The organism is Shewanella sp. 2_MG-2023 (assembly GCF_030548905.1).
Lineage (GTDB): Bacteria > Pseudomonadota > Gammaproteobacteria > Enterobacterales > Shewanellaceae > Shewanella > Shewanella electrodiphila.
Genome location: NZ_JAUOSO010000016.1, coordinates 1 through 115,343 on the forward strand (window position 1 = coordinate 1; position 115,343 = coordinate 115,343).

General features: G+C 42.5%; 105 protein-coding genes and 1 riboswitch (1 of these 106 running past the window's edge). Of the genes, 73 read left to right on the forward strand and 32 right to left on the reverse strand.

Features of this window, described 5'->3' with window-relative positions; genetic code table 11:
- The first annotated feature begins 326 nt into the window (after positions 1-326).
- Together Q4600_RS15650 and Q4600_RS15655 are read left to right on the forward strand one after the other, a co-directional pair.
- Entirely contained in the window at positions 327-578 is a 252-nt protein-coding gene (locus Q4600_RS15650) for a YkgJ family cysteine cluster protein (protein ID WP_303517083.1), read from the forward strand.
- Positions 579-608: 30 nt separating this feature from the next.
- Positions 609-1,064: an Rrf2 family transcriptional regulator gene (locus Q4600_RS15655; protein ID WP_303517084.1), complete on the forward strand. Its 456-nt coding sequence runs from the start codon at positions 609-611 to the stop codon at positions 1,062-1,064.
- Here Q4600_RS15655 and Q4600_RS15660 read toward each other — a convergent pair.
- The 4 genes from Q4600_RS15660 to gpmM form a co-directional block, all read right to left on the reverse strand.
- Entirely contained in the window at positions 1,039-1,791 is a 753-nt protein-coding gene (locus Q4600_RS15660) for a divergent polysaccharide deacetylase family protein (protein ID WP_303517085.1), read from the reverse strand. The genes Q4600_RS15655 and Q4600_RS15660 overlap by 26 nt on opposite strands.
- A gap of 12 nt (positions 1,792-1,803) precedes the next feature.
- A complete protein-coding gene (locus tag Q4600_RS15665; RefSeq protein WP_303517086.1) occupies positions 1,804-3,006 on the reverse strand; it encodes a S41 family peptidase in 1,203 nt (400 codons plus the stop codon).
- Between the two features lie 76 nt (positions 3,007-3,082).
- Positions 3,083-4,216, reverse strand: a complete 1,134-nt coding sequence (locus Q4600_RS15670) for a murein hydrolase activator EnvC (protein ID WP_102528885.1) — start codon at positions 4,214-4,216, stop codon at positions 3,083-3,085.
- Positions 4,217-4,226: 10 nt separating this feature from the next.
- Complete coding sequence (gene gpmM / locus Q4600_RS15675) at positions 4,227-5,759, reverse strand: 2,3-bisphosphoglycerate-independent phosphoglycerate mutase (RefSeq protein WP_303517087.1); 1,533 nt, start codon at positions 5,757-5,759, stop codon at positions 4,227-4,229.
- 363 nt (positions 5,760-6,122) lie between these two features.
- Between gpmM and Q4600_RS15680 the strand changes: the two genes are divergently transcribed.
- The 4 genes from Q4600_RS15680 (at position 6,123) to Q4600_RS15695 (ending at position 9,587) form a co-directional block, all read left to right on the forward strand.
- Positions 6,123-6,557, forward strand: coding sequence for a rhodanese-like domain-containing protein (locus tag Q4600_RS15680; RefSeq protein WP_229370138.1), 435 nt, complete (start codon positions 6,123-6,125; stop codon positions 6,555-6,557).
- 209 nt (positions 6,558-6,766) lie between these two features.
- Positions 6,767-7,255, forward strand: coding sequence for a protein-export chaperone SecB (gene secB, locus Q4600_RS15685; protein WP_102528888.1), 489 nt, complete (start codon positions 6,767-6,769; stop codon positions 7,253-7,255).
- Positions 7,256-7,260: 5 nt separating this feature from the next.
- Positions 7,261-8,277 carry an NAD(P)H-dependent glycerol-3-phosphate dehydrogenase gene (gpsA, locus tag Q4600_RS15690; protein ID WP_102528889.1) on the forward strand — a complete coding sequence of 339 codons (1,017 nt, stop codon included), beginning with the start codon at positions 7,261-7,263 and terminating at the stop codon, positions 8,275-8,277.
- A gap of 125 nt (positions 8,278-8,402) precedes the next feature.
- Positions 8,403-9,587, forward strand: coding sequence for an NAD(P)/FAD-dependent oxidoreductase (locus Q4600_RS15695; RefSeq protein WP_303517088.1), 1,185 nt, complete (start codon positions 8,403-8,405; stop codon positions 9,585-9,587).
- On the opposite strand, the gene Q4600_RS15700 is transcribed toward Q4600_RS15695, so the two are convergent.
- Both Q4600_RS15700 and Q4600_RS15705 read right to left on the reverse strand, forming a co-directional pair.
- A complete protein-coding gene (locus Q4600_RS15700) occupies positions 9,584-10,615 on the reverse strand; it encodes an AraC family transcriptional regulator (protein ID WP_303517089.1) in 1,032 nt (343 codons plus the stop codon). The genes Q4600_RS15695 and Q4600_RS15700 overlap by 4 nt on opposite strands.
- On the reverse strand, positions 10,612-11,439 hold the full coding sequence (locus Q4600_RS15705) for a GGDEF domain-containing protein (protein WP_157936229.1): 828 nt from the start codon (positions 11,437-11,439) through the stop codon (positions 10,612-10,614). The genes Q4600_RS15700 and Q4600_RS15705 overlap by 4 nt, the downstream gene beginning before the upstream one ends.
- A gap of 455 nt (positions 11,440-11,894) precedes the next feature.
- Between Q4600_RS15705 and Q4600_RS15710 the strand changes: the two genes are divergently transcribed.
- From Q4600_RS15710 to Q4600_RS15730, 5 genes are all read left to right on the forward strand, one after another.
- On the forward strand, positions 11,895-14,633 hold the full coding sequence (locus tag Q4600_RS15710) for a TonB-dependent receptor (protein ID WP_303517090.1): 2,739 nt from the start codon (positions 11,895-11,897) through the stop codon (positions 14,631-14,633).
- 10 nt (positions 14,634-14,643) lie between these two features.
- Positions 14,644-16,473, forward strand: a complete 1,830-nt coding sequence (locus Q4600_RS15715; RefSeq protein ID WP_303517091.1) for a phytase — start codon at positions 14,644-14,646, stop codon at positions 16,471-16,473.
- A gap of 448 nt (positions 16,474-16,921) precedes the next feature.
- Positions 16,922-17,722, forward strand: a complete 801-nt coding sequence (locus Q4600_RS15720; RefSeq protein ID WP_303517092.1) for a PhzF family phenazine biosynthesis protein — start codon at positions 16,922-16,924, stop codon at positions 17,720-17,722.
- Positions 17,723-17,799: 77 nt separating this feature from the next.
- Positions 17,800-18,531: an SDR family oxidoreductase gene (locus tag Q4600_RS15725; RefSeq protein ID WP_303517093.1), complete on the forward strand. Its 732-nt coding sequence runs from the start codon at positions 17,800-17,802 to the stop codon at positions 18,529-18,531.
- 184 nt (positions 18,532-18,715) lie between these two features.
- Entirely contained in the window at positions 18,716-20,335 is a 1,620-nt protein-coding gene (locus Q4600_RS15730; protein WP_229370146.1) for a methyl-accepting chemotaxis protein, read from the forward strand.
- 84 nt (positions 20,336-20,419) lie between these two features.
- Here the strand turns inward: Q4600_RS15730 and gltS are convergent, their stop codons facing one another.
- The 3 genes from gltS to Q4600_RS15745 form a co-directional block, all read right to left on the reverse strand.
- The gene (gene gltS / locus Q4600_RS15735) at positions 20,420-21,649 is read right to left on the reverse strand and encodes a sodium/glutamate symporter (protein ID WP_303517094.1); all 1,230 of its coding nucleotides are present in this window, start codon (positions 21,647-21,649) and stop codon (positions 20,420-20,422) included.
- A gap of 324 nt (positions 21,650-21,973) precedes the next feature.
- Positions 21,974-22,987, reverse strand: a complete 1,014-nt coding sequence (locus Q4600_RS15740) for a helix-turn-helix domain-containing protein (protein WP_102528898.1) — start codon at positions 22,985-22,987, stop codon at positions 21,974-21,976.
- A gap of 40 nt (positions 22,988-23,027) precedes the next feature.
- On the reverse strand, positions 23,028-24,629 hold the full coding sequence (locus Q4600_RS15745) for a DASS family sodium-coupled anion symporter (RefSeq protein ID WP_102528899.1): 1,602 nt from the start codon (positions 24,627-24,629) through the stop codon (positions 23,028-23,030).
- 321 nt (positions 24,630-24,950) lie between these two features.
- Here Q4600_RS15745 and Q4600_RS15750 point away from each other — a divergent pair, with 321 nt between their 5' ends.
- The 10 genes from Q4600_RS15750 (at position 24,951) to Q4600_RS15795 (ending at position 34,765) form a co-directional block, all read left to right on the forward strand.
- Positions 24,951-25,586, forward strand: a complete 636-nt coding sequence (locus tag Q4600_RS15750) for a hypothetical protein (RefSeq protein WP_102527541.1) — start codon at positions 24,951-24,953, stop codon at positions 25,584-25,586.
- 53 nt (positions 25,587-25,639) lie between these two features.
- Positions 25,640-26,110: a CYTH domain-containing protein gene (locus Q4600_RS15755; protein ID WP_102527542.1), complete on the forward strand. Its 471-nt coding sequence runs from the start codon at positions 25,640-25,642 to the stop codon at positions 26,108-26,110.
- Between the two features lie 9 nt (positions 26,111-26,119).
- Complete coding sequence (locus tag Q4600_RS15760) at positions 26,120-27,442, forward strand: hypothetical protein (RefSeq protein WP_102527543.1); 1,323 nt, start codon at positions 26,120-26,122, stop codon at positions 27,440-27,442.
- A 329-nt stretch (positions 27,443-27,771) separates the two neighbouring features.
- Positions 27,772-29,118: an OprO/OprP family phosphate-selective porin gene (locus tag Q4600_RS15765; RefSeq protein WP_303517095.1), complete on the forward strand. Its 1,347-nt coding sequence runs from the start codon at positions 27,772-27,774 to the stop codon at positions 29,116-29,118.
- Positions 29,119-29,134: 16 nt separating this feature from the next.
- Complete coding sequence (locus tag Q4600_RS15770; RefSeq protein ID WP_248956658.1) at positions 29,135-29,962, forward strand: hypothetical protein; 828 nt, start codon at positions 29,135-29,137, stop codon at positions 29,960-29,962.
- 115 nt (positions 29,963-30,077) lie between these two features.
- Entirely contained in the window at positions 30,078-30,746 is a 669-nt protein-coding gene (locus tag Q4600_RS15775; RefSeq protein WP_303517096.1) for a DUF47 domain-containing protein, read from the forward strand.
- Between the two features lie 11 nt (positions 30,747-30,757).
- Positions 30,758-31,801, forward strand: a complete 1,044-nt coding sequence (locus tag Q4600_RS15780) for an inorganic phosphate transporter (protein ID WP_248956660.1) — start codon at positions 30,758-30,760, stop codon at positions 31,799-31,801.
- 357 nt (positions 31,802-32,158) lie between these two features.
- A complete protein-coding gene (locus tag Q4600_RS15785; RefSeq protein WP_303517097.1) occupies positions 32,159-32,644 on the forward strand; it encodes a C40 family peptidase in 486 nt (161 codons plus the stop codon).
- A 179-nt stretch (positions 32,645-32,823) separates the two neighbouring features.
- Complete coding sequence (mog, locus tag Q4600_RS15790; RefSeq protein WP_153912954.1) at positions 32,824-33,357, forward strand: molybdopterin adenylyltransferase; 534 nt, start codon at positions 32,824-32,826, stop codon at positions 33,355-33,357.
- Between the two features lie 400 nt (positions 33,358-33,757).
- A complete protein-coding gene (locus Q4600_RS15795; protein WP_303517098.1) occupies positions 33,758-34,765 on the forward strand; it encodes a GlxA family transcriptional regulator in 1,008 nt (335 codons plus the stop codon).
- 73 nt (positions 34,766-34,838) lie between these two features.
- Here the strand turns inward: Q4600_RS15795 and Q4600_RS15800 are convergent, their stop codons facing one another.
- The 4 genes from Q4600_RS15800 to Q4600_RS15815 form a co-directional block, all read right to left on the reverse strand.
- A complete protein-coding gene (locus Q4600_RS15800; RefSeq protein WP_102527552.1) occupies positions 34,839-35,075 on the reverse strand; it encodes a hypothetical protein in 237 nt (78 codons plus the stop codon).
- Between the two features lie 103 nt (positions 35,076-35,178).
- The gene (locus tag Q4600_RS15805; RefSeq protein WP_102527553.1) at positions 35,179-36,327 is read right to left on the reverse strand and encodes an ABC transporter permease; all 1,149 of its coding nucleotides are present in this window, start codon (positions 36,325-36,327) and stop codon (positions 35,179-35,181) included.
- Complete coding sequence (locus Q4600_RS15810) at positions 36,327-37,061, reverse strand: ATP-binding cassette domain-containing protein (RefSeq protein ID WP_102531647.1); 735 nt, start codon at positions 37,059-37,061, stop codon at positions 36,327-36,329. The genes Q4600_RS15805 and Q4600_RS15810 overlap by 1 nt, the downstream gene beginning before the upstream one ends.
- 2 nt (positions 37,062-37,063) lie before the next feature.
- On the reverse strand, positions 37,064-38,497 hold the full coding sequence (locus Q4600_RS15815; RefSeq protein ID WP_303517131.1) for an alpha/beta hydrolase: 1,434 nt from the start codon (positions 38,495-38,497) through the stop codon (positions 37,064-37,066).
- 203 nt (positions 38,498-38,700) lie between these two features.
- On the opposite strand from Q4600_RS15815, the gene Q4600_RS15820 reads away from it, so the two are divergent.
- The 6 genes from Q4600_RS15820 to Q4600_RS15845 all read left to right on the forward strand — a co-directional run bounded on the left by Q4600_RS15820 (position 38,701) and on the right by Q4600_RS15845 (position 44,678).
- Positions 38,701-39,075 (forward strand): GntR family transcriptional regulator, encoded by a 375-nt coding sequence (locus Q4600_RS15820; protein ID WP_229370157.1) that lies wholly within the window; start codon positions 38,701-38,703, stop codon positions 39,073-39,075.
- A gap of 73 nt (positions 39,076-39,148) precedes the next feature.
- On the forward strand, positions 39,149-39,991 hold the full coding sequence (locus tag Q4600_RS15825) for an ABC transporter ATP-binding protein (protein WP_102527557.1): 843 nt from the start codon (positions 39,149-39,151) through the stop codon (positions 39,989-39,991).
- Complete coding sequence (locus Q4600_RS15830; protein WP_303517099.1) at positions 39,988-41,313, forward strand: hypothetical protein; 1,326 nt, start codon at positions 39,988-39,990, stop codon at positions 41,311-41,313. The genes Q4600_RS15825 and Q4600_RS15830 overlap by 4 nt, the downstream gene beginning before the upstream one ends.
- Positions 41,314-41,430: 117 nt before the next feature.
- Complete coding sequence (locus Q4600_RS15835; protein ID WP_303517100.1) at positions 41,431-43,224, forward strand: long-chain fatty acid--CoA ligase; 1,794 nt, start codon at positions 41,431-41,433, stop codon at positions 43,222-43,224.
- Positions 43,225-43,374: 150 nt separating this feature from the next.
- Positions 43,375-44,163 (forward strand): Mbeg1-like protein, encoded by a 789-nt coding sequence (locus tag Q4600_RS15840; RefSeq protein ID WP_102527560.1) that lies wholly within the window; start codon positions 43,375-43,377, stop codon positions 44,161-44,163.
- 104 nt (positions 44,164-44,267) lie between these two features.
- Complete coding sequence (locus Q4600_RS15845) at positions 44,268-44,678, forward strand: thioesterase family protein (RefSeq protein ID WP_102527561.1); 411 nt, start codon at positions 44,268-44,270, stop codon at positions 44,676-44,678.
- A gap of 77 nt (positions 44,679-44,755) precedes the next feature.
- Here Q4600_RS15845 and Q4600_RS15850 read toward each other — a convergent pair whose 3' ends face one another.
- Positions 44,756-45,187, reverse strand: a complete 432-nt coding sequence (locus tag Q4600_RS15850) for a thioesterase family protein (RefSeq protein ID WP_303517101.1) — start codon at positions 45,185-45,187, stop codon at positions 44,756-44,758.
- A gap of 153 nt (positions 45,188-45,340) precedes the next feature.
- On the opposite strand from Q4600_RS15850, the gene Q4600_RS15855 reads away from it, so the two are divergent.
- A complete protein-coding gene (locus Q4600_RS15855; protein ID WP_303517102.1) occupies positions 45,341-46,558 on the forward strand; it encodes a hypothetical protein in 1,218 nt (405 codons plus the stop codon).
- Entirely contained in the window at positions 46,555-47,538 is a 984-nt protein-coding gene (locus Q4600_RS15860) for a Solitary outer membrane autotransporter beta-barrel domain (protein WP_303517103.1), read from the forward strand. The genes Q4600_RS15855 and Q4600_RS15860 overlap by 4 nt, the downstream gene beginning before the upstream one ends.
- A gap of 126 nt (positions 47,539-47,664) precedes the next feature.
- Here Q4600_RS15860 and mtnC read toward each other — a convergent pair whose 3' ends face one another.
- Positions 47,665-48,348 (reverse strand): acireductone synthase, encoded by a 684-nt coding sequence (gene mtnC / locus Q4600_RS15865; protein ID WP_102527565.1) that lies wholly within the window; start codon positions 48,346-48,348, stop codon positions 47,665-47,667.
- A gap of 205 nt (positions 48,349-48,553) precedes the next feature.
- On the opposite strand from mtnC, the gene Q4600_RS15870 reads away from it, so the two are divergent.
- On the forward strand, positions 48,554-48,997 hold the full coding sequence (locus Q4600_RS15870) for a dCMP deaminase family protein (RefSeq protein WP_102527566.1): 444 nt from the start codon (positions 48,554-48,556) through the stop codon (positions 48,995-48,997).
- A gap of 114 nt (positions 48,998-49,111) precedes the next feature.
- Here the strand turns inward: Q4600_RS15870 and hutI are convergent, their stop codons facing one another.
- Positions 49,112-50,338 (reverse strand): imidazolonepropionase, encoded by a 1,227-nt coding sequence (gene hutI, locus Q4600_RS15875; RefSeq protein ID WP_303517104.1) that lies wholly within the window; start codon positions 50,336-50,338, stop codon positions 49,112-49,114.
- Positions 50,339-50,555: 217 nt separating this feature from the next.
- On the opposite strand from hutI, the gene hutC reads away from it, so the two are divergent.
- The 3 genes from hutC to hutH all read left to right on the forward strand — a co-directional run bounded on the left by hutC (position 50,556) and on the right by hutH (position 54,549).
- Positions 50,556-51,263: a histidine utilization repressor gene (gene hutC / locus Q4600_RS15880; RefSeq protein ID WP_303517105.1), complete on the forward strand. Its 708-nt coding sequence runs from the start codon at positions 50,556-50,558 to the stop codon at positions 51,261-51,263.
- A 68-nt stretch (positions 51,264-51,331) separates the two neighbouring features.
- Positions 51,332-53,005, forward strand: coding sequence for a urocanate hydratase (gene hutU / locus Q4600_RS15885; protein WP_303517106.1), 1,674 nt, complete (start codon positions 51,332-51,334; stop codon positions 53,003-53,005).
- Entirely contained in the window at positions 53,005-54,549 is a 1,545-nt protein-coding gene (hutH, locus tag Q4600_RS15890) for a histidine ammonia-lyase (RefSeq protein ID WP_102527570.1), read from the forward strand. Before hutU ends, hutH begins: the two co-directional genes overlap by 1 nt.
- A gap of 103 nt (positions 54,550-54,652) precedes the next feature.
- Here the strand turns inward: hutH and Q4600_RS15895 are convergent, their stop codons facing one another.
- Positions 54,653-55,195 (reverse strand): TonB-dependent receptor, encoded by a 543-nt coding sequence (locus Q4600_RS15895; protein ID WP_102527571.1) that lies wholly within the window; start codon positions 55,193-55,195, stop codon positions 54,653-54,655.
- Between the two features lie 231 nt (positions 55,196-55,426).
- On the opposite strand from Q4600_RS15895, the gene Q4600_RS15900 reads away from it, so the two are divergent.
- Positions 55,427-56,695 carry a mechanosensitive ion channel family protein gene (locus Q4600_RS15900; RefSeq protein ID WP_102527572.1) on the forward strand — a complete coding sequence of 423 codons (1,269 nt, stop codon included), beginning with the start codon at positions 55,427-55,429 and terminating at the stop codon, positions 56,693-56,695.
- Between the two features lie 59 nt (positions 56,696-56,754).
- Here the strand turns inward: Q4600_RS15900 and Q4600_RS15905 are convergent, their stop codons facing one another.
- A complete protein-coding gene (locus Q4600_RS15905; protein ID WP_303517107.1) occupies positions 56,755-57,327 on the reverse strand; it encodes a lysophospholipid acyltransferase family protein in 573 nt (190 codons plus the stop codon).
- A 662-nt stretch (positions 57,328-57,989) separates the two neighbouring features.
- On the opposite strand from Q4600_RS15905, the gene Q4600_RS15910 reads away from it, so the two are divergent.
- Positions 57,990-58,412 (forward strand): SgcJ/EcaC family oxidoreductase, encoded by a 423-nt coding sequence (locus Q4600_RS15910; protein ID WP_229370270.1) that lies wholly within the window; start codon positions 57,990-57,992, stop codon positions 58,410-58,412.
- Positions 58,413-58,437: 25 nt separating this feature from the next.
- Here the strand turns inward: Q4600_RS15910 and Q4600_RS15915 are convergent, their stop codons facing one another.
- Both Q4600_RS15915 and Q4600_RS15920 read right to left on the reverse strand, forming a co-directional pair.
- Complete coding sequence (locus Q4600_RS15915; RefSeq protein WP_102527574.1) at positions 58,438-59,229, reverse strand: NRDE family protein; 792 nt, start codon at positions 59,227-59,229, stop codon at positions 58,438-58,440.
- Between the two features lie 177 nt (positions 59,230-59,406).
- Complete coding sequence (locus Q4600_RS15920; protein ID WP_102527575.1) at positions 59,407-60,957, reverse strand: metal transporter; 1,551 nt, start codon at positions 60,955-60,957, stop codon at positions 59,407-59,409.
- Positions 60,958-61,182: 225 nt separating this feature from the next.
- On the opposite strand from Q4600_RS15920, the gene Q4600_RS15925 reads away from it, so the two are divergent.
- From Q4600_RS15925 to Q4600_RS15935, 3 genes are all read left to right on the forward strand, one after another.
- Positions 61,183-61,776, forward strand: coding sequence for a YhgN family NAAT transporter (locus Q4600_RS15925; RefSeq protein WP_102527576.1), 594 nt, complete (start codon positions 61,183-61,185; stop codon positions 61,774-61,776).
- Between the two features lie 235 nt (positions 61,777-62,011).
- Complete coding sequence (locus tag Q4600_RS15930) at positions 62,012-62,281, forward strand: hypothetical protein (RefSeq protein ID WP_229370175.1); 270 nt, start codon at positions 62,012-62,014, stop codon at positions 62,279-62,281.
- A 2-nt stretch (positions 62,282-62,283) separates the two neighbouring features.
- Entirely contained in the window at positions 62,284-65,148 is a 2,865-nt protein-coding gene (locus Q4600_RS15935; RefSeq protein WP_303517108.1) for an immune inhibitor A domain-containing protein, read from the forward strand.
- A gap of 81 nt (positions 65,149-65,229) precedes the next feature.
- Here Q4600_RS15935 and Q4600_RS15940 read toward each other — a convergent pair whose 3' ends face one another.
- Positions 65,230-65,796: a chorismate lyase gene (locus Q4600_RS15940; RefSeq protein ID WP_248956677.1), complete on the reverse strand. Its 567-nt coding sequence runs from the start codon at positions 65,794-65,796 to the stop codon at positions 65,230-65,232.
- A gap of 78 nt (positions 65,797-65,874) precedes the next feature.
- Between Q4600_RS15940 and Q4600_RS15945 the strand changes: the two genes are divergently transcribed.
- Positions 65,875-66,276, forward strand: a complete 402-nt coding sequence (locus Q4600_RS15945) for a flagellar basal body-associated protein FliL (RefSeq protein WP_102527578.1) — start codon at positions 65,875-65,877, stop codon at positions 66,274-66,276.
- Positions 66,276-67,415: a 23S rRNA (adenine(1618)-N(6))-methyltransferase RlmF gene (gene rlmF / locus Q4600_RS15950; protein WP_303517109.1), complete on the forward strand. Its 1,140-nt coding sequence runs from the start codon at positions 66,276-66,278 to the stop codon at positions 67,413-67,415. Before Q4600_RS15945 ends, rlmF begins: the two co-directional genes overlap by 1 nt.
- A gap of 80 nt (positions 67,416-67,495) precedes the next feature.
- Here the strand turns inward: rlmF and Q4600_RS15955 are convergent, their stop codons facing one another.
- Entirely contained in the window at positions 67,496-68,344 is an 849-nt protein-coding gene (locus Q4600_RS15955) for a formate dehydrogenase accessory sulfurtransferase FdhD (RefSeq protein ID WP_229370273.1), read from the reverse strand.
- A 414-nt stretch (positions 68,345-68,758) separates the two neighbouring features.
- Between Q4600_RS15955 and Q4600_RS15960 the strand changes: the two genes are divergently transcribed.
- The 16 genes from Q4600_RS15960 (at position 68,759) to Q4600_RS16035 (ending at position 88,188) form a co-directional block, all read left to right on the forward strand.
- Entirely contained in the window at positions 68,759-69,223 is a 465-nt protein-coding gene (locus Q4600_RS15960; protein ID WP_102527581.1) for a DUF3305 domain-containing protein, read from the forward strand.
- On the forward strand, positions 69,223-69,852 hold the full coding sequence (locus tag Q4600_RS15965; protein WP_102527582.1) for a DUF3306 domain-containing protein: 630 nt from the start codon (positions 69,223-69,225) through the stop codon (positions 69,850-69,852). Before Q4600_RS15960 ends, Q4600_RS15965 begins: the two co-directional genes overlap by 1 nt.
- Positions 69,853-70,012: 160 nt before the next feature.
- On the forward strand, positions 70,013-71,686 hold the full coding sequence (locus tag Q4600_RS15970) for a 4Fe-4S binding protein (protein ID WP_303517110.1): 1,674 nt from the start codon (positions 70,013-70,015) through the stop codon (positions 71,684-71,686).
- A 10-nt stretch (positions 71,687-71,696) separates the two neighbouring features.
- Positions 71,697-72,386, forward strand: a complete 690-nt coding sequence (locus tag Q4600_RS15975; protein WP_102527584.1) for a molecular chaperone — start codon at positions 71,697-71,699, stop codon at positions 72,384-72,386.
- A 138-nt stretch (positions 72,387-72,524) separates the two neighbouring features.
- Positions 72,525-72,725 (forward strand): twin-arginine translocation signal domain-containing protein, encoded by a 201-nt coding sequence (locus Q4600_RS15980; RefSeq protein WP_102527585.1) that lies wholly within the window; start codon positions 72,525-72,527, stop codon positions 72,723-72,725.
- Between the two features lie 17 nt (positions 72,726-72,742).
- On the forward strand, positions 72,743-75,592 hold the full coding sequence (locus Q4600_RS15985) for a formate dehydrogenase subunit alpha (protein ID WP_102527586.1): 2,850 nt from the start codon (positions 72,743-72,745) through the stop codon (positions 75,590-75,592).
- Positions 75,593-75,618: 26 nt separating this feature from the next.
- The gene (gene fdh3B, locus Q4600_RS15990; RefSeq protein ID WP_102527587.1) at positions 75,619-76,215 is read left to right on the forward strand and encodes a formate dehydrogenase FDH3 subunit beta; all 597 of its coding nucleotides are present in this window, start codon (positions 75,619-75,621) and stop codon (positions 76,213-76,215) included.
- Positions 76,216-76,265: 50 nt separating this feature from the next.
- Positions 76,266-77,276: a formate dehydrogenase subunit gamma gene (locus tag Q4600_RS15995; protein ID WP_102527588.1), complete on the forward strand. Its 1,011-nt coding sequence runs from the start codon at positions 76,266-76,268 to the stop codon at positions 77,274-77,276.
- A gap of 822 nt (positions 77,277-78,098) precedes the next feature.
- Positions 78,099-78,296 (forward strand): twin-arginine translocation signal domain-containing protein, encoded by a 198-nt coding sequence (locus tag Q4600_RS16000; protein WP_102527589.1) that lies wholly within the window; start codon positions 78,099-78,101, stop codon positions 78,294-78,296.
- A 17-nt stretch (positions 78,297-78,313) separates the two neighbouring features.
- Complete coding sequence (locus Q4600_RS16005) at positions 78,314-81,169, forward strand: molybdopterin-dependent oxidoreductase (RefSeq protein ID WP_102527590.1); 2,856 nt, start codon at positions 78,314-78,316, stop codon at positions 81,167-81,169.
- A 28-nt stretch (positions 81,170-81,197) separates the two neighbouring features.
- Positions 81,198-81,767, forward strand: a complete 570-nt coding sequence (gene fdh3B / locus Q4600_RS16010) for a formate dehydrogenase FDH3 subunit beta (RefSeq protein ID WP_102527591.1) — start codon at positions 81,198-81,200, stop codon at positions 81,765-81,767.
- 74 nt (positions 81,768-81,841) lie between these two features.
- Positions 81,842-82,831 (forward strand): formate dehydrogenase subunit gamma, encoded by a 990-nt coding sequence (locus Q4600_RS16015; RefSeq protein WP_102527592.1) that lies wholly within the window; start codon positions 81,842-81,844, stop codon positions 82,829-82,831.
- Between the two features lie 310 nt (positions 82,832-83,141).
- Positions 83,142-84,479, forward strand: coding sequence for a coproporphyrinogen III oxidase family protein (locus tag Q4600_RS16020; RefSeq protein ID WP_102527593.1), 1,338 nt, complete (start codon positions 83,142-83,144; stop codon positions 84,477-84,479).
- Between the two features lie 171 nt (positions 84,480-84,650).
- On the forward strand, positions 84,651-85,490 hold the full coding sequence (locus tag Q4600_RS16025) for a PfkB family carbohydrate kinase (protein ID WP_303517111.1): 840 nt from the start codon (positions 84,651-84,653) through the stop codon (positions 85,488-85,490).
- 484 nt (positions 85,491-85,974) lie between these two features.
- Positions 85,975-87,432, forward strand: a complete 1,458-nt coding sequence (locus tag Q4600_RS16030; protein ID WP_303517112.1) for a sensor domain-containing diguanylate cyclase — start codon at positions 85,975-85,977, stop codon at positions 87,430-87,432.
- Between the two features lie 51 nt (positions 87,433-87,483).
- Positions 87,484-88,188 carry an MOSC domain-containing protein gene (locus Q4600_RS16035; RefSeq protein WP_303517113.1) on the forward strand — a complete coding sequence of 235 codons (705 nt, stop codon included), beginning with the start codon at positions 87,484-87,486 and terminating at the stop codon, positions 88,186-88,188.
- A gap of 182 nt (positions 88,189-88,370) precedes the next feature.
- Here Q4600_RS16035 and Q4600_RS16040 read toward each other — a convergent pair whose 3' ends face one another.
- Positions 88,371-90,293 (reverse strand): methyl-accepting chemotaxis protein, encoded by a 1,923-nt coding sequence (locus Q4600_RS16040; protein WP_229370200.1) that lies wholly within the window; start codon positions 90,291-90,293, stop codon positions 88,371-88,373.
- Between the two features lie 159 nt (positions 90,294-90,452).
- On the reverse strand, positions 90,453-92,102 hold the full coding sequence (locus Q4600_RS16045) for an electron transfer flavoprotein-ubiquinone oxidoreductase (RefSeq protein WP_102527598.1): 1,650 nt from the start codon (positions 92,100-92,102) through the stop codon (positions 90,453-90,455).
- A 211-nt stretch (positions 92,103-92,313) separates the two neighbouring features.
- A riboswitch (molybdenum cofactor riboswitch) is annotated at positions 92,314-92,447 on the forward strand.
- On the opposite strand from Q4600_RS16045, the gene moaA reads away from it, so the two are divergent.
- The 11 genes from moaA to Q4600_RS16100 all read left to right on the forward strand — a co-directional run bounded on the left by moaA (position 92,435) and on the right by Q4600_RS16100 (position 100,977).
- Positions 92,435-93,415 (forward strand): GTP 3',8-cyclase MoaA, encoded by a 981-nt coding sequence (gene moaA / locus Q4600_RS16050; RefSeq protein ID WP_102527599.1) that lies wholly within the window; start codon positions 92,435-92,437, stop codon positions 93,413-93,415. (Overlaps the previous riboswitch by 13 nt.)
- A gap of 96 nt (positions 93,416-93,511) precedes the next feature.
- A complete protein-coding gene (gene moaC / locus Q4600_RS16055; RefSeq protein ID WP_102527600.1) occupies positions 93,512-93,994 on the forward strand; it encodes a cyclic pyranopterin monophosphate synthase MoaC in 483 nt (160 codons plus the stop codon).
- Positions 93,995-94,080: 86 nt separating this feature from the next.
- Positions 94,081-94,329, forward strand: coding sequence for a molybdopterin synthase sulfur carrier subunit (gene moaD, locus Q4600_RS16060; protein WP_102527601.1), 249 nt, complete (start codon positions 94,081-94,083; stop codon positions 94,327-94,329).
- A gap of 1 nt (position 94,330) precedes the next feature.
- Positions 94,331-94,816, forward strand: coding sequence for a molybdopterin synthase catalytic subunit MoaE (gene moaE / locus Q4600_RS16065; protein ID WP_102527602.1), 486 nt, complete (start codon positions 94,331-94,333; stop codon positions 94,814-94,816).
- A gap of 16 nt (positions 94,817-94,832) precedes the next feature.
- Positions 94,833-95,708 carry a molybdate ABC transporter substrate-binding protein gene (modA, locus tag Q4600_RS16070; RefSeq protein ID WP_102527603.1) on the forward strand — a complete coding sequence of 292 codons (876 nt, stop codon included), beginning with the start codon at positions 94,833-94,835 and terminating at the stop codon, positions 95,706-95,708.
- Between the two features lie 3 nt (positions 95,709-95,711).
- Positions 95,712-96,392, forward strand: coding sequence for a molybdate ABC transporter permease subunit (gene modB, locus Q4600_RS16075; protein ID WP_102527604.1), 681 nt, complete (start codon positions 95,712-95,714; stop codon positions 96,390-96,392).
- The gene (locus tag Q4600_RS16080) at positions 96,373-97,491 is read left to right on the forward strand and encodes an ABC transporter ATP-binding protein (protein WP_303517114.1); all 1,119 of its coding nucleotides are present in this window, start codon (positions 96,373-96,375) and stop codon (positions 97,489-97,491) included. The genes modB and Q4600_RS16080 overlap by 20 nt, the downstream gene beginning before the upstream one ends.
- Positions 97,492-97,574: 83 nt before the next feature.
- A complete protein-coding gene (locus Q4600_RS16085; RefSeq protein WP_102527606.1) occupies positions 97,575-98,099 on the forward strand; it encodes a PepSY domain-containing protein in 525 nt (174 codons plus the stop codon).
- Between the two features lie 58 nt (positions 98,100-98,157).
- Positions 98,158-98,835, forward strand: a complete 678-nt coding sequence (locus Q4600_RS16090; RefSeq protein WP_102527607.1) for a response regulator transcription factor — start codon at positions 98,158-98,160, stop codon at positions 98,833-98,835.
- A gap of 67 nt (positions 98,836-98,902) precedes the next feature.
- Positions 98,903-100,141 (forward strand): HAMP domain-containing sensor histidine kinase, encoded by a 1,239-nt coding sequence (locus tag Q4600_RS16095; RefSeq protein WP_229370279.1) that lies wholly within the window; start codon positions 98,903-98,905, stop codon positions 100,139-100,141.
- 158 nt (positions 100,142-100,299) lie between these two features.
- A complete protein-coding gene (locus tag Q4600_RS16100; protein ID WP_303517115.1) occupies positions 100,300-100,977 on the forward strand; it encodes a TIGR01621 family pseudouridine synthase in 678 nt (225 codons plus the stop codon).
- Positions 100,978-100,998: 21 nt separating this feature from the next.
- Here the strand turns inward: Q4600_RS16100 and Q4600_RS16105 are convergent, their stop codons facing one another.
- Entirely contained in the window at positions 100,999-102,189 is a 1,191-nt protein-coding gene (locus tag Q4600_RS16105; protein WP_303517116.1) for a GGDEF domain-containing protein, read from the reverse strand.
- Positions 102,190-102,333: 144 nt separating this feature from the next.
- On the opposite strand from Q4600_RS16105, the gene Q4600_RS16110 reads away from it, so the two are divergent.
- Entirely contained in the window at positions 102,334-102,501 is a 168-nt protein-coding gene (locus Q4600_RS16110) for a YqaE/Pmp3 family membrane protein (protein WP_102527610.1), read from the forward strand.
- Positions 102,502-102,664: 163 nt separating this feature from the next.
- Positions 102,665-102,856, forward strand: coding sequence for a DUF2986 domain-containing protein (locus Q4600_RS16115; protein ID WP_303517117.1), 192 nt, complete (start codon positions 102,665-102,667; stop codon positions 102,854-102,856).
- A 47-nt stretch (positions 102,857-102,903) separates the two neighbouring features.
- Here the strand turns inward: Q4600_RS16115 and Q4600_RS16120 are convergent, their stop codons facing one another.
- From Q4600_RS16120 to moeA, 3 genes are all read right to left on the reverse strand, one after another.
- Positions 102,904-103,251 (reverse strand): DUF333 domain-containing protein, encoded by a 348-nt coding sequence (locus tag Q4600_RS16120; RefSeq protein WP_303517118.1) that lies wholly within the window; start codon positions 103,249-103,251, stop codon positions 102,904-102,906.
- Positions 103,252-103,388: 137 nt separating this feature from the next.
- Positions 103,389-104,177, reverse strand: a complete 789-nt coding sequence (gene moeB, locus Q4600_RS16125) for a molybdopterin-synthase adenylyltransferase MoeB (protein WP_303517119.1) — start codon at positions 104,175-104,177, stop codon at positions 103,389-103,391.
- Between the two features lie 16 nt (positions 104,178-104,193).
- Positions 104,194-105,444, reverse strand: a complete 1,251-nt coding sequence (gene moeA, locus Q4600_RS16130; protein WP_303517120.1) for a molybdopterin molybdotransferase MoeA — start codon at positions 105,442-105,444, stop codon at positions 104,194-104,196.
- Positions 105,445-105,578: 134 nt separating this feature from the next.
- On the opposite strand from moeA, the gene Q4600_RS16135 reads away from it, so the two are divergent.
- On the forward strand, positions 105,579-105,932 hold the full coding sequence (locus Q4600_RS16135; protein ID WP_303517121.1) for a GIY-YIG nuclease family protein: 354 nt from the start codon (positions 105,579-105,581) through the stop codon (positions 105,930-105,932).
- An 86-nt stretch (positions 105,933-106,018) separates the two neighbouring features.
- On the opposite strand, the gene Q4600_RS16140 is transcribed toward Q4600_RS16135, so the two are convergent.
- The 4 genes from Q4600_RS16140 to hslR form a co-directional block, all read right to left on the reverse strand.
- Positions 106,019-107,809 carry a M14 family metallopeptidase gene (locus tag Q4600_RS16140; protein WP_303517132.1) on the reverse strand — a complete coding sequence of 597 codons (1,791 nt, stop codon included), beginning with the start codon at positions 107,807-107,809 and terminating at the stop codon, positions 106,019-106,021.
- A 265-nt stretch (positions 107,810-108,074) separates the two neighbouring features.
- Positions 108,075-109,616 (reverse strand): phosphoenolpyruvate carboxykinase, encoded by a 1,542-nt coding sequence (locus Q4600_RS16145; RefSeq protein WP_303517122.1) that lies wholly within the window; start codon positions 109,614-109,616, stop codon positions 108,075-108,077.
- A gap of 253 nt (positions 109,617-109,869) precedes the next feature.
- Complete coding sequence (gene hslO / locus Q4600_RS16150) at positions 109,870-110,733, reverse strand: Hsp33 family molecular chaperone HslO (protein WP_303517123.1); 864 nt, start codon at positions 110,731-110,733, stop codon at positions 109,870-109,872.
- Positions 110,734-110,765: 32 nt separating this feature from the next.
- Positions 110,766-111,164, reverse strand: coding sequence for a ribosome-associated heat shock protein Hsp15 (gene hslR / locus Q4600_RS16155; RefSeq protein WP_102527619.1), 399 nt, complete (start codon positions 111,162-111,164; stop codon positions 110,766-110,768).
- A gap of 247 nt (positions 111,165-111,411) precedes the next feature.
- Here hslR and gspC point away from each other — a divergent pair, with 247 nt between their 5' ends.
- The 3 genes in view from gspC to gspE are tightly spaced (at most 24 nt apart) and all read left to right on the forward strand, a layout consistent with a single transcriptional unit that may run on beyond the window.
- Complete coding sequence (gene gspC / locus Q4600_RS16160; RefSeq protein ID WP_303517124.1) at positions 111,412-112,332, forward strand: type II secretion system protein GspC; 921 nt, start codon at positions 111,412-111,414, stop codon at positions 112,330-112,332.
- 24 nt (positions 112,333-112,356) lie between these two features.
- Positions 112,357-114,534, forward strand: coding sequence for a type II secretion system secretin GspD (gspD, locus tag Q4600_RS16165; protein WP_102527621.1), 2,178 nt, complete (start codon positions 112,357-112,359; stop codon positions 114,532-114,534).
- On the forward strand, positions 114,527-115,343 hold the 5' portion of the coding sequence (gene gspE, locus Q4600_RS16170; protein WP_102527622.1) for a type II secretion system ATPase GspE. 746 nt of this gene lie beyond the right edge of the window; the window shows 817 of its 1,563 coding nt (coding positions 1-817); the start codon lies at positions 114,527-114,529; its stop codon lies beyond the right edge, outside the window. Before gspD ends, gspE begins: the two co-directional genes overlap by 8 nt.

Consider the following 115,343-nt stretch of genomic DNA (forward strand, 5'->3'; position numbering starts at 1 on the left):
AGTCCCGTCCGCTCCGCCAACATTACGATAAGCCCTAACAGCAATGTTAGGGCTTTTTCGTGTCTGGCGTTTATAGCTCTGTGCACTTTTGATGATGTAGGTTAATGTAATTGACCTAACTAGATTGATAGAATGCATATAAGTAGTGCGTTTAAAGTGATTAATGACGGAGTTCATAACAATCATTGTCAGATGTTTATCAGGTAAAATTGTACAGAACTCTCACTTTATAGTTAAAGATGTATTTTATGTGCTTTTTTAACAAAAGATGTTTTTATATTAGGCATTAGTAAGATATATTGCTGCTTTAACGCTTAGGTAGAATTATGGATTGTCGTCTCGGCTGCGGTGCTTGTTGCATTGCGCCCTCTATTACTAGTCCGATCCCTGGCATGCCAAAGGGTAAACCTGCTGGTGAGCGTTGTATTCAATTAAATGACAATAACTTATGTAAGCTGTTTGGCGACCCATCTAGGCCAAAGGTTTGTGCTGAGTTTACAGCCACAATTGACGTGTGCAGTACGACGAATGAACAAGCTTTATGGTTGATCACTGAACTTGAATCATCAACATCTTAAGCAGATAAATTTTAAGCCTGGAATTAACTTATGCAACTAACACGATATACAGACTATGGCATTCGTATTTTAATGTACGTCGCTGCCCAGCCACAAAGAGAAACGTTATTTCGTATTGCGGAAGTCACGACTGTCTTTGAGCTGTCATCGAATCACGTTGCAAAAATTATTCATCATCTAGGCAAGCTTGGCTATATCCAAACCATTAGAGGAAAAAGCGGTGGGTTTAAGTTGGCGCTAAAGCCTGCTGAGATAAATCTGGGTAAATTAGTGGGTGAACTTGAGCCATCATTAGCCCCAGTTAACTGTACTGAACCCTATTGCCGCTTTACGCCTGCTTGTAGCTTAAAGGGCATATTAGCTAAGGCTGTTGCTGCTTATATGGAAGTATTAAATCAGTGCACTTTAGCTGATATAGTAAAAAATTCAGACGAGTTAATGGGAACGCTGCCAGATCTGTCTATCTCAGTACTTGAGCTGAACTAGTTCCTTCGTTCTTAGCCATTGAAACTGGCAAAAGTTTTGAGGTATGGACTAAGTCGATACCTTTACCTTCCAATCTATGTAGGTTTTTATTTAAAAAGCGCACTGTTTCCGGATAAGGGTGCGCGATTACAACAATACTCCCTTCGGTTTTTGCTTTCTTAATGATTTGAGTGAATTGTTTCTCTAACGCTTGTTCACTGACATCGTTATCTAAAAAGATTTCTCTTCTGAGTAACGGCACTCCATATTGCAGGGCTTTATCGCTCGCTTTGCTGTAACGAGTGGTGACGCTATCAACAAAATACAAATCCTTTTTCTTTAAGCTTTCCATTAACCAGTTCATTGGATTATCTAACTGAGTTAATAGGCTACCCATATGGTTATTGGCACCTTTGGCGTAAGGGATATTTTCGAGAGATGCTTTAAGCTGACGCTTTAATTGCTGCTTATCCATATCATTAGTTAAACCACCGTTTCCCAATTTTTTACCATTTAATGCCTGCATTGGAATATGCAGCATAATTTCATTACCTTGATTATGCCCTTGTTGAGCCAATGTTTGACCTAAAGGGGTATGAGGTAACACTGATAAGGTGACTGTATTAGGGAGCGTCAGCACAGCCTCATCTGATTGACGATAACCTATATCGTCAATGATGATAGCGATGTTTGCGGCTTGTACGTGTCCAGTAATGAGTAGAGCTAATCCAAAAAATATTTTGCGCACAGAGTCTGCTTTTTAGTTATGAGTAGTTATCCATGCAATAGCTGAAGAAATCTGACCATCCTGTGGTTCATCATATTGCGCAGTTGTTTGCTCAATTATATCCAGATAATCAGAATTTAGAATAGCTTCGTTTGAAATTTTAATATCGGGTTCAATACCTTTACTGTGAATGTCATTGCCATCAGGCGTGCTGTACTTTGCAATGGTTAGCTTTATCGCATTACCCATCTCTAACATGGGTATTAGGCTTTGTACTGTACCTTTACCAAAGCTTGTTTCGCCTACAAGTGTTGCTCGTTCGTTTTCTTGCAGTGCTGCTGCCAGCACTTCTGATGCTGAGGCTGAGCCTTTATTGATTAATACCACCATTGGGATATCTTCGAAAATAGTCGGTTGAGATGCGTAATAAACTTCATTGGCATCAAAAAAACGCCCTTCAGTTGAGACTATTAACCCTTTTTTCAAGAACAGATCCGCAATACTAATTGCTTGACCCAATAAGCCACCCGGATTGTTCCTAACATCCAAAATAAGTCCGCTTAATGATTCATTTTGCCAAAGTTTAGCTTGTTTGATAATGGCGCTAGTCGCGTCGTGTTGAAACGAATTTAACTGTATATAACCGATATTACCTTTAATAACTTTAGCGTTGATAGACTCTATATGAATAAGCTCTGGATCTAATGAAAGCTTGAATGGCGAGTCAGTTTCACGTTCAATGGTTAAATTAATTGTCTGTTTATTATTACTATTTTGTTTGATATCCATCAGCACGTCAGTCAAGTTGCTGCTATCAATAATGGTATCGTTTAGCTGTAGCACTTTATCGCCAGGCTGTAAGTTTGCTCTTGCTGCAGGTGAATTGGGGTAAGGAGTAATGATAGTGATTTGATCGTCGTCGGTTGCCACTTCAAAACCATAGCCGAAATACTGCCCACTATTACTATCGTTAATGCTTTGGTAGTCTTCAGAATCCAAAAAGCCGGAATATGGGTCAAGGTTTGTAAAAATGCCATCGATGGCGAATTCGATTAAATCTTCTCGATCAACATCGTTGAAATAGTAGGTGTGAATTGTGTCGATAACATCTAATAGCAGCGTGTAACTGTATTCAGATTCATATTTATAGTGTTGCTCTGAACTTGATAAGCTCATTGATAAAGCAACTGAAATACCCAATAGAAAACATAATAAATAGCGTGCAAATTGCATCATAATCGCCCCTTAATACCGTTAAGGTATATTCAGGGCGTCGGTTATTTCAGCGAATTAGGCTTTTCTAGCCTGATGATTATCGACAATATTTCGCTGGGTTAACGGCTTGCCCTTTGTGTCGTATTTCAAAGTATAGGCCAGATTCTGTTTGTCCGCCTGAACTCCCGACAAGGGCAATTGATTCACCTTTCTGCACCGTTTCACCCGGTTGGATTAATAACGCCTGTGCGTGACCATAAAGGCTCATATAACCTTCACCATGGTCAACGACCATCACCATACCAAACCCGCGTAACCAATCGGCGTAAATTACAGTGCCTGGTGCAACGGCTGTGATGTTACGTCCTTCAGGGGCGGCTATTACCACTCCTTTCCAACGGATTTGACCTGAACGACGACTACCAAACTTTGAGGCTAAGTGGCCTTTTGTTGGCCAATTTAATTGTCCACGTTTTTTAGCTAAGCCATCCATTTGAGGGTTGTCTTTAGCGGCAAGTAACGCTTGCTCAATGAGGCGCTTCAAGCTGGCCTCTTCTATTTGCATTTGTTCCAGTTCCGCACCTTTACTAGTAAGGGTGCGCTGGATCTGCGCTAAAGTTTGCTGACGTTGGCTTTGTTCTTTATTGAGTTGCTCAGCTTGTTGCTTTTGCTCAATGATTAATGCATTCAGCTTTTGCTGTTCTTCAACTTGTTGAGTCTTAACGGTATCTAATTGCTCTATGGTGCTCTTTAGATTTGTAATAGCGGCAATTCTGGCGTTATTTAGGTATTGATAATAAGCCAGCATTCTTTCAACTGTTGCGGGATTTTGCTGGTTCAGCATCATTTTTGAGTAGTCATGATTACCGGCTAAATAGGCACTTGAAAGTTGTTTAGATAAGGTTTTTTGTTGTGTTGTACGGCGTTTATCTAGTTGAATTTTTTCTACATCTAACTCACTGAGTTTGCTATTAACTTGGCTGAGAGACGCTTGGGTTAAATTTACTTTTTGTGCAGCACTAGAAATAGCTTGCTCATCTCGTTTGAGTAACGAAATGAGCTTTTCTCGTTGGCGGCTGCTGTCTTTCAAAGAGCTTTGTTGTTGGTTAATCTGTGCTTGAATAGCTTTAAGCTCAGACTGACGCTTGTTCAGATCGGCACTTTGAACTGATGATGAAAGTATCAGAAAGCCAGCAAGTATGCTGGCTTTAAACAATAGTCGTTTTTTCACGAGTGGCTATTTACTCTTTGAGTTTAATGATTGAGTGGCCTGTCATTTCTGATGGCACTTCTTGTTCCATCAAGGTTAACATAGTTGGCGCTATATCGCTCAATCGGCCGCCCTCTTCGATAGTGGCATCACGACCAACATAAATGAATGGGACTAGTTCACTGGTATGGGCGGTATGTGCTTGACCTGTTTCTTCATTGGTCATTTGCTCAGCATTACCATGATCGGCGGTAATTAAACATTCGCCGCCCACTTTCTGTAACGCTTCAACCACACGGCCAATACATGCATCTACAGCTTCACATGCTTTTACTGCGGCATCGAAGTTTCCTGTGTGACCAACCATATCACCGTTAGGGTAATTACAAATGATCACGTCATAGTCTGTTGACTCAATTGCAGCAACCAGCTTATCGGTTAACTCTGTTGAGTTCATTTCAGGTTGAAGATCATAAGTTGCTACATCTGGAGATTTAATCAGTTCGCGGCTTTCACCTTCAAATGGTTGCTCTTTACCGCCATTAAAAAAGAAGGTTACGTGAGCATATTTTTCAGTTTCTGAAATGCGTAACTGAGTTTTACCTTGGTTTTGTAAAGTCTCACCTAAGGTATTCACCAAATCTGTTGATGGGAATGCCACAGGGACTTTAATGTCGTTGGCATAGTTTGTTAGCATCACAAAATTGACGTCAGGCGTCGCTTTACGCTCAAAGCCATCGAAGTCAGCATTTACAAAACTGCGAGTAATTTGGCGTGCACGGTCAGCGCGGAAGTTCATGAAAATAAGCGCATCACCGTCAGATAAATGAGCAGCTTCGCCAATAGTGGTTGCAGCAACAAATTCATCATTTTCATCACGGGCGTATGCTGCTTCTAATGCTTCAACGGCATTAGAGTAGTTAAATTCAGCTTCACCTTGAGTGATGAGGTTATAGGTTTTTTGTACGCGATCCCAGCGGTTATCACGATCCATTGCGTAGTAACGACCAATCAATGAAGCGATTTTACCGTGTCCTAAACTGCTAAATAATTCATCAAAATGCGCCAATGAATTTTTTGCACTGCGAGGTGGTGTATCTCGGCCATCTAGGAAAGCGTGTAAGTACACTTTAGTTGCGCCACGTTCAACAGCCATACGACACATAGCTTCAATGTGATCTTCATGACTATGGACACCACCTGGAGACATCAGCCCCATGATGTGCACTGCGCCATTATTGCTAATTGCTTTGTCGATAGATTCACATAAAGCAGCGTTTTGAGTGAATTCATTATCTGCAATCGACTTAGTAATACGTGTCAGTTCTTGATAGACAATACGGCCAGAACCAATATTGATATGACCCACTTCAGAGTTACCCATCTGACCATCAGGTAAACCTACATCTAAACCTGAGCCTGAAATTAAACTGTGTGGATAAGTAGCATTCAATTTATCTAAAACGGGAGTGTTAGCGTGAAAAATAGCATTTTGATGCGTATTTTCGCGGTAACCCCAACCATCTAAGATAAGGAGTGCCAATGGACGCTTTTGAGTCGCCATGGAAATACCTCTATTTGAAAGTTAAAAGTTGATGAGAAAGTTAAAATTTTAATGGTATCGATATTACTACTTATGCAGGCGCTGAAAAAGTAATTTACTTACAGCTTTGCTCTAAGAGAGGTTATTTCAATAGCCATGGCGTAGTCTGAGTGGCTGGGAGGCTTGATGAATTATTTGCAATAAAAGCATAATTACTGCGGATTTGACCTTTGCTTGTTAACTAAATGCAATCTTTCTTAGGTAAAGTGGCACTAATAAATCATTGGAGTCGAGTAATAGGCTTGAACTTGCTGCATTATAAAGACGCAATCGGTATACTCTGTGGCTTATTAATTTTAGCCATTTTTAAAGTAGGCAGAGAAGATGCAAGAATATATTGAATTTTTTCAAGCAAACCCAGTATTGAGTATTGCGTGGGTTGGTTTGTTCATTGCGGTAGTCGTGACTACGATTAAAGCTGCAACCTCTAAAGTCGTTAATATCAATACGCAACAATTGACCATGCTAATGAACAAACAAGACGGTAAAGTCATTGATGTTCGTTCTCAAGAAGAGTTTCGTAAAGGCCACATCGTAGATGCGTTAAATGTGCCTTTGTCTGAAATTAAAAATAATAAAGCGACAAGCCTTGAAAAGTATAAAAGCAGTCCCATTATTACTGTATGTAATGCTGGTATGACTTCTGCGCAAGCAGCTCAACTTCTTGTTACGCAAGGCTTTGAAAATGTCAGTAACCTAAAAGGCGGTATGGGTGACTGGACTGCGGCTAACTTACCGACTGTTAAAGGTAAGAAGTAAAAGGTAACCAGCTACTCGCTGATGACAATATTAGCGAGTAGAACAAGATCCTACTTGTATAAAGGGCTTACAGGCGTTTTGTTAACTAGTTAGATCAACTTTAATCGGGATGGACTAAAATATGGCATCAGCTGCATTTTAGTAATAAAAGCCCAAATCTAAAATTAGCTTCATAGAAGAGCTAAAACACAATTTGAAGGTAGAAAATCATGGCTGAAGTAGCTAACAACGAAGAACAAGCACCACAATTCAACATTCAACGCGTATTCACTAAAGACGTTTCATTTGAAACGCCAAACAGCCCAGCTGTTTTCCAAAAAGAATGGAACCCAGAAGTTAAGCTAGACCTTGACACTCGTAGCAACAAACTTTCTGATGACGTGTATGAAGTGATTCTTTCTTTAACTGTTACAGCTCAAAACGGTGAAGAAACTGCATTCTTATGTGAAGTTCAACAAGCTGGTATTTTCTCTATCACTGGTTTAACTGAACAACAACTTGCTCATTCATTAGGTGCTTACTGCCCTAACGTACTATTCCCATACGCACGTGAAACTGTAGGCAACTTAGTTGCTCGTGGTACTTTCCCACAGCTTAACCTTGCACCTGTTAACTTTGATGCGTTATTTGCACAGTACGTTCAACAACGTCAGCAAGACGCTGCTGCAGCTCCTGCTGCTGAAGAAGCAAACGCTTAATCAATATGGATAATACTACCGAAATTACGGTATTAGGAGCAGGGTCTTACGGCACTGCTCTTGCCATTTCCCTCGCAAGCAGCGGTCATAAGACCTTGCTATGGGGCCATGAGCCTGAGCACATGGAAACCCTAGCCAAAGAACGCGCTAATAATGCATTTCTGCCAGGAATTACCTTTCCTGACACACTTGAATTAGAAACCGACTTAGGCAAAGCACTTGCTGCGAGTAAAAATGTTTTGGTTGTAGTACCAAGCCATGTATTTGGTTTAGTACTGAAACAGGCCAAACCTTTACTACGAGATGATGCGCGCATTGTCTGGGCCACTAAAGGATTAGAGCCTGAAACAGGTCGATTACTGCAAGATGTTGCTCGTGAGCAACTTGGTGAGAAATTTCCATTAGCAGTATTATCAGGACCAACGTTTGCCAAAGAACTTGCTGCCGGTATGCCGACAGCTATTTCGGTAGCGGGTACATGTACCGACTTTACTCATGATTTGGTAGAGTTATTACATAGCCCGAAACGTTTACGTGTTTACGCAAATGATGACTTTACTGGCTTACAATTGGGTGGCGCTGTTAAAAACGTTATCGCAATTGGCGCGGGTATGTCAGATGGCATTGGCTTTGGCGCTAATGCTCGTACTGCATTGATCACCCGTGGTTTAGTTGAACTAACACGTTTAGGCGTCGCATTAAATGCGGATGCTAATACCTTTATGGGTATGGCTGGCCTAGGTGATTTAGTGCTGACTTGTACAGATAATCAATCACGGAATCGTCGATTTGGCTTGGCACTAGGTAAAGGCAGCGATGTCGATACCGCCCAAGAAGAAATTGGCCAAGTGGTTGAAGGTTATCGCAATACCAAAGAGGTTTACACTTTAGCTAAACGTCTTGGTGTTGAAATGCCAATCACTGAGCAAATCTATCAAGTGCTTTATAAAGGTAAAGCCCCTGTAGATGCAGCCAAAGAGCTACTAGGACGCGAACAGAAGTCTGAAACACTCTCAAGCTAGTGCAAGTGTGAATACAACGAAAAGGGTGCTAATATAGCGCCCTTTTTTGTGGCTGATGAAAAATCCGCCACTAAAATATGCTAATCGATTGCCGTAAGGCGCTTAACGAATAAGAGAGTAAACCTGTGAAACATCACGACGTAATTATTATTGGCGCAGGCGCAGCAGGATTAATGTGTGCATCAACTGCAGGCTATCGAGGTCGTGATGTACTGGTGTTAGATAACGCCAAACAGGCAGGTAAAAAAATTCTTATCAGCGGTGGTGGTCGTTGTAACTTTACCAACCAAAAAGTAGAGCCGCATAACTTCTTATGTGGCAACAGCCATTTTGTTAAGTCTGCACTAGCCCGCTATCGTTCACAGGATTTTATCGAGTTAGTTGAACGTCATGGTATTAACTACCATGAACGTGACCACGGGCAGTTATTCTGTGACGATTCAGCCAAAGAGATCGTCACCATGTTGATGACTGAATGTGATTGGGCGGGCGCTACAGTACAGCTGCGCACTGAGATCATGAGTGTGGCGAAAAATGCCCAAGGACAGTTTGAAGTGCAAACCTCCAATGGTGAATTTAGCTGTGATTCATTAGTGATTGCTACAGGCGGCTTATCCATGCCAAAACTTGGCGCATCACCTTACGGTTACAAACTTGCAGAACAATTTGGACTCAAGGTGTTACCTACCACAGCTGGCTTAGTGCCATTTACATGGCATAGTGAACAAAAAGCGCGTTTTGAGCCGCTGTCAGGCATTGCAGTGCCGTCAACCATAACCGCTGAAGATGGTACCCAATTTAGTGAAGCACTATTGTTTACTCATCGTGGTTTATCTGGCCCAGCTATTTTGCAGATCTCAAATTACTGGCAAGCAGGCCAAGCAATTAGTATTAACTTATTGCCCAATGAAAGTGCCAAAGAAAAAATTGAAACTGCGCTGGCTAATCATCCTAAACAAAGCTTAAGAAATACGGTTAGTCAGTGGCTACCAAAGCGTCTTGTTGAAACGTTGTTTGATGCAACTCATCTGGATAAAGCCTTAAATCAATTAGGGCACGGTGAACGAGACCAAATTGCTAAAGACTTAAATGAGTGGTCAATCGTGATGAATGGCACCGAAGGTTACCGCACTGCAGAAGTAACGCTTGGTGGTGTTGATACCAACGAGTTGTCATCTAAAACCATGGAAGCGAAAAGTGTCACGGGCTTATACTTTATCGGTGAAGTGATGGACGTCAGTGGCTGGCTCGGCGGGTTCAACTTCCAGTGGGCATGGTCATCAGGGGTGGCTGCAGGGCAATCGATCTAATTTGATAACCAATATCTAAACTGGCTAGGTAATTGTCCTGTCCAGCGCTTAAATGAGCGGCGAAAATTATTACTGTCGGCAAATTTTAATTGTTTGGCGATATGGAGGTTACTGTCGCCGTTAATCACAATCAGATAGATAGCGTGTTGTAGCTTGGCTTCATCTTGCAGTTGCTGAAAGCTAATACTAAATGCCTTTAGCCGTCGCTTTAGTGTCGCAGGGCTGAGACACAGCTGCTGTGCGACATCGGGCAAACTCAAATTGGCGTGGATTTGTCTTAGCAGAAGAGCGCGGATGGTTGCTGGCAAACCAATACGATGATCAGCATTTAAATATTGCCGCCTCAGCTGTCGTTGTGCTTGTAAAAAACCTTGCGAATTATGTAATTCAAAAGCTTGCTTGAGTGTAGATTGGTTGACGCTGACGACACAGATAGGTTGGTTGAATTTCAATTCGTCACCAAGGTATTTGTAGTATTGGTCAATATTGCTTGGGGCTGAATAGGGGAGTGAGAACTGACCTTGCCAGCGGCAGCGACTTAAACGTTTATAACTGGATACTAAGCTCGATAAACTTAATTCTATGAAAAAGCGTTGCAGCTGTGGCATACCTAAGTCTTGCTGGAGCAGCAGATGCTGCTGTTCGGCGGTTTGCCAGCGTGAGATCTGTAGCCAAGGCTGAACAAGCCAATGGTAGCGTTGCCAAAATCGCTGCGCTTGATCTAAGTCTTCACTACAGAGTAAACCTTGGCTTAGTTGACCACTTTGGGCTGGTAACCACTGCTGACCCAAAATAAAAGCAAGGTCGTCAGTAGGCCAAGATTTAATTGCATTACTCACCAGTTTAGCCAATTGCAGCGGACTAATTTTGTGTTCAGCCTGGCAAAAGTCTTGTTCGAAAATGGCGCTGCCCGCCAACAGGGAGGCCGTGGATAAGCCCCGCAGCCGGAACAGTGCTACCAAATTGGCGACGAGTAGCTGGCTATCAATGCATTTATCATCAGCATAGGCAATTGCCGTTAATTTCATCCGGCTTTAGGCCATCGTTGTGCTTGCTTTACTTGCTCTAGGTTTTGGTTTACCTGCTCAATAAGTTGCTCAGCGTTGAGTGAAGGTTGAGCGTTATTGTTGGCGGTAAAGCATATCGCTTGGCTTGCTTGGCAGCCCAGTGGTGTGATGGCGTTTACCAGCTCTTGGGCCATGGCTTCTGCAAAGACTTGGCTGCATTGGCTTAGCATAATAACAAATCGATCGCCGGCGTATCGGCACACTAAATCCTGTGAACGAAGCTGACTAGCTAACATTTGTGCGACGTTAGTCAGCAGTTGGTCGCCTTGGGTAAAACCTCGTTGATGGTTGATTTGGGTAAAATTATCCAGATCAATCATGATCAATGCGATAGCGTGGGGTTGAGCTAAATGTTGCTCGAGTTGGTGGCGCATGGCTCTGGCATCGCACAGCTGGGTTAGGTGATCAACCAGCTGGTGTTGGCGATAAAATTGCTCGCGGGTTCGCAGCTGCTCGTTGATGGTGGTTTGCTCTTCTCGCCATAGCCATAAACCAAAGGTCAAGGTGACTAAGCCAATAGGTGTCGGCAGCTTTTCCATTAAATTGAACCAGCTCGGCAAGCTGTCGTTAATAAAGAACTCATCGAGTAAATCCATATAGCAGCCAAGGCTATACCCCAATAAGCCAATCAGTAATAGCTGGGTGACACGACCGCCAGGTCGGGCAGATAACACCAGCACTAGCCAACTTAAGCCTAGTAATAATAGCGCGCCTTCGGTGGTGATATCGAGCCAGTCAATATCGGCACTAGGTTTGAGTTGCGCTTGGAGTAGACACAGGCTCAATAATGTAGCGCAGCTTAGGAGTATCGAAGTGGCAAATCTATAGCTAGGGATCATGGTTTATAAGTGATTAATTATAGTGATAGTTACGTTACCGCGCTTATATGACGCTTTTGTGATGGTTTAAGTCAATTTAGGGGAGGCAAACTAGCTCATTCAACGAGTCAGTTTTGCTTAAAAAGTTTCAACTTATTTTGAGCTGGTATAAACATGAAACTAGTTCATGGGCTTTTTTTCTTTTAAAACCAGCACATTATTTGGATTTTATAGAGTAAATAACACACTGCTTCTAATATCAATTAACCAAGTTTAGCCCAGTCATTTTAGCTCAAAGCCTTCGGTTACATAGCTATTTAGGCCTATTTGGGTCTAGGAGAAATACCTGCGTCACATCATTGTCATATCCTTCATCTAGCTTTGCCGCCCATCAGAGCTAACAACCAATAGGATGTAAAATCATGACGTTAAAGAGTTCGCTTTCCCCTCTTTATATCGCCTTGCTTGCTTCAAGCTTGTGCATGCCATCAGCTGCTTGGGCAGGGCGTATCGAAGGTGCAGTTAAAGACAGTCACACGCAATTGCCACTGCAAGGTGCCTTAGTGAGTATTGAAGAGCTAAATCTAAAACTAGAATCCAATCGTGATGGGCGGTTTTTCTTCCCCAAAATTGCTGCGGGCGAATATACCTTAGTGGCCAGTTATCTAGGTGGGCTGACTCATCGAGAACGCATTAAGGTAACGCAAGACGGTATTAGCAATAGCCAGATCCAGTTGCAGGGCCAAGGGTTAGAACATATTCAAGTGGTAGGTCAGCGCGGCGCGTTGAGCAAATCATTAAATCGTCAGCGAGCGGCTGATAACTTAGTGAGTGTGCTCAGTGCAGATGCATTAGGCAATTTTCCAGACACAAACATCAGTGAAGCACTGCAACGGGTACCGGGGTTATCGATAGAGCGCGACCAAGGTGAAGGCCGATTTGTGCGTATTCGCGGGATGGCGCCAGATTATAATGCAGTATCAATGAACGGCACTAGACTGCCTTCGCCAGATAGCGATCGCCGCGCCGTGGCACTCGATGTGCTACCGGCTGATCTGTTGCAATCGGTAGAAGTGTCTAAGACATTAACCCCTGACATGGATGCTGACTCGTTAGGTGGCGCCATTGAGGTTAAAAGCTTATCTGCATTCGATCGTGATGATACTTACTTCAATATCAGTGCCGAAGGCTCCTATGATGAACTGACCGAGAACACCAACCCCAAATTAGCTGCCAGTTATAGCGATATTTTTGATGACCGTCTGGGCGTCGCTATCGCTGCAAGTTGGTATAACCGTGATTTTGGTTCTGACAATGTTGAAACGGGCGGTAAATGGGCGTTTGATGAACCGGTATTACTTGAGGAAATGGAGCCGCGTGACTATCAAATTAACCGTGAGCGCATTGGTGTGGGAGTTAACTTTGACTACCGCCCTAATGACAATAACGATGTGTATTTACGCACGCTTTATAGTCAGTTTGATGACACTGAAACCCGCAATGGTAATGAAATCGCTTGGGAAGATGGCGTGGCAATGGGTGAAAGTGGTGATGTAGAAGCCACTCGTTCGCTTAAATCACGAAGCGAAGATCAAGCGATAGGCTCTTTGGTACTCGGCGGCCAGTCTCGATTTGATAAATGGACGCTGGATTATCAAACCAGTTGGAGCAGAGCGACTGCAGATAAACCAAGACACATAGGCGGCGCCGATTTTAAAGGTGAGTTCACTGATGTGGCCGTCGATGATACTCACATACCCAAAGTGACTGCAACTGAGTCATTTTACAGTGCAGATCAATATGAATTAGATAAAGTGGAAATTGCCGACTCAAGTGCAGTGGATACCATGGTCTCAGCGAATTTCGACCTGAGCAAAACGTGGTTGATTAACGATTTGCCTGTAGAAGTTAAATTTGGCGGAAAATACACCGCCCGCAGTAAAGAGAATCGTGAAGACATCTGGATTTATGAGGACTTTTCCGATCAAGGCATCGCTGATGACCAATTACTGATGAGCGCTTATGCCGGTCCAGAGCCAGATTACAATTTAGGCCGTTTCGGTCCATCCATTAATGCAGCCCCCGTATGGGCCTTGGTCAATGGTATGGATGCCGACAGTGCTAAAGACGAGATTGAATCGACCATTAACGACTTTGATATTGATGAAGATATCAGTGCCGCCTACCTGATGGGGCATGTCGACATTGATCAATTACGCGTGCTAGCAGGGGGGCGTTTTGAGCATACCGATATGCACACCAAAGGCTCTGGTTTTGATGAAAGCCAAGATGCGTTTTTTGCCAGCGAAACCGATAGAGACTATCAACACTGGTTGCCAGGGCTGCATCTCAATTATAAGTACAGCGATAATACTGTCGTGCGCGCCTCGTGGAGCAATACTATTGTGCGTCCGACCTTTGGTCAGCTAGCGCCGGGTTATCTCATTGAAGTCGACGATGATGAGCTAGAAGCCAGCTTTGGTAATCCAGATCTTGAAGCCCTAGAGTCAATGAACTGGGACTTGAGCATTGAGCATTACATGGGCGGCCTCGGCGTTTTATCGGCCAGCGGTTTTTACAAAGACATAAACAATTTTATCTATGAAGCAGATTTAGGCGGTTATGGTCCTTATCAAGACTTCGATAAAGCCAATACCTTCACTAATGGTGATGAGGCTAATATCACTGGGGTTGAGCTAACCTATGTGCAAGATTTTAGTTTTATGCCAGAAGATTGGCGTGGCCTTATCTTTACCACCAATGTCACCGCTAGCGATTCGTCTGCCACGATCTCTTGGCAAGATGATGGTAAGCAAAGCCGTGATATCCCACTGCCGAGTCAATCAGAACTCACGGCAAATGCCTCATTTGGATATGAAAATAGTTATGTTAGTTTGCGTTTATCAGCAGCTTATAAATCAGAGTACTTGATTGAAGTCTCAGAGCTTGATGATGCTGATTTTGACATCTATCAAGATTCCCACACCCAATGGGATTTTGTTGCCAAAGGTTATATCACTGAAAACGTCACGGTTTACTTTAAAGGGATCAACTTAACAGATGAGCCTTATTACGCTTATACCGGTCAATCACGCTACAACGCCCAATATGAAGAGTACGGTCGTACTTTCCAATTAGGCATTCAGTACATCAATATGTAGGGATTGATTCATGAATCTAACAATAAAAAATATTAAAAATAGTTACTTATGGCTTGCTATCGGCGGTCTGTGTGTCAGCGGCATTGTTGTTGCAGTAACGGCGACGAGCGATAAGTTGACGCTTGTTGGGCCCGCCGCGGGCAGTCAGGCGGCCAAATGGCGCGACAACTGGCTGTTTGCCAGTGAACAGCAGGGGCTCGTGTTGGCAGATGGCGAGCTGAAAAACATTGTACCCGGTCAGTTTGAACACCTTGATATCTGGGGCGATATTGCACTGACTTACGATATGCAAGTAGACCAAGTACAGGGAATTAAACTTGATGTCGATAATATGCAGCGCTTGCCATTACTGCCCAAGCGACAAATTCAGGTCGATTGGCTGTGTTTGCAGCCCCGCACCGCCGACAATAACTTGTACGCCTGGATAGGTAATGAAGAAGGCCAAGCGGAGCAATGGCTGCTAATGAGTGAACAGCAGTGGCAGCCACAATTGTTGCGTAGCTTATCGGTGGTGATGGGCGCACTGACGTGTACCGTAGATGCTGAGCAGTTATATGTAGTGGAAAACCTGCAGGGTGTATGGCAATACCCAGCAGCGCCGAATAGCCCAGCAGAAGGACAGCTAGTGCTGCACCATAGTGATAATGACTACATCGATATTGGTCAATTTGCTGGACAAATACTACTGAGTGACAATAGCGGGCAAGTGTTTGACATTAAGGGTGATAGCTTGTTTAGCGCCAATTCGGGCATCGATGACATAGAAAGCTTTGCTGTTGATGGTCAGCAGATCACTTATCTCGTTGATAGTGATAAAAGCTATTACCAAAGCGAGTGGCCGTTTCAGCCTCTGACATCAGCGCCGGACGAGCTTATCGTCGAGATCCCGACACAAGTGGAAAGTGCCATTGCCGACCGTGCTGGCGACACTATGGATGACCCTGCTATTTGGGTACACCCTACTGAGCCGAGTCTCAGTCGCATATTGGGCACTAATAAACGCTGGGGCTTACTGAGCTTTGATATGCAGGGCAATCAGGTACAACAATTAGCAGCCGGCCGAGTGAACAATGTCGATATTCGTCAGCGGGTTAAGTTAGGTGGCGAGTATCGGGATATTGCTGTGGCAAGTAACCGTGACCGCAATAGTTTGAGTATTTTTTCGATTGACGGCCAAGGCCAGCTGACTCAACTGCTGGAGCAAGCGACCAGTCTTAGCGACATCTACGGATTGTGTCTGTACCAACCCACCGAAGATAGCCTTTACGCCTTTGCCAATGACAAGTCAGGACTGATTAGTCAACTGGCGTTAACATGGGACAACGACCACCTTAAAGCCACAGAGGTGCAGCGTTTTACTGTACCTAGCCAACCGGAAGGTTGTGTGGCCGATGATCGCTCTCAGCGATTGTTTGTCGGTGAGGAAAATGTCGGCATTTGGCTGTTTGACCTCAGTGGCAGTCAGCCACAAGGGAACATGATCATTACTGCTGGTGGTCCTTTGGTGGCCGACATTGAAGGGTTAGATCTTTATCAGCACCCCAATGGTGATGCTTATTTAGTGGTGTCGAGCCAAGGTAATGACAGTTATCTGCTGTACGATGCTCAGCCGCCATTTGCTTATGTCAGCCGCTTTCGGATTGGGGTTAATGGCTCAAAAGGTCATGATGGTAGCGCCGAAACCGATGGCTTAGCGGTAACGTCGAGTGCGGTAGGTACTGGGGTATGGTCTGACGGTATGTTGGTGGTGCAAGATGGCCGCAACAGACTGCCTGACGAACATCAAAACTTTAAATGGGTGCCTTGGCAGATAGTGCAACAGAAGTTGAATTTGCCTTAACCATATAGCACTGCTAACCAACGGAGGCGTTGGTTGGGTTGGTTGCCTGCGAATTGGTGATAGCCGTGCTCTGAAGTAAGCTGATTGTGGCAACGCAATCAGCTTTATTGTCAGCATGGCAATCAACAATATTTTATAGCCTGCGGCTGGTTTTTTGGTGTCGTGCAACGAGTTAAGCGCTCGACTCGCTCTTTACTCGTAGCTCTTATCTAGCGAAACATAGGCTGAAGGGTATCTATACGGTCTATAATTTCATCCGATGTCCTTTATAATCTATGCCTGAATACCCATAAATTAATGGCTGTTTTAGCGCGTTGGACATGAAAATGTTTTATAACCTTCCTATAGCCATGGCAGGCTAAATTCGTTTAAATTGATTGCTATTGAATGAGCTGCAGCGAGCGTTTGCTCATTAAATTAGAGCGGCTAAAGGAATGGGAGCAAACTCATGGAATTAGAGATATATGTGGTGGATGCATTCACCGATACAAACTTCAAGGGCAATTCTGCCGCTGTTATTCCTATCAATGACTGGCTTGATGATGAGTTAATGCAAAATATTGCTGCTGAAAATAACTTATCTGAAACCGCTTTTATTAAAGCAATTGGTATTAACCAATATGAGATCCGCTGGTTCTCACCCCTCACTGAAATAGATTTTTGTGGCCATGCAACTTTGGCAGCATCATTTGTGTTGTTTAACCATTTAGGTTGTGATGGTGAGCTTGAGTTTTTGACCACAAAGGTCGGCAAGCTTCAGGTTACTCAATTAACTGACATGCGTATTCAAATGAGCTTTCCTAATCTCGCTCCTTCACCAATTGAAGTGGTACCAGAAGACTTATATGAGGGCTTATCCATTAAACCGCAAAGCGTCCTAAAAAGCGAGCAAGCCTACTTTGCTGTTATGGCGTCAGCTGATGAAGTCAAAGACATACAATATCAGTCGGAAACGCTCAAACGGCTTGCACCTTTTGATGTGGTCGTAACAGCAAAAGCCGATGATGACAGTCAACATGACTTTATCTCTCGCTATTTCTGGCCTGCAAATGGCGGTGACGAAGATCCGGTTACAGGATCTATTCATGCGGGGTTAGCACCTTATTGGTCTAGCATATTAAATAAAACCGCACTTGTTGCTCAGCAGGCCTCAATGAGAAGCGGGGTTTTATATTGTCAGATAGACAATGACCGTGTGTTGGTTTCAGGCTATGGCGCTTTGTATCTGTTAGGGACGATTTATGTTTAAGTCGATAACGCTTAGCTTAAGCGTGCCAAGGTGTCTTAATCTAATCAAGACTCGTGACATCATACGGAAGTGAATTTATGGAAAAAGTAGCCTTAGTAACAGGTTCAAGTAGAGGAATTGGTGCTGCGACGGCAAAGTTACTCGCACGCCAAGGGTATGCTGTGTGTGTTAATTATCGAAGTCAGAAAAATGCAGCGGATGATGTTGTAGCAGCAATTAAGGCTGAAGGTGGTAAAGCCATTGCGATACAAGCAGATGTGTCCGTAGAAACAGAAGTGATACAACTCTTTTTATCAATTGAGCAAGCTTTAGGGCAAGTGACACATTTGGTTAATAACGTTGGCATCTTATATCAACAATCAAACTTAGTCGATATGAGTCTTGAGCGATTCAATAGCGTTCTCATCGCTAATGTCTCTAGTTGTTTTTTGTGTTGTCGTGAAGCCCTAAAAGTGATGCAGCAAGGCTGCGCAATCGTCAATGTATCTTCTGCGGCATCTCGCCTAGGTGCGCCATTTGAGTATATTGATTATGCTGCCTCAAAAGGTGCGATAGATTCATTAACTAAGGGCTTATCATTGGAAGTTGCAGGCAATGGCATACGGGTTAATGCTGTTCGTCCTGGGCTAATCGATACCAGTATTCATGCTGATGGCGGAGAGCCAGAACGTGCACAACGATTGGGGGCAACCACCCCGTTACAGCGCTGCGGCACAGCTGAAGAGGTGGCGAATGCTATTTCGTGGTTATTATCGGATGAGGCTAGCTATGTCACAGGCTCATTTGTTGACATCGCTGGTGGTAAGTAGCCATCAAAAGCTGTCGTGAGTAACGTTAAGCATTAACGACCATTTTATTCTGTTATAAATACCAATGACAGCGATGTCATAAATTGCTTGCATCTTGTACTACTTATTACTTATGTTATGAAAATGCTGTTTTTAATATTGCGCTTGAATTAACCATAACAATAAGAATAAACAAGGATGCTGCATGCGTTTGAAAAGTAAAATCGTTGTATTTTCGTCGGTCATTTTTTGTGCTTTTATCAGTATTGCGCTTTGGGGGTTACATGCGCTTTCTGATGCCAGTGAGCGCGACAACATTGCCCGAATAAATCAACTGATGAAAAGCACGGTTAACATAGTTGAGCAATTTGAACAGTTAGCAAGTACAGGCTCCTTGTCAGAAGAGCAAGCCAAAAAGTTTGCTAGCCAACTACTTCGAGAAAACAAATATCATGACTCAGAGTATGTCTATGTCGTTGACGAAAAACTAGATTTTGTTGCTGCACCACATGATCCCCAACTACATGGAACAAGCTTTAATGATTTCCGTGATGCATCAGGCCACAGTATCGGCGAAATGGTTGAGCAATTAGTGGGACAAAAAACAGCAACCATTATTACGTATCATTGGGAGTCACAGCGTGATGGCGATATCGTCGACATGACTTCAGTGGTGCAAAAAACACCAGGATGGCATTGGTATATAGGTACAGGCATTAGCTACGCAGAAGCGGATAGTCGTTATTGGGCGGTGGCCAAATGGTTATTAACTTTTTCGCTGACGATAGCCATTATTATCACCTTATTATTAATACGATTTGGGCTGAACTTACAAGGCTCGTTAGGGGCTGAAATTGAAGATGTGCGTCGTTTTGTTATGCGGGTATCACGTGGTGACTTAAAACAAGAAAACAGCTTTGTTAGTACTAACGATAACAGTGTTGTGGGGGCAATGAACTATATGCAAGTGGGGCTTCAGGGAGTGGTTAGTGCAATCGGTGAAGTGACAAATATACTTAACTCACAAACCCACGATTCGGAGCAACGCTCTGCAGAGTTGGATGATTTAACCAATGCACTTAGCGAAGAAGCGCAAATCGTCGCGTCATCAATTACTCAACTTACAGCAAGTTCAGCCAGCGTAGCAGAACTTGCCAAACAAGCAGCCGATTCAGTTACAGCTGCTGAAAAGCAAGGCTTACAAGCTCATCAGTTAACCCAATCCTCAGCAGAGACAATCTCCTTACTTGAAAACCAAATTGACAGCGCAGGGCAGAATATCCAAATTTTGGATGATGAAGTGAATAACATCGCTAGTGTGCTATCAGTGATCCAAGGCATTGCTGAGCAAACCAACTTACTTGCACTGAATGCAGCCATTGAAGCGGCTAGGGCAGGCGATCAAGGTCGTGGCTTTGCAGTAGTGGCAGATGAGGTGAGGCAGTTAGCGCAGCGTACTCAAACAAGCACGGAGCAAATTCAACTCACTATTGTTAAACTGCAAAGCGCAACACAAGACGCCAAGTTATCCGTATCGCAAAGTGTGTCGACGAGTGCGGATACCGTGGCTAAGTCTCAAGATGTCGCCTTAGCATTAAGCCATATTGCGCAGTCGTTATCGGCCATTTCGTCAATGAGTCATCAAATATCTCAAGCTGCCGTTGAGCAATTAACTGCGGGGGAAGATGCTGCAACACGCATTGCTACTATTGCCGATACTGCGCGAAATACCTCTGCTGTCTCTGTCCAAGTACACGCAGGGACAGATCAAACCCAAAAATTAATCCAGACACTTGAATCTGAAATTACTAAGTTTTCTGTATAGGCTGCATTTGTTTATGGCAATTAAAAAGGCAAGCAACTGCTTCCCTTTTTAATGAGTGATTGATTTCAGTAAGTCGCTAGCAGATTACTGTATTAGACCAATAAAGTAAGGGATGATTAACGCATTGGCTAAGTCGATAAAGAAGGCGCAAACCAACGGCACAATGATGAAGGCTTGAGCAGAGTATCCATAGCGCATTGAGACTGCTGACATGTTAGCCATCGCTGTTGGTGTTGAGCCCAGTGAGATACCACCAAAGCCTGAACAAATCACAGAGGCATCATAATTCTTGCCCATTGCAGGAAACACGATGAATAAGTTGACCACAATAGCCACAATAAATTGCATCCCAAGAATGGCAAAGATAGGTCCAGCTAAATCCACTAATGTCCATAATTGCATGCTCATTAATGACATCGCTAAGAACGTTCCTAGTGACATATCTGCAATGAGATCAATCGCTGCAGTACGGCTAGGCCAAGCGGTGCCAGTAATACGTGGGTAGCTTTTAGGGATTAAATTGCTTATTACAATACCAGCGAATAGGCAAGTCACGAACAAGGGTAAGTCTAGCCCTAAACTGCTGACCACTTCATTTAACAGAAACCCTAAAATCACACAGATATGAATCGCTAATAGGGCGTCTAAGAAATCAAACGAAGTCATTTTGACAGCTGTTTCGGTTTCTTTACCTTGCGTATTTGCAGCTTCTAAATCAACTGAAGGTTTTAATTGATGTTTATTGATCAAGTATTTGGCAATGGGCCCGCCCATTAAGCTGGCAAGAATTAACCCGAATGTGGCACTAGCAATACCAATTTCCATGGCGCTGGATAAACCAAATTGTTCTTGGATTTTGGGTGCCCAGGCAATGGCGGTACCATGGCCGCCAATCAATGACACGCTGCCACCGAGTAAACCGACAATCGGTTCTTGACCAAACAAGGTTGCTACACCTATACCGGTAAGGTTTTGCAAAATCATGTAACCAATAGTGACAATGAGCAAAATGACTAAAGGCTTACCACCTTTGAGTAAATCGCCTAAGCTGGCATTAATACCGATAGTGGTAAAAAAGTACACCAGTAAGACATCTCTGGCCATTAGATCAAAGTTGATTTCAATGCTGGTGGCTGCATAAATAAGGGTGAATAAAATAGAAAAGATGATCCCGCCAGAAACGGGCTCAGGAATACTAAATTCTTTTAAAAAGCCCACAACCTGATTTAAACGTCTACCAATAAACAGCACGATAATCCCTACCGTGACAGTAAAGAAAGAGTTTAACTGCACAATGCCGTCAGCAAATTCCATAATACTTCCTTGTTAACTTTAAGAATACTGTGTGATTAATCGCAATAGTTTGACATACATACTCAAACCATTGATAGCAGCAATCACCACTAAGCCCTAAAAACAGCGTTGTGAGATTAAGACTGTGTTTTGTGTTACTGATTTTAGGTTACAACTGCGAGGAGGCTTTATCGCTAAACACATTGGATATCTCATAAAATGATCATCTTGAAGTGATAGCAGAACTTTGCCTGAAGAGGTTACATAAAAAACCACCGAAATAGGGTGGTTTTGGGAGTCAGCTTTGATAGCAGTATATAGTTAGCTGTGCATTTAGTTAGGTGATCACTTAGTTAAGTGTTTGCTTAATTGCAGCACTTCAACGGCGGTTTTACCTAAGGTATAGCGGCCAGCAATGGCATATTGATGATTATAGCGGTCTAACCATTTTTGTAATTGTTGGTTGAGTTCTTCAATAGTCGTAATGCGATGATTCTTTAAAAATGGCGCATAAAATTCATCGTAGGTTAGCTGTTGAAAACGAGCAGCTAAGCCGTTAACCACAGGGCCATTATAGGCACGCATTTGAATGTGGTTGATATCAGCGTGGTCGAGTAAATCTTTAAATGGCGCACTTTGTTTACCAGAGAATTCAGCCCCTCTATCGGTCAGTAGGCTGTTAATTTTGATCTGTTGCTGCATGTACCATGGCTGAACCGTAGATTGCAAAAAGTTCGCTGCAGTACTTGAGTCTTTATTATCACTGATAATCGCAATGGCATACTGACTATAAGCATCAATGAAAGTGTGCTGATAGAGCTGACCCATAGGATCAACATTGCCAATACTAAAGGTATCTTGCACACAAACATCACCTGGGTATTTACAATCTAACGCTGATTCATTTTGCTCGAGTTTATAAAGCTGCTCCATATCATGCTGGCTTTTAAAGCTAAGCTGGTTTTGCTGACGTAAACGGCTATTAAGCGCCACTAGGCGATTTTTCTTGGTTTCAAGATTGTGCCTCACCCAAATGGTACGCACACCGCTGGCGGAAATAGTACAACCACGGGCAGTCAGAAGTTCCGCAGCTTTCGCTTGACCATAATTAGGGTAATCGAGTGCGATTTCGATGACTTGGTCTTCAACTTCTTGTGATACACGGTTTTTAAGCGCAGGTTTCTTGCGTGAAAGGTTTTTAAGCCCGCGTTCACCTGCTTCTTCATATTGCTTTTTAAAGCGGTAATAGCTGTCACGGCTATAACCCATAATGTCGCAGGCTTTACTGATGCTACCCAGTTCAGTTGCTAACTGAAGCAGAGCGAGTTTACTGCGAATTTCATTTTTATTTGAATTCATATCTGCTTATTATCGTTAAGTTATTACCACAAAATCCATCTTACCAAAAAACACCGTTAGGGGCATATCCTAACCACTTAAACCAAGTCTCACCCATTAAAATACTGGTAGCCCAACCAATCATCAACATGGTAAAACCAAACTTAAAGCTGTCACTTAAGCTGTATTGATCGGTTGAGTAAAGCAGCAAAGCTGGCTTACTGTTAAATGGCAGCACATAAACGTGCTCGATTAACAGCGCCACAGGTAGAGCTAAGCTCATAATTGGAAAATCAAAACGTTGAGCAATACCAATGGCAATGGGCACAAATAGCATAGTGCGCATGGTTTTAGATTGGAATACCAGTGAGCTTAATAGCATCGCGCCTGTCAGCATAATATAGAACACGCTAAATGGTGTTGATTCATCTAAGCCAAAGTATTCAAGGCTAAAGTTAACCGCAAGGTTAGGTAAGTCAGTTTGCTTAAAGCCTGCACCTAGAGTGTATGCACCTGCAGAGAACAGTAATAAATGCCAAGGCACATCGACTTGGTTCCAGTTCACAACCCCAATACGCGGGCTTAATGCGACAATCGCCCCAATGAATGCAATCGCAGTTGCACTGACGCCGTGGTATTTGTCGGTGGCCCAAAAAACTAAAATAGTCACAAAAATCACGATAGATTTAATCTCACGGAACGAGACTTTACCCATTTTATCTAATTCTTGTTGTAAGCGTTCCATCCCTCCTTCGATTTGTGGCAGGCGCTCTTCAGGTGACAGTGGGAAAAAGACCTTCGTTGCCAGTAACCAGCCAATCACAATCATGCAGATGACAATTGGCATGGCGACTATCATCCAGTCGGCAAAGAAGAAACTGCCGCCAATAGCACCAGCTATCAGACTTGCAGCTAATAGGTTAGCACCTGAGCCTGTGACAAACGCACCAGCACATAAGTTAATCTGTAATAGGTTTTGCAGGACTAAATTTCGGCCGAAGTTGTTTTTATTTTCTCCGCCTCTTGCGCCATAGACCGCAGCAATCACCATAAAAATAGGCATCAAAATCGCAGCCTTTGCTGTGGTCGCAGAAATAAAGGCAGACAAGGCTAAGTTAATCACCATAAAACTGTAAAAAATCGGTGTCGCACTGGTACCAAAACGGCAGATAAACCATAAGGCAAAGCGTTTTGCAGCACCCGAAGACACCAACATGGAAGCTAGGATGAAAGATAGAATGTTTAACCACATAATTGGATGCCCAAGCTGGGCGTAGGCTTGGCGTTCAGGCAGTACACCGGTCAGAACTAAGGCAATAATGACCATTAATGAGGTGAGATAATTGGGGATTGGTTCAGTAATCCATAAAATAACCGCAGTGCAGAAAATGGCTAACATCGCCTGCCCATGCCAGCTAAATTCTGTCAGGCCGACATTGTGAAAATGTTCTGCAGCTGACTTGCTTAACATTGATGAGTCAAAATCTGTCAAAAAAGAGGCTGGGTTGCCCGTCAGTAAAAAGATAAATGCCGCCAACGCTATCCATATACCACTTTTAGCTAACCATAACTCGAAGTTAGTTTTTGATCTGACAGGTAGCCGTTCCATTTTGTATTGGTTCATATCAAGTGGATCAATCTTATCCGTTATCTCTTTGCTCATCTTGTTGTGACCTTAAGCTATATTCCATTTGCAATAACCATAACCGTTAAAGCCGTAATAAAAATGGATCAAGATCAATAAATTATCTTAATAGTTTTTAATTAATATTTTTACTAACTATCGGTGTGGTTTTTTGCTTATGGTATTTAGTTGTTTTTAAAGGTTTTTTGCTTGGGTTGTAATTGCTTATATTTTTATTGTGTACGATTAGGTTGAGACTAAAATTAATAAAACATGATCTAGATCTGTTTTTTTTACTCAACACAGGAGTACTGTAAATGGGTACTTAATAACAAACGAAATAAATTTAAAGGAAACAGTATGTCTGAATTAACAATTGGTGAAATTTCTAAACCACGCTTTGAGTTCCGTACTTTTGGGCAAGACTTTACTGAAGCCGCAGAGCGTATGGCGCGCCTATCTGTTCCGGTTCCTGAAAAGGTATGGCGTCGTGAAAGTGACGAAATTTATATTATGTCTCGCACTAATGATTTGAATAACACTAAGATTCGCGATGGCAAAATGGACGTTAAAAGTTACGTACAAACCGTAGATGGTTTAGAGCAGTGGGATCCAAAATTAAAAGCGGAATTTCCGATCAGTAAAGTTCAGTTAGAACAAGAAATCTTCCCTGCTTTCATGGTGGAGCAACCTGCATTAGCCAAAGACAGCTATAGCTTCGAAGAATTTATCGCTATCATCGACGCCCATCCTGATTTACAAGCCGTTAAAATTCATAAAGAACGTTTTGGTTATATGGTCAATAACACCATCTGTGAAGTGGCAAATGTGTTAGTCAATGGCGCAAGACTTGTCAGCGTAAACAGTGAATCAACAGAATTAGATGACATTCACACCACAGTTAAAGACTTACGCTTAGCGGGTGTTGAAAACATTAATTACCTTCAAGCGATTAAGCGCGTTATCGGTATGAAGAACCTACCGCTAGCTAATTAAGCTTGCATGAGCATTACATCATCATACTTTTTTATAAATAGGGCATAGCTATCATGGCACAAGAAATTGAACGCAAGTATTTAGTATCAAGTGAAGAATTTAAAGCACAAGCGGGTAAGTCGGTTCGTATTATCCAAGGTTACTTAAGTAGCGTGCCTGAGCGCACAGTGCGAGTGCGTGTAAAAGGTGACAAAGGGTTTTTAACGATTAAAGGTATTGGTAATGAGTCAGGTGCGTCGCGTTATGAATGGGAAAAAGAGATCTCTGTTGAAGAGGCGCAAGAACTACTGAAAATCTGCGAACCAGGTGTTATCGATAAAACCCGATACCTCGTTGATCATCAAGGACACATCTTTGAAGTCGACGAGTTCTACGGCAGTAACCAAGGATTGACCGTTGCTGAAGTCGAATTAACTGACGAAGCACAAACGGTCAATAAGCCAAGCTGGTTAGCAGAAGAAGTGACGGGTGATGCACGTTATTACAACTCTATGCTAATGAAGCAACCATTTACGCAATGGTAGGCTGAAACCATGTTGTCGCTATCGATAGCTGATCAGTACCACTTAACAATTCAGGTGGATATTCCGCCTGAATTAAGTCGAGTACAATTGCAGGCCTATTTTTTCTTTCCTGCCAAACTAGCTGACAATAGCGACGTCATGAATAAAAGCAGCTTTTATCACAATTTGTTGCAACAACAACAATTGGTCAAAGTCGAGCCCATTAGTTGTCACACCATTGACCGTGATTTACTCATTATTAAGCAAACTGCTTATGCTTCCGCCCAAGCTAATCAGAGTCGTTATGTACTAGCGTTGTCTGAATTTGTCAGTGGTATTGTTGATTTACAAGAGAATGCTAGCTTAGCGCAGTTGGCCTATATCGGTGATCAAATAGAGCAATTTTCACGGATCCACGATAACGAACAATTACTCACCCAAGGTCAGCTATTTAAGTTGGCACTACATTTATTAATGTATCACTATCATCAATCTCTGTTACAGGCTAAACACCAGGCCAGTAAAGAAGATAAGCTTTGGCTGACTGTTCAAATACAACGGCTTTGCGTAGATGCCGATATACTGAAGATTAAGTTATCTCCTACCTCAGAAGCTGGAAGAGAGAAATTACTTAATCGATTACACATCGCTAAACGGGTGATCCATCGTCCACACCAATTAACTCGTAAGAAACTTAAAGATGGTGAAGTGGCTGAACAATTGATCTTTGGTTTTGCAGCCGCATTAGCAATGGCATTTGCTACAGGTATCGCCTTTGCGACTCAAAAAGCTTTTGGCAATTTTTCTACACCATTTTTTTTCTCTCTGGTGTTGTCGTATATCTTCAAAGACCGGATTAAAGAGTTGGGGCGTAATTACTTAATGGAGAAATATTTCTCTAAGTATTCACAGCATCATTATCGATTCTATCAACACGGTTCCAGCCAATTAGTGTATGACGCTAAAGAGGCGGTATACCGACAAAAACCTGCTGAGCTACCTGAAAAAGTAAATGCATTACGTAAACGCTTTTATCGGGCAGAAAGCCATAGCTTTAAAGAAGCGCTCGTCTATAAGCGAAGTTATACATCGCATACCCATTCACAACCAAATTCCCAGTTTAAGTTTAAAGATAAACTTACAGTTAATTTAAGTAAGCGTTTACGGTTACTGCCAAGAATGGTGCGATCACATTGGGAGGAAACGGAGAGTAATATTAAGCTCCACAATGTGCATAGTGTCTATCCTATCAACATTGTTTTAGTCACTAAAACTGACAGTGGTTGTAGTTATTATCGATATAAATTAACCACAAGTCGCAAAGGTATTCATAGATTAGAGCAAGTCGAATAAGCACTTGTTGAGTTTAGTATTGGTTTTTAATTGACAAAAACTTTCAATAATTAATATATAAATAATCATTTAAATCAACAGCATGCAAAAAGAGTGGCTTATGAGAATATGATTTTCATAAGTCGCTTTCGGCTGACTTAAAAAAATCTGCAATTGGATTATTTTACATTTCGTCTTAGATCACTTTTCGCACAAGATTGTAAGATTAAGTTGTAATTAGTTGATATTGATCATGTTTTTTTTACAGCCGTAGTTCTACTCTATGGCTAACGAGATAGAAACATTTTTGTTCCAAATTAAGTAATAAAAATAATCTAAGGAAGATGAAGATGAGCAAAGAAAATGTGTTGTCAGTTTCAGGAGTTGCTAAAGCAGTAGCAATATCATTATTTTGTTTTTCAGGTGCCACTATGGCGGCTGATACCGATCGCGTTACAGAATTAGAAGAACGCTTAGATGCGTTAGAAATGGAGCTGATTGAAGCCCAAGATGCTGCTAACAAAAAAGATAGATTAAAATTCTCTAGCAGCAGCCCGTCACCAGAGTTCATTTCTCAAGATGGTAAATCTACCATGGAGTTTTCTGGTCGAATTCAATTGGACTATGTTAACTACGATGATTTTTACACTGGGAGTAAGCGTGAGTTTGAAGGTGGAGCCAATACAGTCGATTTTCGTCGTGTTCGATTTGGGGTCGAAGGCTACTTTTCAAATGTATGGAAATACTCGTTAGAATTTGATTTTGATGGCGAGTCTGAAGTTGAAGTGAAAGATGCGAACGTGACTTATCGCGGCTGGGAAAATTCAGAGTTGACCATGGGTTTCCAGAAATATGGTTTTGGTCTTGAAGCCACGAACAGTTCGGCACATTTAGCTTTCTTAGAGCGTGCAAGTACAGATACATTTGCACCTGATCGTAATGTCGGCGTGCAGTGGCTTTATAAAGGTAATGATTACAACTTGGTGTTGGGCTACGGTACTACTGCCAATATTAATGACGACGACTTAAACTTTAAGCAAGATGTCTATAACGGCCGTTTTACCATGGCGCCGATTAATAACAGTGACCATTTACTGCATCTTGGTGTCAGTGGTATGTGCACCAACAATAACAGTGAAGCTGTAGAAACGCGCTACCGTGCTCGTCCTAGCAGCAAGCCTGTCAGCCGCACCATTGATACTGGTAAATTTGATGCCGAATCAGTACAAAGCTATGGTTTAGAGGTGGCTTATCAGCACAGAAACTTATTAATTCAAGGTGAATATGTCACTTCAATGGCTGATCAGATTGATGATGAATCTGTGACAGTTGATGCTTACTACTTACAAGCGGTTTATACCTTAACGGGTGAACAATGGAATTACAGTGGCAAGAAAGGGAAATTTAAATCGATTAAACCTGCCAATGCAATTTCTGCTGGTGGCTATGGCGCATGGGAATTAGCAGCTCGTGTTGATGTGGCAAACTTTGATGATACAGATGCTGGTATCACTGGCGGTGAAAAAACGGATTATATCCTTGGTGTGAATTGGTACTTAGAAAACAACCTCAAAGCGCAGTTTAACTATGTGCATACTCAAGCTGATTACCAAAAACCATACACAGATATTAATGGCGTAGAAATGTACGACCAAGATGGCAATATCTTCCAAGCAAGATTGCAGTTTGCATTTTAACTGAAGGATAATTCTGATGAGAAATAATCTATTTTTAATCGGCCTAGTGAATGTATGTTTAAGTTCGAGTGCCTATGCGCTATCGCCTGATGCATTCACTTCACTTGAGTATCATGTGAATACTGGCACGGCTAAAACACTGCCTTATGCGGCTTCGAAACAAACTGATGATTTTAAACAAGCTTTTAATTTCATTGATTTAGAAGAACGCTTAAAAGTAAAGTTGGTGACTTATATTGATACGCCTAACCGCGCTTTTAAAGCTAAATCGATCAATATTCGAGTACGTGAAGATTTAAGTAAACCACGTAAGAGTAAAATCACAGTCAAGTTACGCGCTGCCGATCCACAAAGCTTTGGTGATGTATCGAATTACCGTAAAGCTGAGATTGACTATACCGAAGGTAAAGCGGCTTACAGTGTGAGCTATGATATTCCTTATTCACCTGCTGACATTGATGTGAAAAATGTCGATATGGAAGCGGTATTTGCCATCTTAAAACGCAATACCGCTATGTGGGAGATTGTTGGTGATATTTATGAAGCAAATAAAGCCGACTTAATCCAAACCATGGTTATGCGAACTCATGGTTGGGAAGGCACGGTAAAAGACAAACGGTTTGATGATGTTGAAGTCGATTTTCAAGTCTGGACGCCATATTACCGCAAGCCACGTATCAGCTTTAATGAATTTTCATTTAAGGGCCATGTGAAAGATAAAGCGCGCTTAGAGGAGATGTACCAACATTTATATCAACAAATTGAAGCTGTTGGATATGAACATGGTCATAGCGGCTCGAAAACCAGCTCTACCTTTAAAATGAGTAAAGGATTTACTAAGTAAGTTCCACTGAGTTCATCCAATGACCAGGTACTGCGCCCCCATCACTCCCTGATGTAGTGCTTGGTCATTTCTCATCTTAATTCCCCCCTTAATTAACCCTAACAAAGGAGATGCCATGTTTGGCTTTTCTCGGATCACTACGCTTCTTTCTCAGAGTCAGTCTACCGAAACCAATGTGTATTTATTCCTCGATCAAGTCACACTCGCCCAACATAAGTTTGTTTATATGTGGCAAATGTATTTAGCTCACGGAGCTAATAGCGAGGAGTTTGAAAATGCATTAACAGAGCTTCAGTCTATTGAACATGAAGCTGATGTCCTCAAGCGTGAAATTGAACAGACGCTATATCGTAAAACCCTGATCCCTGATTTACGCAGTGATGTGGCCTCGCTGATTGATTTAACCGACCGGATTATCAATAAACAGGAAACCATAGGCTTACATTTAAAAATCGAGAAGCCACTTATTCCTCAAGCGGTTGAGGCTGGCCTCATGGTGCTACTGAATGCGGTAGGCAATACCATAGATCACACTATATTGTGCGCCAAAAGTTTTTTTACCGACTTACAGCGCGTACAGGAATATCACCAGAAAGTGATTATGTTTGAAAGTGATGCGGATAAAGCCTGTACGCGGGCGAAAACTATCTTGTTCGATACAGATTTACCGCTGATTAATAAAGTCCAGTTGCGATACTTTTTTGACCGCATAGATCAAGTGGCGAATTTAGCTGAAGACATCAGTGATCGGGTTGCCATATTTACTCTCAAACGGGTTCAGTAGGAGTGAATAATATGGATATTGCGATTTGGGTATTTTTATCGAGTGGTTTGTTTTTAGGTTGGTCGTTAGGGGCCAATGATGCTGCTAATGTTTTCGGCACTGCTGTCGGTTCTAAAATGGTTAAGTTCTCCACGGCGGCAATGATTTGTTCAGTGATGGTGATTCTGGGCGCAGTGATCAGTGGTGCTGGTGCATCGCATACGTTAGGTGCCTTAGGTAAAGTCTCTGCCATTGGCGGCGCATTTACTGTGGCTTTGTCGGCTGCGACAACTGTATATCTGATGACAAAGTCAGGTTTACCCGTATCGACAGGTCAAGCGATTGTCGGGGCTATTATCGGCTGGAACCTCTTTAGTGGCATGGCAACTGACCCTGAAGTATTGACTAAAATCTTAAGTACGTGGGTGATGTGTCCAATTCTTGCTGCCATCACCGCAGTTATTTTATATAAAGCTGTGACACGCGCGATTGATTGGTGGCGACCTGGTTTATTTCAATTAGATCAGTGGACACGTATTGGTTTGATATTAGCAGGTGCATTTGGTGCTTATAGTTTAGGTGCTAATAACATTGCTAATGTGATGGGCGTATTTGTGCTCAGCGCACCTATTGATGCCTTTGAATTTGCGGGTATTGAGTTTAGCGGTGCAATGCAGCTGTTCTTTTTAGGTGCTGTTGCCATTAGTGTCGGGGTATTTACTTACTCTAAAAAAGTGATGATGACGGTGGGTGGCAATTTAATCTCGATGACACCAGTGACAGCATGGGTGGTAGTAATGGCGCACTCTATTGTGTTGTTTATCTTCTCTTCTCAGTCGCTGTCTAATGCTTTTGTGAACATGGGTTTACCTGCAATACCTCTAGTGCCAGTGTCGAGTTCTCAGGCGGTCATTGGTGCTGTTATTGGTATTGCCTTCTTAAAGCGGTTACCGATTCAATGGCCTGTTCTAGGTAAAATACTGGTGGGGTGGGTGATTACGCCGATTTTATCAGCCATTGCCTGCTTCATTGGCTTGTTTATTGTCCAAAACCTGTTTAAGCAAGTGGTAGTGTAATCAAGCATGCTAGATGTCTGACTCATTATTAGGATAAGCTGAGATGACGAAATCATGGTGGTATAAGAGGCGACTTTATAATGAGACATGTTAATTTAGGAGGCATGTTAGCCGTTTCAATGTCATTAGGTTGCTTACTCAGATCATATAATACTGAAGGAGCCCCACACAGAACGTCATAATCAACAATGTACTCAAAGCTTGTATCGGTGATTAATTATTAATGATTTGTAGGTTTTTATAGACCTTGGCCGGTTTAACTCACGCTTTAATTCATTTAGCCTACATGGGAATTGGTCGTGTTATTTTAATACAAATCTATACTGATTTTGAGCTAAATACTGGGTGGATATTGTTATGTCACGATTAATTTTACTGCTCATTATGAGTGTTCTTCTGACAGCTTGTGCCAGCAATCATATTACAGTTCCTGATAACGCCGCTGCAGCATCATCATTAGGTGATGTTGATTCAAGATTGTGGAACGAAGCGCGTTTATTACAATTTCACCTGCAGTGGCAGGGGACGCCATACCGTTTAGGTGGATTAACTAAGAAGGGGTTGGACTGCTCTGGTTTAGTGTATGTGGCCTATCAAGATCTTGTTGGTCCAAGTATTCCAAGAACTGTGCAAGGGCAAACGAGTTTGGGAACCCGAGTGGCTAAAAGTGATTTACAAAGTGGAGATTTAGTGTTTTTCAAAACCACAGGTAGTGGGCGTCATGTTGGGGTGTATTTATCTGGGCATCGCTTTTTGCACGTGTCGACTAAAAAAGGCGTCATAATTTCAAGCATGGATAACGTTTATTGGAAACCGCGATACTGGTTTGCGAGTCGTTTATAACCTCAGCGAATTACGTTGTCTTATTTTTGAACAAGGCATAGCTGCAGTGACCCATGTTTTGCAACTCTTGATCAATCTCTCCGTCTCTGCTTGAAAATTGTGGTATTTTAGCCACATCTAAAGTCTATAGTGTTATGTAGACTTACAGCCATTAAATGATCAAGTTTAAGGATTTTGTCATGACCAAAGCTAAAATCGGCATTGTTACGGTAAGCGATCGTGCGAGTGCAGGTATCTACGAAGATATTTCAGGTAAAGCCATTATTGATGTGCTAAATGAGTATTTAACATCTGAATGGGAACCTGTTTATAAGGTCATTCCTGATGAAACGGCTGATATTGAAGCTACGTTAATTGATATGGCTGATGTGCAAAACTGTAGCTTGATCGTGACAACTGGCGGCACTGGGCCAGCTAAGCGTGATGTGACTCCAGAAGCGACTGAAGCTGTGTGTGATCGCATGATGCCTGGCTTTGGCGAGTTAATGCGCGCCGAGTCATTAAAGTTTGTACCAACGGCTATTCTGTCTCGTCAAACAGCTGGTTTACGTGGTGACTCATTAATCGTTAACTTACCTGGCAAGCCTAAGTCTATTCGTGAATGTTTAGATGCAGTATTTCCTGCGATCCCTTATTGCATCGATTTAATGGACGGTCCATTCTTAGAGTGTGACGAGTCAGTCATCAAGCCATTTAGACCGAAAGCGAAGTAATCTGAATTCAGATTAATTAAGCTTACAGCAGTTCAAATCTGCGAATATTAAAACCAGCTACGGCTGGTTTTTTTGTGGCTAGTACTTTGTATCGCACAGTCAAATCCCCTTCCTTAGGATCAAGTTAGCGCTATAGCCTGCGAATAGCACTAAACTTGGAATTGCTATCAAGTGCGCAAATATACTGGGCTCAGTACTGAAATTTAGCCAAAGTAATAAGCCCCAACTTACCAACAAATAGCTTACGCTGATTAACCAATTTGAACTGATACTTTTCATTGCTCGTTTCCTTACTGAGTACCTCAATGATGAATAAGCCCAGTATAAAAACTAGACAAATGAGTTGTAAGTGTCATTATTGACAAATATAAGGTCAAAATTGACATTTGAGGTACGATAGATGAAAACGATCTACATTATGGCTGCGGGTAATGTTGTCGCCAGTGGCTTAATGAGTTTTCTAGATGTGTTTAGTTTCTGCAATAGTTACTGGCGCAGAATGAATCCAGATGCCACTGAGGACTTGTTTCATTGTCATGTTATTTCTGCCCATGGTGGGCCAGTAATGACGAATCAGGGCATAGAAGTACCCGCTAAGGGCCTTAAGCATGAAGAAGATATTCTCGCAGCTGATGCGGTGATATTGGCATCGGCCTTTGTGACTAATCGAGATGAGTTTCAGCATTTTTTGAGTGATTTCGAGCCATTATTTGCGCCATTACGACAGTTTTCTGAAACAGGAAAACCTGTGGCGGCTTATTGTTCGGGGACATTATTGTTAGCCGCATCAGGGTTATTAAACCAGCGCCGTGCAACCACTGTGTGGTGGCTAAGTGAAATGTTTGAACGTAACTTTAAAGATGTTCAGTTATGCATGGATTCATTGGTGGTTTCAGATGGCCATATACATACCGCTGGAGCAACCACATCCAGTTTAAGCTTGGCTTTGCACTTGATTTCGATTTTGGTGGGTGAGCAAATGGCACAGCAAATGTCGAAAATCTTATTGATTGATCCTAATCGGAGTTCACAACAACCTTTTATGACAATGAGTATTAACCCTGAGCAACATAAAGATGAATTGATTCATAAAGTGCAGCAATGGATGCAAGTGCACTTAGATCAACATTGGTTGTTGGATGACATTGCCGATAAATTTGCGGTAGGTAAACGCACGTTAATAAGACGCTTTAAAAAGGCCGTTAATGAAACACCTGCGAGCTATATGCAACGTTTACGAGTTGATGAGGCCAAGCGATTACTTGAAACCACGGAACTGGGGATTGAACAAATTGTTGAACGAGTGGGCTATGAAGATAGCAGCTCATTTAGGAAGTTATTTATTCAGTTAACTAGCTTGTCGCCAAGAGCATATCGACAAAAATTTAATACCCATACTTGCTGCTGATTTAAAATATAGATAAACAAAAAGCCAATAAAATCGGTGGTTTTATTGGCTTTTTAATCGTGTTGGCAAGGTTTTACAATCCATTGATAGTTTGCTTTAAATCATAACCTGGCTCAGTGACAATGGTTTCTAGCGTAGCGATCCGCGTTTGCAGTTCTTTATTTTGCTGGCGAAGCATGCTGATTTCAGCATCATTATCTTTGTCATGTTTTGTCGATTTTATCTTGACGTAATGCTTAAACATTTCCGTGGCAGTTGTGCCCAGGGTAATGATGATAACTAAGGCCACAATGGCGTATTCTTGTTCCATAATAAACTCCTTCTATTTGATGAACCCAAGTTTGGGTTAATAACAATGACGATTGAGGCCATTTGCTGATAAAGCTCAGCAAAATGACCTGTGTTATCGACGCTTATAAACCAAAAACCACTTTCTCGCTTTTCAGCAGTTTCTCTAGCCCTAATGCAAGTGCAATTGACAAGACTAATGTGGCACCTGAAGACACCAATAACTGCAGCATTGGGATTTCTCGCCCTTTAATAAAGGCCATTAGTGCTTGTTGCTGACCTGATACAGGCAGCCATTCCAATACATCTGGGGCAATGTTATAGCTGGCAGCCATGGATAAGGCTAATGGGACAAATAGCACCATGGTTAAATAAGACTGGGCCTCTTTAAAGCTTTTGGCCATGAAAGACACAAACAGCTGTAACGTTGCCGCCATGATGGCGAGTGGAATGCCAATAAATAGCATTAGTCCCATAAAGTCAGGCGAGATGTTGACGCTAAAGCCGAGTTCCTGCCAAGGGACAAAGGTATAAGCGAATTTAGACACCAGCAAGATCAGCAGCAAGCCCAGTAAAGCAAAGCAGGTGACCGCAATAATTTTACCTAACACTAACTGTCTGGTGCTGATTGGGTGACTTAGCAGCAAGGCGAGTGAGTTACGCTCACGTTCACCGGCACTAGTATCAATGGCCAAGTTCATGCCAGAGATAAACACCGAATAAATCATGGTGAAAATGGCAATGCCGAGAATAAAGCCACCTTTAGAGTCAGGTGTCGCCTGATCTTCTACAATCACTTTAACTGGCTGTACAACCGCTGGATTAATTCCGCGTGCAATTAAGCGTAAACTGCCCATTTCACTGCTGTAAGCTTGCAACTGTAGCTCAACTCTACGAATTGATTTTTGTAGCTTTTCATTAGAGTTATCTGCAATTAAGGTCACTTCAGCAGGTTTAGCTTTAGCCATATTCTCGGCGTAATCGTCACTAATAATAAGCTCAATGTCTTTGACATCTTTTACGCTGACACCTTCATCTGTCGAGGCATTGATGCCGCGATTATTGAGAAAACGGACTAAATCAGGCGCATTGTCACTGTTAGTAATATTAATGTTTAAATCTTCTGGGCTTGATAACTGTCCGATTAACACCATAAACATGCCGCACATTAATAGCGGTGTGCCGATAGCATAATAAAGTCCAGCCATGACAGAGCGTTTGTCGCGCATGGCGTCGATGAGTTCTTTGCGAACCATTGCAATAACTGTTTTCATTAGGCTGCGATCCCTTCGTCAGTACCAATTAATTGTATAAATGCATCTTCAAGTGAATCCTTGCCTGTTTGTTGGCAAAGCTCTTCTGGGCTGCCTGTGGCAACGACTTTACCGTCTGCCATCACAATCACTTGGTCACAAAGTGCGGCAACTTCTTGCATAACGTGACTTGAAAACAGCACGCAGTGTCCAGCGGCCTTGAGCGAGAGCAAAATGTCACGCAGTAAGCGTGTACTCATCACATCCAAACCACGAGTCGGTTCATCCAAAATAATATTGGTTGGCTTGTGCACAATAGCCTGCGCTAATGCAGTTTTCATTCGCTGGCCTTGAGAAAACCCTTTGCAGCGTCTATCGGCAATATCTTCAAGTTTGAGCTGAGCAATCACATCTTGGGTTGCTTGTTTAGCGTCATTTTTTGACATGCCACTGAGCTCGGCAAAGTAGCTGATGTATTCTCTAGGCGATAAACGCTCATAGAGGCCAAATGGATCTGGGAATAAGCCCAGTTGTGCTTTGGCTTTAGTTGGCTCTTTAGCGACATCAATGCCGTCAATTTCTGCATGACCTTCATCGGCGGCAAGTAAACCAAATACAGTGCGTAGACAGGTGGTTTTACCTGCGCCATTAGGGCCAAGTAAACCCGTGATATGACCGTCATGTGCGCTGAAGCTGAGGTTATCAAGTGCTTGCACGTCACCAATTTTTTTAGATAGATTCGTTACAGTAATCATGATTATTCTTCCTCAGTTGTCGTTGGAATAACTTCAACGGTGTTGGCATTTAAGTAAAAACTACGGCTCACATCTTTTTCTAAACATTCGCCATCGATATTGTCCAGCGAGCCACTCGTGACTAAATCTGCCATTAACTCATTGCCGCAACTTTGGTATGCGACCCCGTGAGTGGCGAATTTGGAGATAAAGTGTTTTGCATTGCTGAGCTTTTCGGTGGCCATTTCGCCCCAGCTTGGTGGGGTGGCAGGATCTAATTCGCCAGATAACAATAAGGTGGGGATATCGCTTTCGATGGCATCACTAAAACTGCTATCAACTTGCGGCATATTCCATACGCTACAGGTGGCTTCTAACCCCTCAATCATGGTGGTTGCCATGTATGAGCCTTTGGCTCGTTGGCGAATGTCATCAGTAAGGCGGTGTATGTCTTCTCCACACACCACAGATGCATGCATTCCCATTGCAATCCCAGTGCTGTCGGCAGTAAGGGTATAAATACCTAAAATGGGTTGATAGTTACCGATGGATGCTTGATGAATCGCATGGGGAATTAAGGCGCGAATATTGGGCATATACAAGGCCATACGAATTGAGCCGTTAAACTTGCCACGGGTTAAAGTAAAATCAGCGATTTCATCGGTTTGTGGATCGCGGGTTTGCGTGACGATAGCCGCTTCAGCTAATGCGTTATCTACCTGTTGAAAATCTTGCTCAAGCGTAGGAAACTGCTGCTGACATTGGTTGTTTTTCTGACAATCTTTAAATAATAAGGCGTAGCCTCTATCAATAGCACTACCTATTGCAATCACACTTTGCTGCATTGGCACCACACCATCTAAAGTAACTGTGGCGAGCGCTTGTGGAAATTCGCGCATATAAAGTTGCGCCATACGCGTGCCATAAGACACGCCGTATAAATGGAATTTGTCGTAGTTTAAGTGTTCACGTACAGCTTCAAAGTCTTTAAGTGCCGTTAAACTGCCGTACTGGCTCACATCAGCATCAATCTTATCGAGACACTTTTGCGTGTCTGCAACATAGTCCATGTCGTCATCATTAAAAGATAAGGCTGACATATTGTCGTCATCACAAGCCAAAATACTGGATTGTCCAGTACCACGTTGGTCAATTAATAGAATGTCTCTATCTTGGCGCACTTTCGCCAGCACGCGATTAAAGCCTGCCGCATTTTCAATGGCTGACTGACCTGGACCACCTGCAATGGCTAACAAAGCTTGTTTTTTAAAGCTGGGTTTAATCGCAGGTAATACTGCGTAATGAATCGCGATTTGCTTGCCATCTGGTATCGCTGGATTTTCTGCCACCATTAATGAACCGCATTGAACTTGCTCTGATAGGCCATCAACATAACAAGCTGATAGTGGTGCCTGACTTGACGTGGTCTCTTCTGCTGTCACTGACAAGCTAAGCATAGAGAGCAAACCAACTTGAATTGCGCTGATTAATTTTGATTGGCGAGCCAATAGCTTTGGCTTACGAACCTTATTAAACGTTCCTTGCAACATAACTTTTCCGATGTTCATAACATCTTTCCTTTTTGCATTTCAGGATGATTGTGGTAACTTAACATTAGTGTATCGGTGTATCAATGTATTAATACAGTAAGTAAAGGCTAATGCTAGAACTAATAAAAGTCAACCCCAGTAGTGGTGAACCTATTTATCGACAATTGCATGAACAAATCGTGCGATTGATTGTGGGCGGCCAACTGCAGGTAGATCAAGTACTGCCATCAGTGAGGCAACTTGCTGAACATTTAGCGGTTAACCCGATGACAGTATCCCGTGCCATTCAGCAATTAGTTGAACAAGGCTGGCTAGAGCGCCGCCGTGGGCAACCTACTCGTGTTGCTAATAAGCAAGATGCACCTACGACGACAAGTTTGCAGTTATTAGAATCTCAAGCCAATGATTTAATAACTAAAGCTAAGCAATTAGGCATTTGTTTGGATGATCTAAAGTCGTTGATGGAGCAGCAGTGGGATAAGTAGTCCTAGCTTAATTTAATCTTTTTAAATACTGATAACAGCAAGCAGTAAGCGCAAGATAACAAGGAACAAGTTGATGGAACACTCTGAAGTGATTCTCGAGTTTCAACAAGTCGATAAACGATTTGATGACCAAGCTGTATTAACCCAACTGAGCTTTAGCTTATCGGCTGGCATGGTTGTGGGCTTATTGGGGCAAAACGGGGCGGGTAAATCGACCTTAATGCGTGCAGCCTTAGGCATTTTAGAAATTGATGCAGGTAATATTACTACTCTAGGTGAAACCGCCACTGACCTGTCTATCGATGCGAAGGCTAAAATTGGCTATGTGCCACAACAGCCGTTTGGCTATGAAGGTTTCACTATTGCCAGTGCTCTTGAATTACACAGTAGTTTTTACCCGCAATGGGATAAAGCACTTGAAACTGATTGGTTGGCTCGTTTTGGGCTTGATAGTAAACAACAAGTGCAAAAGTTATCAGTAGGGCAGCGTCAATCTTTAGCGCTAATTATGGCGATGGCGTATCGTCCCCAGTTACTGATCCTTGATGAACCTGTTGCCAGTTTAGACCCTATTGTGCGTCGTCAGTTTATGGGTGACTTATTTGAGTTAGCGCTTGAGTCTGGCTCTGCAGTGCTATTCTCATCTCACATTACCTCCGATCTTGAACGTGTTGCCAGCCATGTCGCGCTGCTCAAACAAGGTGAATTAGTCTTGTTTAAAGAAATTGATGCCTTACGGGAAGAGGTTGTTTTAGTGCAACTCGCAGATAACCAAGAGTTACCCGAGGGGTTAACGGTGTTAAATCGCAATCAGCAACAAGTGTTAGTGGATAATGCCGATCAAATCGACATTGCTGGCGTGGTCAATACTACCTCATTAAATCTTGAACAACTATTCATGGAACTTCACCGATGAATAGCCCGTCGCCCTCAACACAACCTAGCGCTAAAGTGACTAAAAATGCTTTTCGCAACCCATTTAAAGGGTTCTACTCACTATGGCTAAGAGACTTTGGCAGTCTGAGCTTTTTGATGGTCGCTTTGCTGGGTTGTGGCCTGACAATACTCACCATAATAACTAAGCCTGAAAAAATTGACGTCATCAATCTTGCTTTAGGCATGACTATTTTATCGATGTCTTGCGCAGTAGCCTGGCAATTGATTAAATTGTCGGCCAATGAATGCGCAATGCTTATCCCTCATTATCGAAAGCAGGTATTAATACAAGCTAGCAGTATATGGGCGGTGAGCTTATTTCTGAGTTTCGTGGCAATTGAGCTAAGTGAATTGACCAGTATCGCGACATTGATGCTTTTTGTCAGTATTGGTACTGGGTTTATTTATGCGTGTTTAATCAAACCGCAGCGATTCAATTATGCCATGCTGGTGTTTTTAGTCTTACCGATTACACCGCAATTAATTAACTATATTCCGCAATTACTGGCTGATTATATTGTATTGATCCCGGTGTTATTAGGGTTCTTAATTGATCGGAAGCTAAAACGTTTCAGCTGGAATCAAGATGCTCGTGCCATATATTTAAATGGCCTAGAAACAGGGTGGATGGTTGGCCCAATAGTGGGACAAAACCCTTGGTTTATTAAGCTAAGTCGCTACCTACATCCTGCCAGTTTTTTTATTGGCCCAATGCTCGGCATGATGTTGATTGTTTCATTGGTATTAAGTGCTGTTGGGGTGTTATTTGCAGCTTACATAGATGCAGACTTTCCCATTTTAATGGTGCTTTCGCAGTTAATGATTATGGTATGCGCATTAATTCACTGGACACGTGTTCAGCGTTGGCGCGCAGCCGAGACGCTATACATGCTACCAAGCTTTAACGGTAAAGCTGGCTTGGTAGAGCAGTTTTTTAAGTCGCAATTACGCTTAATGGGTATCGTGATAATGATTATGTCACTGATAACCCTGTTATCTGCTTTGTTTAACTCACAGATAACCCTGATGGTGGGCTTACATATCGTCGCAACGACGACTTGGGCATCTGGTTTGGCCTTAGCGTTCGGTGCAATGAGTCGATCTACTTTGCACGTTAGCTTATCTATGCTGCTTGTCTTTAGTAGTGCTATATGGCTTTCAACTTCATTAGTTGGCTTACGGGAGCAAGGTTCTATAAACGTTGGCTATTATTGGGGAGATTTAGGTTTACTCCTGTTAATGGGAGTTTTACTCGTTATCAGCAGAAACAAATTATGGAAAAATGGTGTTGCTGGTTTGTAAAAAACGACCTTATTCTGTGAATTGACGCTAATTTAGACTAAAAACTCTTATTTTTATGGGAGGCATACAGTAGAATGCCAAAAAGCGGAACACTTGTAAGCTAAAAGGTAATTATTAATGTCTCTCGAAAAATTTCATATAGTCAGACTTCTGCAAGAGCAAAGTAAAGCGCTAGAAGATAACATTGCACTCGAAGGATTTGAGATGGCAGCTCCTTGGAACAAAGTTTCATGGAGTCAGTTTGATACTATTACTAATAAAGTGGCACAACTGTTAATCGACTTTGGTTTAGCTGTTCAAGATAAAGTGGTAATTGTGGCGCAAAATAGCCCACAGTGGAGCTGCGCTGACATTGGTGCGCTAAAAGCACGTACTGTTGTGGTACCTGTTTATCCAACTAGCCCAATGGAACAAGCAGTTTTTATCGTTAATGATGCTCGCGCTAAAGTGATTTTTGCCGGTGACGAAAGCCAATATGCCACAGCTTGTAAGATCCAAGCTCAATGTCCTACTGTTGAACACATTGTGGTGTTTGATAGCCAAGTAAAATTAGCCTCAGATGAACATTTTCATTTTGATGACATCTTAATTGCTGAGACAACGCCAGCAAGTGCAACCGAGCTAGAGTCTCGTTTATCGCAAACCAACCTTGATGACTTACTTACCCTCATCTACACATCTGGCACCACGGGCGATCCTAAAGGCGTCATGCTTGATTATCGTAATATTGCGTCAATGGTAGAGCAGCATGATGATGAAATTGCTTTTAAAGCGGGTGATGTATCGCTTGCTTTCTTGCCATTAAGCCATGTGTTTGAACGCGGTTGGAGCTTCTATGTTCTATGCCGTGGTGGTCATAATGTTTATTTAAGTGACACTAACCGTGTAAAAGAAGCCATTGCAGAAGTACGCCCGCACACCTTATGTGTCGTACCGCGCTTTTTAGAAAAAGTGTATAGCGTCGTGCATGACAAAGTCAGTACAGCACCAGCGATCCGCCAGAAGCTATTTAATTGGGCTATTGGTGTGGGTTCGCGTCAATTTGAAGTGACTCAAGGGCGCAAACGACCAAGCACACGTTTATCATTGCAGTGGAAATTAGCCAACAAGCTGGTATTCAGCAAATTACAAAATGTATTAGGTGGCCGCCTTAAGTTTATGCCGGTAGGCGGCGCGGCGTTAGACGTGAATGTTGGTGGTTTCTTCCATAGTATTGGCGTACCAATCTTGTGTGGTTACGGCATGACTGAAACTTGTGCAACAGTCACCTGTAATACCTTAGATAACCGAGTATCGGGTTCTAACGGTAAGCCATTACATGCGATGGAAGTGAAAATTGGCAGTAATAATGAGATTTTAGTTCGCGGCGAAACGGTGATGCGTGGTTATTACAATCGTCCAGAAGATACCGCTGAAGCATTCGAAGATGGCTGGTTAAAAACCGGCGATGCAGGCATGTTAGATGCCGAAGGTAATCTATATATTACCGATCGCATTAAAGAGTTGATGAAAACATCAAATGGTAAATACATTGCGCCGCAGCGTGTTGAAGGTAAAGTCAGTTGTTGCCCGTTCATTGAACAAGTCGCGATTGTGGCTGACGCGCGTAACTATGTATCAGCGCTTATTGTACCCGCGTTCGAGTCACTAGAATCTTGGGCGAAAGAGCATGAGATTAAGTTTGAAAATCCAATGGAATTATTACGCCACAGCCAAGTTGTTGAACACTTTGAACAACGTTTAAAAGAGCTACAACACGAATTAGCAGGCTTTGAAAAAATTAAAAAATTCACCTTACTGCCTGAAGCATTTTCAATGGAATCAGGGTTAATTACCCCCACGATGAAGCTGCGTCGTAAGAAGATTTACTCTAAGTATGATCGTGAAATTAATGCGATGTACGCTAAGTAATTTTTTCTGAGCATATTATAAAGGACGCAATAGCGTCCTTTTTTGTGTCTGTTGTTTTTGTCTCAATTATTTTTGTATAAATGATCATCACATAAGTGTCATAAAAGCCGACTATTCTCTGGTTAGTTTATTCCTGTGAATATGTAACTTTTGAAAAAACTTAAACGCTATCAATACGAACGTTATGCTGTTTTGTGCAAGGTGACTTACCGTGCTGACTTTGAGCCAGAAAAGCTCGGGTTTTCTAGGGGTAATTATCGTGAAATTGCCAATCGCTGGGGTAATATATGTGCCCGAGTTATGTGGCGTGACAATAAAAAAGAAGTGCTGGTGGTATTTCGTGGTTCGCAAACTATGAACGAATGGCTACTCAATTGTCAGTGCTGGCCGAAAGCGAAGCAGTTTAAAGGGTGTCGTTACAATGTGCATTCTGGCTATGACTATTTATTGGAGCAAAGTACTAACCCGATAGCACCGCATTATGAGGCTGATATTAGTCTTTTCACTCAGTTACAAATGATCCTCAACCCGTTGATTCTGGCTGGTAAGCGTATTTCACTAACTGGTCACTCATCAGGTGGCTCAATGGCAATATTAGCCGCAGATAGATTAGAGCGATTATACCCAAACTCAATTAAGCGGGTGGTGACTTTTGGCCAGCCGTCACCGGGGTTTAAAAGCTTTCAAAAAGCGTATTTATTACATCGACGTACTTATCGTATTTGCTGTGATATTGATGTGGTGACTTTTTTGCCACCACTGCCAGGTATTTACTTTCATGTGGGGAAAATGCTGTGGCTGCATAACGAACGGATTTATGAAAACATATCGCCGGTAAAGCGATTCCTATTAAGTTTTTTTAGTTGGATAGTGTCGCCTTTTGCCTTTCATTACATGCACAAATACATCCGTAATAAAGACTTCTTTGATGACATTTGAGCTTGAAAAATCAGAATAGGGTGACTCACTTTTAAAGCTGTCATACACTGCCTGCGGTTTTATTTATCATTACTGAACGCACATAATAAAAATAAGAGGCTTGTATGTCAGATAATCAATTCAGTTTAAATCTCACGCCACGATTTTGTGAAACCGATGCATTAGGGCATATCAATAATACAGTGATCCCTGTGTGGTTTGAGGCTGCGCGCGATCCAGTATTTGATATTGTGAACCCAGGACAAGATTTGTCGAAGTGGAACATGATTATTGCAGGCTTTAATATTGTCTTTAATGCACCAACCTTTTATGGCGCAGAAGTGACGGTTAAAACCTATATCAGCCGTGTGGGCAACAGTAGTTTTGAGATTGCACAAAGCTGCTGGCAAAACGGCCGTCAAACCGCAGAAGCCAAAACGACGATGGTGCATTACAACTATCAAACTGAAAAAAGTCAGCCGATGTCTGATGAAGTAAAAGCGCAACTTGCTGCACTGACCGGTGAGATTGAGTAGATTATAGAGGTAGGTTTCTTATCTTTTTTAAAGCCCTGTATTTTGAATACACAAAATACAGGGCTTTTTTTGAGTGGCTATTCGGCTACTTTATGCTGTTCCAGCGCTGCGAGTAGTTCAGGTGTCAGCTTGGCTTTTTGGCCTGTCTTAAAATTAAACATCACCACATTGGCGGTGCCTGTGGTTGTCACAACTTGTTGGGCTTTACTGAAAATTCGGTAATGCATGATAAAGCGATTTTCTTTTACGTCACTAATATTGACGCTGACTAATAATGTATCAGGGAATGTCACTGGTCGTTTATAGCGCGCGTGGGTTTCACTTAACACAGGGCCTACAGCGGTTTCTTTAAGATCGGCCATCATGTTTATCTGGCTAAAAAAATCGATCCGAGCGGTTTCAAAGTAGCGAAAATAAACCACATTATTGACGTGATTGAGTGCGTCCATTTCACCCCATGCCACTGGAATTTCGGTAATAATCGCATGCTGCTGAATAAACTGGTCCATATAAATCTTGCTCCCTAATAAAGTTAAACGCTTGTTTGATTTTTATTCAGGTTAACAGGCAAAACCTAGTTCAACAAGCATGGAATGCTTTGCTATCAATTGGGCAATATGTTTTGATAATGTTAAACCACTATTTGCTATGGAATGCGTCGTTTGAACTCTTTTAACTACCCACGATTACAGCAGTTACTTTATCGCCCCGTTGAGAGTGTATCGGCCTTGCCTCGAGTGATACTCAGTTATATTAAGACCATCATCGGTAAGCTGACCGTGGCGCAAAAGTTGTATTTCATCGCCTTTCTTTTGATGTTTACCACTGATGGAGTGACGATGGTGGGGATCATTGCCATGATTGCAATGATGATTGAGTTTTGGCCATTGTTTACTAAAACTTGGCATAGCTTAGCGGGTAAAGCATTTCTGCTGTTGTTTTACGCCATTATTGCTAACTTTTCGTTGGTGTGGGCAGCCTCTGTAGTTAATGAAGTTTCAGGCGTTGATGCAGATCATTTAACCTATACCCACAATCTCGTTATTCTGCTTTATATGCCGGTATGGTTCGTACTGGTTAGCGGAGTGGCTTTAATGTTGCTGCAAGCCGTCATCCCAATTTACTTTGTATTGATGCCACTACTTAACTTGCTTGGCGTTAAATCAATACGTTTTACTAATAGTGAACATTACCGAAAACGCACTATATTGCTGCGAATGATATTGGCTTACGTGGTGTTAGCTAACCTGTATTTATTAAGTGATATTGAGAACACCTTTGAAACCAGTGATCCCAGAGCCAAAATGATCAAATTGTTAGAAGAGGAAACGGGTGAAAAAACTGAAGATATTGAAGCTGGTTTGCAAAAGCTCTCAGCCGTCGGTGCGAAAATTGCCGAAGCTAATGTAGAGACTAAGACAGTTGTAGCTGCTGAGAACTTAGAAAACCTTAGCTCTACTGAGCCAATGCCAGCGCCTGAATCTGTGACTTCGAGTATTAGCGAAGTGACTCCTCCAGATATCGCCGCGAGTACTCAAAAGGTGATTGAGGATGCCGTTCAACAATCTATTAAACAAGTACAACAAAACGAGGTTACACGTTTGGATGTGGGGGCGGATGAAGCGGCTGAGCGACGTTACGATATTATTCGAGAGAGTTATCGCTTGATGGTAAGAATGACGATTGCCAATTTTATCTATTATTTTGAGGGTAACCAGTATTCTCGTTGTGAATCTGAACCCAATAGTAAAGTGGTTGAGCTCAATGACTATGAGATCTTACAAGTATTGCCCACGGCAAAAGATGAAAGTCGATATGGGTATTCATTTGATGTGAAAGCATGCGTGTCACCGGCTTTTCCTGCTAAAGAGGAGTCATGATCCGTAATAGCATCTTTATCGGCTTATCTATGTTGCTGGCAAAGGCTTCAATGTCAGCACCTGTAATTGAACAAAGTATCAGCGATATTGCTAAAGGTAATATTGCTTCAGCTATCGTGTTATCTGATGCAAGTTTAATCTCACTGGGCGTAGTCAATTTTGACCCTAACAATATTGTCAGTCTTGACCGATTCGATGCAGGATCAGAGACTTCAATACAGCGTAGAAAAGAGCTTAGCGTCTATTCGATCCCCTGGGAAAGTGACTGGCAGGGTAAAGAAGATGAATGGCAGCGAGCGACATTTGCAAAATTTTCTTATATCAATTCTAAGCAATCATTACAGCTATCAGACGATATAACACTGGTTGATAAACTTAATGAGAAAAGTTATTTACTGTTTGCTGAGCAGCGCTGGAAGTATCTGCTATCAGACAAATGGTGGTTACAATTAGCCGTGGGTGCGCATTTGATTCGCTATGAAAATGACTTTGACTATCGCAGCGATTTTGGTGATTTTCAAGATGAGTTAGATGGCAGCTTGTTTAATACCTCATATGCAGCTTGGATGCTCGACCCTACCATTGAGTTGCACTATCAAGATACGCTGTGGGGTAATAAGTGGCAATTCATCAGCCGTTATAACTATGCTTTTGGGCAACTGTTTGACACCGACTCCCCGCAGCAAGATGGCTCGCCTAAAGTCGGTCGTTTCAGTAATGCTTTTATTTTTCATTATGCACTTCCGCCAATGATGGAGCTTCGCAATGAAATGCGCTTCCTATTCAAACGCATTGATTTAACGGGTGATGCAGTGGCAACGATGAACACTAATCACTATTACGAAACGGGTTTGGGCTGGATAGTTGAAACCCCTTCATTGTCATCTTGGCTGACCAATGTAGGAATTGGCGTCACGGTCAATATTGATAGTGCCCTAAGTGGTGGCAGTGTGGTGCTACTGTTTAATGAGGATATTTAGCTGTGTTAAAGCGTCACTCTAGTTTTAGTTTTAGTTCTAGTTTTAGCTCTAGATGTCACTGCCGACGTTACAACAGGCAATAAAAAACGGCCACAGAGGCCGTTTTTTATATTAGGACAGACATCTTTATGCGTCGATATCTAATCCTGAGAAGTCACTGATTTGCGCAAATTTAGCGGTTTTTTGATTATCAAAACGTACCATTTGGCGAGTATGTAATCCTGCCGCTTCTGCCGCTTTTAATTCTTCAACAACATCAGAAACGAATAGCACTTGTTTAGGGCTTAAGCTGATGGTGTTTAAGATATTACAGTATGCTTGCTTATCTAATTTGTTACCCGTACGCGTATCGAAATGACCACTAAATTTAGGGGTTAAATCACCCGCATCACTATGGCTGAAAAGCATTTTTTGTGCTTCAGCAGAGCCAGACGAGAAGCTATAGATTCGCATGTTAGCGGCTTCAAATCGTGGGATAGCGTCGATGAAATCTGGGTAGATATGACCGGTGAACTCGCCAGATGCATAACCTTGTTTCCAAATAAGACCTTGAAGGGTTTTAAGTGGTGTTGCTTTGCGGTCTTCATCAATCCATTGCGCGAGGATTTCTGTTACGCGTTCAACAGAGGCGTCTTGTTCTAGTGCAAGGTCGCGTACGTCACTAATACAGTATTCAACCAATGGGTTGTGCTGATTCTTATTCAGAAAGTCGCCCATGGCTTTTTTTGAATAAGGAAATAGTACATCGTGAATAAAATCTAGATCAGTCGTGGTGCCAGCTGTATCTACGATAATCGCTCTAATACCCATAGTGTCTACGTACTCCAATCCTTAAATTTGCTTGTTCAAGATCCTAAGCTTTATTGGGTCTGATGGCTAGTCAAATTGGTGTCTAGAATAGCAGTTATCTTCAAATCAATGATATTCCATGTATTTAGCTGCCAATACGGTGAAGTTTAGGTATTATGAATAGACATATAACAGGTGTTTTATTTCAACTTTTGAGGCTGTCACTATGATTTCAAAATGGGCAAAACGATTTTTTCAGATGGCTGAGCTAGTTGGATCATGGAGTAAAGATCCATCAACGCAAGTTGGCGCGGTGATCACTAAGCATAACCGTATTGTTTCAGTCGGTTTTAACGGTTATCCCCACGGGATTTCTGATAGTGCTGAAACCGATGACCGTGAAATGAAATTACTGAAAACATTGCACGCAGAAGAAAATGCCATTTTGTTCGCCAAGCGTGATTTAGGTGACTGTGATATCTGGGTGACGCATTTTCCTTGTCCTAATTGCGCTGCAAAAATTATTCAAACTGGGATCACTGGTGTTTATTGCCCCGAGCAAAGTGAAGATTTTCTTTCTCGTTGGGGTGACAAAATTAAAGTCAGCCAAGATATGTTCTTGCAAGCGGGTGTGAAGGTGAACTGGCTTCCAGTGAGTGAACTTGAATAAATAGGCTGTTTTTTCAATCGAGAGCTTTAGTCATTAGAATCGCAAATTATGCCGACATAACTAAGTAAAAAAGTTTGTCGGCTTTTTTGTGTTGAAATCAGACTCTGGTCCGCATTATTGGTGAACTAACACGCCATTTTTAACCACATCTTTGCATGGGTTAACGCCGTATGAGTAGGCAAGTTGCGCAGGGGTAGTGATATCCCACAAGCAAAAGTCAGCCTGCATGCCTTGGGCCAAAACACCGACCTTTTCTTCTATTCCCAGCGCTTTTGCTGCGTTGGCGGTAATACCTTTGAGTGCTTCTTCAGGGGTTAACCTAAACAGTGTACAGGCCATATTAAGCATTAATAAGGTTGAGCAAATTGGTGATGAACCTGGGTTAAAGTCACTGGCCACCACAATCGGCACTTGGTGTTTGCGCAGCAACTCTATCGGTGGCATCTGAGTTTCACGTAAGAAGTAATAGGCACCAGGCAGTAATGTGGCACAAGTGCCACTGGCCGCGAGTGCTTTAACTCCGTCTTCATCAAGGTATTCGATGTGATCGACAGATTTAGCGCCAAGCTTAGCGGCTAACGCAGAGCCGCCCATATTGGATAACTGCTCAGCATGGAGTTTGATATCCAGTCCAGCTTGTTGAGCTGCGGTAAGTACTTTTTCTGTTTGGGCTAAATTAAAGGCAATATTCTCACAAAATACGTCTGCAGCATCAGCAAGACCTTGCTCAATAACCGTCGGCAGCATGTCATTGACGACCAAATCCACATAGCCCTCAACATCGTCTTTGTACTCTGGTGGAATTGCATGAGCGCCAAGGAAAGTGGTTTTGACATCTACATGGTGATTACGACCAAGCTCGCGAGCCACTTTTAGCAGTTTGACCTCGGTTTCAGTATCTAGGCCATAACCTGATTTGATTTCAACGGTCGTAACACCTTCTTTGGCTAGGGCATTTAAGCGCTGACGGCCAAGCTCGAATAACTCTGATTCTTCAGCGTTTCGACAAGCGTTAACCGTTGATATGATGCCGCCGCCAGCGCGGGCGATATCTTCATAACTTGCCCCTTCAAGGCGCATTTCAAATTCATTGGCGCGACTACCAGCAAACACTAAGTGGGTGTGAGCATCAATAAGACCAGGGGTTATCCATCCACCTCTGCCGCGGTATACCGGCATCGAAAACACATCGAAATCAGGCAATTCTTTTCGAGGCCCAAGCCATGCAATTTTGCCATCTTTAACTGCAATAGCGGCATCGGTAATGGCACCGTAAGCGGCTGAATTGTTTGGATCCATTGTAGCTAAATTAACGTCTATCCAAACATGATCCCACGACATGGCAACTCCAGCATTAGCAATAAATTGAAAGAATAATAGCAAAACAATACTTGTTTTTACTTGTATATACAAGGTAAGGTTGGTGCTGAGTTTTTAGCCATTAAGTGGCTTTCATCACCCATTATTCCATGATATCGGTGTTGTTTGCAGCAATAAAGCCCTGATGACAATAGACCTAATAACCACGATTGACCTGATAACCAGATTGGATAACACGATGGCATTAGCAAAATTTGAGCAAATCAAGCAGCACATTTTAGCCCGTATTGAGTCGGGCGAATGGAAAGAAAATGATCGAGTGCCATCAGAAAACCAGTTAACTGAATTAATGGACTGTAGCCGTATGACCGCCCGCAGAGCATTAACTGAGTTAGTTGCATCCGGTGTGTTAGAAAGAAGCCAAGGTCTAGGTACCTTTGTCGCTGGGCTGAAGTCTCAATCATCGCTGCTAAATATTCGTAATATTGCCGATGAAATTAAAGAGCGCGGCCATGGCTATAGCGTTAAACAGTTAGCCTTGTCGCAAGTTCGCGCAGAAGGTGCGGTGGCGATCTCGCTGGGCTTAGAAGAAGGTAGCCCTGTGTTTTATTCTGTGTTGGTGCATTGCGAACAAGAGCAACCCCTGCAGGTAGAAGAGCGTTATGTGAACCCACAAATGATCCCTGATTATTTACAGCAAGATTTCAACCAGCTTACTCCCCATGAATATTTATCTAAGGTTGCACCGCTAACTGAGGCTCGTCATACCGTTGAAGCCGTGATTGCCAATGAGCAAACCCAGCAGCTGCTTGCCATTACTGCAGCTGAACCTTGTTTACAAATTATACGTCGCACCTGGTCTCGTAAAGGTGTGGTGAGTTTTGCCCGTTTAACCCATCCAGGTAGCAAATTTAGCCTAGGTGGTCATTTAACTTTTAGTCAGTAAATTAATAATAAAGCCAAATCGTTAGCGCAGTCAGTGCGAAACGATTGAAGATAATTGAAGGAAGTACAATGAATAACAGACACGACCCTAGTCGCAATATTATTGCGCCTCATGGCACTACGCTCGCATGTAAAAGCTGGCTAACAGAAGCTGCCATGCGCATGTTAATGAATAACCTTCATCCTGATGTCGCCGAGCGCCCTGAAGACTTAGTCGTATACGGTGGTATCGGCCGCGCAGCTCGTGATTGGCAGTGTTATGACAAGATCATTGAAGTGCTTCAACGTCTTGAAGACGATGAAACCTTATTAGTGCAGTCAGGTAAACCAGTTGGCGTGTTTAAAACCCATAGCAATGCCCCGCGTGTGATTATCGCAAACTCAAACCTAGTGCCGCATTGGGCTAACTGGGAGCATTTTAATGAGCTCGATAAAAAAGGCCTGGCCATGTATGGCCAAATGACTGCAGGTTCATGGATTTATATTGGTACCCAAGGCATTGTTCAGGGGACTTATGAAACTTTCGTTGCCATGGCAAAACAACATTTTAATGGCAGTGCTGCAGGTAGGTGGATTTTAACAGGCGGCCTTGGTGGTATGGGTGGTGCACAACCTCTTGCTGGCACTATGGCAGGTTACTCAGTACTGGCATGTGAAGTCGACGAAACCCGCATCGATTTTCGCTTACGTACTCGTTATGTCGACAAAAAAGCCACTTCACTGGATGAAGCATTAACCATGATTGAGCAAGCGAATGCATCAGGTACTCCTGTCTCTGTCGGATTACTGGGTAATGCTGCGGATATTTTTGCTGAGTTAGTTGAGCGTGGTGTAACGCCTGATGTAGTAACCGATCAAACTTCGGCACACGATCCGTTAAACGGCTATTTACCTCAAGGTTGGACGTTAGCCCAAGCTGCAGAAATGCGCCTAAAAGATGAAGCTGCAGTGGTTAAAGCGGCGAAACAATCAATGGCGGTACAAGTCAAAGCCATGTTAGCGCTGCAAGCTGCAGGCGCTGCAACGACTGATTACGGCAATAACATTCGTCAAATGGCTCTTGAGGAAGGCGTAGAAAACGCGTTTGATTTCCCTGGCTTTGTTCCTGCTTACGTGCGTCCGTTATTCTGTGAAGGAATTGGCCCTTTCCGCTGGGTAGCATTATCGGGTGATCCAGAAGATATTTATAAAACTGATGCCAAGGTAAAAGAGCTTATTCCTGATAACCCGCATTTACATAATTGGCTTGATATGGCCCGCGAACGTATTGAGTTCCAAGGCTTACCTGCTCGTATTTGTTGGGTCGGACTGAAAGACCGTGCTCGCTTAGCGTTAGCGTTTAACGAAATGGTCAAGAATGGCGAACTGTCGGCGCCGATCGTGATTGGTCGTGACCATTTAGATTCTGGCTCTGTTGCCAGTCCAAACCGTGAAACTGAATCTATGCTTGATGGTTCAGATGCAGTGTCTGATTGGCCATTAATGAACGCGTTATTAAATACGGCAAGTGGCGCCACATGGGTGTCATTACATCATGGTGGTGGTGTTGGTATGGGCTTTAGTCAGCATTCTGGTGTGGTGATTGTGGCTGATGGTAGCGATGATGCAGCTGAGCGTTTAGGTCGAGTTTTATGGAATGATCCTGCCACTGGTGTCATGCGCCATGCTGATGCTGGATACGATATTGCGATTGACTGCGCTGAAGAGCAAGGTCTTGATTTACCGATGCAAGGAGTCAAGTAATGACTGCAACACAACATAGATTATTGCTGAGTCCTGGCACGTTATCATTAGCCCAGCTGCGTAAAATTAGCCGCAGTGCTGTCCATGTAACACTCGCTGAAGAAGCGAAAGCTGATATTAATACGAGTGCAGGTTTAGTGCAGCAAGTACTTGATGAAGGCCGCACAGTGTATGGTATTAATACCGGTTTCGGCTTATTGGCGAACACCAAAATTGCGCCTGAAGATTTACAGCTGCTGCAGCGCTCAATTGTATTGTCCCATGCCGCGGGCATTGGCCAATACATGCAAGATGCAACCGTACGATTAATGATGGTGTTAAAAATTAACTCGTTAAGCCGTGGTTTTTCAGGTATTCGCATAGAGGTGATTAACTTCCTTATTCAATTGGTAAATGCAGGAGTTTATCCGTGTATTCCTGAAAAGGGCTCAGTGGGTGCATCTGGTGATTTAGCGCCCCTGTCACACATGTGTTTGCCGTTATTGGGCGAAGGTGAAATGAGCTATCAAGGGCAAATTATCACTGCAGCAGAAGGACTGGAAATTGCAGGTCTTGAGCCGATTGAATTAGCGGCCAAAGAAGGCTTAGCATTATTGAATGGCACGCAAGCGTCAACAGCTTTAGCCCTTGAAGGTTTATTCCATGCAGAAGACTTATTTGCGGCGAGTTCGGTCATCGGCGCCATGAGCGTTGAAGCGGCAATGGGCAGTCGTAGTCCGTTTGATGCACGTATTCATGCGGCACGCGGCCAAAAAGGTCAGATTGATTCTGCCGCGATTTTCCGTAACTTATTGGGTGATGAATCTGAAATCAGTGCCAGTCACGTGGATTGTGAAAAGGTACAAGACCCTTATTCACTGCGTTGTCAGCCACAGGTATTAGGTGCGTGTTTAACTCAAATTCGCCATGCTGCTGAAGTATTAGGTGTTGAATCAAATGGTGTGACGGATAACCCATTAGTCTTCCAAGACACTGGTGATATTATTTCAGGTGGTAATTTCCATGCTGAGCCAGTGGCAATGGCGGCAGATAATTTAGCCATTGCGATTGCTGAGTTAGGCTCAATTGCTGAGCGCCGCATTGCGCTATTAATCGATTCTAGTTTATCTAAACTGCCACCCTTTTTAGTGGAAAATGGCGGGGTTAACTCAGGGTTTATGATTGCGCAAGTGACAGCGGCTGCATTGGCATCTGAAAACAAAACTTATGCTCACCCAGCTTCAGTAGACAGCTTACCGACTTCAGCAAACCAAGAAGACCATGTTTCGATGGCCACGTTTGCAGCGCGCCGTTTACGCGATATGTCGGAAAATACCCGAGGTGTGTTAGCGGTTGAGCTACTTGCTGCTGCACAGGGGCTGGATTTCCGTAAGCCATTAGCGCCAAGTGATGCGGTTGCTAGTGCTAAAGCTGAGTTACGTGAAGTGGTGGCTTATTATGATAAAGATCGCTTCTTTGCACCTGACATTGAGAACGCGACAGACTTACTTTATACCGCGAGCTTTAATCGCTATTTACCTGCTGGAATGTTAGCGAGCTTTTAATTTTTCGCTTATCGTTCAAAGCGAAGAATCAAGCATTAAAAAAGGACCTTAGGGTCCTTTTTTATGTTTAACATTGCTTGCAGATCATCAAGTCTCAATCTGCTTACATGGTTACACCAATAGAGAAAATGGCAGCATCAGCACTCGTATCGTAACCAGCACCAATAACAAAGCCTTTGGTGACGTTATATCTCACGCCAAACTCAGCTCCCCATTCTTTGTTGCGGCTGCGTTCCCACACAGGCTCACCGCCGACAATGAAAGGCACAATATTATCAGTGGTGTTTTCTTCATAAATGTAGGCTGTTGCGCCACCATAGACACTTAAGTCTTGGGTTAGGCTGTAACTTAGACCAAAGCGCCACATGTATTCTTTAGCATAACCTTCGCCAGGCTCAGGCACATCAAGATCGTATTTATCGCCCCAAGCATAACCAATGTAATAGCCCCAATCGGCGTAATCTGGGTCGAAATGTTTTGCAGCAATCGTGACACCAAACATATCACCACGGCTATCAACATAATCTACCAGCAAGGCTACTGACGGAGTGTATTGTTGACCTTCTTCAGTCGTGTTTGCTTGAGCTTGTTGGCTAAAAGCAACTAAGCTAATAGAGAATGTAATGGCAAGCCAGATTTTTTTCATGAATACCTCTACCTGATTGGATGGCGCTATTGTTAGGGTTTGCCAATCTGAGGTCAATATTTGCCCGTATTTTTGCGGCCGATATCGTTGAATAGGCCATTAGTGTTAACAATTTGTTTTATGTCAGTGGGAAGCTTACTGATGTTTTGTCATATATTTGATTGCCATCGTTTCAAAGCAGAAATATGATATGTTAGCCAATGATTTTTTGGTCATTAAGGAATGAAAGTAGTGGATAACGAGTTACGCGCAGATATTGCCCAGTGGTTACTGGAAGCAGGGGTGAATAGTCAGCCTTCCGATAGCGTGGCGACATCAATTCTATTGTTTGTCAGCTTTTTAGTCGCAACGATTGCTTACTACATTACTAAAAAAGTCTTTGTTAAGGCGGTTAATGCTGTTATTCGCAAATCTGCAGTGACCTGGGATGACATCTTCATGCGCTATGGCGTGCTTGAAAAGTTAGCCTTGTTAGTACCTGCATTTATCCTCGACCTATTCGTACCTATCGTGTTGACCCATCAGGATTTATTAGGTGTCATACTTGATCGCGGTTTAAGCGTACTGGTGGTAATTTTTATTATTCGTGCGATTTATGCAGGTCTTGATGCCTTAAATGAAATTGCCGATGTAAAGCTTATTAGCCGTCGCTTGCCTGTAAAAAGTTTTGTGCAGCTGTTTAAACTGTTCTTATTTTTCATTGGCGTCATTATTTCGGTTTCAGTGCTTGCTGATCAGTCACCCGTCTATTTCTTAAGTGGTTTAGGTGTGGCGACGGGTTTAGTCATGTTGGTGTTTAGAGATACGATTCTAGGCTTTGTTGCGGGTATTCAGCTTGCGGCCAACCGCATGGTGAGTAAAGGCGATTGGATCCAAATGGATAAATACGGCGCAGATGGCGCAGTAGATGAGGTGTCGCTGAATACCGTAAAAGTACGTAATTGGGATAATACCATTACGATGATCCCAGCTTATGCGTTGGTATCAGATGCATTTAAAAACTGGCGTGGCATGTCTGAAAAAGGTGGTCGTCGTATCAAGCGCGCAATTAATCTTGATGTGAATAGTATTCATTTTTTATCTGAACAAGAAATAGAACGATTATCAAAAGTGAATTACCTCAAAGATTACTTTCCTAAAGTCGTATCAGAAATCAATCACTCAAATGAGCAGGTTAATGATTTTGATATGCCAGTGAATGGTCGTCGCTTAACGAATGTAGGCACCTTTAGAGCTTACTTAGATGCGTATCTTCGCCATAATAATAAGCTTCATAAAGACATGACTTTAATGGTGCGCCAACTTGCGCCAACCACTGAAGGTTTACCTATTGAATTGTATGTCTTCACTAACGATACGCGTTGGGCATTTTATGAAGGGATCCAAGCTGATATCTTTGACCATATCTTTGCCATCCTGCCTGAGTTTGGTTTAAAAGCATTCCAAAACCCAACGGGTAACGATATTCGCAGTATTAAACCTGACACTAAAGTGCATTAGCACTTTAGTTATTAGCTTTTTGATTAAAGTGACAGAAACAAAAGCCGAACTAACCTTGTCTAGTTTGGCTTTTGTGTTTTTGAAGGCTGATAATCAGGGATCACCTTAGGGTGATGTCCCGTTATACCGCGAAAAAAATCCAGTATCTGATTCATGTCCGCTGACATATCATCACTGGTATCTATCGGCTTATTGAGCACTATCGATTTACGTGAAAAGTCCAGTCCCACAGTAATAATGGGCACCTTCGCTTTTACCGCAATATGGTAAAATCCTGTTTTCCAACGGGTAACCGCACTGCGTGTTCCTTCAGGGGCTAATGCTAGTTTGTATTGATTATCGGCTTCAAAATGCTGCACTGCTGCATCGACCATGTTGTTATTCTTACGGCGATCAACAGGGCTGCCACCGAGCCATTTGAAGAACCAGCCCCAAGGTGGAATAAACAATTGGTGTTTACCTAAGAAGTGGATGTTTATCCCCAGCGCAGATCGCGCAATGATTCCGATAATAAAATCCCAATTACTGGTATGCGGGCCAACGACCATAATGAACTGGCCATCATGAGGCGCGCTCCCCTCAAACTGCCAACCACATATTGTGAGTAGCGATAAACTAATTTTGCGAAACATGGACTATTTTCCAGTTTATTTGTATCTGATACGCTAGAATCTAACGATAAGATAATGAAATATTTTACGAATATTATTTGGGTTATGATTTGTTTACCAAACAATACCGGCCTGATTACAGTGTCGATTGAGTCGGTAAAATGCCAGATTACAAACCCATTTTAAGCGTCAATGCTGTGATAGTTAACCTATCGTATTCATTGTCGTAATACAAAAGGACTAATTCTTTTTTTCTTCTGGAGAAATCAAGCATATCCAATCAGCGAGGAGAGTGTGTGAAGCACCTTACAATAATCAGTAGCAGCGTTTTTTGTGTGCTGTTTTCAATGGTGAGTATCGCGACTGAAAAAGTCTCGATGGACACCTTACCGGCTGCAGAAAATAACACGGCAGTTCAAACAGTAGCAGAAGCTGACACGGTTACTGAAACACCGACTGAGCAAGCTCTCAAATCAGTACCATTAAAGCCAACAACCACTGAAAAAGTGCAAGTGGGCTCAATTAAAGCTGTAGATATTGCTGAAACAAAAACTGCTGTAGAAGACGTTGTTACAGACATCAGTGAAGTGATACCTGATGAACCGGCTAATGTGGCTGATAATGATGACAAGCCAAAGCAGCCTGAAGCTTTTACACCAGTAACCCCCGTTGCTGCTGTTGATATAAACCCAGAAGATGCTGCACCTATTTCTTTAGATGAAGTGAATTCAGACAGTGCAATTCCAACGGATCGCATTCGCTCTGTTATTTCTAACCAAGAAAAAGCCTGGAATAGCGGTGATATTGACGCTTACATGCAAGGTTACTGGAAAAGCGACAAGCTGCGTTTTGTGTCTAATGGTAAGTACAACTATGGCTGGGATTCAATATTAGCCAGTTACAAGCGTAGCTATCCAACCTCTGCCAGAATGGGCAAGCTCAACTTTAAAGTGCGAGAAATTAAAATGCTCAGTAACTATGCGGCACTCGTCGTTGGGCGCTGGACATTAGAACGGGCTAAGGACAAACCAAGTGGTGTGTTTACCTTATTGATTGAACGTATTGATGATAAGTGGGTTATTACCCATGATCATTCATCAGACTAGCGGCTTATTTTATAAAATGGGCAAGCTATTCAGTGCTTATACTGAATCGTTGTTGCCCTAGATTTCTGGATTTACCGTCGTAACGTACTTCGGTAAATTCAATATTACCTTTACTGTCCTGCATCACCACGCTGGTGGAACGAGTGCCATATTCTGGGTGCTTAATAAATATCGCTGAAAGTAATCTTTCCCACTCAAGATCAATACCAGTGTTTGGCAAACCGGTGTCATCTGCCTCAGATTCATCGCGCATAAATGATAGCATTTGTGCTATATCTGGCTCGTCATGGCTCAATACATGTTGCTCTAACGCCTGTTGCCCTTTAGCCATTTTCGGCCAAACATCGTCTAACGCGCCATTACTGACCGCATGAAATCCTTTGCTCAATGGTAAATTTTCCGCTGTAGCGCTATTAAAACACCATAGCTGGTTATCTTGCTGATAAACCAGATTAAATGGGCTGTAGTTGTCACTATGCTGATGTAACCATTGTTGATTCAATAAGCCGTCACCCGATAGGGCTTTAAGCACTAACTCGCCACGACTACGCATGCCTTCATGTTCAGATTGGAGGCGTATATTGGTTAAGGCTGAAAATTGCCCGAGTTTATTGACGCCTAGCCAAGTGCCACCTGCTTGTAAGTCTTTACCTGCTAGGATTTGAGCTGCTGAGGATGTGGCTTGGTTAGTTGAACTGGCTGCGATTGGCCAAAAGTGCGCAGGTTCAGTAGGGCGGTGATGAAACTCATCGCGATTAGCACAAACAATCAAAGGCCATTTGGGATGCATGTCGACAGCGATAAATAAAATGCACATAAGCTCTACCTAAAGAAGATGATAAAACATCATAACCTAAAATTTACAGGTGAAGCATTAGTAAAGCAGTATGGGTGAAATAAACGGATTAAATTAAGACGTTACCGTTATATCCTGCTGCGCGATTGTCGCAGCAAGCGCTACGACAATGCTTGGCTAGAATAAGCTGGCATAAGTTTAGTGATGATGACCGTGATTGTGCTCATGGCCGTCTTTATGACTGTGATCATGACTGTGGCTGTTAAACTTAATCAGCAAACGACTGAGGAATTTTCTTGGGCCTAAACGCAATAAGCTGGCGCTAAAGATTAACCCTACTACCACAGCAGCAGTAATGTTGATGCTATCTGGCAAGGTTAATAATTGGTGCCAATCGACAAGATAGTGATGTGCAAATAACAAAGCTACAACTAACACTGTCGATAAAGCGGCGCGCATTCCCCAACTCATCAGTTTAAGCTGACTAATACTGAGTACGGGCGCAGCGATTAAGGCAAACGCAACAGCCACATTACTCCAGCCGCTATAGGCTAGTGAAAGGGCTAATACCGCAGCACCTAGATTACAGAAACGCATTGGTAAAAATACCGCTAACAGAATCAATACTTGCAGCGCTGGGTGCTCAAGGTGTATCGATGGGTGACCAATTAAGTTCGCCAAAATAAGGCTTAAAGCAATCCAAGGGGCGCTTCTATCTACCAAGTGTGCAAAACCAAAACGCCATGCTGATTGCGGTAGGTTTTCATGGGGATCAGTAAGCTCAACGTTACCTAAACTCAATAATGTACCAATAACCAATAAACCAATGGCTTGATATATTGCAAACCATGGACCGAGTAATAATAGGGTAATTATCAATGCTTCAGGGCCCGCTAAACGTTGTAGCCAGCGACTAGCTAACCCTTCGTTTAAAGGCGATAAACCCGCTTTAAATCGTGCCGTCGCGATCAAATAGCTTAGAATCAGAATTGGTGAGATTGTGAGTAACCAAGTCATAAATTGATCTGAGCCGTGGCTATGGTGATTATGACCACCTGTATCAACAAGTAATAACAATGCTAGTAATCCAACACCCAGTAAGCTGCCAATACCCGCTTGATATTGGTAACGACCTTGGACATCATCATTTTGATTGCCATGGGGTTGATGTAGCACCACATGCAAAATAGAACCAGTAACAAATGCTTGGAGGTAAACAGTATTGTCGATGCTTAAATGCTGTAGTAGTTGCTCACCGGCAAAATAACCCACAGAGGTTAATGCCATCATTGCCACAAGCACTGCACTCGCCCACTTTGTGCCTACTTGCGGCTTTAATAACCACCAAATAGCCACACCAACAGGCAGTCGATGCATGATGACTCCAAGAGCAAGTAAAGTTGAATTACCTTCTTGCTGAGCCAATACCATTGCACCGCCATCAGTAATGGTGTGCAGCAATAAACCACCAATCCCTAGGGTTAAGGTGACGTTATGAGTGATTTCAGAATATCGATGAAATAGTCGTTCGCTTGCTGTAGGCCCCCAAAGGCCAAGCACGACAAATAATAATGTGAGAATCCCGCCGTGTTCGAGTAGTTCAGGCAAAATATGAATAAGCACTAGCCCGCCTAAAGAGACGAAGATAAATCCGTCCAAGCCTTTTTGTAGCCCACTTCCCGATGAGAAGTAGCGATAAAAAAGTGGTCCGAATAAAAGTGCAATACAACTAGCGACAAGATAGAGCATGGAATCCAAAAGAATCAAAGAAACGAAAAAAACAATCAAGTATATCCTAGTATTTCATTTAACTTAATACTTGCTTAGCTTGATTATTCATCATCTTTAGAATTTACACGGTAAACATCCACGAAAACCGACAAATATAAACAAATCTTACTGTTCATACCTCCAAAACAGCCTCATTAAGTATACAATGGCGCTTCTTTGTTAATTAATAATAGAATATTTGTAATGGACATATTTTCAGCTGCTGTGATGCTATTTTTGATCATGGATCCTTTAGGGAATTTACCGATTTTCGCCTCAATTTTGCGACATATCGAACCTAAAAAACGTCGTCGCGTGCTTATTCGTGAGTTGTTGATTGCGTTAGCCATCATGCTGCTGTTTTTATTTGCTGGCGAAGCGATACTTAATTTCCTCAATTTACGCCAAGAGTCGGTGAGTATTGCTGGCGGTATTATTTTATTTTTAATTGCGATTAAAATGATATTTCCGCAGCCGGGCGGAGTCGTCGGACTTGCTGCAGGCGAAGAGCCTTTTATTGTACCAATGGCAATCCCACTAATGGCTGGCCCTTCTGTATTGGCGGCATTAATTCTACTTGCCCATAGTGATAGCTCCCGAATGACTGACTGGACTATTGCGTTGCTTGCCGCGTGGGGCGTGAGTGCGGTGATTTTACTATTTTATAAAGTATTCACCCGACTACTGGGCGAAAAAGGACTCACTGCGGTTGAGCGACTGATGGGAATGGTATTGGTGATGATTTCAGTACAAATGTTCTTAGATGGTGTTTCGAGTTATTTGAAAAGCACTGCATAAGCGCTCAACCTTTTAAATAAAGTATGTATACCTAGGCCGCAATTGCGGCCTTTTTTGTTGTCATTGTTCAAGGCTAACAAGCTGAAAAAATTCAGTTTATTTATCTTGCTTAACCACTGTCTATTTATGTAAACACTGGCTATGTAAATGGGGTTAAAATTCTGTGGATTTAATTTGTGATCACGCGGTAACAACTGTTAATGTTTGGTTAATCTACAATGTTGTAAGTTGACTTATGAAACGGATTTTAGCAGTACTTTTAAGCGGTTCTTTACTGGCATGCAGCCACCAAACTGCAGTTCAAAATACCCATGCAGAAATTAAGCCTCCTAAAGTTCAATGCGGTGCGACGCCGCCTCCGCTGGACACTCAAGGAATTAGAAACAATTTACTAAAGCGAGGAGATATTACTTCTGAGATGACTGCTGCTGAGCAGCAAGCTGTTGTTAATGAATATATCGCTAAGCGCAATAATGCTTACAAGAAATGTAATCAAGGGAAGTAGTTATGGTTAATATATTAAAGCACCGCAAGTCATCTTTTATCACTCCTTTAGCATTAACCTTGGCGGCAATTTTGAGTGCTCCTTCCTTGGCGGCTCCAGTAAAGCACACATCACCTGCCGATGCAGGGGTGATAAACCCGCAACAAATTGTTTATTGGTTAACGAAACGGGGTGAGCTGAGTGTTGATGCTTCAGATGCTGAAAAGCAAATTGCAGTTGCTAATTTTACGCGTAAAACTCGCGCAAACAATCATGCGGTACCATTAGCGCAAACTAAACGTGTGAATCAAATCGCACGAACTAAGCTGCAAAATGCGGCCTCTGTTGTTGCCTTTGCTGATAGTGACATAAAGAAAAGCGTAAATGTGCTTGCTGTTCTAGTCGATTTTCCTGATTTGCCATACAACGACAATCGGCTGACAGCGGCCGATACAGGTATGTATTACAATGATTATTCAGTGGCACATTATGAAGACATTTTGTTTTCTACCACTGGCTTTACTGGTCCTAATGGTGAAAACCTAGAAACTGCATATCAGTATTTTGAACAAGCATCCGGTGATACTTTTACCTTTAACGGTGAAGTTAAAGGCTGGGTTACTGCAGATAATAATGCCGCGCATTATGGTGGCAATGACACAGATAATGATGACAATGATATGGCGGCTCCGGATTTAGTCATGGAAGCGGTGACCAAAGCTGTTGCTGGCATGACGAGTGCTGAGCTAGCCCAGTTTGATATTGAAGATCCTTATGATGTGAACAACAACGGTAATTTGGATGAAGCTGATGGCATTATTGATCATATTGTTATTTTTCACTCTAGTGTCGGTGAAGAGGCGGGAGGCGGCGCCTTAGGTACTGATGCTATTTGGTCGCATCGATTCTTTGTCGGTGCCAGCTCTTTTGGGAGCACCATTCCTGGCACATCAATGAAGGTTTATGGTTACACAGTGCAGCCTATTGATTCGGCAACGGGAGTTATCACCCATGAATTTGGTCATGACTTAGGTTTACCAGATGAGTATGACACTGCTTATAGTGGTGATGGTTCGCCTGTCGGGAGTTGGTCATTAATGTCTGGTGGTTCTTGGGTCGGGCAATCGACTGGTGGAACTTATATTGCAGGGACCAGGCCTTCAGGTTTTAGTCCGTATGCCCGTTCATATTTACAAGAGCGTTATAAAGGCAAGTGGGTTAACGAACAATCAATTAGTTGGGACGATATTGACCAGTCAGGACTTAGCGCTGATTTAGTGTCAGCAGTGAACGCTGATGATATTAACCAACTCTCCATTGCTATTCCATCCTCAGGAGTCGACTTTAAACAGCCATTGACAGGTGAGTATCAGTATCACTCAGGCAAAGGTCATTTAATGTCTAATAGCATGAGCTTTGATGCTGATTTACCTGCTGGCACGCCGTTATCTCTGTCTTTTCAAGCGCATTGGGATATCGAGGTAGACTACGATTACACACAAGTATTGGTTGATGGGGTTGCCATTGAAGGTAATCATACCGTGGCTAATAATCCACTTTATGGTGGTGTTAATCACTATATTTCCGGCTTATCGAGTGATAATAGCAGTGCTATTGGTTCTGATTCCTGGGTTGAACTCACCTATGATTTAACCAGTTTTGCAGGGCAGAATGTACAAATTCAAATCAATTATATTACCGACGAGGCTGTAGGTGGTTATGGTATTGCTATTGATGATATTGAAATAAATCATCAAGGAAGTGTGATACTTCAAGATGGTGCTGAAGTTGCTGGGGCTGTCACTCTCAATGGTTTTGACCGAATTGAAGATACCTTACCCGGTTTGCCTCAGCGTTATATTGTCCAGCTGCGTAACTATCAAGGCATTGACCAAGGTCTTGAAAATATCGGTTACGAGGCCGGTGTGCTGCTTTGGCTTGAAAACAGTAATTATGAAGATAATAACGTTGGTGAGCATGCAGGTTACGGCTTAATTGGTGTTGTTGATGCGGATCAAAACCTTATTGGCAATAACAGCACGGATGTACAGATCCGTGACGCGAGTTTCAGTTTATATCCACAATCAGCTTATGCATCGGATACTCATTTGAGTAACAGCAGTTTGTTTGATGACAGTCGAGATTATAGTGCGCCATTAAAACCTCAATCAGGCTTGGTATTGCAAGAGCTAGGTTTAACCATGAGTGTGATAGCTCAGTCATCAAATAGTGACACCGCGACAGTAGAGTTTAAGCGAAATGCGGTGGTTACAAATCCGGACGAGTCGACTCTTGAAGCCAGTTTTGAGGTTGTCGTTACTGATTATACCGCTGACTTTAGTGCTGTAATCCAAGGTGGTAGTGCTGATTACACATACTTATGGAACTTTGGTGAGTCTAATGCAACCAGTACTTTGGCTAGCCCAACGCACACCTATAGTTCATCAGATGCCTTTGTGGTCTCACTGACGGTGACTGACTCAGAAGGGGCAACTGTGACTCACAATCAGATTGTTGAAGTGATCATTGAGTTGAACGCCAATTTTGAGATTGCAGTTGTTGGCGATGACAGTATGACGGTTAAGTTAACTAATACCACGACGGGTGGCTTTGGTGAGTTGAATTATTCATGGGATATGGGTGATGGCAATACGATAGTGGGTATGAGCCCTGAGAATTATACCTATGCCTTAGCTGGGTCTTATACTATCGTGCTGAGCGTCACTGATGAAAAGGGCACTGAAAAGCGGCATGCATGGAGTTTAACTTTGCCAGCTGAGATAGCAGAAGAAAAAGTGGAGCCATCAAGCAGCAGTGGCGGTAGCCTTGGTTGGTTATCGATTGTTTTATTGGGTCTGTTTGCCTCTGGAAGACAAAAGCGCTGTTAACGCTGTTTTAGCGAAGACACAAGATATGTTAAAAGGCAGGGCGAAATCCCTGCCTTTTTATTGTTAGGCGTTGTTCTAGAATTAAATAGATTGATTAATCTTAGCGACAGCAGCTGGTAAGAATATTTCGCTGACGATAATGTCTTGGTTAGCTAAATTGAAATAACGGCGACGCCCCCATAAAGGCGCGTTCACCTCTTGAGATAAGCTGGTGGCCAGTTGGGCTAGCTTACTGCAACTTTCAAACTCAGCAACTTCAATTTTTCCTGGGACAATATCATTACTTGAAAATAGCAATTCACCTAAGGGTCTAGTGCCGAGTGCTTTGAAGTTATGTTGGTGAAAAGTGGTTAATACTTCGGGGATTAATGTCCGTGCAAAAACCCAAGGTTCGCCATCGAGGCATAATAAAACTTCTCGAACCCAAACGCGGTGTTGATGAGGACATTCGCCAGCTAACGGGGTCGTTAGATGCTCCCCAAGTACTTTGACTTCAAAATGTTGGCAACAGCTTCTTAATTTTTGAGTTAAACTGCCTGTGGCAAGTAACCATTCTTTTAGCGCTGTTTTTGGCATAGAATTGAAATTCTCAGGTGAAAACCATTGGATTGATTCACCATAAGGGAAGCTAAGGCTGGTCACTTTCATTCATTACTCGTTACAATGTACACAACGAGTGCAGTTTATCACGACAGAGCTTATATAAATAATGGAGTTTGTTTAACTATGGCAAAGTATGTATACGCAATTTTACTTTCAATGATGTTATCGATGAATGTATATAGTGCCGATGAAAAAACGGTAGAAAACTTTGCTTATTATGGGTTTGAACCTGACATAGTGACGAATTACATTTCAAACCGTAAGAAGTTAGGCTTTGTTAAAATCAGTGTAGAATTGATGGTAAAAGATCCTGATCACCTTTTGCTTATTGAGCATCATGATCCATTGTTACGCTCAGCAATTGTTGAGGTATTAGGTAACCAAGCGGAAGACAAAGTGAAATCATTAACGGGCCGTGAAGACATTCGACGTGAGTGCTACGAAACCGTTAATAGGCTTCTAGAAGAAGAAACTGGGCAACAAATAGTCGTTAATTTATTGTTTACTAAGTACTTATACGATTAATGAAACATAAAAATCAATCGACATCAGCAGACAAAGCATCAAGCAAAGGCACTGCACGTAAATCTAATCTCGATACGAAAAGTGCCAAGCAAACTCAAAAGGTGAATAAACCTTCTCAATCGTCGAAGGTTAAAGTCGCTAAACCGATATCAAAGACCTTACACCCTCGTAATAAGCATAACCAAGGTTATGATTTTGAAGAGCTTATTTCAAAGTGCCCCAAATTGTCCCACTTTGTTAAGCCTAATCCTTATGGCAACTTATCAATCGATTTTTCTGATCCTCAAGCAGTTAAAACATTAAATGCGGCAATCCTAAAAACTGATTATCAGATTGAGCATTGGGATATTCCCCAAGGCTTTTTATGCCCACCTGTTCCAGGTAGAGTTGATTACTTACACTACATTGCGGACTTATTAAGTGACAAAGGCAAAGTGCCGAAAGGTCAGAAAGTCATTGCGTTAGATATTGGTACTGGCGCGAACGGTATTTACCCATTACTTGGGATTCAGTCATACGGTTGGCAATTTGTTGCCAGTGATATTGATCCTATATCGATTGCCAATGTTGCTAGTATTGCTGATAAAAATCAGGCGATTAAAAGAAAGATTTCTTTACGTCAGCAACATAACCCCAATCACATCTTTAGCGGCATCATTGCTGAGAATGAACGCTTTGATATCACATTGTGTAATCCGCCTTTTCATCGCTCTCTCGAAGAGGCAAGCCAAGGTAGTGCAAAGAAAAACGCCAATTTAGCTGCTAACAGAGCAAAGAAGGGGACAGCTAAAGGTGCTGCATCTGGAACTTTAACCACTAAAAAACCAGATAATGCAGTAAGTGGTTTGAACTTCGGTGGCCAAAAAGCCGAGTTATGGTGTGAAGGTGGTGAGCAGCAGTTTTTAGCTAATATGATTACTGAAAGTCAGCAGTTTGCTTCACAGTGCTTGTGGTTTAGTTCGTTAGTGTCTAAATCAGAAAACCTTAAGCCGTGTTATGCCTTGTTAGAGAAACTATCAGCAGATAGTGTCAAAACCATTGAAATGCAACAGGGAAATAAGATTACTCGAGTATTGGCATGGAGCTTTTTAACCAAAGCGCAGCGGTTTCAATGGGCAAAATTTAGAAATATGCAATAAAAATGGCTCCTTGTTTGGAGCCATTTTTTAGTAGACTTTTTTGCTAAAACACACTTTTGACTCAGCGTGAATAAATGATGTTATTTCTCTTTATTAGCATCAAATTCAATGTTTTCAGCGCCATGGTAAACCAAGAAGTGGCGCCCTTTAGCTCGCGCAATAATGGTAATGCCCATCTTTTGTGCTAATTCAAGTCCCATTTGGGTTACACCACTACGAGAAAGCAATACTGGAATCCCCATCTTGGCAACCTTAATCACCATCTCACTGGTTAAACGACCGGTGGTATAAAAGATCTTATCATTGCCGTTCTCACCTTCAAGCCACATATCACCCGCTAGAGTATCAACAGCATTGTGACGCCCGACATCTTCAATAAAGGCCTGAATGGTATCGTCTTTACAAATACCGCAACCATGTACCGCGCCAGCATTCTTATAGGTCTCGTTATAAGCGTTGATATTTTTTAGCAAGCTATACAAGGTAGATTGCTTGAGTTCTGGTGTCGGTAAGTTGATATCATCCAACCCTTGCATGAAACCGCCATACACCGTGCCTTGTCCACAACCTGAGGTCACTGTTTTTTCAGAGAGCTTTGCATCTAAATCGGCGGTTTGTTCTTGCGTCAGAATAGCTGCCGAATTGACATCCCAATCGACAATAATTGATTCGAGTAAATTCGCATCATTCACAAACCCTTGGTTTTTCAAATAGCCAAGGGCAAGAGACTCAGGCTTAGCGCCCAAAGTCATTAAGGTCACAATGGGTTGCCAATTCAAGTAAACCGTCAGTGGTCGCTCGCAGGCGACAAATTTATCAATGCTCTCGCCTAATTCATTTATGGCTTTAACTGGCAAGGTTAAAGGCACTTCTGCTTGAGTTTTGACGAGTTTCAGTGGGGCTTTAGCACGTGTATTGGATTGCGTCATTGATATTGAGGCCTCTGACTGTGTCATCCATTGCCGTCATCGGCTTTAAGATGAGTATCGTGATTAAAGTAACTGCGTATCAGCATAGCAACTTTTGTTCCCGTAACAGCAAGTAGATTGTAAATGCGTGATCTAACACAAAAGTTAATCAGGAACAGCTAATTAACGTAGCCTTATGTCCTAGTAAAATTAGCAATATGGACAAATTGTCCTACTCTTAATGTTGAATAAGAGATCTAGGTCAAATTTTTGGTTTGATTTTATTTGGCACTATTATTGCAGATTAATGACTATATAGAGGAATAAGGCCATATTTCGTATTTGAAAAGGTCACGCAATTGTTAATTAAGTTTATGTATTTATTATTCTTTTGTTTATTCCTCGTTGATTCATGTTTTTAAGGGCACAGCTTTTATGCAACACACTGAAAATGTTTGGCCTATGTACGTATCACTCAAGAAAGTTGAGAAAATGATAGGTCGGTGGCCATCGGTGACGTGGGAAGTCGATCAAATGCTTCCTGCGACTCACGAAGCTCCCGAGGGCGCGAAGTTAGTGTTATTTGAATTACATAAAGATGAGCGCGGAAGTTACCGTATCAATTTAGATATGGACAACACCATGCTTTATATCGTGTGTGATGAGCTAGCGGATGGAACCTATGTTCCTGCCGTTATTTCATGTGACCAAAATGTCGCTGCCGGTTGCTTAGAGTCAGAAACTCCGGTGTTAAATATGCCGATGCCAGAAGCATTAGCATGTTGGGTTGAAGCATTTATCACGCGTCATGGAGAAGTTGAAATTTCAGCTAAACGACGTAAACACGTTAATCGCCGCAAGGATCAAGGCCCAAGTACAGATCACCTTCGGAGTCATTAATGAGCGATAAACCTAGAGGATTTTTCTCTCGCTGGACAGAGCGTCGCGAACAAGTTGAAGCAGAAGCTGCTGAGTTAGCTCAACAAGAGCAACAAGCACAAGCTTTACAGGCGCAAGCTGATAACGAAGAAATCCCAAGTAATGATGCTCAAGCTGAGTCGGCAGAAGCAGACCAACCTGAGAAGATACTTGAAGCTGAAGATTTACCTGATCCAGAAAAAATCGAAGTTGGCGGTAGTTTTGCTTCGTTTATGGGAGCTAATGTCTCTCCTGAGGCAAAATCGGCAGCGTTAAAAGCGTTATGGAAACAACCACAGTATAACGAAATTGATGGCTTACTTGAGTATGCCTTAGATTACAGCAACCAACCCAAACTGAGCCCAGAAGTCTCTGCTGAGTTGGCCAAAAAAGTTTTCCGAAACGTCATGAAAGACGAGAAAGAAACAGCTGAAGATGAAGAGTTATTAGCCAGTGAGGGAGATGACACAGTTGGTGATGCAGCTGATGCCCCACAAGGTATAAATGAGAAGAGTGAATTAGTCGCAGAGACTGACTTAATTAATCAGAATGATGATCTGATTCTGGCGCAGGAAGTGGAACAACCGCTTCAAAGCCAAGTAAAAGTCTAGTTCGACGCAATAATTTTATGTCCACTATTTTGGCGTGTTAGGTGTTTTACTTATTGTTTTAGCTGATGTAATTAACGCGAGTAGATGACGCATTGATTATGAATGGATTGAACAGCGTAATAAGTATTCCCCGCAGCTGAAAACTGTTCAGGAACGCAATGTGAGCAATAGTCAAACCCCGCTTGAACTACAACAAGTTCGCCAGCAGGTATTAGCACAGACTCAAGTGATCCAAAACTTGATCCCACCAACAGTCAGTTATACGACTGAAGGCAATGTGTTAGTCATCGGCCCAGAAGATTTGGCTCGATTAGCTGCAGACAAACTGTCTACTATGGCCAATACCATAATTTTGGCTAACGAAGCCATTACTAGCCAAGATGAAGCGCATCTTGAAGCGGTAATGAATGCTGCTGTGAATAGTGAAAGCTATTACAACAAACTTATCTCTGTTAAAGGCTTTTTAGGCCAATTCCAAGTAACAGTAGAAAGTGACGGACAAGACAGTAAAGCAGCTGAATTAAGCTTAGTCGCCATCCGTAAGCCGCATTTTGATATCGTTTTAGATTTGAGCATGGAGCCATGTTTAAACCTTGAAATGCTGCCACCGGGTTACTTTTACGTCGGCCAAGATGCTGAAAAACTCGCTGATGCATTAGAGCAAATTCCAGACCTTGTTGGTGAGTTTGATAAGCCACGCTATGTGAAAGTGAACAGTGATATCTGTGCACATAACCGTAATGGCGTTAATGGCTGTAACCGTTGTTTGAATTTCTGTCCTGCAGATGCGATTAGCAGTATCGAGCAGAAAATTGAAATCGATCCATACCTTTGTCATGGTGCTGGCAGTTGTACCAATGCTTGCCCAACTGGTGCAATCGCATTTGATTTACCAACGCCACAAGCACTTCATAGTTACATTCAAAAGTTAATTAGCCGCTACCTTGAGCAAGCTCAAGCTGCACCTGTCATTTTATTCCATGACAGTGCCGTTGGTGCTGAATTAATTACTGCAGATTTGGTCGGTGACATTATTCCGGTTGAACTGGAAGAAATTACCGTTGCCAGTATTGATCATTGGATGTCAGCGTTAGCTTGGGGCGCACGTCAGGTATTAATTTTAAATACAGATGCAACTGCACCGACATTGACGCAAATGTTGAACGGTGAATTGTCGCTGGCGAATACTATTTTAGATGAAATGGGTCAGCCGCAACGTATTAGTTTAATTGATACAGAGACCTTAGCGTCACTTAATGACAAATTGGCTATAAGTTTAGATTGGCCATTAACTGTGCCAGCAGCTTTCACGCAAACAACCAAGCGTGAAACATTATATGCAGCTATTGATCACCTTAATCAACAAGCTGCAGCAAGTGACACCTGTATTGCTATTCACAATGTGCCTTACGGTAAAGTCGAAGTTAATCAAGACAAATGTACTTTATGTATGTCTTGTGTGGCGACTTGCCCTACTCAAGCATTGACTGATGGCGGTGATAAACCTGCACTACATTTTGTTGAACAAGACTGTGTTCAGTGTGGTTTATGTGAAAGCTCTTGTCCTGAGAATGTGATTACGATTACTTCGCAAGTCAACTTAGACCAAGCGTCACGTCAGCAGCGCCAAACCTTAAAAGAAGAACCTCCATTTGAATGTATTCGCTGTGGTACAGCGTTTGCAACTCAATCAATGGTTCATCGCATGATTGATATGATTGGAGGTCACTCAGCATTTAACGCCAATATTGAGCGTTTAAAAATGTGTGGTGATTGCCGCGTAAAAGATATGTTTGAAGACATTCTTGAAGACCCTGAGAAGCAACTTCGATAAGAGACCCGATATGACCGAATTAGTTAGAGAAATTTCAGAAAACGATCAGCTACGGGCAGATATTTACCAAATATTAGCAGCCTTATTACGCCGTGAGCCAAGTGCTGAACTGCTAGCGTTTTTAGCTGAGCTTGAAATCGATGCTGAAGAAGAAAATGACATGACAGCGGCTTGGGCTGCATTGAAAGTTGCTGCAACTCAGTACACCGAAAAAGAACTCGAAGAAGAATACTTCAACATTTTTTACGGTGTTGGTCGTGGTGAAGTATTGCCTTATGCAAGTTGGTTTATGACAGGTTCATTGATGGATAAGCCTTTGGCTTTATTGCGTCAAGACCTACTGCAACTGGGTTTTGCACGCGAAGATGAAGTGAAAGAGCCTGAAGATCATGTTGCTGCATTATGTGAAGTGATGGGGACTCTGATTTTAGAAGCACCCGGTTACCGTCAGTTAGCGTTTTACCAACGCCATATTGGCAGCTGGATAGCTCGTTTTTGTGACACATTAGAAAAAACACCTAGTGCTGCATTTTACGCTCCAGTTGCATTACTAGCTAAAGCATTTTTTGAAGTAGAAGCAAATGAATTTGAGCAATTAAGCTTAGATATCCCTGTGAACTGCCCAGGCAGTGAAGCAGAAGCTTCTGCATCAGAATCTGCAGAAAAAATTGAACCTTCAACCAATGAATTGGCATCTTAATTAGCCTACATTGTTGTTGGTACAAAGATTTATGCCACTGAATGTAAATTCAGTGGCATAGACCGAAACGGGAGGTTACTCCCACTCAATCTAGGGTGTATTTACCCTTTTATTTTAAGCGTTTATTAAGGAGAGACTATGAAGAAGCAAGCTTCCGACATGGGTCGTCGTCAAATGCTAAAAGCATTGGCTGTCGGCAGTGCCGCTGGCGCAGTTGCTACTGTTAGCGGACAAGCTCTAGCTGCCTCACCAGAAGCCACACCAGTTGTGGGTAAAAGTGATGGTTATAGAGAAACAAGCCATGTACGTAGTTACTACGACACGTTACGTAGTAAGTAATTTAAGGAGAATATGTGATGCGATTAACCCGCAAAACAGAGACAGTTGAAGTGGCAGATAAGCCTGCACTTGGACTGAATCGTCGCCAATTTTTAAAGTCAGCAACATTCGCAACAGGTGGTATCGCCGCTGCATCAATGCTTGGTGCTGGAATGATGCGTAAAGCAGAAGCTAAAGACGTACCACATGATGCACCAACTGAAGTAAAACGTACTATTTGTTCTCACTGTTCAGTGGGCTGTGGTATTTACGCTGAAGTACAAAATGGTGTGTGGACAGGTCAAGAACCTGCATTCGATCACCCATTTAACGCTGGTGGTCACTGTGCTAAAGGTGCTGCACTACGTGAGCACGGCCATGGTGAAAAACGTCTTAAGTACCCAATGAAGCTGGAAGGCGGAAAGTGGAAGAAACTTTCTTGGGAACAAGCGATTGAAGAAGTAGGTCAAAAAGCTCTCGACATTCGTCAAGAGTCAGGCCCTGATTCAGTGTTCTTCATGGGTAGTGCTAAATTCTCAAACGAACAAGCTTATATGTACCGCAAATTAGCGGCAATGTGGGGCACGAACAACGTCGACCACTCTGCACGTATTTGTCACTCTACCACTGTAGCCGGTGTTGCAAACACTTGGGGTTACGGTGCGCAAACGAACTCATTTAATGACATTCGTAAATCGAAAGCGATGATGTTTATCGGTTCGAACCCTTGTGAAGCTCACCCAGTTTCAATGCAACACATCCTTGAAGGTAAAGAGCGCGGCGCGAAAATTATCGTAGTCGACCCTCGTTTCACCCGAACTGCAGCTAAGTCTGACGAGTTCGTGCATATTCGTCCTGGTACGGATATTCCTTACATTTATGGTTTGTTGTGGCACATTTTTGAAAACGGCTGGGAAGACCAAACTTTCATCGACCAACGTGTATACGGTATGGAACGTATCCGTGAGGAAGTGAAGAAGTGGAACCCTGCGGAAGTTGAAAATGTTGCTGGTGTACCAGAAAAGCAAATGCATCGCGTGGCTAAATTACTCGCAGAGACTAAGCCTGGTACTGTGGTTTGGTGTATGGGTGGTACTCAGCATCACGTCGGTAATGCGAACACTCGTGCATACTGTATCCTCCAATTAGCCCTTGGTAACATGGGTGTTGAAGGTGGTGGTACTAACATTTTCCGTGGTCATGATAACGTTCAAGGTGCAACTGACTTTGGCTTATTGTTCGATACATTACCTGGTTACTACGGCCTGAAAACGGGTTCTTGGAAGCATTGGTGTAATGTATGGGATCTTGATTTCGATTGGGTTAAAAGCCGTTTCGACCAAGCTCAACATTTAGGCCAAGACCCAATGACTTCAACGGGTATCCCATGTTCACGTTGGCATGATGGTGTACTTGAAGACAAATCTAAGATTGCTCAGAACGACAACATCCGTATGTCATTCTTCTGGGGTCAATCAGTTAACACTGAAACTCGTGGCCGTGAAGTGCGTGAAGCATTGAACAAAATGGACACAGTAGTTGTTGTGGATCCTTTCCCAACAATGGCAGGTGTCATGCACGAACGTACTGATGGTGTGTATTTACTGCCAGCAGCGACACAGTTTGAAACTTACGGTTCTGTATCGGCTTCAAACCGTTCACTACAGTGGCGTACACAGGTTATCGATCCTTTATTTGAGTCAAAAGCTGACCACATTATTATGTACAAGCTGGCGAAAAAATGGGGCATCGAAGCTGAATTCTGTAAGCATATTAAAGTGAATGGCGATGAGCCATTAATCGAAGATATGACGCGCGAGTTCAACAAAGGTATGTGGACTATTGGTTACACAGGCCAAAGCCCTGAGCGTTTGAAAATGCACCAAGAAAACTGGGGCACTTTCGATATTGAAAGCTTAGAAGCACCAGGTGGTCCAGCTAAAGGTGAGACTTATGGTTTACCTTGGCCTTGTTGGGGCACACCAGAAAACAAACATCCAGGTACACAAATTCTGTACCGTACTGGACGTGAAGTTAAGTATGGTGGTGGTAACTTCCGTGCACGTTACGGTGTAGAGCATGAAGGTAACAACATTCTTGCTGAAGGTTCTTACTCTAAAGGCAGTGAAATTCAAGACGGTTATCCTGAATTTACTGCAGACATGCTTAAACAGCTTGGCTGGTGGGATGATTTAACCGCTGAAGAAAAAGTTCATGCTGAAGGGAAAAACTGGAAAACAGATATTTCTGGTGGTATCCAACGTGTTGCGATTAATCACGGTTGTATCCCTTACGGTAACGCGAAAGCGCGTGTTATTGTTTGGAACTTCCCAGATGATATCCCAATCCATCGCGAGCCATTATATACCCCTCGTCGTGACTTAGTGTCTAAGTACCCAACCTACGAAGATCGTATGGTTGCACGTCTTCCTACTCTGTATAAGTCTATTCAAGATAAAGACTTTGCAAAAGACTTCCCATTAGCAGTAACGACGGGTCGTTTAGTTGAGTATGAAGGTGGTGGTGAAGAAACGCGCTCAAATCCATGGCTTGCAGAATTACAGCAAGAAATGTTTATTGAGATTAACCCTGCTGATGCAGCAGATCGCGGCTTACGTGATGGTGATGACGTATTCGTTCACAGTCCAGAAGGCGCTAAAATCACAGTTAAAGCAATGGTGACTCCACGAGTCATTGCTGGTGAATGTTTCATGCCATACCACTTCGCAGGTGTTTTCGAAGGCAAGAGCCTAGAGAAAAACTACCCAGAAGGCACGGTTCCTTATGTTATTGGTGAAGCTGCCAATACAGTAATGACCTATGGTTATGACGTTGTGACTCAGATGCAAGAGACGAAGTCTAGCTTGTGTCAGATCAGCAAAGCCTAATTAACTTGATGAGGAGATAAGCCACTATGGCAGTCATGAAATTTTTGTGTGACACAAAACGCTGCATCGAGTGTAACGGTTGCGTCACAGCTTGTAAGAACGAAAACGATTCCGCTCTAGAGTGGGGTATTCAACGTCGTCGCGTGGTTACTATCAATGATGGTGAACCAGGCGAAGCATCAATTTCAGTTGCATGTATGCACTGTACAGATGCACCTTGTATGGCCGTTTGTCCGGCGGATTGTTTTTATCAAACCGACGACGGCATTGTACTGCATGATAAAGATACTTGTATCGGTTGTGGTTACTGTTTCTATGCTTGTCCTTTCGGTGCACCTCAGTTCCCGAAAAAGACAGCATTTGGCAGTCGCGGCAAAATGGATAAGTGTACTTTCTGTGCCGGTGGCCCAGAAGAGAACCATTCAGAAGCCGAGCGTCAGAAGTATGGTGCAAACCGTATTGCTGAAGGTAAATTACCTATGTGTGCAGAGCTTTGTTCAACCAAAGCATTGTTAGCTGGTGATGCAGATATCGTATCGACTATTTACCGCGAACGTATGGCGAAACGTGGTAACCCGGATGCAATTTGGGGTTACGACCCTAAAACGGGTGATATGGTTTAGGCAGAGCAAAAGGTTACGGGCTTTTGTCCGTAACCAAGCAAGGAGTGACAATGTTAAACAAACAGTTAAACAAATCACTGCGTAGCTTGTTTGCTCTGTTGGTTCTGGTGATGGGGTTGGGTTTTTCAACCACAACCTTAGCAGCAGATGAACAATCAAGTAAGCAGCAGGCAGCGAAAGATAACCCAGCTGAATTATGGCGGGCTGTAAAAGGCGGTGAAACTGGTCGCACTACAGCACAAGGCATTGAACCTGGAGTATTAATCAATGTTGGTGGCAATGAAGGTAGAATTATTAGGGATGACTATATTACCCCTGCAGTAGCGTTAGCGCTTGTAGGTGTATTTGGTGCATTTTTAGTGTTCTATTTTGTCAATGGCCCAGCAAAATTAACCAAAGGTTTTTCAGGCAAGATGGTTGAACGATGGTCTAAAGCAGATATTTTACTGCATTGGATTATGGCAATTGCTTGTTTAATCTTAATGCTGACGGGTTTGATGATCATATTAGGTAAATTTGCTATTCAACCTTATGTGAGTGCCAGCATTTGGGCCGGGGTCATTGCTTTCAGTAAGTTTGTGCATGATTGGACAGGTCCTGTTTTCATCGTATCTTGGTTGGTATGTATTGTTAAATGGATGCCACTACAAACCATTAAAATGTACGATTTAAAATGGTTCCTTGTGGTCGGTGGTTACATCAACTTTGGTCCATTCAAAGGAAAGCATCCAGACAGTGGCTTTGCCAATGCTGGTGAAAAGATGTGGTTTTGGACCTTAGTATTCTTTGGTCTATTTATCAGCGTATCAGGCATGATGTTAGTGCTTCCTGGCTTAGATTTACCGCGAGAAGCTTCAATGCTTGCGTTACTTGTTCATGGTGTTAGTGCTGCAATTTTAATTGCATTCACGATAGTACACATTTGGATGGCAACAGCATTAAGTGAAGGTGGTATGGAATCGATGGTTTCAGGTTATTGTGATGAGAACTGGGCAATCCAGCATCACAATCTTTGGTACGATGAAATCAAAGCTAACGGTACCTTGAAATACCAAGAGTAATTGAACTAAGCCAATAAGGCTAAAGCAGTGAAAAACACCTCAACCGAGCTAATCTCGTTGGGGTGTTTTTATTGGTAGAGGTTTTATTTTTGTAAAGACGCTATGGAAAAATGTTGTTTATGTATTATCTAACTACCAGTCTAATTTCCCAGCTTACATTTAAAAATTACTTCAAGCTAACCCGAGTTTGAAGGTCATTCAAAGTGCCTCGATTTTGGGGCTGATTGTTTGTCTTTTGGTGTGTCTTTTGGTTCTGTCATTATCCCTTTAATTGCCCCTTTAACTGTCACTCAATTTAAGCATTGTTCGTAGAATCATTTTGCGTAAGAAGTCACTTGATTGTTAATGAGTCGATAAGTATTTATTTAGGCCGTTACTTGGGCATCGTTAATAGCTAAGAGTACTATCTCCGTTAGTTTTAAGTCATAAATGCTATAAGTGAATAATAAGGATTCTCAATAACAAGGATAGCTTATCAACTATCTAACTGCATGAGATGTTAAGGTTTTTAACAAATGTAGCTTTGCGGATTAAGCTGCAGATTTGTTCATTTCAAAAGCAAACCTTTCTAAAATATGACCCAGTTAACGCTTTGTTGATTCCATCGCTTTTTTTGGAATGTGAACTGGTGCTAGATCAATTTTTTTCGACCACTCTCCCTATATATTAGCGGCGTAAAATTTTTAACATTATTCATTTAGAAGTGTTTTTACCTTTTGGATTCACTTTCATTAACTTGTTGTTAACAACAGGTTTTGAGGAATCGAGAAGGCCTATTAGGGCATCAACCGATGAGTTGGTGTGATTTAACCGGGAGTAAAGATGAAGAAGCAACAGCCTGATCTGAACCGCAGATCTTTGCTGAAAGCCATCACCGTAGGTAGCGCTGCTACTGCAGCAATTGCTGTTTCAGGTGTGAGTGTGGCCCAAGCAACCGAGAGTAACGTTAGCAGCAAAAATGCTAAAGGTTACAAAGAAACTGCGCATATTCGTAGCTACTACGATAGCTTACGCGGCTAATTCAGGAGAAATAAGCGATGAAGTTAACTCGCAAGTCTACCGCAGCACCTAAAGCTGCATCAAAGTCGCTCGGTATTAACCGTCGTCAATTTATGAAGAATGCAGGTATTGCAACAGGTGGTATCGCCGCTGCTTCATTAATGGGCACTGGTATGATGCGTAGAGCTGAAGCGCATGATGTACCGCATGATGCACCAACTGAAATCAAACGTACTGTATGTTCTGCATGTGCTGTTGGTTGTGGTTTATACGCTGAAGTACAAAATGGTGTGTGGACAGGTCAAGAACCTGCATTCGATCATCCATTTAACGCTGGTGGTCACTGTGCAAAAGGTGCTGCTATCCGTGAACATGGTCATGGCGAAAAGCGTCTTAAATACCCAATGAAATTGGTTGACGGCAAGTGGAAGAAACTATCTTGGGAGCAGGCTTACAACGAAGTCGGCGACAAGATGATGGATATCCGTGAAGAATCAGGTCCTGATTCAGTTTACTTTATGGGTAGTGCTAAGTTCTCGAACGAAGGCTGCTACATGTACCGTAAATTTGCGGCAATGTGGGGCACGAACAACGTCGATCACTCTGCTCGTATTTGTCACTCTACCACGGTAGCCGGTGTTGCTAACACTTGGGGCTACGGTGCGCAAACTAACTCTTTCAATGATATCCAGAATGCAAATGCAATCTTCTTCATCGGTGCAAACCCGGCTGAAGCGCATCCAGTTGCAATGCAGCATATCCTTATTGCTAAAGAGAAAAACAACGCAAAAATTATTGTTGTTGACCCACGTTTCTCACGTACTGCTGCACACTCTGATCTTCATTGTGCACTACGTCCAGGTACGGATATCCCTTTCATCTACGGTATGCTTTGGCACATCTTTGAAAACGGTTGGGAAGACAAAACGTTCATCAAAGAACGTGTTTTCGAAATGGAATCAATTCTCGAAGAAGTGAAGAAGTTCCCACCGAAAGAAGTTGCAGACATCACTGGTTGTAGCGAAGAAGAAGTTTACCAAGCTGCGAAAATGATGGCAGATAACCGTCCAGGTACTGTTGTTTGGTGTATGGGTGGTACTCAGCATCACGTAGGTAACGCGAATACACGTGCTTACTGTATCCTTCAATTAGCACTGGGTAACATGGGTGTTTCTGGTGGCGGTACTAACATTTTCCGTGGTCACGATAACGTTCAAGGCGCGACTGATTTAGGTTTGTTATTCGATAACTTACCTGGTTACTACGGCTTAACTTCTGGCGCATGGGATCACTGGACAAACGTGTGGGACATCGAGCTAGACTGGGTGAAAAACCGTTTCGACCAAAATGAATACCTTGGTCGCGTACCAATGAATACTCCCGGTATTCCTTGTTCACGCTGGCATGACGGTGTTTTAGAAACACCTGAAAAATTAGCACAAAAAGACCGTGTACGCATGGGCTTCTTCTGGGGTCAATCAGTTAACACTGAAACGCGTCAAGATGATGTTCGTGACGCACTAGACAAGATGGACACGGTAGTTGTTGTGGATCCATTCCCAACAATGGCTGGTGTAATGCATCGTCGTCAAAACGGCGTTTACTTGCTACCAGCTTGTACTCAGTTCGAAACTGAAGGTTCAGTATCTAACTCTGGTCGTTCACAACAATGGCGTGAAAAAGTTGTTGAGCCATTATTCGAATCAAAAACTGACCTTGAGATTATGTACCGTTTATCTCAAAAGCTTGGTTTTGCAGACGAGTACACTAAGCGTATCGCTAAAGATGCCAATGACGTGCTTGTTATCGAAGACATTACTCGCGAAATTAACCGCGGTATGTGGACCATTGGTATGTCAGGTCAAAGCCCTGAGCGTATCAAAGAGCACACCCAAAACTGGGGCACGTTCAGCAACAAGACACTTGAAGCTGCTGGCGGACCTGCTAAAGGCGAAACTTACGGTTTACCTTGGCCTTGTTGGGGAACTCCTGAGCAGAAGCATCCAGGTACTCAAATTCTTTATAACACAAGCAAGCATGTTCTTGATGGTGGTGGTAATTTCCGTGCACGTTACGGTACCGAATACCAAGGTAAGAACTTGTTAGCTGAAGGCAGCTTCTCTAAAGGTGCTGAAATCACTGACGGTTACCCAGAGTTCACTGCAGACATGCTTAAACAGCTTGGCTGGTTTGACGAGCTAACTGCTGAAGAAAAAGTTCATGCAGAAGGTAAAAACTGGAAAACTGATATCTCAGGTGGTATCCAACGCGTTGCAATGAAGCACGGCTGTATCCCTTACGGTAATGCTAAAGCTCGTTGTATTGTTTGGACATTCCCTGACCAAGTACCTGTTCACCGTGAGCCGTTATACACGCCTCGTCGTGACTTAGTATCTAAGTACCCAACGTACGCAGATATGCAAGTACATCGTCTACCAACACTTTACAAGTCAATTCAAGACAATGACAACAGCGCTAAGTACCCATTAGCACTGACTTCTGGTCGTCTGGTTGAGTATGAAGGTGGTGGTGAAGAATCTCGTTCTAACCCTTGGCTTGCAGAGCTTCAACAAGAAATGTTTGTTGAAATTAACCCTGCTGATGCTGCTGACCGTGGTCTTCGTGACGGCGACACAGTGTGGTTAGAAGGTGCTGAAGGCGGACGTATTAAGATTAAGGCAATGGTTACTCCACGCGTTAAGCCTGGTGTTACTTGGATGCCTTACCACTTCGCTGGTGAGATGCATGGTGAGAGTCTTGAGGCTAATTACCCAGAAGGCACAGTACCTTACGTACTAGGTGAATCATGTAACACTGCATTGACCTACGGTTATGACCCTGTGACGCAAATGCAGGAAACCAAAGCATCGCTTTGTCAAATTGAAAAAGCGTAACTGCAGCTATAGCTAGGAGAATTGCCAAATGGCTACAATGAAATTTTTATGTGATACCAAGCGCTGCATTGAATGTAATGGTTGTGTCACAGCTTGTAAAAACGAAAACGACTCTGCTTTAGAGTGGGGTATCCAACGTCGTCGTGTTGTCACTATCAATGATGGTGTGCGCGGTGAAGCGTCAATCTCAGTTGCATGTATGCACTGTAGTGATGCACCTTGTATGGCAGTATGTCCTGCAGATTGTTTCTACAAAACAGAAGACGGCATCGTACTTCACGACAAAGATACTTGTATCGGTTGTGGTTACTGTTTATATGCATGTCCTTTCGGTGCTCCACAGTTCCCTCAGTCAGGCGCTTTCGGCAGCCGTGGCAAGATGGACAAGTGTACTTTCTGTGCTGGTGGCCCTGAAGAAGATCATTCACACGCTGAGCGTGAGAAGTACGGTGCTAACCGTGTCGCTGAAGGTAAACTTCCAATGTGTGCTGAGCTTTGTTCAACCAAAGCACTGCTTGCAGGTGATGCAGAAATCGTTTCTGCTATCTTCCGCGAGCGTGTTGCATACCGCGGAGCTAACAAAGGTGTTTGGGGTTAATCTCCAAGCGTGTTAGTCAGCTTAGCTATGATGCCTAGGGCAACCTAGGCATCGAATAGCATAGAGGATGTAATATGAACAAGTGGTTCAAACAAATTGGCGTTGTTATCGCACTGATGTTCAGTGTCATGACCTTCGCCCACGCAAGTGGAAATGTTGAAGAGTCTCTAACCGTTCAAGATGGCAATGCACAATTATGGGCACAGCTTAAAGACGGTGCTGAAGGACGTACGACTTCAACAAGTGAGTTCCATAAACAACCAATCAATACCTATGATTTACGTGTATTTGATTTGCGTAGTGACTGGCTTGCTCCTGCTTTAGCTTTATCGCTATTTGGCATGATCATCATTTTCGTACTGTTTATGAAAATTAACGGTATTTCGAAATTACACGGTGGTTTCACTGGTAAGATGGTATATCGCTGGTCTAAATTTGACGTATCAATTCACTGGCTAGGTGCGATTCCTTGCATGTTATTGATTTTGACAGGTTTAGTACTACTTGCTGGCCGTTACTTCCTTCAGCCATACATTGGTGAAGGTATGTGGGCTGGATTGGTAAATGCTTCTAAAGTTATCCATGATTACATGGCTATCCCATTCATGTTGGGTTGGGCGTTAATGGTAGTACTTTGGGCTAAAAACCAAATGCCAAAAATGTATGACATTAAATGGATGATGGTGGTTGGTGGTTACATTAACTTCGGTCCATTTAAAGGCAAGCACCCTGACGCTGGTTTTGCTAACGCAGGTGAAAAACTATGGTTCTGGGCATTTGCTCTATTCGGTCTAATCATCTCAGTATCAGGAATGTTATTACTGTTCCCGAACTTATTTGAACCAAGCCGTACCTTAAGTTTGATTGCACTAGTTACTCACTCAGTGAGCGCTATCGTAATCTGTGCTTTCTCTATCGTGCATATCTTCATGGCAACCGCTATGTCTGAAGGTGGTATGGATTGTATGGTGTCTGGCTACTGTGATGAGCAGTGGGCTAAACAGCATCACAACCTTTGGTATGATGAAATCAAAGAAAAAGGCGAGCTTAAATATAAAGACTAATTAGTCTCTATATTGAATCGTAAACACCCTCAATAGCTTTGCTTTGAGGGTGTTTTTGTATCTGAATTTTAACGTTCAAAATTACAACATAAAGCTTTGTTATATTTAACATACGGATAGTGTACATTAGGTATTGGTTATTTAATGAGTGCTAATCTGTGATCTCTATGGTAAAAATCAATTGAATCAGTTGTGATTACCTCCTAAGTTATAGATAGTTCACATAATGGTTACTCGATTGAGAGTACTCTGCTCAATCAGCAATCGTTTAGCATTGCGAGTATGTACATATTTTAAGATAGGAAGTGCTATGTCATCAATAATTAAGCCATCAGATAAAATTATCCAATCACCTTACCAGGCCAATATTACTACGCCAGATTGGATGATCAGTGCGATGGAAAAAGTGATGCAATTTTACGTTGACCGTAATTTGCGCTTAGATACTGTATCTGCAGAAATGATGCCGAACCCAGTGGAAGGCAAAAAGTATATGCTCTATGCGCACGTGCCTTTTTGTCATACCTTGTGTTCTTACTGTACTTTTCATCGCTTCTTATTTAATGAAGACAAGGCTCGTCGCTATTTCGTTTCTTTACGTAAAGAAATGGATATGGTTAAAAACCTCGGTTACGATTTCGAATCTATGTACATCGGTGGTGGCACCACAACAGTGCTTGAAGATGAACTTGCTCGCACTATTGAACATGCTAAAAAGCTGTTCCCAAGTATTAAAGAAGTGTCATGTGAATCAGATCCTCAACATTTAGACAGTGAAGGCTTTAAGCAATTAGAAGGCTTAGTCGATCGTATGTCTATTGGTGTACAGAGCTTTAACGATGACATTTTGACCATGACTGACCGTATTGAAAAGTTCGGCACTGGTCAGCAGACTTTTGACCGCATTATGGCGGCTAAAGAATTATTCCCAATTATTAATGTTGATTTGATTTTCGGTTTCCGTGGTCAAACCGATGAAGTTATCCAACATGATTTGGATATGGCTTCAAAATTAGACCCTCGCCAAATCACCACTTATCCATTGATGATTACCCATCAAACCCGTAAGAGTGTGAAAGGCAAGCTAGCCGCACCTCATGGCGACATGGCGCGTCAATACCGTCAAATTCTAAATAGCTTAAATGGCCAGTACACTCAACTTTCTGGTTGGGCTTTTGGTAAAGCCAATAATGAAGGCTTTGATGAATACGTTATCGATTTTGATGAATACTTAGGAGTCGGTTCTGGTTCATTTAGTTTCTTAGATGATACCTTATACGTGAACACTTTCTCGTTGAAGAAATACCAAGAACGTATTGCCAGTGGCAAGATGGGTGTTGAGCAACAAAAGCAATACGGCAAGAAAGAAGTGATGCAATACCGCTTCTTGCTAGGTATGTTCTCAGGCCGTTTGTCACGTAAATACTTCCGCGACACATTTGGTGTTAACTTAGATACCGCATTATTTAAAGAAATGGCTTCAATGAGAGCCATTGGTGCGATTAAGAATGACCCGAATGACCCAGACAACTTGATTTGGACTGATAACGGCAAAATGATGGGCTTGTTAATGATGAAAGAATTTTATTCAGGAATGGATAATGTTCGTGCGCAATTACGTAAACCATTACAAGCCGCTGATATGTAAGTATCTAACGTTTAAGAAATAAGTTAATGAAAGGCAGTGACCATAGTCACTGCCTTTTTTGTTATTTGCAGTATACTGAATTTGAATGCATCATCTCTATTCTCACCATTTTGTCATTTCTATCATAATGATGTTGGTGCATTGAACATTGAATAGTTAAAAGAGATTGCTATGGCCAATATTTTACTGCTTGCCAATATTAACTGTGACCGACTACTTCAGTTAGACAAACCATTACAAACCGGTGGACGTTTTCATTATGAAGATGGTGGTTTACGGCTGGGTGGTGGTGGCGCCAATACAGGGATCGGTCTTGTTTGGGCAGGTCATTCAGTTTCGCTAGTTAGCCAAGTAGGCAATGATAAAATTGGTAACTGGATTTTAGCTCAAGCCAGTACCCAAGGTTTAGATTGTCGCTTAGTAGAACGTTTTCAGGGCAACACCTGTGAAATGCTATTGGTGATGACGCCAGACGGTGAGCGAACCATTATTCGCCCAGAACGTCCAATATTTGCATTATCCTCTCCACCTAATTGGCAGCAATTTGATGCTCTCTATACTAATTCTTCTGCAAAAGGTATCAGTGGTTGGACCGAGTCAGCTTTAGACTCCTGCCTTGTCGTGTCGCAACTAGCCAAAGATGAACGAGTGCGCCCATGTCATATTCTCATTGCCTCTATTACCGATATGGAGGGGCGCTGCAATGAAGAAAAATGGCGTTTTGCGACTCAAATAGCCGGTGAGTCATTACGTTACTTTGTGGTAACCGATGGTGAAAATGGAGCCATCGCTTATAGTGAGGATGATCAAGTACATGTACCTGCTGTTCTATCTGAGGTGGTGGATACCACAGGCGCAGGCGATGCATACGCAGCAGGTTTAATTCACTTCCTGTGTAAGCAAAAAAGCATTACTGAAGCGATGGAAGAAGGGGCGAGATGGGCGGCTTTTGCTGTTGCGACGCCAAGCTCTGTTCCTGGTGACGACTTAAAACACTATTTAGCTAACTGAATAGGAAAATAAATAGTTAAGTAAGTGAAGTTGTCTTTTGGTGGATAGCTTCATTTTTCTGTCACATAACTGTCGCGATTATGTCATGTAGTAAATCTATAATTTCGCCGTAATTTGTTGAAAGCCAATTCTTTTCCGCTAAAGATTTAGTTTGATATAGCCCTTCCACTTCCTGGGAGTTAATTACAACCCTATTTAATTTTTGGTTTGAATTTACGACCCTGTATCCCCCCATTTACAGGGTCTTTTTTTGTCTCGGTAAAAATAAAGGATTTGCAATACCTGATAAATACAGAGTTTTTGGCTCAAAAATCCGATGCGCCTTCATTGCTTTTCAGTTAGTATTTACATTGGTTTAACATGTTCGCATATACCAGTTCTTATCAAGCTAATAATAGATTGCCACTTGCCTATGTAGTCACATACATCAGTAACCACTTGCATCCATTACTACTTTGAAGAGCTCAGTTTTAGTAGGGGCGTTATGGGAAATAAAGTTTGGAACGATAAAAAGCGTTTTATTTGGATGTTATCCATACTGCTTTTAGCTGCATTTATTGTCACAAGTGGAATTAGCTACCAAGTTGCACATGAATCATTAAGCGAGCAAATAGAAGATAATACATTGCCGCTGACCAGTGACAATATCTATTCTGAAATTCAACAAGACCTTCTACGACCTATCTTTATATCCTCGTTAATGGCGCAAGATACCTTTGTTCGGGACTGGACCATTAATGATGAGCAAGACCCTGAAAAACTGATCCGATACCTTAACGAAATCCAGCAAAAATATAATACGGTAACCAGTTTTTTCATCTCTGAATCGAGTCGGAATTACTATCATTCCAGTGGTGTGCTAAAAAAAATTGAAGATGTTTCAAGTGAAGATGCTTGGTATTTTCGAGTACGTTCATTACCTAAGTCAGAAGACTATGAAATTAACATTGATACCGATACCGCCGATAAAAATCGTACGGTCATTTATGTTAATTATAAGGTGTATGACTTTGAAGGTAATTTCATTGGTGTCACCGGTGTAGGTTTGGCCGTTGAAAGCGTGAAAAAGATGATTGAGCTATACCAGACACGTTATAACCGCAAAGTTTATTTCTCTGATAGACAAGGCAATATTACTTTGCGCAGCAAAGGGTTTGATGGTGCGACTACTTTACAATCGACAGCAGGGTTAGAGAAGTTAGCAACCCGTATTTTAACCAGCCCAAGTGCATCTTTTTCCTATAGGCGAGATAACAGAACGATTTATTTGAATAGCCGTTTGGTTGAAGAGTTTCAATGGTATTTGATGGTTGAGCAAGATGAAGTGTTGGCAGAAAAGAAATTGCTCACAACATTTTGGCTCAACATTGGTTTGAGTTTAGTGGTGACCTTTGGGATTTTATTGATTGCCAATATGACTTTGGGTAAATACCAAAGAAAATTGGAAATGATGGCGTCGACAGATAAATTAACCGGTGCAGCCAACAGGCAAGCGTTTGAAGAATACTTTACCCCAGCTTTATCTCGATCTTTGGTCGAGTCAACACCGATGGCTGTGCTCATTATCGATATCGATCATTTCAAACAAGTGAATGATAAATATGGGCATAATATCGGAGATCTGGTGATTCAGTCTGCAGCCAATGTACTCAAGTCAAACCTTAAAGAAGCGGATTTACTTTGTCGCTGGGGTGGAGAGGAGTTTTTGGTATTATTACCTAATATGAATATCAGTCATGCGCATGAATTAGCTGATCGCATGCGTGAAACTGTCGCTGCTAGAAGTATCAAAGTGAATGGCAATGATATTAATATCACCATTAGCAGCGGCGTTGCTGAGTATCGTAAAACTGAGACACCTGAAGAACTCATTAACCGCGCAGATATCGCCTTGTATCAAGCAAAGGAGCAAGGTCGAAATCAGGTGGTGTTGTCTTATTAATTCACAGTTAATAAATTCTATATTTGTTCATATCATGACGAGAGCGTATTAATGGCAGGCTATGTGTTAGCAAAAAAGATCTCAGGATTATTCCGTGGAGATAAAATTGATACCTTAGAAAGTATTGATAGTGGTATGAATAATAAACTCCCGGTGCAAAGTCTTAGTGTGACGCAACATGGTGTGGAAGGTGATAAGCAAGCCGATCCGATTCATCATGGCGGTGAAGAACGTGTATTACACCATTTTCCGCGTGAGCATTATGGTCAGTATCGTCGTTGGGATTTAATCACTAACTTTAAAGATGTCCCAGCCATGGGGGAAAACATCAGTACTGTAGGTTTAGATGAGTCACAAGTGAATATTGGTGACATTATTCAAATAGGTGAAGCACTTCTACAAGTGACACAACCGCGCTCGCCATGCTTTAAGCTTAATCTACAGTTTAGTCATCCTAAATTTGCATTAGCAATGCAAGAAAGTCGCATGTGTGGTTGGTTTTATAAAGTGCTGCAAGCGGGAGAAATTAACGCAAATGACAGCATAGTGTTGATTGAACGAAAAACCGACATCAGTATTGCCCAGGCGATGAAGATTTACTTCTTACCTGAAGTCGACCCTGAACAATATCAGCAATTGATGCAATGTGAAGGCTTAGCACAAAACTGGGTGGCGAGTATGCAAAGACGTATTGATACTCACCAAATCGAAAACTGGCAATATCGATTATATGGCCCTGCTGGTGAACCGGCTTAAAGGTTTAATAAGCTACATAATATAATCAAGCTAACAAGTGGCGAGGGGTTTGCTTATCGTTAACTTATGGCGATTAATTATTTCATTTCAATCAGTTATTATTAAATCGTCTTTGTCAAAAATGATATAATTAAAAAAACGCACAATAAATTGTGCGTTTTTTATTGGAAAATTTCCTATATTTATTCAATTTTAAATCGAGCTACTAACACATCCAGTCGACCCGCTAGGGCGTTGAGAGACTCACTTGCTTGTGCCGCCGCTTGAGCCGTATCAGCTGTACGTTGAGTAATATCATTAATTTCTGTGACATTACGATTAATATCTTCTACGACCGTTGATTGCTCTTCTGTCGCCGCAGCAACTTGAATGTTCATATCACTGATTGAAGCAATTTGCTGGCTAATGCCGCTGAGTGATTGGCTTGCTTCATCTACTGCATTCACCCCTTCTTGGGAGCGGTTACGTGACGTTTCCATGGCAACAACGGCACGACTTGCTTCAGATTGCAGTTTATCAATCATGGTTTGTACTTCGTTGGTGGAATCAGCAGTACGAGAAGCAAGGTTTCTTACCTCATCAGCTACAACCGCAAACCCTCTGCCTGCTTCACCCGCTCTTGCCGCTTCAATCGCAGCATTCAATGCCAGTAAGTTAGTTTGTTCTGAGATTGCACGGATCACATCTAAAATACCACCAATGGATTTAGTGTGGGTTGCAAGAGACTCAATCACTTCACCGACTTGCTCTACATCATTTGATAATTGATTAATGGTTGTTCTTGCACTCATAACGACCTGCTGGCCATCAGAAGATTCAGTATCAGCTTCTTTTGCTGTCACTGCGGCTTGTGCAGCATTACTGGCGATTTCATTTACCGTTGCGCCCATTTCATTAATGGCGGTCACAACCATAATGGTTCTGTCTTTTTGCTGTTGGCTATCATCAAGAGTTTGGTTCGCTTGAGCTGAGACATCTTTTGCTGACAAGCTTAATTGTTCACTGGTTCTTGCTACCTCTATGACCGATTCTTGTATTTTGGCAATAAAACTATTAAAGCCTTTGGCAAGCTGAGCTAATTCATCATTTCCCTCAACAGGAAGGCGTTGGCGTAAATCGCCTTCCCCCTCGCCAATATCTTTGAATAGTTCAGCTACTTTCGCAATGGGACGACTTACCGAGGATGCGACAGCGCTGGCAACCACAATAAAAAATACTGCGACAATGATCGTCCCCAGTATTATTTGATATACCGCTTTATCTAACAGGGCAAAAATTTCTGACTCTGGTACTTCGGCAATCAAATACCAGTTCATGGCCGGAATATAGCTACTGGCAATAATAGTGCTCTGGCCATTTACGTCAATGCGCATAAGGTTAAAGTCATTCTGCGCCAGTAAAGATTGAGTATTATTTCCTGAATAGAAGCCACTCAAACTCGCTTTACCTATCTGGTTAGGATCAGGATGGAGTTTTACACTGCCATTAGCATCAACCAAGTAAACGAAACCACTGTCTTCGATTTTGAAGGAACCGAGCTGTCGTACCATATCATCCAGTGACTTTGCTAACCCAACCAAGCCTCGGCCATTTGGTTGTTGATAATTAATAAAGAGTTTTACTTCACCATTCGTTTCAGTAAATACATTGAGCATTCGCTCTTGCCCGCTATTAACATAATCAAAAAACCAACTATCTTGCTGTGGGTTTAAAACGCGTAAAAAGCCATCTTGTGTGTAATAGGCTGCTGTTTCTTTGTCAGCAAAGGATGCTTGTGCAAGTTGATACTGATCTTGTAAATCGCCTAATTGTGCAACAACATTGGCTTCAGTATCGCTTGGGCGTCCCTGTTCAACCCATTCGAGTAACATGCGACTGTTTGCAAGTTGCTCAGCAGCATTTAGTAAGTTGTTGATATCAAGTTCTAATTTATGGCGAATTTGCATTAATAAGCTAGGTAGCTCGGAGTCTAGCATTCGCTGTTCAATTACATTTTTAGCACTACGTTGACTGAATACTCCGACAAGCATGGTTGAAAAGACGACACCAAATATCATCGAAAATAAGATTTTTTGTTTAATGGAGAGGTGTTTTAACTGATTCATTCGGGACAACCTGTATAGTTCAATATGTCTAATATCGGCATCGGCTAGAATAAATGAATAGTTTATATGGGATTTTGAAGCTGATTTGTCTGTGTGATGTATTAAGGCAATAAAAAACGCACTTTAGTCAGTGCGTTTTATGATGAGTTAATTGGTTAACTACATATTCGGGTAGTTAGGTCCGCCACCACCTTCAGGTGTTACCCAAGTAATATTTTGGCTTGGATCTTTAATGTCACAAGTTTTGCAATGAATACAGTTTTGCGCATTAATCACAAACTTATTCTCAGCGCCTTCAGCGACCACTTCATAAACTCCCGCAGGGCAATAACGCTGCGCGGGTTCATTGTATTTAATTAAGTTAACAGCAATGGGGATAGACGCGTCCTTGAGTTGCAGGTGACACTTCTGATCTTCTTCATGGAAGGTATTCGATAGATAAACCGATGATAATTTATCAAAACTTAACTTACCATCAGGCTTAGGGTACTCAATCGGGGTGAAGTCTTTAGCCAGTCCCATATCAGCATGATCAGGGGTTTCATCGCGAAGCGTTATCGGGAACTTCCCGCCAAACCAATTTTGGTCAATAAAGTTAAAAGCGCCGCCTAAGTAGGTACCGAACTTATGTAATGCAGGGCCAAAGTTGCGCGATTGAAATAGCTCTTCATGTAACCAGCTTTGCTCAATACGAGTTTGGAAACAGTCTAAATCTTTACCAGCTTCAACACCTGCTATGAGTGCTTCGCCTAAGGTTTGAGCTGCCACAATACCGCTCTTCATAGCTGTATGTGTGCCTTTGATTTTGGCGAAGTTCAATGTCCCGGCATCACAACCAATAAGCAATCCACCAGGGAAGCTCATTTTAGGTAATGAATTCAATCCACCTTTAGCGATAGCGCGAGCGCCGTAGGTTAAGCGCTCACCACCAGTTAATGTTTGCGCAATAACCGGATGTTGCTTATAACGTTGAAATTCATCGAACGGGCTGACATGTGGGTTTTTATAATTCAAATCAATAATCAAGCCGACAGCGACTTGGTTATCTTCCATGTGATAAAGGAAGCCACCACCAGAAGTCCCTTGATTTAGCGGCCAGCCACCGGTGTGAACCACTTTACCTTCTTGATGTTGTTCTGCTGGAATTTTCCAAATTTCTTTAAAGCCAAGGCCGTAATGCTGTGGTGTTTTACCATTATCGAGATGATACTTAGCGATCAGTTCCTTGCCCAGATGGCCGCGACAACCCTCAGAAAATACAGTGTATTTGGCATGTAACTCCATACCTGGCATATAGCTGTCTTTTTCTTCGCCATTAGCGCCAACACCCATGTCACCAATTAATATACCTTTCACACTGTTATCTTGATTAAACAGCACTTCACTTGCAGCAAAACCTGGGAAGATTTCAACACCTAAACCTTCAGCTTTTTCTGCTAACCAGCGTGTTAGGTTACCGACACTAATAATGTAGTTACCATCGTTATGCATGGTTTTAGGCACTAAACTGTTCGACATTAATTGAGATTTTGAGTCTGAACTTAGCAGGTAAATCTCATCGTGAGTCACTTTAGTATTCAGTGGGATATCGGAATCACGCCAATCGGAGAACAATTCATCCAATACTTTAGGCTCAAAAACCGCACCAGATAATATGTGCGCTCCAACCTCAGAGCCTTTTTCAACAACACAGACAGTCATTTCTTTGTCTGCGTCTTGTGATATTTGCATTAATCGACATGCAGTAGCGAGTCCGGCAGGTCCTGCACCGACAATTACTACATCGAATTCCATAGATTCGCGTTCCATCATCTCACCTTTGATCTTCATTCCCCGGTTTATGGCGGGTTTGTTGTTATTTTTTTGTTTTACTCACCTTACCTCAAAAATGAGCTAGGTCACAGTAGCAAGTGCGATTTTGAGCTCGTGAGCTAGCTCGCAATTCTTTACAGATTTTGTACAAACCGGGACAAAATGTCATAAAAAGGTACTGATTAGAGCGAATTTAGGCCTATAATCAAGGTTGACGGTTCTCCGAGCTTTATATCCTACGTCCACAGATACGGGTATTTAGCCGTGGTAATAATGCCACCGGGGTGAGTAAAGAAATGCGCTTACCTCCCACACTTGGAAAGGTTAACATGTCCCAACTACAAGACAGTTTTGGTCGAAGATTTCACTATCTGCGGATGTCAGTCACTGACGTTTGTAATTTCAAATGTACCTATTGCCTACCTGACGGTTACAGACCTGATGGCAAGCCAAAGTTCCTCGCGCTAAATGAAATTGAAAATTTAGTGGCGGCTTTTGGTGAGGTAGGTACTCAAAAAATCCGCATTACCGGTGGTGAGCCGACCCTTAGAAAAGATTTCACCGATATCATTCGCGTCGTTGCTGATAATGACAACATTAATACCGTTGCCACAACAACCAATGGTTATCGCCTCGAAAAGCACGCTAAAGAATGGTACGACGCGGGTTTGCGCCGAATAAATGTTTCGGTTGATAGCTTAGATCCGAAAATGTTCTACCAAATCACAGGCGAAAACAAGTTTGATCAAGTGATGCGCGGTATTGATGCTGCACTTGAGGCGGGCTTTGAGCGGATTAAAATAAATGCGGTACTGCTTAAAGGCTTAAATGACAAAGATTTGCCACGTTTCTTACACTGGATTAAAAACACACCGATAGATTTGCGCTTTATCGAGTTGATGGAAACGGGTTTAGGCCATGATTACTTTAACGCCCATCATTTAGCGGGTCTTGATATCAAGCTAAAGCTTGAATCAGAAGGTTGGTTATATGATCTGCCGAGTGTTGATGATGGCCCTGCGCAAAACTTTAGTCACCCAGATTACCAAGGCCGTATTGGCTTGATTATGCCTTACGCTAAAAACTTTTGTGCCAGCTGTAACCGTTTGCGTGTATCAGCTAAAGGCAAACTGCATTTATGTCTGTTTACTGAAAATGGTCTCGATTTACGTGACTTATTACAACATGAATCTCAGCGAGCGGAATTAATTGAACGTCTGCACAGTCAATTAGCACAGAAAGAAGAAACTCATTACTTACATCAAGGGATCACAGGTGTGACCAAACATTTAGCCTCTATTGGTGGTTAATATAGAGCGATGTTAGGTGGCTAAGGTGTTGCAGCGTCGCTGTTAAACAGTATTCCTTTTCCATACTGAAATTAAGATCTAATAAGGCAAGTTAGCATGAGCAATTGTTTTACCCATATTAATGCCGATGGCAACGCTCACATGGTCGATGTGACTGAAAAAAATATCACCGAACGTGAAGCACGCGCTGAAGCATTCATCGAAATGGCGCCAAGTACGCTTGAGATGATCATGAGCGGCAGTCATCACAAAGGTGATGTGTTCGCTACGGCGCGTATTGCAGGCATTCAAGCTGCGAAAAAAACCTCTGATTTAATTCCTTTATGTCACCCATTAATGTTGACTAAAGTTGAAGTGGATCTAGAAGCTCAGCCTGAGTTTAACCGTGTTCGAATTACCAGCTTGTGTAAACTTTCTGGCAAAACTGGCGTGGAAATGGAAGCATTAACTGCCGCTTCAACAGCAGCACTTACCATTTATGACATGTGTAAAGCGGTTCAAAAAGACATGATTATCTCCCAAGTACGTTTACTCGAAAAACGTGGCGGCAAGTCAGGTCATTTTCAAGCTGAAGATTAATCAGTTTGGTGCGATTGTTGGTAGCAAGAATCGCTGACAATCAGTAAAACGTTATTTGTTAGACCCAATCAATACGAGACATCGACATGATCCAAGTTCTATTTTTTGCACAAGTTAGAGAGTTACTCGGTACGGCTAAAGTTGAAGTTGCCGCTGAAGGTATTACTAATACTGAGCAGCTACGTGAAGCATTAGCCGCTAAAGATGATAAGTGGGCAAAAGTATTGTCATCAGACAAATTACTGGTAGCGGTTAATCAAACGATGAGTGCATGGGATGCGGCTGTTGTTGATGGTGATGAAGTTGCCTTTTTCCCACCAGTAACAGGTGGTTAATATGACCGTTAGTTCTGAAAAAAATCCTAGGCAAGTTGTGCGCGTGCAAACCGCTGACTTCAATGTTGCTGATGAATACAATGCGATTGCAAATGATAACAGTGATGGCGCAGTAGTAACATTTGCAGGGAAAGTACGTGATTTCAATGATGGCAGCGCTGTTACTGATCTTACTTTAGAACATTACCCAGGAATGACAGAAGCTGTATTAGTGCAATTAGCTGAACAAGCTTATGAACGCTGGCCATTAAATTATGTCACGATTATTCATCGTGTTGGCCGCATGGAACTGGGCGAACAAATCGTATTTATCGGCGTTACTAGCATGCATCGCAAAGCGGCATTTGCAGCGTGTGAATTCCTTATCGATTTCTTAAAAACCAAAGCACCTTTTTGGAAACTTGAAGCTGGCGAAGAAGGCAATAACTGGGTCGAAGCACGTGATTCAGATGAACAGGCTGCGTCAATGTGGAACGAAACCAAATAGCAAAGGATGCTTACCAATGACATTTAGCCGTCGAGTTGTATTAAAGGTTCAAAGTCTTTTACTTGCGAGTTTGTTAGGACTTTCTTCTTTGTTTTCGCTTTCTGCATTGGCGGCTAAACCGCCAGCCATTGCAGCTGCGGCTAATGTTAAGTTTGCCTTAGATGAAATTGTGGCAAACTTTACTGCTGAAACGGGCTTAGCGTTACGCGTTTCATATGGGTCTTCTGGCAATTTTGTCGCTCAGATCCAGCATGGTGCACCGTTTGAAATGCTATTAAGCGCCGATGAGTTTTATGTACAGCAGCTACATAAGGCAGGTAAAACTGATTCAGATGGTGATATCTACGCCATTGGTAAGTTAGCCCTAGTGGCGCCAAATAATTCCAAATTAGCATTAGACCCCCAATTAACAGGTCTGAGTCAGGCAGTCTCCCAAGGCGAGATAAAGCGTTTTGTTATTGCTAATCCCGCTCATGCTCCATATGGTGAGCGCGCTCAAGCGTTACTTGAGAGCAAAGATTTATGGTCTGCGCTGCAACCTAAGATCATTATGGGCGAGAATGTTTCCCAAGCCGCTCAGTTTGCTTTAAGTGGTTCAGCACAAGGTGGCATCGTGGCATTGTCGCTAGCATCAGCACCGCAGTTTACCAAAATGGGCCGCTACATAGAGATCCCCCAGTCATTATATCAACCCATTAATCAACGTATGGTGCTGACTCCGCGAGCGGGGGATACCACTAAACAGTTTTATCAGTACATGCAGTCAACAGCTGCTCAGCAAGTTCTAGAGAATTATGGTTTTGGCTTTCCAGCCAACGTCAGCGATAAACATCATTTACACCAGCCTAAACTTCGTGCACCAAGACCAAGACAGCAAGTAGCGGAGCAGTAATTTATGGATTGGCAGTCGTTGTGGTTATCTGCAAAATTAAGTTCTGTAACCGTATTAATTCTGATCCCAATGGCCATTTTTGTCGGTCGCTTTCTGGCGTACAAACAATTTCGTGGTAAATCGTGGGTAGAAGCACTGATTATGGTGCCATTGGTGTTGCCACCGACGGTGATTGGTTATTACTTGCTTGTCGGTTTAGGTAGTCAAAGTCTTATTGGACAATGGGTCGAGCAATTTACTGGCGCCCAGTTAGTGTTTAATTTTTCAGGCTTAGTGATTGCCTCTATTCTGGTTAATATCCCTTTTGCTGTGCAGCCGATTCAGCGCGCCTTTGAAACCATACCCCATGATATTCCTGATGCAGCAGCGTGTTGTGGCATGAGCTGGTGGCGTATTTTCATTAAAATTGAACTACCTATGATATGGCCTGGAATATTGACCGCTGTGGTGTTGTGTTTTTCACATGTTTTAGGTGAGTTTGGCGTGGTGTTAATGCTGGGTGGTAATATTGCTGGCGAAACTAAAACCATCTCGATTGCTATTTATGACAGTGTGCAAGCGTTTGACTTTGAAGCGGCGGGTACGATGTCGTTAGTACTCTTGGTATTTGCTGTGAGTGTATTGGCAATAACGACAAGTTTATCAAGACGCTTAGGGGGGCAGCATGCCAACCCGCAACGTTGATTTAGAGACTCATTTACACTGCCAAATTGAGCAAGTATCACCCATCCCATTAATTGCTAACTTTAGCTGTAAAGCGGGCGAAGTCCTGGCGGTTGTTGGACCTTCTGGTGGCGGTAAAACCACTTTGTTACGCATGATTGCAGGCTTAAGTGTACCTGAGAAAGGCCGGATTCAGTGTGGCGAGCAGCAATGGTTTGATGACGAGATGCGGATTAAGTTATCCCCTCAACAACGTCACATTGGTTATGTCCCACAACACTTTGGTTTATTTCCGCATCTTACCGCGCTAGAAAATGTGATTTCTGGCTTGGACCACATTCCTAAAAGTGAACGTAAAGCAAGGGCTCTAGACTGGCTTGAGCGAGTTAACTTGCATGGGCTACCTGCTAGGTTACCTGCACAGTTATCTGGTGGTCAGCGTCAACGTGTGGCTTTAGCAAGGGCATTAGCACGAGAGCCTTCGGTATTATTGCTCGATGAACCGTTTTCTGCGGTGGATAGAGAAACCCGTGAACGTTTATACATTGAGTTAGCCAGATTAAAATCACAGTTATCAATTCCTGTGATCATGGTGACCCATGATATGAACGAAGCCTTGTTATTGGCCGATAAAATGATCCTAATCAGCCAAGGTAACATGCTGCAGCAGGGCGAACCTTTTGAGGTATTGTCTCATCCTCGTAATGAAACCGTGGCTAGGCAGATGGGCCTTAGAAACATTTTCAATGCCGAGGTCAGTGGCCGAGATGCAGAGGCAAACATCACATGGCTTAAAATGGGCGAGCAAATCATTGCCAGTGACAGTGCTCCTGAATTGGCAATTGGTCAGCAAGTGCGTTGGGTGATCCCAAACCAAGGCATTCGATTTAATGCGATTTCCAGTGGCCGTTTGTGTCGTAGTATCAATAAACTCGATATTGTTATCGAGTCAATGCTAGTCATGGGTGAGTCTGTGCGTGTGAAAGCGCGAATGGCAGATGTGGATGAGGTGTTCAATATGGATATACCTTCGCATTTGGCTGAAAAACTCTCATTAAGAACCGGATTGGCAACAACGATTGCACTGAAATCTGAGCAAGTCCATATTCTAGAATCATGATCAATTATTAATCTTACAATGCTTGGGTCTTTTGCTGGGCTTAGGTAAAGTAACACTACTCCAATTCTCATTATGAGGCTTTCATGTTCCGTATCGTTCTGTCGTTGTTAGTCGTATTTCCATCAATGGTAATGGCTACCCCGACTATGCATACCTTGCTCTCAGAGGGTGAATACGTCCAACCACTTGTCGTGGTTGAACAAATTGAAACTGAATATAGCGGTGTCGTTTCATCGTTCGATATGGATGTTGAAAATGGTCAACTCATTTATGAAATAGATTTACTCAATCTAGATGACAGTGAAATTACCGAATTCTCATTTGATGCAAGTGACGGCAGCTTAATCACCAAAAAATTATCCGCTTTTGAAGCCGATGATTTAGACCAAGTTAAAGCCGCACGAGTACTCATCAAGCAAAAAATGACTTTTACTGAGCTCGTCACAATGGCGCAAAAAGGTCAAACGGGATATTTAATCGAAGCTGAGTTAGACCATGACTTAGCCATCAGCTATCTAGAATTAAAATTACTCAATGTTTCAAGCAAACATACGATTGCTTTTGATATTGAAGAATTACGTCCGCTGCCATTACTGCAGTGGGACTAATATGACTTGGCAATTAGCACCTTTACAGTCAAACGCTGTAGAACTAAGGAATAGCACTATGCGAGTATTAATCGTTGAAGACGATGCAACCACACTACAATACGTTGCTGAAGGTTTTACCGCACAGCAATATCAAGTTGATACTGCGACCAATGGCCATGATGGCTTACACCAAGCAAAGCATAATCAATATGACATTATCATTTTAGATCGTATGTTACCTCAGTTAGACGGTCTAACCTTGCTGACTGCACTGCGCAATAATGGTAACCAAACACCTGTGTTAATCCTTTCTGCGCTGAGTCATGTCGACGAGCGAGTGAAAGGATTACGTGCTGGTGGCGATGATTACATGACCAAGCCATTTGCCTTTGCTGAGTTGCAAGTGCGCGCAGAAAAGCTGATTCAACGTAATGCGCCAGCTGCGGCAAATACCGACCTTGAAGTCGGCAATTTAAAAATGGAATTACTGACCCGCAAAGTAACATTAGATGAGCATGAATTAATGCTACAGCCTAAAGAGTTTCAATTGCTGAAATATCTAATGGAGCATCCAAATCAAGTCATTAGCCGTACATTATTGTTTGAAGCAGTCTGGGATTATCACTTTGACCCGCGCACCAATGTGATTGATGTGCATATTGCAAAACTGCGTCGTAAATTTGAAGAGCTAGGCCACCCAGAGATCATTGAAACTGTTCGAGGGGCTGGATATCGCCTTTGCAAAGGGAATTAAACCCTACCAAAGCAGTGCTTGGCGGATAACGCTAATTTTCTCGACCTTGGTTACCTTGTTGATTGTGATGTTGGTATTTGGTTTATACCGTCAACTCGTTATTGAGCAAGAAAATCAGGTTGAGCAACATCTTGCCACTGAAATGCAGCGTTATCAGCAATTGGCATTAACGGTTGATCGCCGCAGTTTTGCTGCGCAAATTCGCGCAGCAGACCCGAAAACAGCCTTGATTGCTTGGCGAAACAGCGTTGACATGGTTGGGGCACTGAGTTTTGTGCCTGACAACATGCCTTTATTGCCAAAAACCCGTGAATTTCCTATTTTAACCGGTGGCCCAGATAAGCTTCATATTCTCACCGGTGGCATTGTGATGACCCATTATGGGCCGGTGCTTATAGCGACTCGTACTGATAATTTAGCTGCATTAATTGATAAATTCATTAATGCTGCATTTTGGGCGGTGGCATTCACGTTAGGGATTACCTTAGCGGTTGGTTTTGTGTTCTCTAAAGCGATTTTAAGACGCTTGGTACAATACAATTTACTGTGTAAAAAGATTGAGCAAGGTGAGTACAACACCCGTTTGCCAGTGAGTCATAATCAAGACGAATTTGATATGCTTGCTGGTCAGTTTAATCGGGTACTTGATACCTTAGAACATAACTTAATGTCTGTTCGTGGGGTGACAGATAATATTGCCCATGACTTAAGAACGCCTTTGTCTCACTTACGCATTGGTATTGAGCAATTACCCAGTAAACCGACAGAGCATGTGCCAGAATTGACCGCCATGTTGCTAGAAGAACTGGACCATTGTTTAGCGACTTTTGATGCCATGTTATCTCTCACTCGAATAGAAGAAGGTCAGCAAACCTTAGATATGCAGCCTGTGAGTCTACAACTTTTATGTGAAGACTTATTTGAAATGGCTGAAGTGGTTGCTGAGTCGAAACAACAAACTTTGACTTTGTCAGCAGACAAAGATGTGACAATCTCTGGCGATAAATACCTATTGTTCCAAGCCTTATTTAACTTAGTTGATAATGCGATTAAATATGCCCCTGAAGATGCCACCATTGAGATAGTGCAAAAAGGCAGAAAGATCCAAATTATTGATAATGGCCCAGGTATTAGTGATGAAGATAAAGAAAGGGTATTTGATCGTTTAGTGCGATTAGACCCTAGCCGACATCACAAAGGCACGGGGTTGGGCTTATCAATGGTGAAAGCGATTTTATCCCGTCATCATGCTAAAATTGAGCTTAAGGATAATCATCCAGGGCTGATTGTCGACATTCGATTCTAGTCCTGTTTAGGTATATTCCTAGCTCATGTTAATCATTGGTATAAAGTCGATATATCAGGCTTGTACCAGTGATGTTTAGCACGCTTATAATTAGTACTCTTATTTCAGAACTTTTAGTTCAGAGCTTGTATTTCAGTACTCTCATTAGAATCGAGACTATGTATCAAATTTTAGAACAACACCCAGACTTTATTGTTATCAATAAGTCTCCTAAGGTTCATTTTCATAGCCAAGATGGCACTGCAGGTGTTGTTGCGCAAGTTGAAGCAGATTTAGGTATTAAGCTGTTTGCGGTACACCGTTTAGATACCCCGACTTCTGGGTTACTTATATTAGCTAAAACCCCACAGGCAGCGGCAGAGTTTACTGAATTGTTCAGTGAGCATAAAATTCAAAAGTTTTATCTGGCTATTGCCAAAGGAAAGCCTAAAAAGAAGCAAGGTGGGATTATAGGCGACATGGCCAAATCTCGACGCAGCATGTATAAACTGCTGCGCACTAAGACCAATCCTGCAATAACCCAGTTTTTCTCTCAATCTATTGGTGATGGCTTAAGATTATATTTACTCAAACCATTAAGTGGGAAAACTCACCAATTACGTGTCGCGTTAAGCAGTATCGGTGTACCTATCTTGGGGGATGAACTATATGGAGGCGAAGTGGCAGACCGTTGTTACTTGCATGCCATGGCATTGGACTTTGAGTATCAAGATAAACGATATCAGTTTATACAACTTCCTGAGATAGGGGATGTGTTTCAAGCACCATCAGTCACCGACATTTTACAACAAGATTGGCAAGCGCCAGAAATGCTTGCTTGGCCCAAGCATACTTAAGCGTAGGTCATTCTCTTTTATTTAGAACTTGTCGTTTAGGGTTGGATTGGCACTTTTAATGCAGTTACGGCCACTGGCTTTAGCTTCATACATGGCTTTATCTGCTAATTGAAGTAACGCTTCAGCAGGTAAGCTCTCATTAATCGTCGAGAAACCAATACTGGCTTCAATGGCAATGGGTGTTCCTTGCCACTCAAAGTTCACTTTCGCTAAGGCCAGTTGTAGTTTATTCGCCACACAAAGAGCTTTTTGCTCCGACGTCAGCGGTAAGATGAGCACAAACTCTTCACCACCATAACGGCATAAATAGTCTATTTCTCGAGTGATACTATTCAGTTGCTTAGCAGCAACTTTAAGCACCTCATCGCCTGCAGTGTGGCCATGGACATCGTTGATTTGTTTAAAATGGTCTAAATCAATCAAAATCACACTGTAGCTGACCTTGTCGCGTAGCCATCGAGCATGTTCTAGGGCTAACTTGCTTTGTAGTGCATTTCGATTCCAAAGCCCAGTTAATGTATCTTTATTCGCTAGGGTCATTATTTTCACCACAAGACGATTAATGGTGTTTCCTATGATGAGGATATTAACTAATAAAATTAATACGATATAGACCCATAAAATAGGCACTGATTCCTCAGTGTTAAACGCCGCGTAGGTAGCGACCTTTTCGGGATAAAGTATCAAAATACATGCCCTGGATAAGAACATAATGCCAATGATTAAAATCGGAATAACTAACCAGTAAGTGGCGAAAGCAGTAAAATTCTTCTTAAAGGCGACATAATGATCTTTTGCTAGCATAAAGAAACAAATAGCGGCAGCTAAAGATAAAATAATCATTAAATATGCCGAGCTACTGTTTTGTGGTTTGGCGAGTAACATGCTGCCGATGGAAACAAGAACTAATGTAATATCAAATTGGTGGCTAGATTTTAAATGATAAAGTCGCTGCGCGCCCCAGCGTAAAAAGCAAAAACCTACTAATATAATATTGTCAGCTACTAGCCAATGCAGGTAACTTGGTTCATGGGTACGTTGAGTATAAAGCAACATGCCTAGTAACACGCAGAAGTTGGCTAACGCAAAACGCCAGCTAGCACTGGGTGCGACTCGCATAGGAATAACCATGACAGTCCATGCGATTGTTCCTGCGAAACACAAGATACAAATCACTTGAATTAGAATGAGGCTGCTACTAGTTTCTATCATTGAACCTGCACTAAATGATTAAAAATTGAGGATAAGTTGATTGTGTTGAATATCATAATAATATTTGATCTGTTTCACAAATTGTTGCAATTATGAACATTTTGGTTGATTAATTTTTACAATTTTAAAGGGAAAGAAATAATTATGGATACAAATAAACTGCTGCTAATTGTCATTGCAATTTTACTACCGCCGGTGGCTGTGTTTTTGAAAAAAGGCATGGGAAAAGATTTACTGATTAATATTATTCTCTGTTTACTGTTCTTTGTTCCTGGCTTGATCCATGCCATTTGGGTGGTGATACAAGATTAACCTGCTGGGTATATTGAACGATGAGAATGCCAATTCTGATAATATTTGGAATTGGTATTTTTGTATTTAGGGTTGTAGAATCGCACTCCGATTTATATCGCTTGTATCGAATATGTGCTTTATAGCAAAGCTGTTGTTTCAGAGAGTTTAAGGTGAAATTAGTATGAATAGACGTAAAAAGATTAACCAAACGCTCAAAGGGAAAGCGAAAAAAGCCAATGCGAAAAAAGCAGGTAGTAATAAACCTAAGTATGTTTCTAAAGCTGAGCGAGAATTAGTACAACAGACTGAGCAACAAGAGGCGAGTCAATTGGCTGTATCGAGCGACGACAATCAAGAAGTTACAGCAGAGTAAGTCGGTTAATTGATATCACTTAACATCGGCAAGGTGGTATCAAGCTATTAGCTTTGTTGATGATCACGCCTAAATAACTCCCACTGCTCAATCACTTCACCATCAGGCAGAGTGCAAAGCGACACATCGCCATTAATGTGCTTAATGGTTTCTAAGGTGCCATCTTTATCTACGCAATAATCAGCTGCAGGGTTACTCATGTGTAGCGGCTTGATTTCATCGCCTGAACAGGCGCTTAAACCACAGAGTATTACGACGTATGATAACAGCTTACAATTACTGAGCTTACGAGTGGGTGTTCGAGCAAATAACGCAGTAAACGGGTACCACAGATAAATGCGGGCTAACTTGTTAGTGCAGTATGCAATATTGGCTATAGTTAATTGTTCGAACATAGTAGATCCCTATGACAGATTTCTATGAATGAGCGTTATAAAAGAGCTGATAATTAAGCCGTTTTCTTTTATCAACTATAGCCAAGATTGTGACTTTTAGTAAAACTTTGATTGTTAATGCTTGCTGATTAAGAACCTTATACAGGTGCCGAGCACACAGAGCAGTTAGCTTGCTTCGGTAGTTTCATTTCACGAAACTCCATCGTCATCGCATCTATCATTAAAATACGACCATTTAAGCCTTGGCCCATTTGGCTGATGGCCTTAATGGCTTCAGTCGCCTGAATACAACCTACTAAACCAACAACTGGCGCCAAGATACCGGACTCGACACAGGTTAATTGTTGTTCGCCAAACAAGCTGCTGTAGCAATGGTAGCAAGGTGAAGATGACTGATAATCGAATACAGTTACCGTGCCTTCCATACGTATTGCAGCAGCTGAGATAAAGCTGATTTTATGCTTATAACAGCTTTGGTTAAGTTGTTCTCTGACTTGAACATTATCAGTGCAGTCTAGTACTAACATATGCTCAGATACCAAGTGTTCAATACGCGCTTCATCAAGAAATTCGTTGATAGTATTGATGGTAATTAATGGGTTTAATTGCGCCAATGTCTGCTTGGCAGAGTCCACTTTGGCTTGACCAATATTTTCATCGTAGTGCAATACTTGGCGCTGTAAATTAGATAATTCAACCGTATCAAAATCAACAAGGGTCATTTCACCCACACCGGCCACAGCTAAATATTGGGTTACAGTACAACCTAGGCCACCTGCGCCAATCACTAATACTTTTGCTTGCTTGAGTTTTTCTTGGCCTTCAATATCCATAGCTTTAATGGATATTTGGCGGCTATAACGCAGCATTTCATTGTCTGACAAAATGTCCAAATCATCAGCTGCGTTTAGGGATAAATCACTCATTAAACTTCCTTAGCAATTAACACAATACGCTGTTGAATGGTTCAACATTAACTTGAGCGCCAGAGGCAATATCGCCTTGTTCTTGCTCTAAGTTAATAAAGCAGTTAGCTAAACTCATCGAGGTAAGCATGCCTGAGCCTTGACCGCCAGTGGTTGATACGACGAGTTCACCGTTGTCATCACGGCTCAAAATACCGCGTTGATATTCTGCTCGGCCTGGTTGTTTGCGAATGGCACTCGTTAGGGTCGCTTTAACGATTAATGGCTCTTTCACCGTTAAGCCTTGCATCTTATTGACGATTGGCCAAACAAGTTTGTAGAAGGTGACCATTGATGAAACAGGGTTACCTGGTAAGCCGCAAAAAACGGCCTTGCCTAATTTACCGAACGCAAATGGCTTACCGGGTTTAATCGCTAAGCGCCAGAAGGTAATTTCACCTTCCTCAGAGAGAATTTGCTTAGTGTAATCAGCATCACCAACAGAAACGCCGCCAGAGGTCAGCACCATATCCGCTTTTTTCGCTGCCTCTCTAAACGCACCGCGAATCGCTTCTTTGTCATCTTCGATAACGCCTAAATCAATCCATTCAACATTAGCTTGGGTGAGTAGGCCTTTAATCGAGTAGCGATTAGAATCGTAAATCTGCCCAGGAGCAAGCTCGCTTCCTACTGGTCGCAGTTCATCTCCTGTTGAAAAGAAAGCGACTTTAAGACGGGCTTTTACTCTTATTTGGCTGATGCCGATTGTAGCTAATACGCCCATTTCTGCCGCGCGAATTTGAGTGCCACTTTTGAGTACATTGGTGCCAGCGGTAAGTTCTTCACCACAGTAGCGAATGCTATTGCCTTTGGCATTTGGGTGTTCAATGGTGATCTTGTCACCGTCAGCAGAGGTTTTCTCCTGCATCTGTACCGTGTCATAACCTGCAGGAACTGGCGCACCAGTCATAATCCGAATACAGCTGTTGGCTGGGATCTTGCCTTTGTAAGGGTGTCCTGCAAATGAGGTTCCGACCAAGGTTAACGTGGTTGCTGTTTCACCTGTCAGTTCATCGAACTTAAAGGCGTAACCGTCCATTGATGAGTTATCGAAAGGAGGGAGGTCGATACAAGATGCCAAATCTTCAGATAAAATACGGCCAACAGCCTCATTTAAGCTAACCATTTCGCTTTGTTCAATAACACTCACTTGATCAAGTAAAGCATTAATGGCGTCAGTTGGGTGCATTAAACCAGGCTGTGCACAGGAATCAGATTTTGTTGACATCGTAGCTCCTCGCATGACATTTGCCATGTTGTGGTTTATCTAAGGCTGGCTTAGATAATAAGATTCATTTTTGATACCGCATTATGCCATGATAGCGGCAGATAACTATGATCAGACCGAAGGTTTTTATATCTATGACCAGTAAAAGTGGCGCAATAATTAATAATGCCATTATTTCCGGAAAGGTTTCCGCAGAGGTTCCTGTCATCAAGCCTGTATCGAAAAAGAACGACTGGTTTCTTTATATGGTGAAATGCTATAACGGCCATTTATATACAGGCATTACCACAGATGTTAAAAGACGTTTTGCTGAACATCAGGCTGGTGGCACAAAAGGAGCCAAATACCTTAAAGGCAAAGGGCCATTAACTCTGGTCTATCAAGAAAGTGTCGCAGACAGAAGCTTAGCGACAAAACGTGAGTTAGCGGTTAAAAAGCTCACTCGGGCTAAAAAACTCGCCTTGATCGCAGATTATCAAACGGATTAATTAACCTGTGAAGCTAAAGCCAATAAAAAGCCACCTTAAAGATTATCTTCAGGTGGCTTTTTAGTCATTTGGTCTTGTTTAGTTAATTATCGTGAACGTAGCACAGGGTATTTCATATATTGATTATCGTAATAAGGGCTTCTTTCATAAAACCAGCGCAGTCTTGCTTTTGAATCATTAGCAAAGCTTTCATCTTCTAATGCTGTTTTAAACTCTGCCGCTAAGGCTTCATCTTCTGCTAACATTTTTGCTGCGAGTGGCTCTACAGCATAATCTTCGATGTACTCAGTCCGAGTGAAGATGCTATTGAAAAAGCCCCATTGGAAAAACGAATCGGCAGATTGTGGTTCAAGTAATAAAATTGCTAAATCACCTAATGGTTGATTGGTTGCAATTTGAATCGTGCCAATAGGTAATGTTGTTTCAATATTCACTTTGTTGCTGGTGGCTTTGACGCGTTGTCTGCCTTCATAATCTTTTTGATTAAATGTCGGCTCTGCAAATTGATACTGGCTTAGTTTGAGCGTTTTAGCTTCAGTCAGTGGCGTCATTCTGACGCCATGAATCGATAGGCGCTCAATCACTTGGTGCCACTGGGCAGGTACATAATAGTATTTAGGGCGTTGAGTCATAACATTCGCTTCGGTATTACCCATGACTGGTAAGTTAGGGTAAAGCTTAGGTTGCCCATTCCAGCGCACTACCTCAGTGCCACTAATTTCACTGGTTTCAAGCGAATAACCTATACCTTTGAAATCCCAACCTGGCTGCTCAACTGTATTCCAGGTTAATGGGATCTGTTGTCGGCGTTGGTACTTATCTTCATAAATTGCCGCTTTTAATTTTGTGCCATGCTTTGCCACCGTTTTAAGGGTTTGCTCTAACATGACGTATGTGCCTAATACTCTTTGTTTAAAAGGTTTTAAGCTGTGGTTTTCAATTAAAATGGTGGGTAAGTGGCGCGCATCGCCATAACCATTTGAAAATCGAGGACTTGGATTCCAATAAGATAAGCCTTTTGACAAGTCAGTATTGTCTAACGCGAACACTAAAGGCCCAGGGACATGGCCATTATCTGTCAGTGCAGATTCAACTTCTGGGCGGTAATATTTTTCTAACCATTCATAGCTTGCAGGGCTGTAGCCTTGTTTTACGTTATAGCCAAAGGTGACATCGTACTGATAATCAATACCGTCAGTGACATGAACATCAATATATAAGTCAGGTTGCCACACATTGATGGCACGGATCATATGCTGTAATTCTAGCGTATCTAGTTTGGCGTAATCACGGTTTAAATTTAGGTTTCTAGCATTGGTGCGCCAACCCATATCGACAGGGCCACGCTGGTTTACACGGTTGTACTCATCACTTCGCTCATGGGCGTCGACGCTCAAAATTGGAACAAATAACAGGTTCACTCTATCAAGCAAAGCTTGCTTATCGCCTTGAGTCATATCTCGTAACAGCATCATCCCCGCATCTTTTCCGTCAATTTCACCAGAGTGAATACCAGCTTGGACTAAAATGGTGGGCTTATTGCTTTCTGAGAGTGCCTCCGGTGTTGCTGCTCCTGATTCTGATGCCACGACCATCCAAATATCACGACCTTGAGGGCTTTTACCAATCGAGACTTGTGATAACAAATCACTACTATCAACAAGTTTATTTAGCCATTGATGGGTGGCTTCGTAATCAGGACTATGTGCTAAACCATTTTGCTCAAATGGCGTTGACCAAGGTGATGAGGCATCTAAAATGAGCGCTTCACTTTGGCCTTGCCACGATTGAATAGGTGGTAAAATCTCATCATTGATAAATGGGTGGGAAGCTAAACTGTGTAATTCTGTTAAGGCTTGCTCTGAGGTTTCGGCCATACTAGAAAAAGAAAATAGCGAATTGATCATTAAACTGGCAAGTATGGCGCGGCGCATAGATATCCCTATGTGTGAGCAAATAGAATGTCGTTTTATATTAAATCAAATAGGAAGAGAGACAAGGGCTTAGCGAGAGGTAATTGATAATATTACTGTTTAAAATGTAACAATTTTGAACAAAGGGATAAAATAAAAAAGCCTCAATGTCACTTGAGGCTTTGTGTTGGCGCAATCATATATTGACGCGTATTACAGCATCAGTGTGCTAGCTATTAGGCCCAGCGGCTTTGATTGCATCCGATACCTGATATTTAGCAAAGTTCGCTGTGAACTCTTCGGCTAATTGCTGGGCGTATTTTGCGTACTCATTTTTGTCAGCCCAAGTATTTACTGGGTTGAGCAATTGAGTATCAACGCCTGAAACCGTTACAGGTACAGCGAGGTTCAGTTTATCAATATGCTGAGTTTCAACATCTTTTAGCTCGCCACTGACAATTGCATCAACAATTGCACGAGTGGTTGGAATATCAAAACGTTTACCAACGCCGTGAGGGCCGCCAGTCCAACCAGTATTTACTAGGTAAACACGACTACCAAATGACTCAATACGCTTCATTAATAGTTCTGCGTACACACCAGCAGGGCGTGGGAAGAAAGGCGCACCAAAGCAGGTTGAGAACGTTGATTGAATTGCTGAAGTTGAGCCCATTTCAGTAGAGCCCACTTTTGCAGTGTAACCCGACAAGAAGTGATAAGCCGCTTGCTCTTTAGTTAACACTGACACTGGTGGTAATACACCAGAGACATCACAAGTTAAAAACACCACTGAGTTGGGTTCAGCACCACGGTTTTCTTCTTTACGCTGAGCAATATGCTCTAACGGGTAAGCTGCGCGGCTATTCTCTGTTAATGTTGTATTCGTATAATCAGGCACTCGTTGTTCATCTAACATGACATTTTCAAGTACCGTACCAAAGCGAATCGCATCCCAAATCACCGGTTCGTTCTTCTGGCTTAAGTCGATACATTTTGCATAACAGCCGCCTTCGATATTGAATACACCGCCGGGAGCCCAACCATGCTCATCATCGCCAATAAGAAAACGTTTTGGATCAGCAGATAAGGTAGTTTTACCTGTACCTGATAAACCAAAGAATAATGTGGTATCACCATCATGACCGACATTGGCAGAGCAATGCATAGGAAGCACGCCCTTAGCTGGCAATAAGAAGTTTTGTACCGAGAACATCGACTTTTTCATTTCGCCGGCATACTTAAGTCCAGCTAGAAGGACTTTTTTGTCGGCAAAATTGATCATCACAACCGCATCAGAATGAGTGCCATCGCGGGCAGGGTCACAAACAAATTCAGGCGCATTCATTATTTGCCAAACGTCTTTATCGCCTCGGTTAAACTGCTCTGGAGTGATAAATAAGTTACGCGCAAAAACTTGATGCCATGCATATTCTGTGGTGACTCGAACGGGAAGGTAGTGCGCATCGTCAGCACCTACTTCTAGCTCAGATACGAATATGTCTTTCTCAGATAGATAAGCTTCAACGCGGCCCCAAAGTGCATCAAAAGTATCTGCAGCAATACCTTTGTTGACTGAGCCCCAATCAATTTCATCTTGAGTATTGGCTTCTTGAACAATAAAACGATCATTAGGGGAACGACCAGTACGTTCGCCTGTTTTTGCTACTAATGCGCCATTGGCGGTTAACTGCCCTTCATTACGTTGTAAAGCAAGTTCAATTAACTCAGCGCTAGTAAGGTTGAAGTGTACGCTATTTGTTCCATCTGTCATCGGGTGCTTCTCCGTTGTAAATAGGTCGTTTATCGGTCTATATTGCCGATTTATAGTTGGGATGACTTACGTTCTCGCTTGCTTATGCTAAAACTAATTTAGCAAAGCCATTGTAACGTAATAAACAAAACAGGTAACCAACAGTTTGGTAACTTTTTTGTAATTTGAGCTGGTTTTTTAGTTTTAAGATAGATTTTTTACATAAAAAAAGCGCCTAAGGCGCTTTTTTTTGAAAGTTGTTATGTAGGTTTGATCAGTTGCTACTGTTTCCAGCATCTAAGTTACCCGCATAAATTGCAGCAATATCGATGCTGTCGAAGGTATACATTTGCGGGCAATATTCACAGCCCATTTCGATTTTACCTTCTTCAGCTAGAATTTCTTCCACTTCAGTTTGCTCAATCGTAGCGAGTGCTTTAGCGCTTCGCTCTCTTGAGCAAGTACATTTAAAGCTAACGTCTACAGGATCAAACAGACGCACATCTTCTTGATGATAAAGACGATGTAAAATGTCTTCAGCCTCTAACGTAAATAGCTCTTCTTGCTTAATGGTCTCAGTGAGCGCCAATAAGTGGTTGAAGTCTTCGTTTTCTTCAGTTTGAGTGGGTAACACTTGTAGCAACATACCCGCAGCTTGCTTACCATCAGCGAATAATGAAATGCGTGTTGGCAATTGCTCTGATTGGTTAAAGTACTCTTCTAAACAAGCGGCAAGATTATCGTGATCTAATGACACAATACCTTGGTAACGCTCGCCTTCATCAGGCGTCAGGGTAATCACCATCACACCTTTACCGAACAAATCACTTAAAGAGGCTTCATCAGAAAACTCACCATTCCAGCGAGCAACACCACGAAGAGCTTGCAAGTTAGTGCCATTAATCACAGCAACAGAAACAGGCCCATCACCTTGCAATTGCACACTGATGTCGCCAGTGAACTTGATGGTGGCAGTCAATAATGATGTTGCAGCCATAAGCTGTCCCATTATCAGTTGGAGTGCCTTTGGGTATTCATGTGCTGATAGGATTTCTTGATAACTTTTTTCAAGTTGAACCATTTCACCACGGACATCGGCATTATCAAATAAGTAGCGATGTAATATATCTTTGCTCATGTTTTATCTCGTTTGTTGTACTTTAACTATCGTTATAGATCTTTAAAGCGAATAAGTTGGCGACGTTGTTTTTTATCCGGCTTATTTTCTGGAGCGGGATTGTTCAATATATTCAAACGTCTGGCTTCGGCATTAAACGCTCTTTTGCTAATGCTCTCAGCTGTTTCTTCGTATAGCGTTTGCGCTACAGCAGCCCCTTGTCGGTGTTCCGACAACTGAGCAATAATTATTTCCCTATCATCATGGCCTTGACGTAAACGTATCTTGGCACCCACTTCAGCTTGTTTGCTGGATTTAGCGCGTTGACCGTTATAGTGCACTTTTCCGCCATTGATCATCTCTTTTGCTAATGAGCGTGTTTTATAAAAACGCGCCGCCCATAACCATTTGTCGAGTCGAACAGTCACTGTTTTAGATGGAGCTTGGCTCATCTAACACCCCCAAAAGTGGTACGAGTTCACACCGTTGACATTTTTAACGTGTAAAATGCAGGCGAGAGCCCAATATCGTGGCGTTTCTCACAGCCTTTTTAGGCGCGCAAATGTAGCATATTCGGTGCAATTTCGCCAATCCATATGCTATGGGCTTGTTGCAATAAGCTGGCTGGGTTAGCATGATGCAGTATTTCCTAAATTAACAGAATTAGAACAGCGACCTGCTAGAGGGTCAAAGCCGAATATGGATGTATTAGATAAAATTATAACTAAGGCTGCGGGAATCCCCCAAAAGCCATTAAGCACAGCTGTATTCTGGTTAGGATTAGTGATTGTGCTATTACTGACAGCGCAGATTACCTGGAAGCTAATGCCAGTAAATTCTCAGGCAGTTGCATGGCAACCTTCGCCAACTTCGGTAGCAAGCGCTAAACGGGTTGAGCTAAGTAGTGTCCAGCGATTGGCATTATTTGGCGAAAAAGACGCCAATGCAAATGGCCGGCCTAATAAACCTGCTCCAGTTGAACAAATTACTGATGCACCTAAAACTAACCTTTCTATTTTATTGACGGGGGTGGTGGCTTCTACTTCTGATACCAACGGTCTTGCTGTCATTGAATCAAAAGGTAATCAAGAAACTTACGGCTTAGGTGACAAAATTAAAGGCACTTCTGCTTCGCTGAAAGAAGTGTATGCCGACCGTATCATCATTACTAATGCTGGCCGTTATGAGGCATTAATGTTGGATGGTTTAAATTATACCACCCAAAGCCAAGCTAACCAGTCATTACAGCAAGCCAAAAAAGACCGTCAAGTACAGCGTGACGATCGTCGTCAAAATGCCGAGGTTGCTCAGCAAATCAGTGATTCACGTGATGAACTATTAGCTGATCCAGGAAAGCTGACTGACTATCTAGCCATTTCTCCAGTGCGCGGCGCCGACGGTGTCAGCGGCTATCGCCTCAACCCAGGTAAAAATAAATCTTTATTTGCGGCTGCGGGATTTAAAGCAAATGATTTAGCCAAATCCATCAACGGCTATGATTTGACCGACATGGGACAATCATTAGAAGTTATGGCGCAATTACCAGAATTAACAGAAGTCGGCGTCATGGTTGAACGTGATGGACAGTTAGTAGAAATAATTTTTAGTTTGCCAGAATAGTTAGGCAGTAGAGGATTGAAAATAATGAAGAGTTATGGAATTCGACGCAAGTTATTAGCAGGGATGGTTGCTGGTATAGCAATGCTTGCTTCTCAAGCGGCTTGGTCGGAGCAATATGCTGCCAATTTTAAAGGCACAGATATTCAAGAATTCATTAATATTGTAGGTAAGAACCTCAATAAAACGATTATTGTCGATCCAACTGTCCGCGGCAAAATTAACGTCCGTAGTTACGACTTATTGGATGATGAACAGTATTACCAATTCTTCCTCAACGTATTACAAGTTTATGGTTATGCCGTTGTCGAAATGGAAAACCGTGTTATTAAAGTCATCAAGGATAAAGATGCGAAAACCGCAGCTATCCGTGTGGCCGATGATGCTAAGCCTGGTTTAGGTGATGAAATGGTTACACGTATTGTGGCCCTTTATAATACCGAAGCTAAACAACTTGCGCCGTTATTACGTCAGCTAAATGATAATGCGGGTGGCGGTAACGTTGTAAATTATGACCCATCAAATGTATTGATGATTTCAGGTCGTGCTGCAGTCGTAAATAAACTAGTCGAAATCGTCCGCCGTGTAGATAAACAAGGTGATACGGAAGTACAGGTAGTATCGCTTGAGTTTGCATCAGCAGGCGAAATCGTTCGTATTATTGATACTTTGTACCGCTCAACAGCTAACCAAGCACAAATGCCAGGCCAAGCACCTAAAGTGGTTGCTGATGAACGAACCAATGCCGTGGTTGTGAGTGGTGATGAAAAAAGCCGTCAGCGTGTAGTCGAATTGGTCCGCCGTCTTGATGCTGAGCAAGCTACAACAGGTAATACCAAAGTCCGTTACTTACGTTACGCTAAGGCTGAAGATTTAGTTGAAGTATTAACAGGTTTTGCTGAGCAACTACAAAGCGACCAGGATACTGGCCAGAGTGGCAGCAATAAGCGCCGTAAAGAAATTAATATCATGGCTCACGTTGATACTAATGCATTAGTTATCAGCGCTGAACCAGATCAAATGCGCACCATTGAAAGTGTCGTTAACCAATTAGATATTCGTCGTGCACAAGTCCTAGTCGAAGCGATTATTGTTGAAGTCTCAGAAGGTGATGATGTTGGTTTTGGTGTGCAGTGGGCAACTGCCGCAGGTGGTGGCACCCAGTTTAATAACTTAGGCCCTACCATCGGTGAAATTGGTGCGGGTATTTGGCAAGCTCAAGGCGAAGAAGGCACCACAGTCTGTACTGAAAATGGTACCTGTACCGAAAACCCTGATACCCGTGGTGACATTACCTTACTGGCGCAAGCGTTAGGTAAAGTGAATGGCATGGCGTGGGGCGTTACCGCTGGTGATTTTGGCGCATTAGTACAAGCAGTATCAAGTGATACTAAATCAAACGTACTTGCTACACCTTCTATCACAACACTAGATAACCAAGAAGCTTCATTTATTGTTGGTGATGAAGTGCCAATTCTAACGGGTAGCCAAAACTCAAGTAATGGTAACTCTAACCCTTTCCAAACGGTTGAACGTAAAGAAGTCGGCGTAAAACTTAAAGTGGTACCACAAGTCAACGAGGGTAATGCTGTTAAGTTAACCATTGAGCAGGAAGTCTCAGGGATTAACGGTAAAACGGGTGTCGATGTGACGTTTGCGACTCGTCGCTTAACCACTACTGTGATGGCCGATTCGGGGCAAATCGTTGTCTTAGGTGGTTTGATCAATGAAGAAACCCAAGAGTCGGTTCAAAAAGTACCATTCTTAGGTGATTTACCGATTATTGGTCATTTATTCAAGTCATCTTCAAGTGGCGTGAAAAAGAAAAATCTGATGGTATTTATCAAGCCTACGATTATTCGTGATGGTATTACTATGGAAGGTATTGCGGGACGTAAATATAACTACTTCCGCGCATTGCAAATCGAACAACAAGAACGTGGTGTTAACTTAATGCCAAATACTGATGTGCCAATACTTGATGAATGGGATCAAGAGGCTTACTTACCTGATGAAGTTAACGAAGTCTTAAATCGTTATAAAGAAGGTAAGAACTTAGAAACTAAGATGCGTGATTCGGATCCAGCATTGAAGCATATCAGCGAGAGCATGGAAAAAGATCGCGCTGCAACAGAAGCTGCCAGCAAAGCAGCTGAATCGGTTGAAGAAGACGCAGAAGCATCAGAAGATAACGCCAATGAGTGAAGCAGAAATGACTGAACAATTGGCGAAAGTGTCAACAGACTTAGGTTTAGAAGCAGATGAACTCAATGATGAGGTGTTTGTTTCAACCAGTCGTGAGCGCTTACCTTTTGCTTTTTCACACAGGTTTAATTTGGCATTAGCCAAAGAAACTGATGCACTAAAATTGTATTACACCAGTGAAACACCATTAGATGCGATGCTCGAAGTGCGTCGTTATGCTGGTGAAGAACTCGTGCTAAGTAAATTACCGATTGATGAGTTTGAAGCTAAGTTAACTCAAACTTTCCAAGCAAATTCATCAGAAGCACAGCAGTTGATGGAAGACATTGGCAACGAGATGGACTTATTCACTCTAGCCGAAGAACTGCCGCAAACTGAAGATTTATTAGAAGGCGATGATGATGCACCAATTATTAAGTTAATTAATGCCTTGTTATCGGAAGCGATTAAAGAAGAAGCCTCAGATATTCACATCGAGACATATGAGAAGCAATTGATTGTCCGCTTCCGTATTGATGGTGTATTAAAAGAGGTGTTAAAACCAAATCGTAAACTGTCTTCGCTGCTGGTTTCGCGTATTAAAGTGATGGCGCGTTTAGATATTGCTGAAAAACGTGTGCCCCAAGATGGCCGTATTTCACTGCGTATTGCAGGTCGAGCGGTCGATGTGCGTGTATCAACCATGCCATCAAGTCATGGCGAGCGTGTTGTGCTACGTCTACTGGATAAAAATACCGGTAATCTCGATTTAAAATTACTGGGTATGACATTATCGATTCGTGAACAGTTCGATGCCATTATTCGTAAAC

What these genes read in the sequence shown, in the direction of transcription:
- Q4600_RS15650 (WP_303517083.1), top strand. Translation starts at nt 327, where the DNA reads ATGGATTGTCGTCTCGGCTGCGGTGCTTGTTGCATTGCGCCCTCTATT.
- Q4600_RS15655 (WP_303517084.1), top strand. Translation starts at nt 609, where the DNA reads ATGCAACTAACACGATATACAGACTATGGCATTCGTATTTTAATGTAC.
- Q4600_RS15665 (WP_303517086.1), bottom strand. Translation starts at nt 3,006, where the DNA reads ATGATGCAATTTGCACGCTATTTATTATGTTTTCTATTGGGTATTTCA.
- gpmM (WP_303517087.1), bottom strand. Translation starts at nt 5,759, where the DNA reads ATGGCGACTCAAAAGCGTCCATTGGCACTCCTTATCTTAGATGGTTGG.
- Q4600_RS15680 (WP_229370138.1), top strand. Translation starts at nt 6,123, where the DNA reads ATGCAAGAATATATTGAATTTTTTCAAGCAAACCCAGTATTGAGTATT.
- secB (WP_102528888.1), top strand. Translation starts at nt 6,767, where the DNA reads ATGGCTGAAGTAGCTAACAACGAAGAACAAGCACCACAATTCAACATT.
- gpsA (WP_102528889.1), top strand. Translation starts at nt 7,261, where the DNA reads ATGGATAATACTACCGAAATTACGGTATTAGGAGCAGGGTCTTACGGC.
- Q4600_RS15700 (WP_303517089.1), bottom strand. Translation starts at nt 10,615, where the DNA reads ATGAAATTAACGGCAATTGCCTATGCTGATGATAAATGCATTGATAGC.
- Q4600_RS15710 (WP_303517090.1), top strand. Translation starts at nt 11,895, where the DNA reads ATGACGTTAAAGAGTTCGCTTTCCCCTCTTTATATCGCCTTGCTTGCT.
- Q4600_RS15715 (WP_303517091.1), top strand. Translation starts at nt 14,644, where the DNA reads ATGAATCTAACAATAAAAAATATTAAAAATAGTTACTTATGGCTTGCT.
- Q4600_RS15720 (WP_303517092.1), top strand. Translation starts at nt 16,922, where the DNA reads ATGGAATTAGAGATATATGTGGTGGATGCATTCACCGATACAAACTTC.
- Q4600_RS15725 (WP_303517093.1), top strand. Translation starts at nt 17,800, where the DNA reads ATGGAAAAAGTAGCCTTAGTAACAGGTTCAAGTAGAGGAATTGGTGCT.
- Q4600_RS15730 (WP_229370146.1), top strand. Translation starts at nt 18,716, where the DNA reads ATGCGTTTGAAAAGTAAAATCGTTGTATTTTCGTCGGTCATTTTTTGT.
- gltS (WP_303517094.1), bottom strand. Translation starts at nt 21,649, where the DNA reads ATGGAATTTGCTGACGGCATTGTGCAGTTAAACTCTTTCTTTACTGTC.
- Q4600_RS15740 (WP_102528898.1), bottom strand. Translation starts at nt 22,987, where the DNA reads ATGAATTCAAATAAAAATGAAATTCGCAGTAAACTCGCTCTGCTTCAG.
- Q4600_RS15745 (WP_102528899.1), bottom strand. Translation starts at nt 24,629, where the DNA reads ATGAGCAAAGAGATAACGGATAAGATTGATCCACTTGATATGAACCAA.
- Q4600_RS15750 (WP_102527541.1), top strand. Translation starts at nt 24,951, where the DNA reads ATGTCTGAATTAACAATTGGTGAAATTTCTAAACCACGCTTTGAGTTC.
- Q4600_RS15755 (WP_102527542.1), top strand. Translation starts at nt 25,640, where the DNA reads ATGGCACAAGAAATTGAACGCAAGTATTTAGTATCAAGTGAAGAATTT.
- Q4600_RS15760 (WP_102527543.1), top strand. Translation starts at nt 26,120, where the DNA reads ATGTTGTCGCTATCGATAGCTGATCAGTACCACTTAACAATTCAGGTG.
- Q4600_RS15765 (WP_303517095.1), top strand. Translation starts at nt 27,772, where the DNA reads ATGAGCAAAGAAAATGTGTTGTCAGTTTCAGGAGTTGCTAAAGCAGTA.
- Q4600_RS15770 (WP_248956658.1), top strand. Translation starts at nt 29,135, where the DNA reads ATGAGAAATAATCTATTTTTAATCGGCCTAGTGAATGTATGTTTAAGT.
- Q4600_RS15775 (WP_303517096.1), top strand. Translation starts at nt 30,078, where the DNA reads ATGTTTGGCTTTTCTCGGATCACTACGCTTCTTTCTCAGAGTCAGTCT.
- Q4600_RS15780 (WP_248956660.1), top strand. Translation starts at nt 30,758, where the DNA reads ATGGATATTGCGATTTGGGTATTTTTATCGAGTGGTTTGTTTTTAGGT.
- Q4600_RS15785 (WP_303517097.1), top strand. Translation starts at nt 32,159, where the DNA reads ATGTCACGATTAATTTTACTGCTCATTATGAGTGTTCTTCTGACAGCT.
- mog (WP_153912954.1), top strand. Translation starts at nt 32,824, where the DNA reads ATGACCAAAGCTAAAATCGGCATTGTTACGGTAAGCGATCGTGCGAGT.
- Q4600_RS15795 (WP_303517098.1), top strand. Translation starts at nt 33,758, where the DNA reads ATGAAAACGATCTACATTATGGCTGCGGGTAATGTTGTCGCCAGTGGC.
- Q4600_RS15800 (WP_102527552.1), bottom strand. Translation starts at nt 35,075, where the DNA reads ATGGAACAAGAATACGCCATTGTGGCCTTAGTTATCATCATTACCCTG.
- Q4600_RS15805 (WP_102527553.1), bottom strand. Translation starts at nt 36,327, where the DNA reads ATGAAAACAGTTATTGCAATGGTTCGCAAAGAACTCATCGACGCCATG.
- Q4600_RS15810 (WP_102531647.1), bottom strand. Translation starts at nt 37,061, where the DNA reads ATGATTACTGTAACGAATCTATCTAAAAAAATTGGTGACGTGCAAGCA.
- Q4600_RS15815 (WP_303517131.1), bottom strand. Translation starts at nt 38,497, where the DNA reads ATGCTTAGCTTGTCAGTGACAGCAGAAGAGACCACGTCAAGTCAGGCA.
- Q4600_RS15820 (WP_229370157.1), top strand. Translation starts at nt 38,701, where the DNA reads ATGCTAGAACTAATAAAAGTCAACCCCAGTAGTGGTGAACCTATTTAT.
- Q4600_RS15825 (WP_102527557.1), top strand. Translation starts at nt 39,149, where the DNA reads ATGGAACACTCTGAAGTGATTCTCGAGTTTCAACAAGTCGATAAACGA.
- Q4600_RS15830 (WP_303517099.1), top strand. Translation starts at nt 39,988, where the DNA reads ATGAATAGCCCGTCGCCCTCAACACAACCTAGCGCTAAAGTGACTAAA.
- Q4600_RS15835 (WP_303517100.1), top strand. Translation starts at nt 41,431, where the DNA reads ATGTCTCTCGAAAAATTTCATATAGTCAGACTTCTGCAAGAGCAAAGT.
- Q4600_RS15845 (WP_102527561.1), top strand. Translation starts at nt 44,268, where the DNA reads ATGTCAGATAATCAATTCAGTTTAAATCTCACGCCACGATTTTGTGAA.
- Q4600_RS15850 (WP_303517101.1), bottom strand. Translation starts at nt 45,187, where the DNA reads ATGGACCAGTTTATTCAGCAGCATGCGATTATTACCGAAATTCCAGTG.
- Q4600_RS15860 (WP_303517103.1), top strand. Translation starts at nt 46,555, where the DNA reads ATGATCCGTAATAGCATCTTTATCGGCTTATCTATGTTGCTGGCAAAG.
- mtnC (WP_102527565.1), bottom strand. Translation starts at nt 48,348, where the DNA reads ATGGGTATTAGAGCGATTATCGTAGATACAGCTGGCACCACGACTGAT.
- Q4600_RS15870 (WP_102527566.1), top strand. Translation starts at nt 48,554, where the DNA reads ATGATTTCAAAATGGGCAAAACGATTTTTTCAGATGGCTGAGCTAGTT.
- hutI (WP_303517104.1), bottom strand. Translation starts at nt 50,338, where the DNA reads ATGTCGTGGGATCATGTTTGGATAGACGTTAATTTAGCTACAATGGAT.
- hutC (WP_303517105.1), top strand. Translation starts at nt 50,556, where the DNA reads ATGGCATTAGCAAAATTTGAGCAAATCAAGCAGCACATTTTAGCCCGT.
- hutU (WP_303517106.1), top strand. Translation starts at nt 51,332, where the DNA reads ATGAATAACAGACACGACCCTAGTCGCAATATTATTGCGCCTCATGGC.
- hutH (WP_102527570.1), top strand. Translation starts at nt 53,005, where the DNA reads ATGACTGCAACACAACATAGATTATTGCTGAGTCCTGGCACGTTATCA.
- Q4600_RS15895 (WP_102527571.1), bottom strand. Translation starts at nt 55,195, where the DNA reads ATGAAAAAAATCTGGCTTGCCATTACATTCTCTATTAGCTTAGTTGCT.
- Q4600_RS15905 (WP_303517107.1), bottom strand. Translation starts at nt 57,327, where the DNA reads ATGTTTCGCAAAATTAGTTTATCGCTACTCACAATATGTGGTTGGCAG.
- Q4600_RS15915 (WP_102527574.1), bottom strand. Translation starts at nt 59,229, where the DNA reads ATGTGCATTTTATTTATCGCTGTCGACATGCATCCCAAATGGCCTTTG.
- Q4600_RS15920 (WP_102527575.1), bottom strand. Translation starts at nt 60,957, where the DNA reads ATGCTCTATCTTGTCGCTAGTTGTATTGCACTTTTATTCGGACCACTT.
- Q4600_RS15925 (WP_102527576.1), top strand. Translation starts at nt 61,183, where the DNA reads ATGGACATATTTTCAGCTGCTGTGATGCTATTTTTGATCATGGATCCT.
- Q4600_RS15930 (WP_229370175.1), top strand. Translation starts at nt 62,012, where the DNA reads ATGAAACGGATTTTAGCAGTACTTTTAAGCGGTTCTTTACTGGCATGC.
- Q4600_RS15935 (WP_303517108.1), top strand. Translation starts at nt 62,284, where the DNA reads ATGGTTAATATATTAAAGCACCGCAAGTCATCTTTTATCACTCCTTTA.
- Q4600_RS15940 (WP_248956677.1), bottom strand. Translation starts at nt 65,796, where the DNA reads ATGAAAGTGACCAGCCTTAGCTTCCCTTATGGTGAATCAATCCAATGG.
- Q4600_RS15945 (WP_102527578.1), top strand. Translation starts at nt 65,875, where the DNA reads ATGGCAAAGTATGTATACGCAATTTTACTTTCAATGATGTTATCGATG.
- rlmF (WP_303517109.1), top strand. Translation starts at nt 66,276, where the DNA reads ATGAAACATAAAAATCAATCGACATCAGCAGACAAAGCATCAAGCAAA.
- Q4600_RS15955 (WP_229370273.1), bottom strand. Translation starts at nt 68,344, where the DNA reads ATGACGCAATCCAATACACGTGCTAAAGCCCCACTGAAACTCGTCAAA.
- Q4600_RS15960 (WP_102527581.1), top strand. Translation starts at nt 68,759, where the DNA reads ATGCAACACACTGAAAATGTTTGGCCTATGTACGTATCACTCAAGAAA.
- Q4600_RS15965 (WP_102527582.1), top strand. Translation starts at nt 69,223, where the DNA reads ATGAGCGATAAACCTAGAGGATTTTTCTCTCGCTGGACAGAGCGTCGC.
- Q4600_RS15975 (WP_102527584.1), top strand. Translation starts at nt 71,697, where the DNA reads ATGACCGAATTAGTTAGAGAAATTTCAGAAAACGATCAGCTACGGGCA.
- Q4600_RS15980 (WP_102527585.1), top strand. Translation starts at nt 72,525, where the DNA reads ATGAAGAAGCAAGCTTCCGACATGGGTCGTCGTCAAATGCTAAAAGCA.
- Q4600_RS15985 (WP_102527586.1), top strand. Translation starts at nt 72,743, where the DNA reads ATGCGATTAACCCGCAAAACAGAGACAGTTGAAGTGGCAGATAAGCCT.
- fdh3B (WP_102527587.1), top strand. Translation starts at nt 75,619, where the DNA reads ATGGCAGTCATGAAATTTTTGTGTGACACAAAACGCTGCATCGAGTGT.
- Q4600_RS15995 (WP_102527588.1), top strand. Translation starts at nt 76,266, where the DNA reads ATGTTAAACAAACAGTTAAACAAATCACTGCGTAGCTTGTTTGCTCTG.
- Q4600_RS16000 (WP_102527589.1), top strand. Translation starts at nt 78,099, where the DNA reads ATGAAGAAGCAACAGCCTGATCTGAACCGCAGATCTTTGCTGAAAGCC.
- Q4600_RS16005 (WP_102527590.1), top strand. Translation starts at nt 78,314, where the DNA reads ATGAAGTTAACTCGCAAGTCTACCGCAGCACCTAAAGCTGCATCAAAG.
- fdh3B (WP_102527591.1), top strand. Translation starts at nt 81,198, where the DNA reads ATGGCTACAATGAAATTTTTATGTGATACCAAGCGCTGCATTGAATGT.
- Q4600_RS16015 (WP_102527592.1), top strand. Translation starts at nt 81,842, where the DNA reads ATGAACAAGTGGTTCAAACAAATTGGCGTTGTTATCGCACTGATGTTC.
- Q4600_RS16020 (WP_102527593.1), top strand. Translation starts at nt 83,142, where the DNA reads ATGTCATCAATAATTAAGCCATCAGATAAAATTATCCAATCACCTTAC.
- Q4600_RS16025 (WP_303517111.1), top strand. Translation starts at nt 84,651, where the DNA reads ATGGCCAATATTTTACTGCTTGCCAATATTAACTGTGACCGACTACTT.
- Q4600_RS16030 (WP_303517112.1), top strand. Translation starts at nt 85,975, where the DNA reads ATGGGAAATAAAGTTTGGAACGATAAAAAGCGTTTTATTTGGATGTTA.
- Q4600_RS16035 (WP_303517113.1), top strand. Translation starts at nt 87,484, where the DNA reads ATGGCAGGCTATGTGTTAGCAAAAAAGATCTCAGGATTATTCCGTGGA.
- Q4600_RS16040 (WP_229370200.1), bottom strand. Translation starts at nt 90,293, where the DNA reads ATGAATCAGTTAAAACACCTCTCCATTAAACAAAAAATCTTATTTTCG.
- Q4600_RS16045 (WP_102527598.1), bottom strand. Translation starts at nt 92,102, where the DNA reads ATGGAACGCGAATCTATGGAATTCGATGTAGTAATTGTCGGTGCAGGA.
- moaA (WP_102527599.1), top strand. Translation starts at nt 92,435, where the DNA reads ATGTCCCAACTACAAGACAGTTTTGGTCGAAGATTTCACTATCTGCGG.
- moaC (WP_102527600.1), top strand. Translation starts at nt 93,512, where the DNA reads ATGAGCAATTGTTTTACCCATATTAATGCCGATGGCAACGCTCACATG.
- moaD (WP_102527601.1), top strand. Translation starts at nt 94,081, where the DNA reads ATGATCCAAGTTCTATTTTTTGCACAAGTTAGAGAGTTACTCGGTACG.
- moaE (WP_102527602.1), top strand. Translation starts at nt 94,331, where the DNA reads ATGACCGTTAGTTCTGAAAAAAATCCTAGGCAAGTTGTGCGCGTGCAA.
- modA (WP_102527603.1), top strand. Translation starts at nt 94,833, where the DNA reads ATGACATTTAGCCGTCGAGTTGTATTAAAGGTTCAAAGTCTTTTACTT.
- modB (WP_102527604.1), top strand. Translation starts at nt 95,712, where the DNA reads ATGGATTGGCAGTCGTTGTGGTTATCTGCAAAATTAAGTTCTGTAACC.
- Q4600_RS16080 (WP_303517114.1), top strand. Translation starts at nt 96,373, where the DNA reads ATGCCAACCCGCAACGTTGATTTAGAGACTCATTTACACTGCCAAATT.
- Q4600_RS16085 (WP_102527606.1), top strand. Translation starts at nt 97,575, where the DNA reads ATGTTCCGTATCGTTCTGTCGTTGTTAGTCGTATTTCCATCAATGGTA.
- Q4600_RS16090 (WP_102527607.1), top strand. Translation starts at nt 98,158, where the DNA reads ATGCGAGTATTAATCGTTGAAGACGATGCAACCACACTACAATACGTT.
- Q4600_RS16095 (WP_229370279.1), top strand. Translation starts at nt 98,903, where the DNA reads ATGTTGGTATTTGGTTTATACCGTCAACTCGTTATTGAGCAAGAAAAT.
- Q4600_RS16100 (WP_303517115.1), top strand. Translation starts at nt 100,300, where the DNA reads ATGTATCAAATTTTAGAACAACACCCAGACTTTATTGTTATCAATAAG.
- Q4600_RS16105 (WP_303517116.1), bottom strand. Translation starts at nt 102,189, where the DNA reads ATGATAGAAACTAGTAGCAGCCTCATTCTAATTCAAGTGATTTGTATC.
- Q4600_RS16110 (WP_102527610.1), top strand. Translation starts at nt 102,334, where the DNA reads ATGGATACAAATAAACTGCTGCTAATTGTCATTGCAATTTTACTACCG.
- Q4600_RS16115 (WP_303517117.1), top strand. Translation starts at nt 102,665, where the DNA reads ATGAATAGACGTAAAAAGATTAACCAAACGCTCAAAGGGAAAGCGAAA.
- Q4600_RS16120 (WP_303517118.1), bottom strand. Translation starts at nt 103,251, where the DNA reads ATGTTCGAACAATTAACTATAGCCAATATTGCATACTGCACTAACAAG.
- moeB (WP_303517119.1), bottom strand. Translation starts at nt 104,177, where the DNA reads ATGAGTGATTTATCCCTAAACGCAGCTGATGATTTGGACATTTTGTCA.
- moeA (WP_303517120.1), bottom strand. Translation starts at nt 105,444, where the DNA reads ATGTCAACAAAATCTGATTCCTGTGCACAGCCTGGTTTAATGCACCCA.
- Q4600_RS16135 (WP_303517121.1), top strand. Translation starts at nt 105,579, where the DNA reads ATGACCAGTAAAAGTGGCGCAATAATTAATAATGCCATTATTTCCGGA.
- Q4600_RS16140 (WP_303517132.1), bottom strand. Translation starts at nt 107,809, where the DNA reads ATGGCCGAAACCTCAGAGCAAGCCTTAACAGAATTACACAGTTTAGCT.
- Q4600_RS16145 (WP_303517122.1), bottom strand. Translation starts at nt 109,616, where the DNA reads ATGACAGATGGAACAAATAGCGTACACTTCAACCTTACTAGCGCTGAG.
- hslO (WP_303517123.1), bottom strand. Translation starts at nt 110,733, where the DNA reads ATGAGCAAAGATATATTACATCGCTACTTATTTGATAATGCCGATGTC.
- hslR (WP_102527619.1), bottom strand. Translation starts at nt 111,164, where the DNA reads ATGAGCCAAGCTCCATCTAAAACAGTGACTGTTCGACTCGACAAATGG.
- gspC (WP_303517124.1), top strand. Translation starts at nt 111,412, where the DNA reads ATGGATGTATTAGATAAAATTATAACTAAGGCTGCGGGAATCCCCCAA.
- gspD (WP_102527621.1), top strand. Translation starts at nt 112,357, where the DNA reads ATGAAGAGTTATGGAATTCGACGCAAGTTATTAGCAGGGATGGTTGCT.